The organism is Mesorhizobium sp. M0571 (assembly GCF_040320985.1).
Taxonomy (GTDB): Bacteria; Pseudomonadota; Alphaproteobacteria; order Rhizobiales; family Rhizobiaceae; genus Mesorhizobium.
The window spans coordinates 54,964-163,917 of the sequence record NZ_JAMYQT010000006.1; the positions used below are offsets into that span (position 1 = coordinate 54,964).

At 62.5% G+C, this 108,954-nt stretch carries 118 protein-coding genes and 3 pseudogenes (1 of these 121 only partly in view); 51 read left to right on the top strand and 70 right to left on the bottom strand.

From position 1 onward, the window contains the following. Window positions 1-1,183: the 3' portion of a glycerate kinase family protein gene (locus NKI85_RS09710; RefSeq protein ID WP_352523171.1), read on the top strand. 8 nt of this gene lie to the left of the window's left edge; only the last 1,183 of its 1,191 coding nucleotides appear in the window; the start codon falls outside the window, past its left edge; it ends in the stop codon at window positions 1,181-1,183. 123 nt (window positions 1,184-1,306) lie between these two features. Here the strand turns inward: NKI85_RS09710 and NKI85_RS09715 are convergent, their stop codons facing one another. After that, window positions 1,307-2,557 carry an MFS transporter gene (locus NKI85_RS09715; RefSeq protein WP_352776673.1) on the bottom strand — a complete coding sequence of 417 codons (1,251 nt, stop codon included), beginning with the start codon at window positions 2,555-2,557 and terminating at the stop codon, window positions 1,307-1,309. 130 nt (window positions 2,558-2,687) lie between these two features. Here NKI85_RS09715 and NKI85_RS09720 point away from each other — a divergent pair, with 130 nt between their 5' ends. Then, on the top strand, window positions 2,688-3,569 hold the full coding sequence (locus NKI85_RS09720; RefSeq protein ID WP_352523174.1) for an AraC family transcriptional regulator: 882 nt from the start codon (window positions 2,688-2,690) through the stop codon (window positions 3,567-3,569). A gap of 97 nt (window positions 3,570-3,666) precedes the next feature. Here NKI85_RS09720 and NKI85_RS09725 read toward each other — a convergent pair whose 3' ends face one another. The 8 genes from NKI85_RS09725 to NKI85_RS09760 all read right to left on the bottom strand — a co-directional run bounded on the left by NKI85_RS09725 (window position 3,667) and on the right by NKI85_RS09760 (window position 10,210). Next, window positions 3,667-4,602 carry a ribose-phosphate pyrophosphokinase gene (locus NKI85_RS09725; protein ID WP_023678427.1) on the bottom strand — a complete coding sequence of 312 codons (936 nt, stop codon included), beginning with the start codon at window positions 4,600-4,602 and terminating at the stop codon, window positions 3,667-3,669. A gap of 253 nt (window positions 4,603-4,855) precedes the next feature. Further along, window positions 4,856-5,476: a hypothetical protein gene (locus NKI85_RS09730; protein WP_352523175.1), complete on the bottom strand. Its 621-nt coding sequence runs from the start codon at window positions 5,474-5,476 to the stop codon at window positions 4,856-4,858. Between the two features lie 54 nt (window positions 5,477-5,530). After that, window positions 5,531-6,682, bottom strand: coding sequence for a M24 family metallopeptidase (locus NKI85_RS09735; protein ID WP_023678425.1), 1,152 nt, complete (start codon window positions 6,680-6,682; stop codon window positions 5,531-5,533). Next, window positions 6,682-7,470, bottom strand: a complete 789-nt coding sequence (pgeF, locus tag NKI85_RS09740; protein WP_352776674.1) for a peptidoglycan editing factor PgeF — start codon at window positions 7,468-7,470, stop codon at window positions 6,682-6,684. Before pgeF ends, NKI85_RS09735 begins: the two co-directional genes overlap by 1 nt. Before the next feature lie 119 nt (window positions 7,471-7,589). Then, complete coding sequence (locus tag NKI85_RS09745) at window positions 7,590-8,678, bottom strand: class I SAM-dependent methyltransferase (RefSeq protein WP_352776675.1); 1,089 nt, start codon at window positions 8,676-8,678, stop codon at window positions 7,590-7,592. After that, entirely contained in the window at window positions 8,675-9,556 is an 882-nt protein-coding gene (gene lgt / locus NKI85_RS09750; protein WP_352523179.1) for a prolipoprotein diacylglyceryl transferase, read from the bottom strand. Before lgt ends, NKI85_RS09745 begins: the two co-directional genes overlap by 4 nt. 100 nt (window positions 9,557-9,656) lie before the next feature. Next, window positions 9,657-9,959: a type II toxin-antitoxin system RelE/ParE family toxin gene (locus tag NKI85_RS09755; RefSeq protein WP_352523180.1), complete on the bottom strand. Its 303-nt coding sequence runs from the start codon at window positions 9,957-9,959 to the stop codon at window positions 9,657-9,659. Then, window positions 9,956-10,210 (bottom strand): type II toxin-antitoxin system ParD family antitoxin, encoded by a 255-nt coding sequence (locus NKI85_RS09760; RefSeq protein WP_352523181.1) that lies wholly within the window; start codon window positions 10,208-10,210, stop codon window positions 9,956-9,958. Before NKI85_RS09760 ends, NKI85_RS09755 begins: the two co-directional genes overlap by 4 nt. A 167-nt stretch (window positions 10,211-10,377) precedes the next feature. Between NKI85_RS09760 and NKI85_RS09765 the strand changes: the two genes are divergently transcribed. The 3 genes from NKI85_RS09765 (at window position 10,378) to NKI85_RS09775 (ending at window position 11,878) form a co-directional block, all read left to right on the top strand. Further along, the gene (locus NKI85_RS09765) at window positions 10,378-10,680 is read left to right on the top strand and encodes an accessory factor UbiK family protein (protein ID WP_352523182.1); all 303 of its coding nucleotides are present in this window, start codon (window positions 10,378-10,380) and stop codon (window positions 10,678-10,680) included. Window positions 10,681-11,011: 331 nt separating this feature from the next. After that, a complete protein-coding gene (locus NKI85_RS09770) occupies window positions 11,012-11,512 on the top strand; it encodes a type III secretion system chaperone family protein (RefSeq protein WP_023678420.1) in 501 nt (166 codons plus the stop codon). A gap of 6 nt (window positions 11,513-11,518) precedes the next feature. Then, a complete protein-coding gene (locus NKI85_RS09775; RefSeq protein ID WP_352523183.1) occupies window positions 11,519-11,878 on the top strand; it encodes a tRNA-binding protein in 360 nt (119 codons plus the stop codon). 11 nt (window positions 11,879-11,889) lie between these two features. Here the strand turns inward: NKI85_RS09775 and NKI85_RS09780 are convergent, their stop codons facing one another. The 4 genes from NKI85_RS09780 to NKI85_RS09795 all read right to left on the bottom strand — a co-directional run bounded on the left by NKI85_RS09780 (window position 11,890) and on the right by NKI85_RS09795 (window position 15,818). After that, window positions 11,890-12,912, bottom strand: a complete 1,023-nt coding sequence (locus NKI85_RS09780) for a glycosyltransferase family 4 protein (protein ID WP_352523185.1) — start codon at window positions 12,910-12,912, stop codon at window positions 11,890-11,892. Between the two features lie 205 nt (window positions 12,913-13,117). After that, entirely contained in the window at window positions 13,118-14,533 is a 1,416-nt protein-coding gene (locus NKI85_RS09785; RefSeq protein WP_352523186.1) for an ATP-binding protein, read from the bottom strand. A 51-nt stretch (window positions 14,534-14,584) separates the two neighbouring features. After that, complete coding sequence (locus tag NKI85_RS09790; RefSeq protein ID WP_352523187.1) at window positions 14,585-15,304, bottom strand: response regulator; 720 nt, start codon at window positions 15,302-15,304, stop codon at window positions 14,585-14,587. Then, entirely contained in the window at window positions 15,291-15,818 is a 528-nt protein-coding gene (locus tag NKI85_RS09795) for a MarR family winged helix-turn-helix transcriptional regulator (RefSeq protein WP_023719182.1), read from the bottom strand. Before NKI85_RS09795 ends, NKI85_RS09790 begins: the two co-directional genes overlap by 14 nt. 249 nt (window positions 15,819-16,067) lie before the next feature. Here NKI85_RS09795 and NKI85_RS09800 point away from each other — a divergent pair, with 249 nt between their 5' ends. From NKI85_RS09800 to NKI85_RS09810, 3 genes are all read left to right on the top strand, one after another. Then, the gene (locus tag NKI85_RS09800; RefSeq protein WP_352523188.1) at window positions 16,068-16,961 is read left to right on the top strand and encodes a branched-chain amino acid aminotransferase; all 894 of its coding nucleotides are present in this window, start codon (window positions 16,068-16,070) and stop codon (window positions 16,959-16,961) included. A gap of 145 nt (window positions 16,962-17,106) precedes the next feature. Next, complete coding sequence (locus tag NKI85_RS09805; protein WP_352523189.1) at window positions 17,107-17,421, top strand: hypothetical protein; 315 nt, start codon at window positions 17,107-17,109, stop codon at window positions 17,419-17,421. Window positions 17,422-17,628: 207 nt separating this feature from the next. Then, window positions 17,629-18,270 (top strand): MBL fold metallo-hydrolase, encoded by a 642-nt coding sequence (locus NKI85_RS09810; protein ID WP_352523191.1) that lies wholly within the window; start codon window positions 17,629-17,631, stop codon window positions 18,268-18,270. A 69-nt stretch (window positions 18,271-18,339) separates the two neighbouring features. Here the strand turns inward: NKI85_RS09810 and NKI85_RS09815 are convergent, their stop codons facing one another. From NKI85_RS09815 to NKI85_RS09825, 3 genes are all read right to left on the bottom strand, one after another. Continuing rightward, window positions 18,340-18,750 (bottom strand): BA14K family protein, encoded by a 411-nt coding sequence (locus NKI85_RS09815; RefSeq protein WP_352523193.1) that lies wholly within the window; start codon window positions 18,748-18,750, stop codon window positions 18,340-18,342. Window positions 18,751-18,924: 174 nt separating this feature from the next. Continuing rightward, complete coding sequence (locus tag NKI85_RS09820; RefSeq protein WP_292418807.1) at window positions 18,925-19,137, bottom strand: cold-shock protein; 213 nt, start codon at window positions 19,135-19,137, stop codon at window positions 18,925-18,927. Window positions 19,138-19,364: 227 nt separating this feature from the next. Then, entirely contained in the window at window positions 19,365-19,577 is a 213-nt protein-coding gene (locus NKI85_RS09825) for a cold-shock protein (protein ID WP_006202520.1), read from the bottom strand. 509 nt (window positions 19,578-20,086) lie between these two features. On the opposite strand from NKI85_RS09825, the gene NKI85_RS09830 reads away from it, so the two are divergent. Further along, entirely contained in the window at window positions 20,087-20,485 is a 399-nt protein-coding gene (locus tag NKI85_RS09830; RefSeq protein WP_352523195.1) for a Kazal-type serine protease inhibitor family protein, read from the top strand. A 10-nt stretch (window positions 20,486-20,495) separates the two neighbouring features. Here the strand turns inward: NKI85_RS09830 and NKI85_RS09835 are convergent, their stop codons facing one another. From NKI85_RS09835 to NKI85_RS09850, 4 genes are read right to left on the bottom strand one after another with little or no spacing between them, the layout of a single operon-like run. Continuing rightward, complete coding sequence (locus tag NKI85_RS09835; protein WP_352523196.1) at window positions 20,496-20,720, bottom strand: hypothetical protein; 225 nt, start codon at window positions 20,718-20,720, stop codon at window positions 20,496-20,498. A 34-nt stretch (window positions 20,721-20,754) separates the two neighbouring features. Next, window positions 20,755-20,892 (bottom strand): hypothetical protein, encoded by a 138-nt coding sequence (locus NKI85_RS09840; protein ID WP_352523197.1) that lies wholly within the window; start codon window positions 20,890-20,892, stop codon window positions 20,755-20,757. Window positions 20,893-20,937: 45 nt separating this feature from the next. Beyond that, window positions 20,938-21,183: a hypothetical protein gene (locus NKI85_RS09845; RefSeq protein ID WP_352523199.1), complete on the bottom strand. Its 246-nt coding sequence runs from the start codon at window positions 21,181-21,183 to the stop codon at window positions 20,938-20,940. Continuing rightward, window positions 21,180-21,446 carry a hypothetical protein gene (locus NKI85_RS09850; protein ID WP_352523201.1) on the bottom strand — a complete coding sequence of 89 codons (267 nt, stop codon included), beginning with the start codon at window positions 21,444-21,446 and terminating at the stop codon, window positions 21,180-21,182. Before NKI85_RS09850 ends, NKI85_RS09845 begins: the two co-directional genes overlap by 4 nt. 336 nt (window positions 21,447-21,782) lie before the next feature. Between NKI85_RS09850 and NKI85_RS09855 the strand changes: the two genes are divergently transcribed. From NKI85_RS09855 to NKI85_RS09865, 3 genes are all read left to right on the top strand, one after another. Further along, entirely contained in the window at window positions 21,783-21,965 is a 183-nt protein-coding gene (locus NKI85_RS09855; protein ID WP_352523202.1) for a hypothetical protein, read from the top strand. A 9-nt stretch (window positions 21,966-21,974) separates the two neighbouring features. Further along, window positions 21,975-22,241, top strand: coding sequence for a DUF1488 family protein (locus tag NKI85_RS09860; protein ID WP_352523204.1), 267 nt, complete (start codon window positions 21,975-21,977; stop codon window positions 22,239-22,241). A gap of 182 nt (window positions 22,242-22,423) precedes the next feature. Further along, entirely contained in the window at window positions 22,424-24,058 is a 1,635-nt protein-coding gene (locus NKI85_RS09865; RefSeq protein ID WP_352776676.1) for a tetratricopeptide repeat-containing sulfotransferase family protein, read from the top strand. Window positions 24,059-24,071: 13 nt separating this feature from the next. On the opposite strand, the gene NKI85_RS09870 is transcribed toward NKI85_RS09865, so the two are convergent. From NKI85_RS09870 to NKI85_RS09900, 7 genes are all read right to left on the bottom strand, one after another. Further along, on the bottom strand, window positions 24,072-24,425 hold the full coding sequence (locus NKI85_RS09870; protein WP_352523207.1) for a DUF1428 domain-containing protein: 354 nt from the start codon (window positions 24,423-24,425) through the stop codon (window positions 24,072-24,074). Between the two features lie 81 nt (window positions 24,426-24,506). Further along, on the bottom strand, window positions 24,507-24,935 hold the full coding sequence (locus NKI85_RS09875) for a VOC family protein (RefSeq protein ID WP_352523208.1): 429 nt from the start codon (window positions 24,933-24,935) through the stop codon (window positions 24,507-24,509). A 420-nt stretch (window positions 24,936-25,355) separates the two neighbouring features. Next, the gene (locus tag NKI85_RS09880; protein ID WP_352776677.1) at window positions 25,356-26,879 is read right to left on the bottom strand and encodes an ABC-F family ATP-binding cassette domain-containing protein; all 1,524 of its coding nucleotides are present in this window, start codon (window positions 26,877-26,879) and stop codon (window positions 25,356-25,358) included. A gap of 326 nt (window positions 26,880-27,205) precedes the next feature. Beyond that, entirely contained in the window at window positions 27,206-27,667 is a 462-nt protein-coding gene (locus NKI85_RS09885) for a hypothetical protein (protein WP_352523212.1), read from the bottom strand. Between the two features lie 28 nt (window positions 27,668-27,695). Next, window positions 27,696-28,031, bottom strand: a complete 336-nt coding sequence (locus NKI85_RS09890; protein WP_352776678.1) for a hypothetical protein — start codon at window positions 28,029-28,031, stop codon at window positions 27,696-27,698. Window positions 28,032-28,087: 56 nt separating this feature from the next. Then, on the bottom strand, window positions 28,088-31,255 hold the full coding sequence (gene uvrB, locus NKI85_RS09895) for an excinuclease ABC subunit UvrB (protein WP_352523214.1): 3,168 nt from the start codon (window positions 31,253-31,255) through the stop codon (window positions 28,088-28,090). 114 nt (window positions 31,256-31,369) lie between these two features. Continuing rightward, window positions 31,370-32,623: a hypothetical protein gene (locus NKI85_RS09900; protein WP_352523216.1), complete on the bottom strand. Its 1,254-nt coding sequence runs from the start codon at window positions 32,621-32,623 to the stop codon at window positions 31,370-31,372. Window positions 32,624-32,795: 172 nt separating this feature from the next. On the opposite strand from NKI85_RS09900, the gene NKI85_RS09905 reads away from it, so the two are divergent. The 3 genes from NKI85_RS09905 to NKI85_RS09915 all read left to right on the top strand — a co-directional run bounded on the left by NKI85_RS09905 (window position 32,796) and on the right by NKI85_RS09915 (window position 36,837). Then, window positions 32,796-33,836 (top strand): CapA family protein, encoded by a 1,041-nt coding sequence (locus NKI85_RS09905; RefSeq protein WP_352523217.1) that lies wholly within the window; start codon window positions 32,796-32,798, stop codon window positions 33,834-33,836. A gap of 73 nt (window positions 33,837-33,909) precedes the next feature. After that, window positions 33,910-34,869, top strand: coding sequence for a hypothetical protein (locus tag NKI85_RS09910; protein ID WP_352776679.1), 960 nt, complete (start codon window positions 33,910-33,912; stop codon window positions 34,867-34,869). 324 nt (window positions 34,870-35,193) lie between these two features. Next, window positions 35,194-36,837 (top strand): FAD-binding oxidoreductase, encoded by a 1,644-nt coding sequence (locus NKI85_RS09915; RefSeq protein WP_352776680.1) that lies wholly within the window; start codon window positions 35,194-35,196, stop codon window positions 36,835-36,837. A gap of 7 nt (window positions 36,838-36,844) precedes the next feature. Here NKI85_RS09915 and NKI85_RS09920 read toward each other — a convergent pair whose 3' ends face one another. From NKI85_RS09920 to NKI85_RS09930, 3 genes are all read right to left on the bottom strand, one after another. Continuing rightward, entirely contained in the window at window positions 36,845-37,357 is a 513-nt protein-coding gene (locus NKI85_RS09920; protein ID WP_352523222.1) for a hypothetical protein, read from the bottom strand. Between the two features lie 160 nt (window positions 37,358-37,517). After that, entirely contained in the window at window positions 37,518-38,648 is a 1,131-nt protein-coding gene (locus NKI85_RS09925) for a hypothetical protein (RefSeq protein WP_352523224.1), read from the bottom strand. Window positions 38,649-38,654: 6 nt separating this feature from the next. Beyond that, window positions 38,655-39,089, bottom strand: a complete 435-nt coding sequence (locus tag NKI85_RS09930) for a DUF4383 domain-containing protein (RefSeq protein WP_023719157.1) — start codon at window positions 39,087-39,089, stop codon at window positions 38,655-38,657. A gap of 735 nt (window positions 39,090-39,824) precedes the next feature. On the opposite strand from NKI85_RS09930, the gene NKI85_RS09935 reads away from it, so the two are divergent. Beyond that, the gene (locus NKI85_RS09935) at window positions 39,825-40,763 is read left to right on the top strand and encodes a diacylglycerol/lipid kinase family protein (protein WP_352776681.1); all 939 of its coding nucleotides are present in this window, start codon (window positions 39,825-39,827) and stop codon (window positions 40,761-40,763) included. Window positions 40,764-40,855: 92 nt separating this feature from the next. On the opposite strand, the gene NKI85_RS09940 is transcribed toward NKI85_RS09935, so the two are convergent. The 5 genes from NKI85_RS09940 to NKI85_RS09960 all read right to left on the bottom strand — a co-directional run bounded on the left by NKI85_RS09940 (window position 40,856) and on the right by NKI85_RS09960 (window position 46,968). Next, window positions 40,856-41,779, bottom strand: coding sequence for an NAD(P)-dependent oxidoreductase (locus NKI85_RS09940; RefSeq protein WP_352776682.1), 924 nt, complete (start codon window positions 41,777-41,779; stop codon window positions 40,856-40,858). After that, entirely contained in the window at window positions 41,776-42,987 is a 1,212-nt protein-coding gene (locus tag NKI85_RS09945; protein ID WP_352523227.1) for a mandelate racemase/muconate lactonizing enzyme family protein, read from the bottom strand. Before NKI85_RS09945 ends, NKI85_RS09940 begins: the two co-directional genes overlap by 4 nt. Then, the gene (locus tag NKI85_RS09950) at window positions 42,984-44,600 is read right to left on the bottom strand and encodes a GMC family oxidoreductase (RefSeq protein ID WP_352776683.1); all 1,617 of its coding nucleotides are present in this window, start codon (window positions 44,598-44,600) and stop codon (window positions 42,984-42,986) included. The genes NKI85_RS09945 and NKI85_RS09950 overlap by 4 nt, the downstream gene beginning before the upstream one ends. 149 nt (window positions 44,601-44,749) lie before the next feature. Further along, window positions 44,750-45,307: a hypothetical protein gene (locus NKI85_RS09955; RefSeq protein WP_352523229.1), complete on the bottom strand. Its 558-nt coding sequence runs from the start codon at window positions 45,305-45,307 to the stop codon at window positions 44,750-44,752. Between the two features lie 869 nt (window positions 45,308-46,176). Then, window positions 46,177-46,968: an alpha/beta fold hydrolase gene (locus NKI85_RS09960; protein ID WP_352523230.1), complete on the bottom strand. Its 792-nt coding sequence runs from the start codon at window positions 46,966-46,968 to the stop codon at window positions 46,177-46,179. 105 nt (window positions 46,969-47,073) lie between these two features. Here NKI85_RS09960 and NKI85_RS09965 point away from each other — a divergent pair, with 105 nt between their 5' ends. The 4 genes from NKI85_RS09965 (at window position 47,074) to NKI85_RS09980 (ending at window position 49,812) form a co-directional block, all read left to right on the top strand. Continuing rightward, a complete protein-coding gene (locus tag NKI85_RS09965; RefSeq protein WP_352523231.1) occupies window positions 47,074-48,027 on the top strand; it encodes a LysR family transcriptional regulator in 954 nt (317 codons plus the stop codon). Between the two features lie 125 nt (window positions 48,028-48,152). Continuing rightward, on the top strand, window positions 48,153-48,815 hold the full coding sequence (locus tag NKI85_RS09970) for a hypothetical protein (protein WP_352523232.1): 663 nt from the start codon (window positions 48,153-48,155) through the stop codon (window positions 48,813-48,815). A gap of 137 nt (window positions 48,816-48,952) precedes the next feature. Next, window positions 48,953-49,348 (top strand): acyl-CoA thioesterase, encoded by a 396-nt coding sequence (locus tag NKI85_RS09975; protein WP_023678380.1) that lies wholly within the window; start codon window positions 48,953-48,955, stop codon window positions 49,346-49,348. A 143-nt stretch (window positions 49,349-49,491) separates the two neighbouring features. Continuing rightward, window positions 49,492-49,812: a hypothetical protein gene (locus tag NKI85_RS09980; protein ID WP_352523233.1), complete on the top strand. Its 321-nt coding sequence runs from the start codon at window positions 49,492-49,494 to the stop codon at window positions 49,810-49,812. Window positions 49,813-49,861: 49 nt separating this feature from the next. Here the strand turns inward: NKI85_RS09980 and NKI85_RS09985 are convergent, their stop codons facing one another. Beyond that, on the bottom strand, window positions 49,862-50,230 hold the full coding sequence (locus NKI85_RS09985) for a winged helix-turn-helix transcriptional regulator (protein WP_352523235.1): 369 nt from the start codon (window positions 50,228-50,230) through the stop codon (window positions 49,862-49,864). A gap of 90 nt (window positions 50,231-50,320) precedes the next feature. On the opposite strand from NKI85_RS09985, the gene NKI85_RS09990 reads away from it, so the two are divergent. After that, complete coding sequence (locus NKI85_RS09990; RefSeq protein ID WP_352523237.1) at window positions 50,321-50,926, top strand: NADPH-dependent FMN reductase; 606 nt, start codon at window positions 50,321-50,323, stop codon at window positions 50,924-50,926. Window positions 50,927-51,000: 74 nt separating this feature from the next. Here the strand turns inward: NKI85_RS09990 and NKI85_RS09995 are convergent, their stop codons facing one another. Further along, window positions 51,001-51,393: a winged helix-turn-helix transcriptional regulator gene (locus NKI85_RS09995; protein WP_352523239.1), complete on the bottom strand. Its 393-nt coding sequence runs from the start codon at window positions 51,391-51,393 to the stop codon at window positions 51,001-51,003. A 98-nt stretch (window positions 51,394-51,491) separates the two neighbouring features. Here NKI85_RS09995 and NKI85_RS10000 point away from each other — a divergent pair, with 98 nt between their 5' ends. After that, complete coding sequence (locus NKI85_RS10000; protein WP_352776684.1) at window positions 51,492-52,472, top strand: quinone oxidoreductase family protein; 981 nt, start codon at window positions 51,492-51,494, stop codon at window positions 52,470-52,472. Window positions 52,473-52,633: 161 nt separating this feature from the next. On the opposite strand, the gene NKI85_RS10005 is transcribed toward NKI85_RS10000, so the two are convergent. From NKI85_RS10005 to NKI85_RS10015, 3 genes and pseudogenes are all read right to left on the bottom strand, one after another. Continuing rightward, window positions 52,634-53,224, bottom strand: a complete 591-nt coding sequence (locus NKI85_RS10005; protein ID WP_352776685.1) for an HAD family acid phosphatase — start codon at window positions 53,222-53,224, stop codon at window positions 52,634-52,636. Between the two features lie 393 nt (window positions 53,225-53,617). Next, entirely contained in the window at window positions 53,618-54,052 is a 435-nt protein-coding gene (locus NKI85_RS10010) for an FKBP-type peptidyl-prolyl cis-trans isomerase (RefSeq protein WP_352523244.1), read from the bottom strand. A gap of 407 nt (window positions 54,053-54,459) precedes the next feature. Further along, window positions 54,460-54,675: pseudogene (locus NKI85_RS10015) on the bottom strand (SDR family oxidoreductase); the annotation flags it as partial. Between the two features lie 9 nt (window positions 54,676-54,684). Between NKI85_RS10015 and NKI85_RS10020 the strand changes: the two are divergent. After that, the gene (locus NKI85_RS10020; RefSeq protein ID WP_352523400.1) at window positions 54,685-54,894 is read left to right on the top strand and encodes a LysR substrate-binding domain-containing protein; all 210 of its coding nucleotides are present in this window, start codon (window positions 54,685-54,687) and stop codon (window positions 54,892-54,894) included. A 171-nt stretch (window positions 54,895-55,065) separates the two neighbouring features. On the opposite strand, the pseudogene NKI85_RS10025 reads toward NKI85_RS10020, so the two are convergent. The 6 genes and pseudogenes from NKI85_RS10025 to NKI85_RS10050 all read right to left on the bottom strand — a co-directional run. Continuing rightward, window positions 55,066-55,173, bottom strand: a pseudogene (locus NKI85_RS10025) (alpha/beta hydrolase); the annotation flags it as partial. A 225-nt stretch (window positions 55,174-55,398) separates the two neighbouring features. After that, entirely contained in the window at window positions 55,399-55,872 is a 474-nt protein-coding gene (locus tag NKI85_RS10030) for a VOC family protein (RefSeq protein ID WP_352523401.1), read from the bottom strand. 268 nt (window positions 55,873-56,140) lie between these two features. Next, window positions 56,141-58,171, bottom strand: a complete 2,031-nt coding sequence (locus tag NKI85_RS10035; protein WP_352523245.1) for an ABC transporter ATP-binding protein/permease — start codon at window positions 58,169-58,171, stop codon at window positions 56,141-56,143. A gap of 14 nt (window positions 58,172-58,185) precedes the next feature. Then, window positions 58,186-58,698, bottom strand: a complete 513-nt coding sequence (locus NKI85_RS10040; protein ID WP_352776686.1) for an SRPBCC family protein — start codon at window positions 58,696-58,698, stop codon at window positions 58,186-58,188. Then, window positions 58,667-59,140, bottom strand: a complete 474-nt coding sequence (locus NKI85_RS10045) for a MarR family winged helix-turn-helix transcriptional regulator (RefSeq protein WP_352776687.1) — start codon at window positions 59,138-59,140, stop codon at window positions 58,667-58,669. The genes NKI85_RS10040 and NKI85_RS10045 overlap by 32 nt, the downstream gene beginning before the upstream one ends. Then, the gene (locus tag NKI85_RS10050; protein WP_352776688.1) at window positions 59,137-59,979 is read right to left on the bottom strand and encodes an N-acyl homoserine lactonase family protein; all 843 of its coding nucleotides are present in this window, start codon (window positions 59,977-59,979) and stop codon (window positions 59,137-59,139) included. The genes NKI85_RS10045 and NKI85_RS10050 overlap by 4 nt, the downstream gene beginning before the upstream one ends. A 183-nt stretch (window positions 59,980-60,162) precedes the next feature. Here NKI85_RS10050 and NKI85_RS10055 point away from each other — a divergent pair, with 183 nt between their 5' ends. Beyond that, window positions 60,163-60,468, top strand: a complete 306-nt coding sequence (locus NKI85_RS10055) for a hypothetical protein (RefSeq protein ID WP_352523251.1) — start codon at window positions 60,163-60,165, stop codon at window positions 60,466-60,468. 51 nt (window positions 60,469-60,519) lie between these two features. On the opposite strand, the gene NKI85_RS10060 is transcribed toward NKI85_RS10055, so the two are convergent. Next, window positions 60,520-60,813: a hypothetical protein gene (locus NKI85_RS10060; RefSeq protein WP_352523252.1), complete on the bottom strand. Its 294-nt coding sequence runs from the start codon at window positions 60,811-60,813 to the stop codon at window positions 60,520-60,522. Window positions 60,814-61,028: 215 nt separating this feature from the next. Here NKI85_RS10060 and arr point away from each other — a divergent pair, with 215 nt between their 5' ends. Continuing rightward, window positions 61,029-61,436 (top strand): NAD(+)--rifampin ADP-ribosyltransferase, encoded by a 408-nt coding sequence (gene arr, locus NKI85_RS10065; protein WP_502896062.1) that lies wholly within the window; start codon window positions 61,029-61,031, stop codon window positions 61,434-61,436. A 132-nt stretch (window positions 61,437-61,568) separates the two neighbouring features. On the opposite strand, the gene NKI85_RS10070 is transcribed toward arr, so the two are convergent. From NKI85_RS10070 to NKI85_RS10080, 3 genes and pseudogenes are all read right to left on the bottom strand, one after another. Continuing rightward, window positions 61,569-62,879 carry a hemolysin family protein gene (locus NKI85_RS10070; protein ID WP_352523255.1) on the bottom strand — a complete coding sequence of 437 codons (1,311 nt, stop codon included), beginning with the start codon at window positions 62,877-62,879 and terminating at the stop codon, window positions 61,569-61,571. 54 nt (window positions 62,880-62,933) lie between these two features. Then, a complete protein-coding gene (locus NKI85_RS10075) occupies window positions 62,934-63,617 on the bottom strand; it encodes a LysR substrate-binding domain-containing protein (RefSeq protein WP_352776689.1) in 684 nt (227 codons plus the stop codon). Between the two features lie 121 nt (window positions 63,618-63,738). Further along, a pseudogene (locus NKI85_RS10080) lies at window positions 63,739-63,924 on the bottom strand (LysR family transcriptional regulator); the annotation flags it as partial. Window positions 63,925-63,997: 73 nt separating this feature from the next. On the opposite strand from NKI85_RS10080, the gene NKI85_RS10085 reads away from it, so the two are divergent. Further along, the gene (locus tag NKI85_RS10085) at window positions 63,998-65,020 is read left to right on the top strand and encodes a zinc-dependent alcohol dehydrogenase family protein (protein WP_352523258.1); all 1,023 of its coding nucleotides are present in this window, start codon (window positions 63,998-64,000) and stop codon (window positions 65,018-65,020) included. Window positions 65,021-65,053: 33 nt separating this feature from the next. Here NKI85_RS10085 and NKI85_RS10090 read toward each other — a convergent pair whose 3' ends face one another. From NKI85_RS10090 to NKI85_RS10105, 4 genes are all read right to left on the bottom strand, one after another. Beyond that, complete coding sequence (locus NKI85_RS10090; RefSeq protein ID WP_352523260.1) at window positions 65,054-65,761, bottom strand: LssY C-terminal domain-containing protein; 708 nt, start codon at window positions 65,759-65,761, stop codon at window positions 65,054-65,056. 353 nt (window positions 65,762-66,114) lie between these two features. Next, window positions 66,115-66,954 (bottom strand): extensin-like domain-containing protein, encoded by an 840-nt coding sequence (locus NKI85_RS10095; RefSeq protein WP_352776690.1) that lies wholly within the window; start codon window positions 66,952-66,954, stop codon window positions 66,115-66,117. Between the two features lie 118 nt (window positions 66,955-67,072). Beyond that, on the bottom strand, window positions 67,073-68,023 hold the full coding sequence (locus NKI85_RS10100) for an extensin-like domain-containing protein (RefSeq protein ID WP_352776691.1): 951 nt from the start codon (window positions 68,021-68,023) through the stop codon (window positions 67,073-67,075). Window positions 68,024-68,135: 112 nt separating this feature from the next. Continuing rightward, window positions 68,136-68,561, bottom strand: coding sequence for a DUF3775 domain-containing protein (locus NKI85_RS10105; RefSeq protein ID WP_352523265.1), 426 nt, complete (start codon window positions 68,559-68,561; stop codon window positions 68,136-68,138). A 217-nt stretch (window positions 68,562-68,778) separates the two neighbouring features. Here NKI85_RS10105 and NKI85_RS10110 point away from each other — a divergent pair, with 217 nt between their 5' ends. Both NKI85_RS10110 and greA read left to right on the top strand, forming a co-directional pair. Continuing rightward, complete coding sequence (locus NKI85_RS10110) at window positions 68,779-69,336, top strand: tetratricopeptide repeat protein (protein ID WP_352523266.1); 558 nt, start codon at window positions 68,779-68,781, stop codon at window positions 69,334-69,336. Window positions 69,337-69,659: 323 nt separating this feature from the next. After that, window positions 69,660-70,133: a transcription elongation factor GreA gene (greA, locus tag NKI85_RS10115; RefSeq protein WP_023719113.1), complete on the top strand. Its 474-nt coding sequence runs from the start codon at window positions 69,660-69,662 to the stop codon at window positions 70,131-70,133. Between the two features lie 220 nt (window positions 70,134-70,353). On the opposite strand, the gene waaC is transcribed toward greA, so the two are convergent. From waaC to rfaD, 3 genes are read right to left on the bottom strand one after another with little or no spacing between them, the layout of a single operon-like run. Then, a complete protein-coding gene (gene waaC / locus NKI85_RS10120) occupies window positions 70,354-71,343 on the bottom strand; it encodes a lipopolysaccharide heptosyltransferase I (RefSeq protein WP_352523267.1) in 990 nt (329 codons plus the stop codon). Further along, entirely contained in the window at window positions 71,340-72,347 is a 1,008-nt protein-coding gene (waaF, locus tag NKI85_RS10125; protein WP_352523268.1) for a lipopolysaccharide heptosyltransferase II, read from the bottom strand. The genes waaC and waaF overlap by 4 nt, the downstream gene beginning before the upstream one ends. Continuing rightward, entirely contained in the window at window positions 72,320-73,270 is a 951-nt protein-coding gene (gene rfaD / locus NKI85_RS10130) for an ADP-glyceromanno-heptose 6-epimerase (RefSeq protein WP_352523269.1), read from the bottom strand. The genes waaF and rfaD overlap by 28 nt, the downstream gene beginning before the upstream one ends. A gap of 175 nt (window positions 73,271-73,445) precedes the next feature. Here rfaD and NKI85_RS10135 point away from each other — a divergent pair, with 175 nt between their 5' ends. The 3 genes from NKI85_RS10135 (at window position 73,446) to NKI85_RS10145 (ending at window position 76,279) form a co-directional block, all read left to right on the top strand. Continuing rightward, complete coding sequence (locus tag NKI85_RS10135) at window positions 73,446-74,078, top strand: LysE family translocator (protein WP_352523270.1); 633 nt, start codon at window positions 73,446-73,448, stop codon at window positions 74,076-74,078. Between the two features lie 139 nt (window positions 74,079-74,217). Next, the gene (rfaE1, locus tag NKI85_RS10140; protein WP_352523271.1) at window positions 74,218-75,696 is read left to right on the top strand and encodes a D-glycero-beta-D-manno-heptose-7-phosphate kinase; all 1,479 of its coding nucleotides are present in this window, start codon (window positions 74,218-74,220) and stop codon (window positions 75,694-75,696) included. Between the two features lie 7 nt (window positions 75,697-75,703). Then, on the top strand, window positions 75,704-76,279 hold the full coding sequence (locus NKI85_RS10145; RefSeq protein ID WP_352523273.1) for a D-sedoheptulose-7-phosphate isomerase: 576 nt from the start codon (window positions 75,704-75,706) through the stop codon (window positions 76,277-76,279). A gap of 349 nt (window positions 76,280-76,628) precedes the next feature. On the opposite strand, the gene NKI85_RS10150 is transcribed toward NKI85_RS10145, so the two are convergent. Beyond that, window positions 76,629-77,105, bottom strand: coding sequence for an Lrp/AsnC family transcriptional regulator (locus NKI85_RS10150; protein WP_352506729.1), 477 nt, complete (start codon window positions 77,103-77,105; stop codon window positions 76,629-76,631). A gap of 254 nt (window positions 77,106-77,359) precedes the next feature. On the opposite strand from NKI85_RS10150, the gene trxB reads away from it, so the two are divergent. Together trxB and NKI85_RS10160 are read left to right on the top strand one after the other, a co-directional pair. Next, entirely contained in the window at window positions 77,360-78,334 is a 975-nt protein-coding gene (trxB, locus tag NKI85_RS10155; RefSeq protein ID WP_352523274.1) for a thioredoxin-disulfide reductase, read from the top strand. A gap of 98 nt (window positions 78,335-78,432) precedes the next feature. Then, complete coding sequence (locus tag NKI85_RS10160) at window positions 78,433-79,329, top strand: LysR family transcriptional regulator (RefSeq protein ID WP_352523275.1); 897 nt, start codon at window positions 78,433-78,435, stop codon at window positions 79,327-79,329. Between the two features lie 169 nt (window positions 79,330-79,498). Here NKI85_RS10160 and NKI85_RS10165 read toward each other — a convergent pair whose 3' ends face one another. The 3 genes from NKI85_RS10165 to NKI85_RS10175 all read right to left on the bottom strand — a co-directional run bounded on the left by NKI85_RS10165 (window position 79,499) and on the right by NKI85_RS10175 (window position 83,906). Then, complete coding sequence (locus NKI85_RS10165) at window positions 79,499-79,996, bottom strand: methyltransferase family protein (RefSeq protein ID WP_352523276.1); 498 nt, start codon at window positions 79,994-79,996, stop codon at window positions 79,499-79,501. An 835-nt stretch (window positions 79,997-80,831) separates the two neighbouring features. Beyond that, window positions 80,832-82,883 (bottom strand): elongation factor G, encoded by a 2,052-nt coding sequence (locus NKI85_RS10170; protein ID WP_352523278.1) that lies wholly within the window; start codon window positions 82,881-82,883, stop codon window positions 80,832-80,834. Window positions 82,884-83,039: 156 nt separating this feature from the next. Beyond that, the gene (locus NKI85_RS10175; RefSeq protein WP_352776692.1) at window positions 83,040-83,906 is read right to left on the bottom strand and encodes an alpha/beta fold hydrolase; all 867 of its coding nucleotides are present in this window, start codon (window positions 83,904-83,906) and stop codon (window positions 83,040-83,042) included. 144 nt (window positions 83,907-84,050) lie between these two features. Between NKI85_RS10175 and NKI85_RS10180 the strand changes: the two genes are divergently transcribed. Both NKI85_RS10180 and NKI85_RS10185 read left to right on the top strand, forming a co-directional pair. After that, window positions 84,051-84,650 (top strand): methyltransferase family protein, encoded by a 600-nt coding sequence (locus NKI85_RS10180; RefSeq protein WP_352523281.1) that lies wholly within the window; start codon window positions 84,051-84,053, stop codon window positions 84,648-84,650. A 63-nt stretch (window positions 84,651-84,713) separates the two neighbouring features. Further along, window positions 84,714-85,109, top strand: a complete 396-nt coding sequence (locus NKI85_RS10185) for a (R)-mandelonitrile lyase (RefSeq protein ID WP_352523282.1) — start codon at window positions 84,714-84,716, stop codon at window positions 85,107-85,109. A gap of 61 nt (window positions 85,110-85,170) precedes the next feature. On the opposite strand, the gene NKI85_RS10190 is transcribed toward NKI85_RS10185, so the two are convergent. Further along, window positions 85,171-86,373, bottom strand: coding sequence for a pyridoxal phosphate-dependent aminotransferase (locus NKI85_RS10190; protein WP_352523283.1), 1,203 nt, complete (start codon window positions 86,371-86,373; stop codon window positions 85,171-85,173). Between the two features lie 208 nt (window positions 86,374-86,581). Here NKI85_RS10190 and NKI85_RS10195 point away from each other — a divergent pair, with 208 nt between their 5' ends. The 4 genes from NKI85_RS10195 to NKI85_RS10210 all read left to right on the top strand — a co-directional run bounded on the left by NKI85_RS10195 (window position 86,582) and on the right by NKI85_RS10210 (window position 89,745). Then, window positions 86,582-87,472: an EAL domain-containing protein gene (locus NKI85_RS10195; RefSeq protein ID WP_352776693.1), complete on the top strand. Its 891-nt coding sequence runs from the start codon at window positions 86,582-86,584 to the stop codon at window positions 87,470-87,472. Then, a complete protein-coding gene (locus NKI85_RS10200; RefSeq protein WP_352523285.1) occupies window positions 87,469-88,323 on the top strand; it encodes an EAL domain-containing protein in 855 nt (284 codons plus the stop codon). The genes NKI85_RS10195 and NKI85_RS10200 overlap by 4 nt, the downstream gene beginning before the upstream one ends. A 65-nt stretch (window positions 88,324-88,388) precedes the next feature. Beyond that, window positions 88,389-88,946 carry a tetratricopeptide repeat protein gene (locus NKI85_RS10205; RefSeq protein WP_352776694.1) on the top strand — a complete coding sequence of 186 codons (558 nt, stop codon included), beginning with the start codon at window positions 88,389-88,391 and terminating at the stop codon, window positions 88,944-88,946. Between the two features lie 190 nt (window positions 88,947-89,136). Beyond that, window positions 89,137-89,745, top strand: a complete 609-nt coding sequence (locus tag NKI85_RS10210) for a glutathione S-transferase family protein (protein ID WP_352523287.1) — start codon at window positions 89,137-89,139, stop codon at window positions 89,743-89,745. Between the two features lie 472 nt (window positions 89,746-90,217). Here NKI85_RS10210 and NKI85_RS10215 read toward each other — a convergent pair whose 3' ends face one another. Beyond that, window positions 90,218-90,430 (bottom strand): cold-shock protein, encoded by a 213-nt coding sequence (locus tag NKI85_RS10215; RefSeq protein WP_023678332.1) that lies wholly within the window; start codon window positions 90,428-90,430, stop codon window positions 90,218-90,220. Window positions 90,431-90,728: 298 nt separating this feature from the next. Here NKI85_RS10215 and NKI85_RS10220 point away from each other — a divergent pair, with 298 nt between their 5' ends. Then, on the top strand, window positions 90,729-91,055 hold the full coding sequence (locus NKI85_RS10220) for a hypothetical protein (RefSeq protein WP_352523289.1): 327 nt from the start codon (window positions 90,729-90,731) through the stop codon (window positions 91,053-91,055). 160 nt (window positions 91,056-91,215) lie between these two features. On the opposite strand, the gene NKI85_RS10225 is transcribed toward NKI85_RS10220, so the two are convergent. Beyond that, complete coding sequence (locus tag NKI85_RS10225; protein WP_352523290.1) at window positions 91,216-91,785, bottom strand: methylated-DNA--[protein]-cysteine S-methyltransferase; 570 nt, start codon at window positions 91,783-91,785, stop codon at window positions 91,216-91,218. A 160-nt stretch (window positions 91,786-91,945) separates the two neighbouring features. Between NKI85_RS10225 and NKI85_RS10230 the strand changes: the two genes are divergently transcribed. From NKI85_RS10230 to NKI85_RS10270, 9 genes are all read left to right on the top strand, one after another. Next, on the top strand, window positions 91,946-92,767 hold the full coding sequence (locus NKI85_RS10230) for a transglycosylase SLT domain-containing protein (RefSeq protein ID WP_352523292.1): 822 nt from the start codon (window positions 91,946-91,948) through the stop codon (window positions 92,765-92,767). After that, a complete protein-coding gene (locus tag NKI85_RS10235; protein ID WP_352523293.1) occupies window positions 92,760-93,248 on the top strand; it encodes a GNAT family N-acetyltransferase in 489 nt (162 codons plus the stop codon). Before NKI85_RS10230 ends, NKI85_RS10235 begins: the two co-directional genes overlap by 8 nt. A 353-nt stretch (window positions 93,249-93,601) precedes the next feature. Next, on the top strand, window positions 93,602-94,348 hold the full coding sequence (locus tag NKI85_RS10240; RefSeq protein WP_352523295.1) for a DUF899 family protein: 747 nt from the start codon (window positions 93,602-93,604) through the stop codon (window positions 94,346-94,348). Between the two features lie 124 nt (window positions 94,349-94,472). Further along, window positions 94,473-94,862 carry a DUF6152 family protein gene (locus tag NKI85_RS10245; protein WP_352523296.1) on the top strand — a complete coding sequence of 130 codons (390 nt, stop codon included), beginning with the start codon at window positions 94,473-94,475 and terminating at the stop codon, window positions 94,860-94,862. After that, window positions 94,863-95,324 carry a hypothetical protein gene (locus tag NKI85_RS10250; protein WP_352523298.1) on the top strand — a complete coding sequence of 154 codons (462 nt, stop codon included), beginning with the start codon at window positions 94,863-94,865 and terminating at the stop codon, window positions 95,322-95,324. A gap of 150 nt (window positions 95,325-95,474) precedes the next feature. Then, the gene (locus NKI85_RS10255; RefSeq protein ID WP_352776695.1) at window positions 95,475-96,263 is read left to right on the top strand and encodes a hypothetical protein; all 789 of its coding nucleotides are present in this window, start codon (window positions 95,475-95,477) and stop codon (window positions 96,261-96,263) included. Window positions 96,264-96,365: 102 nt separating this feature from the next. Continuing rightward, complete coding sequence (locus NKI85_RS10260) at window positions 96,366-97,187, top strand: AAA family ATPase (RefSeq protein WP_352776696.1); 822 nt, start codon at window positions 96,366-96,368, stop codon at window positions 97,185-97,187. 9 nt (window positions 97,188-97,196) lie between these two features. Continuing rightward, window positions 97,197-97,904 carry a hypothetical protein gene (locus NKI85_RS10265; protein ID WP_352776697.1) on the top strand — a complete coding sequence of 236 codons (708 nt, stop codon included), beginning with the start codon at window positions 97,197-97,199 and terminating at the stop codon, window positions 97,902-97,904. Window positions 97,905-97,915: 11 nt separating this feature from the next. Next, window positions 97,916-98,170, top strand: a complete 255-nt coding sequence (locus tag NKI85_RS10270; RefSeq protein WP_352776698.1) for a hypothetical protein — start codon at window positions 97,916-97,918, stop codon at window positions 98,168-98,170. Window positions 98,171-98,222: 52 nt separating this feature from the next. Here the strand turns inward: NKI85_RS10270 and carB are convergent, their stop codons facing one another. Further along, on the bottom strand, window positions 98,223-101,726 hold the full coding sequence (gene carB / locus NKI85_RS10275) for a carbamoyl-phosphate synthase large subunit (RefSeq protein ID WP_352523301.1): 3,504 nt from the start codon (window positions 101,724-101,726) through the stop codon (window positions 98,223-98,225). A gap of 399 nt (window positions 101,727-102,125) precedes the next feature. After that, complete coding sequence (locus NKI85_RS10280; protein ID WP_352776699.1) at window positions 102,126-103,025, bottom strand: SH3 domain-containing protein; 900 nt, start codon at window positions 103,023-103,025, stop codon at window positions 102,126-102,128. A 228-nt stretch (window positions 103,026-103,253) separates the two neighbouring features. Between NKI85_RS10280 and NKI85_RS10285 the strand changes: the two genes are divergently transcribed. Then, complete coding sequence (locus NKI85_RS10285; protein WP_352776700.1) at window positions 103,254-105,677, top strand: DNA/RNA non-specific endonuclease; 2,424 nt, start codon at window positions 103,254-103,256, stop codon at window positions 105,675-105,677. Window positions 105,678-105,705: 28 nt separating this feature from the next. Here the strand turns inward: NKI85_RS10285 and NKI85_RS10290 are convergent, their stop codons facing one another. The 3 genes from NKI85_RS10290 to NKI85_RS10300 all read right to left on the bottom strand — a co-directional run bounded on the left by NKI85_RS10290 (window position 105,706) and on the right by NKI85_RS10300 (window position 106,902). After that, window positions 105,706-106,224 (bottom strand): hypothetical protein, encoded by a 519-nt coding sequence (locus tag NKI85_RS10290; protein WP_352776701.1) that lies wholly within the window; start codon window positions 106,222-106,224, stop codon window positions 105,706-105,708. Continuing rightward, window positions 106,188-106,451 (bottom strand): metallophosphoesterase family protein, encoded by a 264-nt coding sequence (locus NKI85_RS10295; protein ID WP_352776702.1) that lies wholly within the window; start codon window positions 106,449-106,451, stop codon window positions 106,188-106,190. The genes NKI85_RS10290 and NKI85_RS10295 overlap by 37 nt, the downstream gene beginning before the upstream one ends. 94 nt (window positions 106,452-106,545) lie before the next feature. Then, window positions 106,546-106,902: an ArsR/SmtB family transcription factor gene (locus NKI85_RS10300; RefSeq protein ID WP_352523307.1), complete on the bottom strand. Its 357-nt coding sequence runs from the start codon at window positions 106,900-106,902 to the stop codon at window positions 106,546-106,548. 194 nt (window positions 106,903-107,096) lie between these two features. Here NKI85_RS10300 and NKI85_RS10305 point away from each other — a divergent pair, with 194 nt between their 5' ends. After that, on the top strand, window positions 107,097-108,275 hold the full coding sequence (locus tag NKI85_RS10305) for an MFS transporter (protein ID WP_352523309.1): 1,179 nt from the start codon (window positions 107,097-107,099) through the stop codon (window positions 108,273-108,275). A 38-nt stretch (window positions 108,276-108,313) separates the two neighbouring features. Here NKI85_RS10305 and NKI85_RS10310 read toward each other — a convergent pair whose 3' ends face one another. Further along, window positions 108,314-108,772 (bottom strand): MarR family winged helix-turn-helix transcriptional regulator, encoded by a 459-nt coding sequence (locus NKI85_RS10310; protein WP_352523311.1) that lies wholly within the window; start codon window positions 108,770-108,772, stop codon window positions 108,314-108,316. Window positions 108,773-108,954 lie beyond the last annotated feature (182 nt).

Here is a 108,954-nt window from a genome sequence, read left to right on the forward strand (position 1 = left end):
AACCAAAGGATTTAAGAAGCGAAGGCGGCTTCGAGTATTGGTCGCACCCTCCGGCTTTAAGGAGAGCCTCGGCGTTCGTGATGTCATCGCCGCATTGGCGCGGGGCGTTCGCAATGCAGTTCCGACAGCAAAGATCCTGGGCCTTCCAATGGTGGATGGCGGCGAGGATTTTACGCGGACCCTTGTTGAATTGTCTGATGGCGAGTTGCATTCCGTCACCGTGACGGGACCGGTGGGACAATCCGTGGAGGCCAATGTCGGTTTTCTCGGGCGGAGAAAGAAACGGACAGCAGTTCTGGAAATCGCGGCGGCTGCCGGGCTCCGGCTCGTCCCCACCGACATGCGTGACCCGACCCGCACTACAAGTTATGGGGTCGGTGAGTTGATTCGTTTTGCGCTCGATCTTGGCGCGGAAAGAATTCTGATCGGCTGCGGTGACTCGGGTGTCAACGATGCAGGAACCGGCATGGCCCAAGCACTAGGCGTGCGTCTGCTCGATGGCGGCGGCCGTTCCATTTCGGGGAGCGGCTCGGCCCTCTCATCGCTAGCTCGTGTCGATCTTTCCAGTCGTGACCATCGCCTTTCGAATGTTCGTATCGACGTCGCGGTAAACCCCTACAACATGCTGCTCGGCGAGAGAGGCGTCGCCCGGGTGTTCGGCCCGCAAAAAGGTGCAACACCTGACCAAGTGGTTTTGCTCGAGCAGGGCACGGAAAATGTCGCCCACGTCGTTCGCCGCGACCTCGGCGTCGACGTGGCACCGCTTGTCGGCGGAGGAGCTTCCGGTGGACTCGGCGCCGGACTTCACGCCTTTGCCGGGGCCCGGCTGCATCCGCGCTTCGACCTGATCCTGCGGTATATGGATCTCGATCATCGGCTGTCAAACGCCGACATCGTCATGACAGCCGAGGGTGGCCTGGATGGTCAGACGAGCTTTGGAAAGATACCAGCCGAGATTGCCCGGCGCGCGAAACGTCACAATCTGCCCGTCATCGCCTTGGCCGGAACGATCGGAGCAGGTGCAGAGGCGACCCACGACATCGGCATCGATGCCTTCTTCAGCATTCTGTGCCGACCGTGTTCCCTCGAAGACGCGATCCGTGACGCCGACACGCTGCTGGCGAACGCTGCCGAGCAGGCATTCCGGCTGATGTGGGCGACTCGCGCTTTCAAGTTCAGATGACGGAGCGTGTCAGCCAATGGCCGCGATGTCGCTACGCGGCGGCCCTGACCGGCTCGAAGTCTATGTCGAGAACCGAATTTCGCGCCGCCCGGTGGGCGAGGAAGCCGAAGTCCAACCCAAACTTCACCCGATCGTGGTCACTGCCTCGAGCTTTCTCGCTTCCTTCATGTTGGGAAGAAAAACCGTGAGCAGTCCGAGTAGGGGCAGGTAGGAGCAGACCTGGAAGACGAAATCGATGCCGTTCATGTCGGCGACGACGCCAAGCACGGCGGCCGCGATGCCGCCCATGCCGAAGGCGAAGCCGAAGAAGATGCCGGCGATCATGCCGACCCGGCCGGGCACCAGTTCCTGCGCGAAGACGACGATGTTCGAGAAGGCCGAGGACAGGATCAGGCCGATCAGCACGGTGAGAACCATTGTCCACTCGAAATTGGCGTAGGGCAACGCCAGGGTGAAGGGCAGCACGCCGACGATCGAGAACCAGATCATCGCCTTCTGTCCGTAGCGGTCGCCGAACGGGCCGCCGAGCAGGATGCCCAGGGCCGAGGCGCCGAGGAACAGGAACAGCATGACTTGCGACATCTGCACCGAAACACCGAACTTATGAATGGAATAGAAGGTGTAGTAGCTGGCAAGGCTGGAAATATAGGCGTTCTTGGTCAGTACCAGCAGCGTCAGCACCAGCAGCGCTCCCATCACCTTGCGGCGCGGGAAGGGCGAGACGAGACCTGCCGCCTTGCGGGTGCCCTGTGCGGCACGCAGGCGGCTGTACCAGCCGCCGACCTGCCACAGCACGATGATGCCGATCAGCGAGCCGCCGGCGAACCAGGCGATGCTGGTCTGGCCGAAGGGCACGACAATGAAGGCTGCCAGAAGCGGCCCCATGGCTTGGCCGAAATTGCCGCCGACCTGGAACAGCGACTGTGCAAGACCGAACCTGCCACCGGAGGCGAAGCGGGCGATGCGCGAGGATTCCGGGTGGAAGATCGCCGAGCCGATGCCGATCAGCGAGGCGCCGATGAGGAGCAGCGAGTAATGTCCGGCATAGGCCAGCACGACCAGCCCGATCAACGAGGAGGCCATGCCGTAGGGCAGCGAATAGGGCATCGGCCGCTTGTCGGTGATCATGCCGATCACCGGCTGCAGCAAGGATGCCGTCACCTGGAAAGTGAAAGTCAAAAGGCCGATCTGCCAGAAATCGAGACCGTAATTGTCCTTCAGCAAGGGATAGATTGCCGACAGCAGCGACTGCATGATGTCGTTGACGCAATGGCAGAAGCTCACCGCCAGGATGACGGTGAAGGCCGTCGCCTGAGCCGAGATGTGGCCGGCCGCTGCCGGCTCGCCCTCGGCGGTTGCTGTGGTATCTGTCAAGGCATGCTCCGTGGTCTTTTTGGCGGGCACTTTCGCACGCGGTCTTATGGGGCCGGCTGCCTTATACGTTGCTTGTCACGCGACTTCTTTCGTGGTTTGGTCCAATAGTTTCGCAAGTGGGCCATAGCTGATGCCGCATGGCAGGGAAATGCTCAAAGCGGGCGACGCTGATCTCGGGCTGTTGCATGAGCGTCGCTGGCAATGGCTGGAGCAGGCCGTAGGGCCGGCAGTGGCGCTGCCGACCGAATATCCGGACGGCTACCATGTGCCACGGCACCATCATAGCCGCAGCCAGTTGCTGCACGCGCTGGTCGGTGTCGTGCTGGTGACGACGCGGCATGGGCGCTGGATGGTGCCCCCGGACCACGCGATGTGGATCCCCGCCGGCACCGAGCATTCCGTCGAGATGCTGGGCGACGTCAGCATGCGCTCCGTCTATGTGATGCCGGAGGCCATTCCCGGCCTGCCGGACGGGTTGCGTGTCGTCGGCATCACCGACCTGATGCACAGCCTGATCGTGGAATCGGAAAAGCTGCCGCAAGGCGCCGAACTGGAGGGGCGGGGCGGACTGATCATGAAGCTCCTGCTGCACGAAATCCCGAACCTGCCGGAACGGCCGCTCGGCCTTCCGTTCCCGTCCGATGCAAGGCTGGCGACGCTGTGCCGGCGCTTCGTCTCGGCACCGTCACCGCATGCGACGATCGACGAGTGGGCCGCTATCGTCGGCATGAGCCGCCGCTCTTTCACCCGCGCGTTCCACCGCCAGACCGGATTGTCGCTGTCGACCTGGCGTCAGCAGGCCTGTCTGTTCGCGGCGCTGCCACGGCTGGCCGACGGCGAGCCGATCACGAGGGTGGCGCTCGATCTCGGCTATGACAGCGTGCCGGCGTTCATCACCATGTTCAAGCGCATGCTGGGAGCCTCGCCACGCGGGTACATGCGGGGCGCCCGTGATGCTGGCGAAGGTGTGCGACGAATAAGCGGTCCGGCTCGGCCTGAGTCGCAGCCCTGAAGGGCGTCGCGTTCGACCGGCCTCATGCGACGCGCTTTGGGTTCTTGCTTTTATGCATGTCGTTATCGCAAAACCGCTGCACTTTGCGCGACACGCATTAATCGAACAGGCTCGACACCGATTCCTCGGTCGCCGTGCGCGAGATCGCCTCGCCCATCAATTCGGCGATGGAGATGACGCGGATATTGGCGGCGTCCAGCACTGCCTGGGTCGGCTGGATGGAATCGGTGATGACCAGTTCCTGCAGTTTCGAGGCGCCGATGCGGGCGATGGCGCCGCCGGACAAAACGCCATGGGTAGTATAGGCGGTGACACTGGTGGCGCCGTCGGCAAGCAGCGCATCGGCCGCATTGCACAGCGTGCCGCCCGAATCGATGATGTCGTCGATCAGCAGGCAATCCTTGCCGCGCACGTCACCGATGACGTTCATGACTTCCGATTCGCCGGGGCGCTCGCGGCGCTTGTCGACGATGGCAAGCTGGGCGTCGATGCGCTTGGCGAGCGCGCGGGCGCGGACCACGCCGCCGACATCCGGCGACACCACCATGACATTGGCAAGCTGCTTGTATTTCGCCTTTACGTCGCGGGCCATGACCGGCACGGAAAACAGATTGTCGGTCGGGATGTCGAAGAAGCCTTGAATCTGGCCGGCATGGAGATCCAGGGTCAGCACCCGGTTGACGCCCGCCCTCGTGATCATGTTGGCGACCAGCTTGGCCGAGATCGGTGTGCGGCCCGAGGCACGGCGATCCTGCCTGGCATAGCCGAAATAAGGAATAACCGCAGTGATGCGCTTGGCCGAAGAGCGCATGAAGGCGTCGATCATGATGAGCAGTTCCATCAGATGATCGTTGGTCGGGAACGAGGTGGACTGCAGGATGAAGACGTCCTCGCCGCGCACGTTCTCCTGGATCTCGACGAAGATTTCCTGGTCGGCGAAGCGCCTGACGCTGGCCTTGCCCAGCGGAATGTTGAGGTAGCGGGCGACTGATTCTGCCAGCACCCTGTTGGAATTGCCCGCGAAGAGCTTCATGCACCGTTCCTGGCGAAGGATTGAGAGACTCCGATAGCACTCCAGCCTCTTAGTCGGGCTTTTAGCGGCCCGCGCCGGTATTGCAAGCGTCGTGAATGGGAATCCGCCGGCTAATCTCAATAAACGCTTACGGCTTGAGCATGCGGCGATAGAGCCAGTTCCATGCCGACGGAATCGGGATAGCTTCTAACTTTCAGTCTGAGCATGCTCTTTTCCGAAAACCGGATTCCACTTTTCGGAATCACGCTCCAGGTCAGCCGGCGCCGCCGCCAAGCCAGGTGGCGAACTGGTCGATTGTCTGGTCGGCAATTGCCTGCATGGTCGCCGGGGCGACCGCCGCCCAGCCTTCGCCGCCGCCAACAGAGGGCGCCTTCTGCTGGCCGTTGATGCGATGCAGCCGGTTGCCGGCCGGGTCATAGATGTCCCAGACGTAGATGACGGTGGTGTCCTTGCCTTCCGTCATTGTCGAGAAATAGCCCTTGAGTACATGCGTTGGGGTCTGGTCGGTGCTGCCGGCCAAGGTGATGCCGCGCTGCTTGGCGCGTGTCTGAAGCTCGGCGGTCAGCGGTGTCGCGGCCTCTACCGAGGCGCCGACGATCGGCGCCACCTGCAGCCGGGTCCGTGCAATGGCAGCCGCGCTTTTGGCGGGCGGCACGGCTGCTGCAGCGGGAGGCTGCGCTGTATCTGCAGTTTGCGCGGTGCCGGCAGGCTGCGCCGGAGTTGACGGGGGCGTTGCGGCACCTCCGGCTCCGGGCAGCGACTGCGTCGATTGCGGGGCGATGGCCGAGGGTTCGAGAACGTCCTTCGCATTGGTGCAGGCTGCCAGCGCCAGCGCCGCGAGCAATGACACGGTCGTCACATGCGATCGTCTCATTAGCCTGAAAACTCCTTGGCGACGAACGCCTCTCACACTCTTTCCATTATGGATTCACTGCACGATCAAGTCGAGATCATGGCGGGACAGCGGCTTCGGCTGGGATTCGGTCGTCAGATAGGTGCGGCCAAGCGTCATCGCGGTTTCGGTTTCGGAGTCCATGATGATCATATGGGCGAACAGCGTCATGTTCGGCGCAATCGGTTCGGGATTACCCTGATAGAACATCGGCATATCCATCCAGGACGGGGTGAAGCGGGCGCCGAGCGAATAGCCGCAGGCATTGAGCCGGTGCTTGGTCAAATTGTGGGCTTCGAGCGTGCGGGCATGGGCGTCGAACACGTCGCCGAACGTATTACCGGGCGTCATCGCCTTCTCGACTGCAAGTAGCGCGGCGCGGGCGGCATCGAACAATTCCTGGTGGCGTTTCGATACCTTGCCGGTCAACACCGTGCGCATCATTGCCGCATGGTAATGGTGGAAGACACCGGCCCATTCGAGCGTCAGCTGGTCGTTCTTGGTGAGCTTGCGGCGACCGGCCTTGTAGCGGCAGAGCAGGGCGTCGACGCCGGAGCCGATGATGAACTCGTTGGCCGGATAATCGCCGCCGCCGGCAAAGATCGCGCCTTGCATGGCGGCGAGGATCAGCGCCTCATCGCCGCCCTGCTTGATCAGCGGCAGTGCTGCGTCCAGCGCGTCGTCGGCCAGATTTGCGGCTTTTTCCGCCTTGGCGATTTCGGCCGGGCTCTTGAACAGCCGCAGCCGGCTGACAATACCGGAGGCATCTGCGATCTGGCCGAAGGTCTGCAACTGCTCGTCGAGGCGCCGGCCATTATATGCCGTCAGGCCGTGGGTGTCGTATTCGACGCCGATGCGGGCGCCGAGCAGGTCAAGCTCGTTGAGCAAATTGCGCAGGTCGACCGCCGGATTGGCGCCGTTGCGATCCGTCCACAAAACGATATTGTCGATAATCGAGGTGTGGCGCGCCTGGCGCAAATCGGCCGAACGCGTCAGCAGCACCATCGAGCCGTCGGCCTTGACCACCAGGCATTGGAAAAAGCAGAAGCCGAATGTGTCGTAGCCGGTTAGCCAATACATGCTTTCCTGCGCAAACAGCAGGACGGCGTCGAGCTTCTTTTCGGCGATCTCGATCATCAGTCGATCGCGCCGTGCGTCAAATTCCGAGCGTTCGAAATGCAGCGCCATCAGTCAGTCTCCAAAACGATTGCCGAAACCTGCCGCCCGTAGTCGGGCTCGTTGCGATGCGTGCTGCGCCGATAGGAGTAGAAAAGCTCTTCCTCGGCATAGGTGCAGCGGTCGAGCCCTTCGGCGTTGACGCCAGCCTTGGTCAGCCGGTCGACCGTGTAGCGGTTGAGATCGAACATCGCGTGTCCGGCATTTGCGGAGGGAGCGAAATAGCGGGCATTGCCGGCATCGGCGTCGACGAAGCGGGTGGCGAATTCCGGCCCGACTTCGTAATTCTGTGGGCCGATGGAAGGACCGAGCACCGCGACGATGCGCTCGCGCCGGGCGCCGAGGCCTTCCATCGCCGCAATGGTGTTTTCCAGCACCCCGGTGAAAGCGCCTTTCCAGCCGGCATGGGCGGCTCCGATAATGCGCGCCTCGGCGTCGGCGAAGAGGACCGGTCCGCAATCGGCGGTCGAGGCACCGACGGCAATGCCCGGCCGGTCGGTGACGATGGCGTCAGCCTTGGGACGCTCGCCGGCAAAAGGCTCCCTGGCGATGACGACGTCCGGCGAATGAACCTGATGAGCGGTCAGCAGATGGCTTGCAGGCACGCCCATCCATTCGGCGACGCGGCGACGATTCTCGCGCACCAGCGTCTGGTCGTCGCTTGATCCGGTGCCGATGTTGAGGCCCCGGTAGATGCCGCTGGAGATGCCGCCGACGCGGGTGAAGTAGGCGTGGCGGATGCCTTGCGCCGTCTCCAGCAAGGGCGACCGAACGGGATCCGGTTTGGTCTGATTCAGCATGGCGGCTTTGTTGTCCGTATGGGCGATTTCGTCAAGCGAGTTGAAGGCGGGCGCAGTTGAAGGCTGGCGCAGTTGAAGGCGGGCGCTAGTCGGAGAGTGGGAGAGGCGGCAGCGAAAAGTCAATCCGTGCCTGCGAACGGCGGAACGGCAATCTCAGCCGGGAGGATGGCAAGCACCTTGAAGAGCTCGCCCATGGACTGTGGACCGGCGAGGCGCTCGACGTCGGCCGCGACCTTTTCGCGAGCTGCCTCATCGGCATTGGCGCCGAGCCGGCCGGCTCGTTCGAGAAGCCCCATCTTGAGCAGGAATTCACCTTGCGTGGAGAGGTGGGCATCGAGGCCGTGTGCCCGAACGGTTGCCGCCAGGGCAGCGAAATCGACATGGGCGGTGAGATCGGCCTCCCCCGGATTGGCCAGCACGTCTTCGTGATCGTGCTTGCGCAAGGCCTGCAAGGTGTCGCCGATACCGGGCTGGAGATAGCCGTAGTCGAGAAACAGGCCGGCGCCGCCAAATCCGGCAAGTCGCTCGGCAATAGCCGCCATCAGGGCGGCTCGGGCCGGCGCCATCTCGACGATCGCGCCTTGCGGCGCATTCTCAGCATCATCCGGCAGCAGCATTGGGTCGACAGAGCCGGCGCCGGCAAAAAAGCGCAGCCCGTTCGCGTCGTCGAGACCGATCATCCGTTCGCGCCAGCCGGCCCCGGCGCGGACGAACTGGCGGATGGGCACCGCATCGAACAGCTCGTTGCCGACAATCAGAAGCGGCGTCCGCGGCAGCGTGTCGATGGTCTCGTGCCAGGCGACCGTCGCCGCCGTCCCGGCAAGCGTCCGTTTCTGGATCTCGGCCAACCGCGGGCTGGTTTCGATCATGGCAAAGGACGCACTGGCGGTGAGCGCCGGATCGAGCCGCGACAGCGTGCGCTGCATGTCTCTCATCAGCGTGCCACGGCCGGGACCGATTTCGGCGATGGCGACCGGCATCGGCCGGCCAACCGCCAGCCATGCCTGGTAAAGCCAGACAGCGATAAGTTCGCCGAACATCTGGCTGATTTCCGGCGCGGTGACGAAGTCGCCGGCAGCGCCGAACGGCTCGCGCGTCGTATAATAGCCGTCCTGCGGATCAAACAGGCAGAGTGCCATGTACTCGCTGACCGGGATCGGTCCTACCGCACCGATCAGCTCGGCGATGCGGGTTTTTAGCCGCGTCATGCCGGTTGCGGTTGCGTCACCGGCTTGGCCGTCGCCATCGCCCAGATCCCGGCAAGCAGCATCGGCAGCGACAGCACCATGCCCATGGTCAGCCAGTTCGTGCCGAGGAGATAGCCGAGCTGCTGGTCGGGCTCGCGGAAGAATTCGACGAAGATGCGTGAAAGACCATAACCCGCGATGAAGGCGCCGCCGACGAAGCGCGGCGTCTTCAGCTTGAGCCGCGAATGGGTGAGGAAGCGCAGGACCAGGAACAACACCAAGCCTTCGAGCAGCGCCTCGTAGATCTGGCTCGGATGGCGTGGATCGGTGCCGGCCAAGCACTGACCGGCCTGGAGAATGCGGTTGTTACAAAAGACGACGCCCCATGGCACATCGGTAACGCGGCCCCAGAGTTCGGCATTGACGAAATTCGCCAGGCGAACGAGGCCAAGCCCCACCGGCACGCCGGCGGCAACAACGTCAAACAGCGACCATGTGCGGATGCCGCGCGATCGAGAAAACAGCGTCATGGCGACAATGACGCCGAGCAGGCCGCCATGAAACGACATGCCGCCCTGCCAGACGGCGACAATATCGAGCGGATTGGCGATGTAACGAGGCAGGTCGTAGAACAACACGTAGCCGGTGCGCCCGCCGAGCACCACACCGATAGCCGCCCAGACGATGAAGTCGTCGAGGTCGACGGGCTTCATCGGCAGGATGCCATCAGGCCAGAGTTTTGGGTTGGTGACGAGGCGCTTGGCATACCACCAGGCGAACAGAATGCCGACGATGTAGCCGACGCCGTACCAATGCACCGCCAACGGTCCGATCCGGATGATGACCGGATCGATGTTGGGAAAGGGCAGGGCGGCCAGCGGCAGCAAATATTCGCTCAACAGGGTCTCCCGGTTCCGACCACGTTCGGGCGCGGACCATGCGGCAGGGTTTTGGCAGGGTCAAGGCGGCGCGCATGCTGTTCCCCCCGGCATCGCTCCGTCAAGTCTCCGGAAATAGAATGGCTCCGTAGTCCATCGCGCTGTGGAGGATGTGCAGTATCTCCACTGTATCGGCCTTGACGCGATAAAAGATCAGATAGCTGCCATGAATACGGCGACGAATGCCTGAGGACCGATATCGTTCCAACAACGGGTTACGCTCCGGCATTGTCCGCAACTCCATGCAGCTGCCACGCAATTCCTGAATGAATGTCATAGCGCGAAACGGGCTGTCGAGCGCGATGTAGTCGCCGATGACTTCAAGGTCTGTCTCAGCCTGGCTGGTGAAGATCAGTCGCTTCACCTGCCGGTCATCGCCTTGTATTTGGCCTCCAGTCGGTCAAGCACATCTTCGGCAGGCTTCACCCGCCCCGCGTCGGCATCGCTGACACCTTTGGCAAGTGCCGCGTCAAGCGCGGCGAGGCGCTTTTCTCTCTCTTCCACAAGGCGAACGCCTTCGCGCAGCACTTCGCTCTTCGAATTATAGCGGCCGGTGCTGACAAGCTGGTTCACGACATCCTCCAAACGGTTGCCCAAATCCGCGCTGATGGCCATGACAATGTTCCTAATGGGTCTAGCGCGATAATAATAGTTATTGGCCCGGCGCACCAGTAGCTCAACGGACCAAATTGCATGGACGGCCGATGCCACCCGGGGGCATCAACGTTCTTGCATTTCGCGCCGTGCGCCACTACGTCAATTCAACCAAGCGAGGATTTGCCATGGCGACCGGACCGAACCGCATTCTCGATGAATTCGCCAAACTGATGACCGACGCAGCCGGTGCCGCGCAAGGCGTGCGACGCGAAATGGAGACCGCCTTCAGGGGCCAGGCGGAGCGGATCCTCAACTCCATGGACGTGGTGCAGCGCGAAGAATTCGAGGCCGCCCGCGACATGGCGGCGAAGGCCAGGGAAGAAAACACCCGCCTCGCTGCTCGCATCGAAACGCTCGAGGCCAAGCTTGCCGAAATGACCGGTCAGGCGGCGCCTGCGGCTGCAGCAAAGCCGCGCGCCAGAAAATAATCAAAAATAAATCGTTAAACTTTTCCACAAAGCCGGATCGCAAAAAGCGCTTTGTCGTGAATCGCTTACCGGTACTGCGTGAATCTTTATGACAGCGCCTTTCCACATGCGAATGACGCAGTGCGAAAAATTGGGCTGGTCACGCGACTCCCGATCAATAGACTGAATTTGTTGCATGATTCGGAGCAGGGTCATGCGCCGGGCGGTGGGGTCCGGTCCGGGGTCTTTGCGTTGACGAAGTCCTGGCCGTCCGAGTTCTAGACAGAATTGTTCGAGTGTGCCTCTCCCGCGGAGCGTGTGGTGGCGCTCCCAGAACGACAGGAAGCATTTCATGGAACTTCTCGAACTCGAATTCTCCCGCGAAATCCACCCGGTGGATGTTATCGAGCAGGTGGCCCACAACAACGACTGGTCCTTCGAGCGGGCCGGCGACGACGAGATCTCGATCTCGGTTGCCGGAAGCTGGACCGACTACCACGTGTCATTCTCCTGGATGGAGGACTACGAGGCGCTGCACCTGGCCTGCGCTTTCGACATCAAGGTCCCGGAGGCGCGCGCGCTCGAGGTTATGCGGCTGCTTTCGCTGATCAACGAGCAGATGCTGTTTGGGCATTTCGATCTCTGGGAGCAGGAAGGCGCGATCATGTTCCGCCAGTCGCTGCTGCTGGCCGGTGGGGTCGAGCCGTCGAGCCAGCAGGTCGAGGTGCTGCTGTCGTCGGCGCTGGAAGCCTGCGAATGCTATTTCCAGGCATTCCAGTTCGTCGTCTGGTCGGGGACTTCGGCCAAGGACGCGCTGGCCGGCGTGCTGTTCGAAACCTACGGAAACGCCTGACCGTCGATGAGTTCGAGCAACGCGCGAAAACCCGAGATCAGCTTTGCCGATTTCGACCGCGTCGACATCCGCGCCGGCACGATCGTCGAGGCCGAGCCTTTTCCCGAGGCGCGCAAGCCGGCGATCAAGCTCAAGATCGATTTCGGCCCCATGATTGGGGTGAAGAAATCCTCGGCTCAGATCACGAAATACTATACGCCCGAAAGCCTGATCGGCCGGCAGGTGTTCGCGGTGGTCAATTTCCCGCCGCGTCAGATCGGACCGTTCATATCGGAGGTGCTGACGCTCGGCTTTCCCGATGAAGAGGGCGCCGTCGTGCTTGGGGCAATCGAGCGCAGGGTGCCCGACGGCGGCAGATTGTTCTAACTGCGCTTTGCTCAGGCGGCCAGTTTGCGCGTGGTACCCAGCGCCTCTTCGACCGTTTCCATGAACATTTCCGCGCAGGCCTTCCAGCTGTAGCGCATCGCGCGTTGCCGCGCCTCGGCGCGGTCGACATGAAGCGCGGCGAGCGCCGCTTGCCGCAGGTCGTCTGATACCGCGCCGCCGATGCCGTCACCCACAATATCGATCGGCCCGGTGACGGGATAGGCTGCAACAGGCGTGCCACTGGCCAGCGCCTCGATGATGACGTTGCCGAATGTGTCGGTGCGGCTGGGGAAGACGAAAGCATCGGCCGAGGCGTAGATCTCGGCCAGTTCGTCGTTCGGGCGATGACCGAGGAAATGGGCATCGGGATATCTGGCCTTCAGCTTCGCCAATTCCGGCCCTTCGCCGACGACCACCTTGCTGCCGGGCAGGTCCAGGTCGAGGAAGGCCGGCAGGTTCTTTTCGATCGCGACGCGGCCGACGCAGAGGAAGATCGGTCCCGGAAATCCCAGGTTCTTTCTTTTGTCCGGCCGAAAATGATCCGTGTCGACGCCGCGCGTCCATGGCCGGAGCTTGGTGAAGCCGCGTGACGCAAGATCGTCGGCAAGCGACTGGGTGGCGACCAGCGTGCCCTGTCCTGAATTATGGAAATCGCGCAGCCAGCGATAGGCCCATGCTTCCGGCACGGGCAGGCGCGCGCTCAGATATTCCGGAAAACGTGTGTGATAGCTGGTCGTGAACGGACGACCGGCGTTGCGGCAGTAGCGCCGCGCCATAACGCCGAGCGGTCCTTCGGTGACGATATGGATGTGGTCCGCCTTGCGTGCCTCGATCAGCTGTGCCACGCGGTGCGGCGTCGTCAGCGCCAGCCTGATGTCCGGATAGGTCGGCAGCGGCAGAGTGCGAAAGATGTTCGGCGTCAGGAAGGCCGTCTCGACGTCGAAGGATTTCAGGGTCTCCGAGAGGCGCTCCAGCGTGTGGACGACGCCGTTGACTTGCGGCCGCCAGGCATCGGTGACCATCAGGATGCGCATGGCGGTCCTTTGGCGGAAAGCTTGATTGCATTGCCGCGATGCCTGAACGGCGACCACGTCGCCGCTCTGGCCTCGCACCAACGCACCCGGGCAGGCGCGGGGTCGAAATGAGGCCGCAGGGCCGAATCGATCAGGATCGCGCGCTTCATTGGCGCTCTTCACCATGGTTTCATGACGGGCGGATGAAGGTCGGGCCTCCCTCCCGTCAAGCCGGGACCTTGATCACCGCCCGCAGGCCGCCGAGCGGGCTGCGTTCCAGGACGATGTCGCCGCCATGGCTGCGGGCAATGTCACGTGCGATGGAAAGGCCAAGGCCGGTGCCGCTGGCGTCGAGGTTGCGGGCCTCGTCCAACCGCACGAAAGGCTTGAACACCTCCTCCCGCTTTTCGGGCGGAATGCCCGGACCATCATCGTCGATGGTGACGAGCAGTGAGCCACGGCCATGATTGGCGTTGATCTCCACCGTCTTGGCGTAGCGGAATGCATTGCCGACGACGTTGGACAGCAGCCGGGCAAAGGCATTGGGGCGAACATGCACATGCGGATCGCCGGCAAGCACGGTCGACAGCTTGCGCTTGCGCAGCGCGGCTTCCTCCCGAAGCTTGTCGAAGAAGGCCTCGAGATCGAACCGACCGGCGTCTTCCGATGCTTCGCCGCGTGCAAAGGCAAGATAGCCTTCCAGCATCGACTGCATGTCGTCGATGTCCTGGTCGAGTGCCTGGGTGTCGGCCGCCTTGGTCCCGGCCAGCGCCAATTGCAGCTTGAAGCGGGTGAGGATGGTCCTCAGATCGTGGCTGACGCCGCTCAGCATGGCGGTGCGCTGCTCGAGCTGGCGTTCGATGCGTTCGCGCATCTGGATGAAGGCAAAGCCGGCGCGGCGGACTTCCTCGGCGCCGCGCGGGCGAAAATCGCGCGGCATCGGCCGGCCTTTGCCGAAGCTCTCGGCCGCCTCGGCCAGCGTCAGAATCGGCCGGATCTGGTTGCGCAGGAAGGGAATGGCGATCATCAGCAGCACCAACGAGGTGCCGACCATCCAGATCAGGAAAATATGGGTGTTCGACGCATAGGCCTGGCTGCGGCGCACAAAGACCCGCAGCACCTTGTTTTCGAGCTGGACGCGGACCTCGACGATATTGGAATTGCCGACCGTATCGATCCAGAATGGACGGTTGATCTGGCGGGTGATCTCGGACGAAAGGATCTCGTCGAGGATCGAGAAGAACGGCTTTGGCCCGGGTGGCGGCAGCGGGTCGGGCGGCAAGAGGTCGACCTTCAGCTGCATGCGATCCTGGGCGATACGGATGACGTTGGCGTAGTCGGCGTCGTGCGGATAGGTCTCTATCAGGTCGATGATCGCGGCGATGTCGCGCACCGTGGCCTGCGACAGGCGCTGCGTCACGGTCTGCCAATGGCGTTCCATGAAGACAAAGGCGACGACCGACTGCAGCATGATCATCGGCGCGATGACGATGATCAGCGAGCGAGCATAGAGCCGCTTCGGCATGTAAAGCGAAACCAGGCGCCAGAATCGGTTCCAGGCGCGCGGCACGGCCTTCAGCGCCCGCGTCGTGCGAGCGCTGAAGCCGCCATCTCCCGGCCGTTCGAGTTGCGTGGTCGCCATTCGTCTTTTTGCTCACCCGCGGCCCGCCAAATGACCGCTGTCGGCGGCATTCTATTCCACGCTGAGCCGATACCCAATACCGCGCACGGTCTGCAGCCAGACCGGATTGGATGGATCGCGTTCGATCTTGCGGCGCAGCCGGTTGATCTGGACGTCGATCGTGCGCTCGCCTACCTCGGACTCGTCGCCGACAAGCTCATGTCTCGGTATCGTCTCGCCGGCACGCGCAGCGAAGATCGCCAGGATCTCCTGCTCGCGGTCCGTCAGCTTGAGCGCCTCGCCGCCGCGCTTCAGCTCACGCCTGGCAATCTGGAAGGTATAGGGGCCGAAGACCAGCTGTTCGACCTTGGGCGTCGTCACGGGGCCGCCGCGGCGCAGGATATTGTTGATGCGCAGGATCAGCTCGCGCGGGTCGAACGGTTTTGGCAGATAGTCGTCGGCGCCGGCCTCGAGCCCGGTGATCCGGCTGTCGGTTTCGGATAGCGCGGTGAGCATCAGGATTGGGACGTTTTTCTCCGCCCGCAGCGCCTTGGTGAGGTCGACGCCGCTTTCACCCGGCATCATGACGTCGAGCACGATCAGATCGAAATCGAGGCCGGCGAGCTTGCGCCGCGCCTCGCCGGAATTTCCGGCGACGGTGACGCGAAAACCGTTTTCGGTCAGATATTGTTTCAGAAGATTGCGGATACGGGTGTCGTCATCGACCACCAGCAGATGCGGCGCATCGTCTTCCGGCGCTGTCGGATGATCAACCCTCTCAATGGTCTCCATGGCTTTTCCCTGACATCTTTGCGGGCACAATGTCGATCTGCGCCCTTAGTTCCGGATTGACCATCGCTTCCAGGAACCGTTCGATAACGGCGCGTTCGGTGGCTCCGGAATCTTCCAATGCAGCATGGATGCGGCGCGACTGTGGCCGCGCCAGCGCCAGCGCCAGGGCACGGCCCTTGGCGGTCGGGTAGAGTTCGCGCTGACGGCGGTCGCGCGGGCCCTGCAATTGCACGATATGGTCGGTGTCGATCAATTGCTTGAGCACGCGCGCCAGGCTCTGCTTGGTGATCTTGAGCACGTCGAGGAGTTCGGCGACCGTCAGGCCGGGCCTGCGATTGACGAAATGCAGCACCCGGTGATGGGCACGGCCAAAACCATAGTCGGCCAGGATCTGGTCCGGATCGGAGGTAAAGTCGCGATAGGCGAAGAAGAACAACTCGATGATGGCGAAATCGATGCCGTCCTCGTCGGTGATCGCCGTCCTGATCGGCTCTGCGGCTGCGTGGCTCGTCATCTTTTCTCCGTGTGAAGCAGGAAATTATGTCAGCACTATTGACGTATTTTCCGCGCGATGGTAATTTTTGGCAAGCTTTTCGGCGGATTGCGAACGAAAAGGCAAGCGAACCCCTTTTTTCCGGAACTTCCTGAGTTTGCCAGACCTTAAATATCCGCCTACGCTTTGAGACAATGGCCGCCCGGAGCGGCCGAGACGAAACACGTAACGACACAATGATGTGCGGGCTGCCGCCCGCGGGAGGTTACCATGGCATCCGTTCCCTTCGACCAACTGGACGGCTTTATCTGGATGAACGGCCAATTCGTCAAATGGGTCGACGCCAAGATCCACGTCTTGACCCACGGACTGCACTACGCCAGCGCGGTATTCGAGGGCGAGCGCGCCTATGGCGGCGAGATTTTCAAGCTGACCGACCACACGGAGCGCCTGCATGAATCGGCGCGCCTGCTTGGCTTCAAGATACCCTATTCGGTCGCCGAGATCGACGACGCCTGCCGCACGCTGTTGAAGAAGCAAGGTCTCCAGGACGCCTATGTCCGGCCGATCGCGTGGCGCGGCAGCGAACAGATGGGCGTTTCGGCGCAGAACAGCCGGATCAACTGCGCCATCGCCATCTGGCAGTGGCCGAGCTATTTCGACCCGGCGCAGAAGCTGAAGGGCATCCGCCTCGACATGGCCGAATGGCGCCGCCCCGATCCGCGCACCGCACCGTCGAAATCGAAGGCGGCCGGCCTCTACATGATCTGCACCATGTCCAAGCATGCCGCCGAGGCCAAGGGCTATGCCGACGCCATGATGCTCGACTGGCGTGGCCAGGTGGCGGAAGCGACAGGCGCCAACATCTTCTTCGTAAAAGACGGCAGGATCCACACGCCCAAACCCGATTGCTTCCTCGACGGCATCACCCGCCGCACGGTCATCGGCCTTGCCATGGACCGCGGTTTGGAGGTGATCGAGCGCGCCATCATGCCGGAAGAGCTTGAAGGCTTCCAGCAGTGCTTCCTCACCGGGACGGCGGCCGAGGTGACGCCGGTTTCGGAGATCGGTCCGTACCGATTCGAGGTCGGTGAGATCGCCAAGACGCTGATGAATGACTATTCTGCGGCCGTTCAGCCCAAGCATGCGATCGCCGCAGAATAACGAAAGTCACAGCTTTTTTAACTAGTAGGGGCGGTTTTCAGGCCGCCCCTTTTATTTAAGCACTTCTGCATTTGACTTTCATGCAATTCGGCGTCTCATGATGGCGTCGGCCCGGGAGGCTGGCAGCTATGGAGGGACTGGAAATATGGACATGAACACGCTTCTTCCGATCATTATTCAGGTGATTACGGGTGTCATCGGTGGTCAGGCGGTGGGCGCGGCGCTCAAAACGGCGGCGATAGGTCAGCTTCCCAAAATCCTGGGCGGCGCCGTTGGCGGTGTCGGCGGTGCGGCTATTCTCAACAGTCTGCTGGGTGGTGGCGCGGTCGATCCGTCAGCAGCCGCTACGGCGGCAGGGGCCGGCAGCGCGTTGAATATTCCAAACATCATTGGCGGTGCCGGTGGCGGCGCTATCTTGACCGGCATCATCGGTGCGGTCATGAACGCGATGAAGAAATAAGTTTCGACGTTTCAGGTTTTCCAAATGGGCGGCTTCGGCCGCCCATTTCTTTTGTGCCGTTTTGATTTTTGTCGTTTGTCTTCTGCCGTTTGTGAGGGTGGTGGACGCCGTTCGCGTGTGTCTCTACATCAGGCCTGATGCAAGGTTAGAGCATTCCTGGTGCGTCCGAGGGGACGCACAGCGCTCCGACAGAGTGAAAGGACAAATATGGGCAAGCTCAACGCCAGCATCGTGCCGGTCACGCCGTTCCAGCAGAACTGCACCATCCTCTTCGACATGGACGACAAGAGCGGCGTCGTCGTCGATCCGGGCGGCGACATCGACAAGGTGCTGGCGGCGCTCAAGGACAATGCGATCACTGCCGAGGCGATCTGGATCACGCATGGCCATATCGACCATGCCGGCGGCGCCATGGAGCTGAAGGAGGCACTCGGCATCGAGATCATCGGCCCGCATGCCGCCGACCGGCCGCTGCTCGCCAATCTTGAGGCCCAGGCGAAGCGCTACGGCATCACCGATCCCGTGCGCAACTGTGTCCCCGACCGGTTTCTTGCCGAAGGCGAGACCGTTTCGTTTGGCTCACATGTGTTTGAGGTGTTCCATTGTCCGGGCCACGCGCCCGGCCACGTCGTCTACTATAATCGGGCCGCGAAGTTCGCCCATGTCGGCGACGTGCTGTTCCGCGGCTCGGTCGGCCGCACCGACCTGCCGGGCGGCGACCACGCCGCGCTGATCGCCTCGATCAAGGAGAAGCTTTTGCCGTTGGGCGACGACATCGGCTTCATCTGCGGCCATGGTCCCGGCGGCCGCTTTGGCGACGAGCGGCGGAGCAATCCGTTCCTGCTCTGAAACCGCTTGCCGGAAACAAAAAAACGCGGCCTGTGCGACCGCGCTTTTCCAGACGGGAAACTGTCTCAGTTAATTGGCGGTGCAGAAATGCTGTTCCCCGTCATAGCCGGTGAACGTGCCGGTGCGGGCGTTGAAGGTTCGGTAGCGGTCCGAGCAGTATTCGTACCAGCCACGGGTCCACGGCTCCGCATAGCTTTCGGCATAGGCCACTCGCGGTTGCATGTAGTAACGGCGGACCGGGGCAGGCCGGTAGTATTCATCATCATAGGCCGGGTCGTAATAGCGGGGCTGCGGGCTGGCGAGCGCACCGCCGATGAGGGCACCGGCCGCAAGCCCGAGGACGCCGGCCGCAACGGCGTCGCCGTTGCCGTGGTGACGGCGGTGATGGCGCCATTCGTCGGCACTGGCCGCAGGCAAGGTCGCAAGCGTGGTCGCAACGACCGCGGCGGACAGGATGGCAGTCTTGAAAATCCGGTTCATGTCGGTCTCCTTCGTGCCGGCCCGGGTCGTTTCGGGGGGATGCGGTCCGGCTTTAGCGAAGATTAATATGGGACCGTGGCTGAACGGGGGCTGAACGAAAGTTGACTGGCGGTTCGACGCGTGCGGCGAAAACCGCAGGCCAAACGGCCTGCGTCCATTCTGTCCAGGACTGGTTCAGCCGATCGACAGGTTGACGGCTTTCGGACCCTTGCCGCGCTTGTCCGGCTCGGTGTCGAATGTCACTTTCTGCCCATCCTCAAGACCGGAAAGACCCGACGCCTGCACGGCCGAAATATGGACGAAGACATCCTTTGCCCCGTCGTCCGGCGTGATGAAGCCGAAGCCCTTGGCATGATTGAAGAATTTGACGGTGCCGGTCTGCGGCATGGGAAGCTCCTTTGATCCCACAAGTCCAGTCTCGGGCCGGCAAATGCCCGGACGGAAATTTGTCCTTTATTTTAGTGCTATCGGCAAGAGAAAGTTTTGCGGGCGCCTGCAAGCATCCCAGAACACAAAAGGCGCGACGAAAACCGCCGCGCCTTTATAAAATTCAAATTCACTCCAAAGCCTTGCAGCATCCTCACACCCCGGAAGGACGCGCGGCACGCCGTGGATCAGGCGGCGCGGAGATTGACCGCTTTCGGACCCTTGCCCATACGGTCGGGCTCGACATCGAAGGTGACCTTCTGACCGTCGACGAGCGTGCGCAGCCCGGAAGCCTCGATCGCCGAGATGTGGACGAACACATCCTTGGCGCCGCCATCGGGCGTGATGAAGCCGAAGCCTTTGGTAGCGTTGAAGAATTTAACGGTGCCGGTCTGGGCCATTGGGGAAACTCCTTCACCCGTGTCAGTCTTGGTGGTTCCGCCCGCCGCCTGGCGCCGTGGGCAAGTCCCGGTGGTTGCTTCGGCAGTCATGCATTGGCGCATGGTAAAACCCCCCGCCGAAAACGGGGCTGTCAGAGATTCACAGTATCGGGGAAAGGTCGTCCAAAACGTTCCGCTCTCCGGGTCGCAAATGCCCGAACACAAAATTTATCGCACGGAAACGTGATGCTTGCAAGATAGAGCCGCGGGCCGCCCAAATGGGCACATCCCGACGCATCGCACCGATAGTTCCGGTTCTTCGCGCGGTCATCGGCCAGAAGCCACCCAGGCATGGTCCAGCAAGCGAGGCCTGTGCCGTTTTTGGGTTTGCGCCGGCAGGCCGCCCTGGTTTGCATGCCGCCAGGCTGCAAACGGGGTTGCATTCGGCAGCAGAATGGCGAGATTGACGAAGATCGGCCGACGCAGGCGCGATTTATGCGGGGGCGGGAGTTTCGAGGGAGGAAATATTCATGCGGTTTCTTGCGGCAATCTTCTCGCGGCAGGGTTTTTCCATCTTGTTCCTGTCGGCAATTCTTGCGGCCTGCACCGTCGTGGTCGATGAGGGGCCGGGGCCGCGCCCGCCAAGGCCGGAGCCGCAATTCTGCACCAAGCAATATGACCCGGTCTGCGCCCGACGCGGCGGCGACCGCCAGACCTTCGCCAATGCCTGCCTTGCTGAACGGGCCGGATACCGCATCATCCGTGAAGGGGAGTGCCGTGGCGGTGGTGGCGGCGGCGAGGAGCAGACATTCTGCACCCGCGAATACCGCCCGGTCTGTGCCCGTCGCCATGGCGAACTGCGCACATTCCCCAATGAATGCGAGGCCCGCGCGGCGGATTATCGCGTCGTCGATGACGGGCCGTGCTAGCGCACCGGCCTCACAGTTCGGCCGGATAGGCACCATCGGCGGGGCCGGCGTAGAGCTCGGCGCCGTCCTCGTTGGAGATGCGCAGGCGATCGGGGATCTGCGGCATCATCAGCGTGTGAAGCAGCGTGGCGGCGCCTTGCAGGGCGGCGCGCAGGTTCGGCGCCTCCAGCGACACTCGATCGAGTGTCGCTTCGTCGGCATCGCGCGAGCGGTAGAACTCGATTATGAAGTTCAAGCACGCCTCCAGCAGATTGTCGTGCGATCGAACCCTAGCCCTTGGACTTGGGTTTCATACCGGTCTCCGCCTGCTTGACCGCTGAGCCGAAGGGCGAGGCCGGCTTTGCAGCCACCTTGTCCTTCTTGGGCTTGCGTGTCTCGCGGTTGCTGCGCTGTTGACCCTTGGCCATTTCTGATCCGTCGTGCGTGGGTGGTAATGTGGATGTTGCTATCGGTCAGCCGGCCGGGTTGTCGACCGGTTCGAGATTGTCTTCCGTGGTGACCCGCTCATACGTCTCCTGCTCGCTACGAATGCGATATTGCGGCGAGCCGTCCTTGACCGGCAGCCGGCTCTTGATCTGGAACAGCTCTGCGGTCTTTTGGGCAAGGCCGATGCGGCTCTTCATGCGGACGGTCTGGCCGACGGTGAAGATATGCGCCGGCGTGTCCGTGCGCCGCGCACTCTGCTGGAAGCGGATCATGTGACATTCTCCTGGTCGTGCCGAAGCGCTGCTTCGAGTTCGGCGTGGTCGACGGCGACAAGCTGGCTGGTCGGGCTTTTCACCGTCCTTGCCGGCAGATGGATGAAAGTGGCGACGCGGCGCCAGGCAAGCCACGACATGCCGTCGATCAGTTCCTCGTCGTGGTCGATGTCATAGTCGCCGGCCGGCTGCACGCCATCCAGCCCGCCAAGCACGAAAGGTGCCGCGAAATGCGCGATGGAATGAGTGGTGCGGGCAGACATTCTTGTGCCTTGAAGTTCTTTCCGGCCTGGCCCCGAAAACGGGGCCTGGATTGCGGTACCGGGTGTCGGCGATCTGGAATGAGTTTGGCGGGCCGAGAACCCCTGACGCCGCGAGGGGCCAAGTATGGCCCAAAAACGGTTCCATACCAATAGTCTGAAAATGCGGCGTATTCAAGAAGATTCCGGCTTCTTGCCCCTACCAGCGTAAAATTACTCTTCTATGGTTATTTGCGAAACGATGATACGATCCCCCCGGGGCACCAAAAATTGTTTGAAGAAGTTCCGGAAGAATTCCTCCGGCATTTGTGTTTATTTAGGTATGAAGGGAATAGAGTCATGAATTCCGCAAGAACACCGGATGTCCCGACAGTTGTTGTCAATCCTGTCGTCAAGCCGACAAAGGTCATGTCGCCGCGCCTCACGATAAGAAGCGACGAGGCGGCAAGGCGAAGGATTGCCGACACAGACGGCACGGCGCGGCGGGCGCGCCAGCTTGCCGAAAGCAACCGCCTGATTTGACGCGCGGCGATGACACTGAATTTCCCCAATCCCAGCCGCTCCTATGACGCGGCGGCTAAGCGCATTCGTTTCGTGGGCCATGACGGCATGGCCGAAGTCCCGTTCTTCGTCGAGGTTGCGGCACTTTCGGCTGCAAGCCCGGCTGCAAGCGGAACCGAAGCCGAATATCTCAGCGCTTTCGATGCGCAGCGTTCGTCGATCCACGATGCTGCGCGCAAGGCCTACTCGTATGGCCGCAAGACCGTGTATGTGCTGACGCCGGCCGACTTCCGCTAGGCCGCCGGTCCGGGGGATTCGCTTCGTAGCGACCGCCGCCTGCTCTTGCACGCGCCGCAGCGATGGCCTAGATCGCGGCAGGCAGACAACACGGCAGGTTTCCCATCAACAGAAATCCAAGACAACCGGCAGGCGCACGTTACGGCTCAGGCGGGCAGCCGCCCCTGGGGCTCGACCAGTACGTGCAGCAGGCGCTGCAGCTGCACCAGGCAGGACGCCGGCAGGAAGCCGAGACGCTTTACCGGCAGGTGCTGGCGCAAAAGGCAAACCATGCCGCGGCGGCGCATTTTCTCGGGCTTTTGCTGCACCAGACCGGGCGCAGCGCCGAGGGGCTGGCGCTGATCGAACAATCGGTGCGTCTGCAGCCGAACAATCCGGATTTCCTCAACAATCTAGGCACCGTGCTGCGCGACCTCGGCCGGGTCGCGGCCGCCGCCGATCTCTTCCGCAAAGTGGTGGCAATTCGGCCGGACCAGCTGGCGGCGCGCGACAATCTCGGCTCGGCGCTGAAGCAGCTCGGCCAGTTCGAAGGCGCCGAGGATATTTATCGCGGCACGATTGGCCGCAACCCGTTCCATGTCCGCGCCCGCATCGGGCTTGCCGAAACGCTGCAGGAGGCGGGCCGGCTGGATGACGCGCTCGCCGCCTTCCGCGAGGCGCTGACGATACGGCCGAAGGATGCCGATCTTTTGCACGGCCTAGGCGTCGGGCTGATGGAGAAGGGCAGTCTCGACGAGGCTGCGGATCTTTTCAGGCAGGCGCTGGCGGTGGATCCCGGCTTGGCCAGGGCCTGGCTGATGCTCACCCAGGTCAAGCGCCAGAAGGAGCGCGACGCCGAGCTTGCCCGCATGGAGGCGGAGCACGCCAAGGCGCCGCAAGGCAGCCTGGCGCGCATGCAGCTTTCCTTCGGCCTCGGCAAGGCCAATGACGACCTCAGGGATTATGGCCGCGCTTTCGACTATTTCGCCGAAGGCAACGCGATCCGCCGCCAGGGCATCGACTACGACGCCGGCAAGACGCGCGGCGAGTTCGAGGCGATGAAGGCGGTGTTCGACAGGGCCTTTTTTGAAAAGCACCGGCCGAGCGGGATCGCCGACGACACGCCGATCTTCGTTGTCGGCATGCCGCGTTCCGGCACCACGCTGGTCGAGCAGATCATCGCCAGCCATCCGCAGGTCTATGGCGCCGGCGAGCTCAGCATATTGAAGACGGCGGTCGGCAAGCAGTTTCCGCTCAGCATAAAGGGCGGCTTTCCCTGGGGCATCGCCGACATGCTCGACAAGGCCTATGCCGAGGCCGGCCAAGCCTACCTTGACATGCTACACGCCCGCTATCCGGGTTTCCGGCACGTCACCGACAAGATGCCCGGCAATTTCCTCTTGGTCGGCTTCATCCATTTGATGCTGCCGAAGGCCAAGGTCATCCATTGCGCGCGCGATGCGGCGGCGACCTGCCTGTCGATCTACAAGGTGCACTTCCGCGGCGACAGCCACCGCTACGGCTACGATCTCGACGAACTCGCCGATTTCCACAATCTCTACACCGACATCATGGCGCATTGGCACACCGTGCTGCCGGGCGTCGTGCACGACGTTCACTACGAGGATTTCGTCGCCGACCAGGAAGGCCAGTCGCGGGCGCTGATTGCCCATCTCGGCCTGCCGTGGGACGACGCCGTGCTGTCGTTCCACCAGACCGACCGGCCGGTGCGCACGGCGTCCGCCGCGCAGGTGCGCCAGCCGATGTACCAGGGCTCGGTCGATCTGTGGAAGCGCTATGGCGACCGGCTGAAGCCGCTGCTCGACAGGCTGGCTTAAAGCGCCGCTGCGCCTAAAGCTCCATGAACGGCTGAAAGCCGCCGAAGATCATGCGCTTGCCGTCGAACGGCATCGTCGACCAGTCCGGCTTGAGACGCGGGTCGGCCATCACCTTGGCCATCACCGCGTCGCGGCTCTGCCGAGATTCATAGACGATCCATGAGAACACGACGATCTCGTCGTCCTTGGCCTGCACGGCGCGCGGGAACGAGGTGATCTCGCCATAGGGCACGTCATCGCCGACACATTCGACATAGGCAAGCGCACCGTGCTCCTTCCAGACGGCGCCGGCGGTTCCCGCCAGCTTCTTGTAGGCATCGAGCTTTGCCTTCGGCACGGCGAGTACGAAACCATCGACATAGGACATGGGGGACTCCTCCTGGGAGATTTTTCGAAGAGATGCCTCACCGGCATCGGCCGGTGAGGGCGCCTCGCCATTCGCGAAAGGTCAGGCTTTCTTCACCGGCGCGTTCATCGCCCATTCCACGCCGAAGGGGTCAGTCAGCTGGCCCCAGCGGTCGCCCCAGAACATCACTTGCAGCGGCATGGCGACCTTGCAGCCTGCCTCGACGGCCCGTTTCCACCAGTCGTCGATGTCGTCGCTGCCGAGATGGAGCTGCATTGTGTAGCCCTGCGGCTTCACAGCGGCCATTCCGTGCTCGGGATAGAAATCGGAAAGCATCAGCGTCGAGCCGTTGATGTGGAGATGGATATGCATGGTGCGGCCCTGTTCGTCCGGCGGATAGGCAAAGACCTGCTCGGCACCGAAGGCCTTTTGGTAAAATTCGGCGGCTTTGAAAGCGCCGTCCAGCTGAAGGTAGGGAGTCAATCCGCCAAGAACTTTGGCGGCGGGCTGGGTCTGCGGCTGGTCATTCATGTCGTGCTCCTCTTTGCGTTTGGTTTGCCTTTGCGAACCACAGGACGAATGAGACGGTGACAGTCCTACACGGCCGATGTTTTTTTTAAATGCCGAGTGCGGGCTCGAAATGGCGCTTGCCGCGATGGCCAGTTGGTCTCCTTCATCCTGCGATGCGAATCCGCGGGCTGTTTTGCGCGTCGACGACAATCTCCGGCCAGCCGATATCTTTGCGCAATTCCATCGGCAATGAAAGGATGGCGCGTTCGCTGCGATAACGGGCGCGAGCCGCCGAGTAACGGGTCACGGCGTGACCTATGGATGACAGAATAGACATGATGCTTTCTCCTCGATTGGCGCCGGCATCACCGTGTCGGCGTCCCAAGGACGTGGCATGCGATCATCATCCGACAGAGCGCCGGAATTTTTTTCCGCAATCCTTCAACCGCCCGCTTCGGCAACCTCCCGGAAGAATTCCTCCGGGCTGTCGACCTCGGTCAGCCGGCGTTTTTCGATCAGCCAGAAGCGGTTGCCAACCGCGCGGATGACGGAGCGATCGTGCGAGGCGAGCAGGCAGCTCGCCTGATGTTCCAGCAATTCCGCTTCCAGCGCTTCCTGGCCATCGATGTCGAGATGATTGGTCGGCTCGTCGAGCAAATAGAAGTTGGGATTGGCGAGCCTGAGCGCCAGCATCATCAGCCGCGCCTTCTGTCCGCCCGACAGCACGCCGATCCTGCGCTCCTGCATGTCGATGCTGACGCCGGCGCCCGCCAGCAGCGAGCGGGCACGCTGCTCGCCGACGTCGAATCTGCGCGACAGCATGGCCAGCGGCGTATCGTCGCCGCTAATGCCCGACAGCGCCTGGTCGCTATAGCCGAGCACCGTCGACGGCGTCACCTTCAGGCTTTGCGCCGCCGTTTCCGGCTCGACGATGGCGTTCCGGATCAGGCTGATCAGCCGTGATTTGCCGACGCCGTTACGGCCGAGCAGGACGATGCGGTCGCCTTGGCAGATGTGGCGCTTGCCGGTCCTGAACAACAGCGTGCCGTCAGGTGTTTCGACCCCCAAATCGTCGAGCGTGATCAGCACCTTGGCATGGCTGCCGCGATTGGCGAGCTTGATGGCGCCCGCCGATCTCTCGCGGTGTGCCGGCGCTGCCGCGTCTTCCAGGCGCTCTGCTCGCTGATTGAGCTGCTTGGTCTTGACCGTCAAAAGGTCGCTGCCGGAATTGATGCCGATATTGTTGAGCTTGGCGGCCTGCCGGCGCAGCTGCTGCGCCACTTTCATGTCGCGCTGGAATTTGCGCTCGGTCGAGGCGTCGACCTCGTTCAGCACAAGCCTCGCCCGCGAATAGGGCAGCGAAAACACCGGCGATTGTTCGGGGCGAAGGAACAGGGTGCGGTTGGTCGTCGCGTCGAGAAACGCCCGGTCGTGGCTGGCGATCACCACCGGCACCTCGCGCGGCAGCGCGTTCAGCCAGATCTCGAGCTGACTGATCTTGGCGAGATCGAGGTGATTGGTCGGCTCGTCGAGAAGCAGGACGTCGGGGTCGGTGACCCAGACCCGGGCAATCAGCGCCAGCCTTTGCCAGCCGCCGCTCAAGGCCCGCATCGGCCGCTCACGCATCGGCTCGGGCACGTCGAGCGAATCGAGAACGACATCGACGCGCCACAGCTCGCTTTCGGCCTGCTCGGACGGCAAGGCATCTGCCACCACCTCATGAAAGCTGCGCCCGGCCAGCGCTGCCGGGGCGACTTGCTCGACATAGCCGACGCGCAGGCCGCGCGTGCGGGTGATGTCGCCGGTGGTGGCTTCGATCTCGCCGGTCAGGCACTTCAGCAAAGTGGATTTGCCGCGCCCGTTGGCGGCGACGATGCCGAGCCGGTCGCCGGTGCCGAGATCAAGGCTGGAAAAGAGCGGCGCACGCATGGTGACGCCGAGAGACTTGAGGCTGATCAGGGCCATGTCGATTTCTCTGGTCTGGCCGGAGTGAGTTCCGGTTCAATGCACTTTGACGGTGCGCAGGCTGGCCATCAGGCTCGGCGTTGCAGCACCACAAAGGGCGGACCAAAAAATCGAAGCGGGAAGAAAAACCCGGACCGTCTCTGGTCAGCCCTGCAAGCAAGCTCGCAGGGCAGAGACAGGGCCGCGCTGACGGTGGTGAGAAAATAACACGCCCTTTCAAGACGTTCCAGTGTGGGAACTAGGCTACACCAAGGGCAGGGTCGATGGCAAGGGGGCGTGTTCGGCTGGTCGGGCCCGGCTGATTCGACACGACGGTTTTGCGCTCTCTAGACGCCTTTGATCGCCCAAGTTTGACGAATGCGATGATCAGTGTTGCCTAGGGTAGTATCGCCTTCATTGCTGGAACTATCGCCAGCAAAGTAAGCGATCGCGAGTGCCGCCCGCTGGCCTTCGTGTAGCCCGATTTGTTGCATCACGGCAGAAGCTTCGCGCCACGGCAGCGGCTCGTCCTGAATGAGAGCTTGTGCGCAGCGAAGCACTGGTTGTTTTAGTGGATGATCAGGTCCCATCGACCATTCCTCGACAAGTTCAAGCAATCTTTCCTTCGAAACTGCCTTGCCGACCGGTGGGCGGCATAGCTCGTGGAGAACACAAAAGGCTGCGTTGAGCGAGATCGACCACCCCTGCGCGATTATAGCTGAAGCCGAACTTGCGTCCGCATATGGAAAGCGAGCGTCGATCGACGGTTCAAAAGAGACTTCAGTGGAACTGTCTGGAAGTAGCATCATACCATTGTCTCAGGGAAAACGGACGACATTAGACGGACCTCAAGTGGCCACCGCTTGCTCCGAATTCCTTGTTCAGGTCAAGCAGGAAATGCCCGAACACCGTGCTTCTGCCGAGCTCGACAACAATCACGAGAACGGTGTTGAACCGGCCTGTGCCGATCAAAACTTGGTCGAACCGGTTCCGGGCGTCGCGGTAGACATAGTGGACGTCGGTCAAATAAGGCACGCCAAGTTCATCGAGATCCAGCGCATCGACATACTGCCAAATGTCTACGGCAGCGTCCGCCGTGGCGGTGACGTCTGCCATAGGCTGCACAAAGCAAGCCTTGAACTCTTCCTCTTCAAGTCTGCGAACGACCACCATCGTTCATTCTAGGCGCGGGCGCTGAAAGTCCGCAACCGCTACTGATCTCCGAAGCCTTACCGCCCCGGCCGCCCCGTCTTGCCGGGCCGGCGCTTTTCGCGGCGGGCGTCGGCGGGGTCTTCGTAGGAACCGATGCCGGCACGTTCGCGGACAATGGGTTTGGCAGAATCATTGCGATCCTTCGCGCCCCCCTCTGCCCTGCCGGGCATCTCCCCCACACGGGGGGAGATCGGCTGTGGCTTGGCCGGCACCTTTCCTTCAACCGGCTTCTCGGTCCGGCGCACTGTCATCTCGTCGAGCGAGTTTTTCTTGAACAGCGGTTTGGTCGGCTCTCCGGGGATGCCGAAATCGGAGCCGTGCGCTTCTTCGGCCGACTGTTTCTTGAACAGTGAACGCGACACCGCGCCGGCCGGCGTCGGCATGTCGGTGCCCGGCCCCATTGCGTCGAGCGACGGTTTGGCAAAGAGCGGCTTCTTGACCGGTACGGCGCCGTCGGCGCCCATCTCGTCGAGCGCGGGCTTGCGAAAGAGGTTGGGCCGGGCCGCCTCTTCGGCGGCACGTGCCTCGTCGAGTTTGCGGAAACGCTCCTGTTCCTCTGATGTACGATGTTTGGCCACGCCCTTGTTGTGCTTGCCCTTCTCGCGGCCGGAGACGGGGCTTTCCATGTCGGCATATTTGGCCAGCGGATCGTCGGAGATCGACAGTTCCATCTCGCGCAGCCGCTTGATCTCGTCGCGGATGCGGGCCGCCTTTTCGAAGTCGAGGTTGGCGGCGGCGTCGCGCATCTGCTTGTCCATCGCGTCGAGATGGGCTTTCAGATTGTTGCCCATCATCGCGCCGGCGCTGTCGGTGAACTGCGAGATGTCGGCGCGGACATGATCCTTCTCGTAGACCGAGTCCAGGATGTCGGAGATGCGCGACTTGACCGATTCCGGCGTGATGCCGTTGGCTTGGTTCCACTCCATCTGCTTTTCGCGGCGGCGGCTGGTCTCGGCCATCGCTCGTTCCATCGAGCCGGTGATCTGGTCGGCGTAGAGGATGACCTTGCCGTCGACGTTGCGGGCGGCGCGGCCGATGGTCTGGATCAGCGATGTCTCGGAGCGCAGGAAGCCCTCCTTGTCGGCATCGAGGATGGCGACGAAACCGCATTCGGGAATGTCGAGGCCTTCGCGCAACAGGTTGATACCAACGAGCACGTCGAAGGCGCCGAGCCGCAAATCGCGCAGGATCTCGATGCGCTCCAGCGTGTCGATGTCGGAGTGCATGTAGCGCACGCGAATGCCTTGCTCATGCAGATATTCGGTCAGGTCCTCGGCCATGCGCTTGGTCAGCACGGTGACCAGCGTGCGGTAGCCTGCCCTCGTCGTTTCGCGGATCTCGCCGACCACATCGTCGACCTGGCTCTTGGCCGGGCGCACTTCGACCGGCGGGTCGATCAGGCCGGTCGGGCGGATGACCTGCTCAGCGAAAACGCCGCCGGACTGTTCCATCTCCCAGCCGCCGGGCGTTGCGGAAACCGCGACGGAAAGCGGGCGCATGGCGTCCCACTCCTCGAAGCGGAGCGGCCGGTTGTCCATGCAGGACGGCAGGCGGAAACCATACTCGGCCAGCGTCGCTTTGCGGCGAAAGTCGCCGCGATACATGCCGCCGATCTGCGGTATGGTGACGTGGCTTTCGTCGACAAAGACCAACGCATTGTCGGGGATGTATTCGAACAAGGTCGGCGGCGGATCGCCAGGCTGGCGGCCGGTCAGATAACGCGAATAATTCTCGATGCCGGCGCAGGAGCCGGTCGCTTCCAGCATCTCCAGGTCGAAGCGGGTGCGCTGTTCAAGCCTCTGCGCTTCGAGCAGGCGGCCGGCCCGTTCAAGTTCGACCAGCCGGTGCTTGAGCTCGTCCTTGATCGACTTGATGGCCTGGTTCAAGGTCGGGCGCGGCGTCACATAGTGCGAATTGGCGTAGATCTTGACGCTCTTCAGCTCGCCGGTCTTCTGTCCGGTCAGCGGATCGAATTCGGTGATCGCCTCGATCTCGTCGCCGAATAGCGAGATGCGCCAGGCGCGGTCTTCAAGGTGGGCCGGGAAGATCTCGATCGTGTCGCCGCGCACCCGGAACGAGCCGCGGACGAAGTTGATGTCCTGGCGCTTATATTGCTGGGCGACGAGGTCGGCGAGCAGCGCGCGCTGGTCGAGCCGGTCGCCGATCTGCATCTGGAAGGTCATCGCGGTATAGGTCTCGACCGAGCCGATACCGTAGATGCAGGAGACCGAGGCGACGATGATGACGTCGTCGCGCTCGAGCAGCGAACGCGTCGCCGAGTGGCGCATGCGGTCGATCTGCTCGTTGATCGAGGATTCCTTCTCGATATAGGTGTCGGTCCGGGGCACATAGGCCTCCGGCTGGTAATAGTCGTAGTAGCTGACGAAATACTCGACGGCGTTTTCCGGGAAGAATTTCTTGAACTCGGAATAGAGCTGCGCGGCAAGCGTCTTGTTGGGCGCCAGGATCAGAGCGGGGCGCTGCGTCTCCTCGATCACCTTGGCCATGGTGAAGGTCTTGCCGGAGCCGGTGACGCCGAGCAGAACCTGGGTGCGGTCGTTGCTGTTGACGCCCTCGACGAGATCCTTGATCGCCGTAGGCTGGTCGCCGGCCGGCTCGAAATCCGAAACCATCTTGATGGCGATGCCGCCTTCGGATTTCTCCGGCCGGGCAGGGCGGTGCGGCGTCCACAGCACCCCGTCCTTGTGCAGCGGATTGCCGGATTCGATCAGCGCCGACAGCGCCGCGACGGTGGCGGTGACGCCGCCCGAGGCCATCGTCTCGGCCTCTTCCAGTGAGACGTCGAGGCCGGCGACAGGATTGAGACCGGCCGCAGTGCGCTCCCGCGCCGAGGCCGCCCCGCCCATCGAGGTACCGCGTGCCGTACGGCCGGGGGAAGAGGAGCGCTCGGGGATTTTCTTCGCCGGCTTCGGCGATTTGCCGCCGTCTTTGCCGGAAAGGCGCCCTTCCTTCTCGGCTTCCTGCTCGATCTGCTCGGCCCAGTCGGCGATCGAGCCGGTCAGCGGCGCGCCGGTGAACTCGGCCTGCGGCGCTTCGGCAAAGCCGCCCTTGTGCAGCGGCTCCGAGGCATCGAGGAAATCGGTCAGCGGGCTGCGCCGCTTGGGGGGCGAAGCGCGATCGTCATTCGCCGGCGGCGGCGTTTTCTTGTCGGAGAGTCTGGCCATGGCCCCGAATATGGGAGGTATCGGCCAAAATGGAAAGAGCGGAGTGGTGAGGGGCGCGAGGCGCAATTTGGCTGCTGACAGCAGGGTGTCAGGAGGCGCGTCCAAATATGCCCCTCAATTAAACCACAGCGCAAATGTCAGAAACCCGGCGCCGCCGAACTGACGCTGGATCTGGTTGAACTCCTCGCTGGTGAGAATCTTCCCGCGTTCGAGATAGGGCGCGATGGCTGGACCGGTGATCGACAGCACCAGGTCGAAGGGCTTTGGCTCATCAAAGAAGCGCTTCATGTTGATGCCTTTGTCGGCGATGCGGAAATGCGGCAGCAAGGTGCGGCCCTCCAGAAGATCCTCGGCCATAGCCAGGGCGCCGAGCCAGGCCTGCACCTGCTGCTCACCGACTTCGAGGCCGGTGAGTGGGCTGGCGCCTTTCTGCTGCGGCCCGGGAAGCCATTCGCGGTCATTGTCGGTTTCGGTGCGAATGGCTTTCCAGTCCTCGCGCGACAGCCGGATCATTTCCATGAGATGGCGGCGTGCCGCTTGCCGGCGCTCTGGCTCGACCACTTGCCAGTTGATCAGATGGACCAGCGAAATGAAATCGGCGAGGCGCCATTCGGACGACAGAATGCCGCCATTCATGCCGCCGTCCAGCGGCACGAGCGTGTCCTGCAGCGGCAGTTTTGCGCGCGGAAACAGCATGTGGAACGAGCCGTCGAACGTGTTGCTGAAATCATGTGCCAGCCAGAAATCGGCCTGCGCCATCAGGAACTCGGCATAGCCCTGCAGCCAATAGCCGTCGGCGCGGTCGAAGCGGAAGGTGAGGGCGGGTGCGGCCGCGTCTGGCGCACCGCCGCCGCGTGACAGCGACGCCATGATCGCCGCAGCGCTTTCGTCCGGCGCAATCGTGCCGTCCTCGTTGAGGTCGATGCCGAGACGGGTGAGGTCGATGACCATGCCGATCTCCGCGTCGGCGGGCACGGAGCCGAGCGTGGCGGCGGATTTCTCCAACCGGTCGCGGAAGGCGACGAGAATGGCGCGGAATTGTTCGTAGGTTAGCGGCTCGGGATTGGCATTGTCCGGCACCGGCAGCCGCATCAGCGGCAGCATGAACGATTGCGGGCTGTCGAAACCGTGGCGGTGCAGACCGCTGGCCAGGATCTCCAACGCGGTGAAGAATTCGCCGGCGCCGGCGGCATAGGCCGATGCCGGATCGCCGGGCGCTGCGGCTTCCAGCGCGGCAAGGGCGCTGTCGCGTTCGGCCACGGTTTTTGCCTCGAACAGGGCCGCCGGTTCGGGAGCCGCGGCGCTGGCCGAAGACAGCGGCAGGAAAAGAACGATGGCGCCTGCCATCAGCCTCGAAAAACGCGTCATCTTGGTCGCCCCTCTTTGTCGCTCCGCACGAACCATACACCCATTTGGTTCACGGTGCCTGTTACCTTCGGACAGGCCGGTCATCATTTCATTTGTATTTCATCTGTGCTGAGAGTCGACGCTTCAACCGATCCGGCAGACGGTCTACACAGGGCAAACCATTGGGCGTCGCGTGTCGAATTATCCGCTTTCCTACAAACTGTCATGGCTGCCGCGCTTCCTCCGGCCTTCGCTCGACGGCGACGACCGCGGCTTCGCGCCGGCGGCAGCGACCCTGCTCGAGCCGATGCCGGCACGGGTGGTGCGGCTGGCTTTCGTCGGCGATATCTCGGCAGTCGCCAATCGCGATACGCCGGAATGCGATCCGGCGATTGCGGCACTGCTCGCCTCGGCCGATCTCGTGGTCGGCAATTGCGAAAGTCCGGTGGTGGAACGGCCAAGTGCTGTCTTGGGCACCAGGCTTGGCACGCGCCATGCGATGAGCGAGCGGTTTCTTGCCGAGGCGCTGGCAGCCGCCGGTATCTCGCGCGAAAAACTGGTGCTGTCGCTGGCCAACAACCATGTGCTCGACCAGGGCATTGCGGGCTTCGACGAGACGGTCGCCGCGGTGGCGCGGCTCGGCATCCGCACGATCGGTGCTGGGGCTCCAGTCGAGCGGTTTGCGGTCGGAGCGCTGACAATAGGCTTTGCCGCCTTCACCCTTTGGCGCAATGCCGACGCGGCTCAGTTCGGGGGCCGTGTCTCGATGGCAAGCAATCCGGCGCAATGGCCGCGCGACGCCGCTGAGGGTGTCGACCTCTTATGCGTGGTACCGCACTGGGATTGGGAATTCCGACATTTTCCGCGTGCGAAAACGCGCACACTGGCGCGGCTTCTGGCCGAACATGGCGTCGGCCTGGTCGCCGGACATCATGCCCATGTCGTGCAGCCGATCGAGCGGATCGGCAAGACGCTCGTCGCCTATGGACTCGGCGATTTCTTCGGCACTGCCTTGGCGCGCCAGCCCTGGCCCGGCCGCATCGGCGCCATTTTCGTCGTCGATATCAGCGCCGATCCCAGCACCCGCGGGGCCATCGCCGCCTACCGGCTGCATGCCTTCATGCGGCTGCGCGCCGGCGACCATGAGCGGCTGGTGCCGGTTGAAGCGCTGGCGGGAAAATCGAGGCAAAAGGCTCAGGCCCGCCTCGATGCGATCCTCGGTGCCGCGCGTTGATGGCTGCGCTGACGCAGCCCGCAAAACCGGCTATCATGCCCCACACGGGCAGGCTTGTGACGGCGGGTTGGCGATGGAAACTGCGGATTTCATGCCGAGCGAAGCGGTGATCGCCGGCATCAAGAAGGACATCGAGGCCTATGAGGCCGAAAGGGCTTCGGCCCATCGTCAGACGGGCTGGCGGGTGCCGCTGTTCATCGGGCTGGTGCTGGTGTTCGTCGCGTTTGTGGCCTGGCTCTTCAACGGGGTTGCCGACCCCAACGAGCAGTGGTTCTCGACCCCACATGTGTTCCTCTATATCGGCGGATTCCTGGCTGCGATCCTGCTCTATTTCCAAGCGATCAAGCCGGCGAGCAAATTGCAGCAGTCGTTTCGCAGCACGCTGTTGCCGGTCATCTTCGGCTTCATCGAGGACATGCAGTACCGGCACAACGTCAAGCCGAATTCGTTCGACCGGCTGCCGCGCGAGACGGTTGGTCCGTTCAACCGACAGTCTTTCGACGATGTTTTCTCCGGCCGCTACGAAGAGTTTCCGTTCGAGCTTTACGAAGCAGATCTCCGGGAAGGGACGGGCAAGAGCACGACGGCAGTGTTCAAGGGCGTCATCGTCGCCTTCGAGACGATCGTGCCGTTCCCCGGCACATTGGTGGCCGCGCGCCGGACCAACAGGGCCGTCGGCTTCTTCCGCGGCATTTTCGGCAGCAAGATGCAGGAGCTGTCCTGCGGCGTGCCGGAGCTCGATGCCGCCTACGAGTTCCGCACCGACAATATCGAGGCGGCGCGGCCGCTGGTGACCGGCCGGCTGGCGCAGGCACTGCAATGGCTCGGCGAAACCCGGCCGAACGATCCGGCACGCGTTGCGCTCAACGGCAGCGACGGTTTCCTGCTGTTGCCGCAGGAAAGGAATTTTTTCGAGTTGCCGGACATCTCCACGCGCCTCGACTACACCAAGCATGTCGCGCCGATGATCGCCGACATGGGCGCGATCCTGGCGACCGCGGCGCTGGTGCGCAAGATCGGTGTGAAGGACTAGGCGGTGGAATAGCCGGAAGGCATCGTTTTTCCGCGTTAGCGCCGCCCCTCATTGCCCTGCCGGGCATTTCTCCCCGTATAGTGACGGGGAGAAAGGCGCTTTCATCAACGCTTTCGCCAGTTTTCGACGTCGCAAGATGAGCGCGAAGGTTGCAGTTACTCCCTTCTCCCCGTCACTATACGGGGAGAAGGTGCCGGCAGGCGGATGAGGGGCGGCGCGACAGCCGATATGCTTGCTTTATCTGTTCTTTGGCCACCGATTTCATGTCGTATCGGCGCTCCCGTCAAGCGCCGGTATGGTTTTTGTCTCAATCCGGCGCTATCGATGGGACAGTGGGGTGGGGCTACGGTCGAGGAACGCAAGGGGTTTCGCCTGTCGCGGCGGTTGCTGCTGGGTGCGGCGGTAGTCGGCGGCGCGATGCTGTGGGGCGGGACGACCGTGGCGCGGCTGGCGCGTGGTCCGTCGGGGCAGAAGAATTCCGGGCGCATCGCCGACATTGACGGCATCGACCTGGCGCTGAAGCCGCTGGAGAACGCGCCGGCGTACGATCCATCGCTGCCATGGCTGACCAAGGGTGGCGACATCAACGATGCCAGCGGCCTGTCGGTGACGCCGGTCTACGGCGTCGTCGAAGTCAGCGAGGAAGACCACATTGCGAGCGCGCTGGGCTTTGCCCGGGCCAATGGCCTAAAGATCTCGGTCGCGGCGGTGCGCCATTCGATGGGCGGCCACGCCTTCGACGACAATGCGCTGGTGCTCGACATGCGCAAATTCAACAAAGTCGGCGTCGATGCGGCGGCGAAGACGATGACCTTGCAGCCGGGCGCGCGCTGGCACGACATCCAGGACCTTTTGCACCCGCGCTTCGCTGTGAAGGCGATGCAGTCGACCGACATCTTTTCGGTCGGCGGCTCGCTGTCGGTCAACGCCCACGGCATGGACCATCAGGCCGGCTCGGTCGCCGGCTCGATCCGCTCGATGCGGGTGATTCTGGCCGACGGCTCGGTGACGACCTGCTCACCGACCGAAAACACCGAGCTGTTCCGCCACGTCTTCGGCGGCTACGGCCTGTTCGGCGTGGTGCTGGAGGCGACGCTCGACATCGTCGACAACGCCGTCTACCGGACCTCGCGCGCGATCATCAAATCGGACGATTTTCCGAAATTCTTTGCCGAGGTGCTGGAGCCCAACAGGGACATCGGCCTGTTCTACGGCCATTTGTCGACGGCACCGGGCAACTTCCTCGAAGACATGATCGTCTACCGCTACGACAAGGTGGCCGACCAGCCGCCGGCCGACCAGCCGGCAATCGGCGAACCGGGTTCGGTTGGGCTCAAGCGGGTGATCATCAACCTGGCGAAATGGGGCAGCCTGTTCCAGGAGCTGAAATGGTTCACCGAAAAGACGCTGGAGCCGAAATTCGAGAGCTGCACTGTGGCGCGGACGACGGCAATGGCCGAAGGCGAGGCCTGCCTGGTCACGCGCAACAACCCGATGCACGATTCAGTGCCCTATCTGTTCAACGACCTGCTCGACGAAACCGACATATTGCATGAATATTTTATCCCGCGGGCAGCCTATAACCCGTTCATCGCGGAAGCGCGCGAGATCCTGCGCAACCAGAGCCTGCCGGTGCTCAACGCCTCGGTGCGCATCGTCCACAAAGAGGATGTGGCGCTGAATTATGCGCCGGAGCCGGCCTATTCGCTCGTGCTCTACATCAATCAGCCGACCGACGCCGACGGCAATGCCAGGATGCGGGCGCTGACAAGGGCGCTGATCGACGTGACGATCAAGCATGGCGGGCGGTTTTTCCTGCCTTACCAGCTCCATTATACGGGCAAGGAGCTGCTTGCCTCCTATCCGGAACTGCCGTCTTTCCTGGCGAAGAAGCGGCAATACGATCCGGGCGAGCTGTTTTCGTCTACTTTTTATCGCGCCATCAAAGCACTGATCGGAACGGCCTGAGGGCCGGTTACAGACCGTCAGGCAGTTTCGCCGCCAGCCAGTTCGCCGAGCGCTTGGCGATGCCGATCGTTGCCGATGCGGCGCGGCCGAGATCGCTCTTGACCACGGCGTAACCGGTCGTCGTGCGGTAGAGCATGGCGCGGCCGCCATCGACCGCCGCTTCGTAGGCGACCGGCCGGACGGCTTCTGTTTCCGTCGCCGTCGCCTGCGTTCCGACCGCAGCGCTGGGCCGATGGCTCAGTTCCGATGGCAGCGGATCTGTCGCGGCCGTGCTAGCCGTCGTCAATTCAGGCTCGGAAGCGGTCGCGAGCTGCGATGACGAAGACGAGTTCTGTGTCCGGCAGATGCCCGAGACCAGCGGATAATCGAAATTGCGCTCGTGCAGCATCTGGCTTTTCATCGCCGCTTCGCATTCTGCGATGGTCGACCATTTGGCGGGCGTCTCGCCGATATACTCGCAAAGCCTGGCGTCGCAGTCGCAGCCGACGATGGTCATGGCGACAAGGGCGGTCTTGATCACGGTCTTGTCCCTTCGAGTTGCCTGGCGCATGTGCGCAAGATCAAAGTGCTACGGCGTCATCAATCGTTGCGGAACAAGGCGGGATTTGGCCGCGATTGTGGAATGAGCGTGGCGGAGCATCACGCAACGTCTTGCGGAGGCCGGCTGTGACCGAAAGGCCTCAGTAATCGTAGACGTGTTCGAGCCTGGCGCCTGCCGTCATCAGCGCCGGCAGCACGATGTGCAGCTTGCGCACGGCGACGGTCAGCCCGGTGCGGCGCGTCGCTGGCTCTGCCGGAAGCGGATAGCTGAACAAAGCGCGCGCGCCTTCGGGAACATTGATTTCGTCATTGGAAAGCATGGTGAGCATGATCTCGTCATTGCCGCCGATCTCGACGAAGGAGACGCCCTTGTCGATCAGGCGCGGGATCATGTCGGTGAACACCTGATAGCGCTTGGTGACGAAGATCGCGCCGTCGGCGCCGAGATCGCGCTCCAGCAAGGTGTCGGGTTCGTTGCGCGTCACTTCGCCGACCGGACCCTTGGCCCAGACATGAATGTCAAGCAAGGCCGGATCGGTGGTGGCGGCGAGCGCCGACTTGATCAGATCGGCATAGCCCTGCTTGATCGTGTCGGCGAGGCCGAAGGCGAGCTTGCGTTCGCCGGTGCGGACGGCGCTGTCGTCCGCTGCCGGCTGGACGCCAAACAGGCCGGCGCGCTTTTCGGCGTACGGAAACTGGTACCACGGCACCTGGTCGAGAAAGCCGGCATAATCGGCCGCCACCTTGGCCTGGTAGATGTCGACGGCGGTTCGCTTGCCGGCGGTCGCCTCGGTGATGCGGCCGACCGTATTCTCATACGCCCACTGGATGGCGTGCTCGATCGTGTGGCTGGTGCCGATGATCACCAGCATCTGGTGGTTGTCGAGGTTGAACTTGTAGGCGGAACTGGCGCGGATGACCGTCGCATAGTCCTGCCAGAAGCGGCCGATATAGGAGAGATAGGGAAAACCGCTCGGCTGGTTCTTGTCGACGAAGCCGGCATATTCGCGGGCGGCGTAGACGATGGCCCATTCCGGATAGGTGAGAAAGGTCGATTCCTCCGGCCGCTGGTAGCCGGGGATTTCGGCACGGACCTTGTCGGCCAGCGCCTTCGGCGGGGCACCCACGGCGATGCCCGGCAATGGTGTTGTGTCCAGCGACGGCGTCGTGAGAAAGCCGTAGGCCAGCCCGGCGATCGGGATCAACACGACAATGACGACGAGCCAGAGGATCGCCTTGATGATGCGCTTCAGCCAGCGGAACAGGAACATGGCCGGTCAGGCCGTGGCGAAATGGTCGTAGACGCGTTTCGACAGCCAGAACCCGACATAGACGGCGAAGCCGCCGATGACGATGTGCGGCAGGTTGGCGAAGAAGCGGGCCGGAAATTCGATGTCGTTCAAGGAGCGGAAGCCGTTGATGAAGATGCCGCCATCGAGGCAGCCGGAACCGGTGACCAGCCCGAGCACGCCGTCGAACAGATAGACCGAGCCGAACAGCTTGAAATAGAACACCGCCTGGCGGTGCGAGATGAAGGCGGCGGCCAGCGCCCAGACGCCGGAGAAGGCGTGCAGCAAATCATCATACCACTGCAGCGAGAACAGGCCGAACAGATTGCCGCCGGCATCGTTGAAGGCCGGCACATAGCCGATGGCAACAACACCGAAGAACAGGAAAGCATAGGCAACAGCAAGCTTTTGGATGAGCGTCATGAAATGTCCCCCTGCCGTCAGCCCTTTCAAACGGCCCCCGACGGCCAATGGATAGTAGCTGATTTTGGCGTGGGGTGAAGCGTCGCCGGCAAAATCGTCAGGCGGAGCCACAAAGACAGTCGGCGCCGGGATTTCTCCCAGCGCCTCCCTGTCAGATCAGGACACGGTCGCGGCAGCAACTCCCGAAAGATGTCGCGCCATGCCGGCCTTGATTTTGACGGTCCTGCCAGTCGCCGCCCGAGGGCAGCGTCCGTTCCGGACCACGCCGGTCTCCACTCTTGCGAGCTTTGCCCAGCGCGCCATCGAAGGTTTTTGCCGTCCTTCATGGCAGCATCGGTCCGCCGTCGGCGTTCGCACGCTTTCCGCGGCCCCGTAGGTCTCGGCTTCCATCCCTCCAACAGGCAAGCCTGTTCTCGTTCAGGGCCGTACGGGCCTCAGGAAATCCGCCGTTCCGCTTTGCCTTTCGGCGTGGCGATCGGTAGCCGCCTGAGATGGGTTTAATGTACGGGGGATAAGCGTTTGGCGAAACTGCCGCAAGCCTGTGAATAGCGGGATTATCGGGGACTGACCCTGCCAAAATAGCGACTTTCCGATCTCTGCCGCCGCCGGCCGGGATTTGCCGCCTCGATGCGGAAGCCGCATTGTCGGACATTCGATCTTGCCCCGCGGGCCGGCGCGGGCTTCAATGCCGGCAAATGATTGGAAGGCGTGTTCGATGGCCTTGGGGAGGCAGGCTTGAAGGTCGCGGTGGTTCTCAATCCGATCGCCGGCGGCGGCAGGCTCAAGCGGCATTGGCCCGAGGTTGCGGCTTCGTTGAAAAGACATTTCGGCGATTTCGAGCTGCGTGAAACGCAGGCCGAGGGCGATGCCGAAAGGCTGGCGCTCGACCTTGCCGCCATCGGCTTCGAGCTGGTGATCGCGGCCGGCGGCGACGGCACCGCCAGCGAGGTTGCCGACGGGCTGCTGAAAGCTTTCCGGGAAAGCGGCCGGACGGCCGAGCTCGGGCTGCTGCCGTGCGGCACCGGCATCGACTTCGCGCGCGGGCTCGGCCTGTCGAACAACGTCGACCTGACGCTGAAGCGGATTGCCGAGGCCAAAGGGCGCAAGGTCGATGCCGGCTGCATCAGCTATGTCGACGACCACGGCGCGCTGGCCAGCCGCCATTTCATCAACATCGCCAGCCTGGGGCTTTCCGGCGCCACCGACCGCGCGGTCAACGCCGACAAGCGCAAGGGCAACGTTTCGGCCAAGGCACTGTTCTACTGGCGCACGGTCTGGGAGTTCCTCCGCTACCGGTTCCAGGAGGTTGCGATCACCGTCGACGACGGTGCCCCGGTCGAGGCGCGCATGGCGCTGGTGGCGGTGGCCAACGGAAAATTCTTCGGTGGCGGCATGATGATCGCGCCCGACGCCGAGCTTAACGACGGCGAGTTCGACATCGTCATCCTGCGCGCCGCCGGCAAGCTGAAGCTGATCTGGGACATTCGCCTGCTCTATGGCGGGCGGCACCGCAACCATCCGGCGATCACCATCCTGCGCGGCAAGAAAGTGGTTGTCGAGCCGCTCGGCGATGTGCAAAAGAACGCCGCGCTGATCGACATAGACGGCGAATCGCCGGGTCGCATACCGGCAACCTTCGAGATCCTGCCCGGCGCATTGACGCTGAGATATTGAATCAAGCTGTTAAAACTTTGATTCAGTTGACTGCGGCTCTGGTTCCGGCGATCTCTCCAATCGACTGAAATCGATTGATAATCCGGCCAATATCAACTTGCGAGTTTAGCCGGGAAACCGGGTGCGCGCAGGTCGGTGCCGACGGCATCCTCGAGCAGTTTGACGATCATGGTCGACCAGGCGCTGCCGCCATAGGCCTGCTTGCCTTGCCTGAAGATTGCGTCGACGCGCGAGGCAAGCTCGAGCGGCACGCCGAATTTTTCACCCATGCCGAGGGCGAAGCCGAGATCCTTCAACGCCAGGTCCATGGTGAAGCCGATGTCGTAGGAGCCGTTCAGCACCAGCTGGCTTTCGGTCTCATGGACGAAGCTGTTGCCGGAGGAGGCGACGATGGCGTGATAGGACTGGGCAAGGTCGAGCCCGCCCTTTTTGGCCAGCATCAGCGCTTCGCCGGCGGCGACCAGATGGATGAAGGCCAGCATGTTGGTGATGACCTTGATCACCGCCGCCGAGCCGACCGGACCCATCAGGAACGAGCGCGCGCACATCGCCTCGACGGCCGGGCGGTGGCGAGCGTAGAGTGCTGCGTCGCCACCGACCAGCGCGGTGATCTGTCCGACGGCTGCCAGATGCACGCCGCCGGTGACCGGGCATTCGAGCGTCTCGACGCCTCTTGCCGAGGCGAGGGATGCAAGGCGCACGATCTCGTCTTGGCCATTGGTCGACATCTCGATCCAGCCGCCGCCTGCGGGGAGGCCTTCGAGCAATCCGCCGGGGCCGGCCAGCACCGCCTCGCTGACCTGTGGCGATGGCAGGCAGGTGATGGCATTGCCGGCCAGAGCGGCGGCCTCGGCCGGGCTCCCGCCGGCATCGGCACCAAGCACCACCAGCCGCTCGACGGCCGCCGGGTCGCGGTCGAATACGGTGACGGCAAAGCCGTTGCGGATCAGGTTGGCGGCGAGCTGGCTGCCGAGATGGCCAAGACCGATGAAGGCATAGCTCCGGCGCGCGCTCACGGCATCAACGGCGTCTGCATCATCTGCAAATGCAGGTCCTTGCCGGTCCAGGGATGCGCCTCGCAGACGGCTTCGTCGAGCTCGACGCCGAGGCCTGGCTCCTTAGACGGGATGACGTTGCCGTCCTGCCATTCGATTTTCTTCTTGAGCAGCTTCTCGTGAAAACCGTCCCACTGCTTCAGCGATTCCAGAATGAGGAAGTTGGGCAGCGTCACCGCGAGCTGGATGTTGGCGGCGCCGACGATCGGTCCGCAATAGCAGTGCGGCGCGACCTGGATGTGATAGGCCTCGGCCATGGCGGCGATCTTCTTGGTTTCGAGAATGCCGCCGGAGCGCCCAAGGTCCGGCTGAAGAATGGTCGCCGCACGGTTCTCGATGACGCGGGCGAATTCGAACTTGGTCGTCAGCCGCTCGCCGGTGGCAATCGGGATAGACGTGCCGCGCGCCACCTGAGCCATGACCTCGGGCATGTCGGGCGGCACCGGCTCCTCGAACCACAGCGGATCGTAGGGTTCGATGGCGCGGGCGAGGCGCAGCGCACCCGAAGCTGTGAACTGGCCGTGGGTGCCGAACAGGATATCGGCGCGAGTGCCGACCGCCTCGCGGATCGCCTTGACCATGCGGGCGGAGAGGTCGATGTCGACGAGGCGCGGCTGGTGGCCGTCAAAGGCGGTGTAGGGACCGGCCGGGTCGAGCTTGACGGCGTTGAAACCCTGCTCGACATATTCGAGCGCGCAGGCTGCAGCCAGATCAGGATCGTTGTAGACGTTCTTGCCGCGCGCATCCTCCGAATGGACGCTGCCGCTGTGCGGGTAGAGGTAGGTATAGGAACGCAGCGTTTCGTGCACCTGGCCGCCGAGCAGCTTGTAGACCGGCTTGCCGGCCTCCTTGCCGATAATGTCCCAGCAGGCGATTTCCAGCGCCGAGAAACAGCCCATGCCCGACACGTCGGGCCTCTGGGTGAAGCCGGACGAATAGGCGCGGCGGAAGAAGTTCTCGACATCGTGCGGATCGCGGCCGACGAGATAACGCTCGGCCATGTCCTCGATCATCCTCGCCGTGACATGGGCCGAGAAAGTGGCGTTGTAGGCCTCGCCATAACCGACAACGCCGCCATCGGTGGTGAGCTTGACGAAGATGAAATACTTGCCGCCGATGCCAGGTGGCGGATTGCCGACCACCCAGGTCTTGACGTCGGTGATTTTCATTTTTGATCCTCCAGAACCAGTTCGGCGCCTTTCCATCCGGTCATGATAGCGGCGGCGTTGGTGTTGCCGGTGATATTGTCGGGAAAGATCGAGGCATCGATGACGCGCAGGGCTTCGAGGCCATGCACCTTCAGGCGCGGATCGACGACGGCGCGCGCCGGGTCCGGCCCCATGCGGCAGGTCGAGACCGGATGATAGACCGTGCCGGAGCGCTTCCTGAAATCCTGGATGAGATCCGCATCGGAGGTGATCGACGGACCCGGCAAAACCTCCTCCTCGATGATCTCCGCCATCGCCGGCATCGATGCGATCTTCCTGACGAATTTCACCGCCGCCAGCATTTCGGCGACGTCTGCCTCGGTCGAAAACGCGTTGGCGACGATTTTGGGATGATCGCGCGGATTGGCGGAGCGGATCATGATTTCGCCGCGGCTCGACGGCCGGCAATTAGAGAGGCCGATGGAAAAGCCCGGCCACGGATCGGGCGTCAGGATCGGGCGCTCGCCGCTCTTCGGAATGACGGTCGAAAAGGCCTGGAAATAGAGCTGCATGTTGGGCCGTGCCGCGGCCGGGTCGGTGCGGAAGAAGCCGCCGGCATTGTTCATCGACAGCGACAGCGGACCCGACCGCAGGAGGACATATTGCATGCCGACCAGGAGCTTGCCCCACCACGGACGCAGGATCTGGTTGAGCGTCGGCTGCCTGCCCTTGAAGGTGTAGTTGATGCCGACATGGTCCTGCAGGTTTGCCCCGACATTCTCGTTGGCGCAAATGACGGGAATGCCGAGCGCACCAAGCAACGCCGATGGGCCGATGCCTGAAAGCTGCAGCAATTGGGGCGAATTGACCGAACCGCCCGACAGGATGATCTCGCGGCCGGCGCGGGCGGTTTTCGTCTCTCCATTTTGGAGATACTCGACACCGACGGCGCGCTTGCCCTCGAACAGGATTTTTGTCGCCAGCGCGTTGATCTCGACGCGGACATTTTTGCGCTTCATCGCCGGGCGCAGGAAGGCGCGCGCCGCCGACATGCGGCGGCCGTTCCTGGTGGTGATTTGATAGACGCCGACGCCTTCTTGCGTGGCGCCGTTGAAATCCGGGTTGAGCGGCAGGCCGGCCTGGTTGGCGGCTGCGAGATAGCGCTTGGTGAGCGGATGGACAGAGGTCGAGCAGTCGGTGATATGCAGCGGCCCTCCGACGCCGCGCCATTGATCGGCGCCGGCCTGGTTGTCCTCCAGCGCCTTGAAAGCGGGCAGCAGGTCGTCGAAGCCCCAGCCGGGGTTGCCGGCATCCCGCCAGGCGTCGAAATCCTCGCGCGCGCCCCTGATCCAGACCATGGCGTTGATTGAACTCGAGCCGCCGAGCAGCTTGCCGCGCGGCCAGTGGTCGACATTGCCGGCAAGCCCGGGGTCAGGCTCGGTCTTGTAGTTCCAGTTGACCGCCGGGTCGAAGAAGGTCTTGCCGTAGCCGAGCGGCATCTGGACGTAGAAGCGGCGGTCGCTGCCGCCGGCCTCGAGCACCAGCACCGAGAAGCGGCCGGAAGCCGACAGCCTTTCGGCCAGGACCGAGCCGGCCGAACCGGAGCCGACGATGATGAAATCATAGGTCTGCATAGTGGCTACGGGCGGCTCCGGAATTCGGGCTCTAACCTAGACTTGGGCGCGGCGCGGCGTCGCCGGGTCTTCCGGCATCCGATGTGAAAAAAGCGACTGGTAACTTCGTTTGAATTTCGACTTTCAGCGCCAAGAAGATTGATGAAGACCTAACTTGCCCACGCATCGAGTTGATTGAGGACAGCAATCGCTGGATAGGATTTTCGGTTGGGATAAGCATGCCTATAATAGGCATTCCAATAGCTTGTGGCCCTGGTGCGCATCGTACGCGTTATGTTTCGGTTCTGTCGGACAAAGCTGGCATAGGCTGATGCGTCCAGATCAGGTACTGCCGCGTAGATATCTTCGGCGATTTCGACGACATATTCGCCCAACAGCAGAACGACGAAGGCGATGCTCCAACTTTCGTTCAGCGAAAGGATCACCCTGGCTGATTTCTGCCGCAAAAAGCCATCTGTCGATCGTGTCAGCAGGCAATGCGACGGAAACGAAAAGCCAAGGTGATGCTCTCGCACGCTTGGCAGAAAATGTAACCGATAAGGAATATAGATGCCCGCTCCATCAGAAATGAGATGCCGGGACGTCGTTCGGTAAGTGTCGTCGACAAAGGGCGTCAGCTCCTCCTCTGCCATGGTGGTCAACGTGCTGAATGGGAAAGCCCACTTCGCAACGCCTGAGAACGGCTTTCGTCGTGTGAACCAATCCACGTTGTGCCCCTGACCAAAGTTGAAACATCTGTATACCGGGATCACGTCGGCTGCGCGATGGCACTGCGACCGCGTCGACCCATTGCCGAATTTCAAGCCCCGCCATCTGAACTCAGGACGTTGGCCACGCCTTCGCCTGTGCTTTGTCGGCAAGCCCGTCCGAGCATCACGGGCGATGATCGGCAATCTGCTTGAAATGATAGCGCATGATCGGGCGGGCCGGCGTCCTGCGGGCAACGACCTTGAACCCGGCGCGCGCGAAGGCGGAGGCGTATCCGCTGCCGGAAGCGCTCGGCGATACGTCGGCGTCGAAAGGATAGGCTTCGAGTGCCGGAGCATTTGCGCGCCTTGCGACTTCCAGGGCCTGTGCAACCAGCTGGGATGTTACGCCCCGCCTTGCGGTATCGTTTTCGCACGTAGAGGCAGGACAGGGACTAGACTGGCCTGTCGTCCACGCGCTTGAGCTGCCATAGCCGATCGAGCCAGGGCAGGGCATCTCGCGGTTTCACCTGGCACCATCCGACAGCCGTATCGCCGTCGAAGGCGAGGATGCCCGGAGGCGGACCATGCTGGACGGCCTGCCGGAACGCTGCCCTGGTTTCCTCGCCGAGTCGCTTTCGATAAGAACGACCGATCCGCCCGTACATACACCAACAGCGACTGCAGACGGCGCTGTCACCGAACAGGCCCTCGAGCGCCGGCCACAGATCGGGCGTTAATGGGCGAATGCTGAGTTCCATATCAACCGTCATCCGCTACCTATGTTACCCAGTCTAGCCTGAGCTACGCGTTAATGCATCATAGGTTGCGGTCCATGCGCGCGATGTTCGAAAACGGGGTTTCACTCAGCATCCCTGTCGTGCTCCAACTCAGCGCAGAAAACCGAGCACGGCCTCCATGAACTCGGCAGGGTACTCGACGTTCGACAAGTGAACCGCGGGCAGGACAACCAGCTTCGCGCCGGGCACCGTCGCCGCGATTAGCTCGCTGTGACTGACGGCTGTCACAGTGTCGTGCTGGCCGGCTATCACGAGCGTTGGCCTGGAAATCAGCGCTATGGTTCGGCGAAGGTCCGCATCGCGAACCGCCGCAAACAGACCAGCCAGGCCTTGCCGATCTATGGCCAGCAGCATGGTGCGAAATGCCTCGATGACGGGCTCGCCGGCCGCCAGCATTTTTGCAGGGAACCAGTTACCCAGGAACATCTCGGCGGTTTCGGACATGTCCGGCGCCTGCAGCACGGCGGCAATCCGCTCGTCAAACTGCTTTGCCGGTCCGAGGTAGGATGAGGTGTTGCTCAGGATCAATCGCTCGATCCGCTCCGGCGCGTGGATGCCGAGCCACTGCCCGACGAAGCCGCCCAACGACAAGCCGAGGAAGTGTACGCGTTCAATGCTCAGGGCATCGAGCAACTCGATCACGTCGCGGCCAAGCCGGTCGAGCGAATAAGCACCGGCCGGAACGCTTGACCCTCCGTGGCCGCGAAAATCATAGCGCAGAACACGGAAATGCTTCGACAGCTCGTCGACTTGCATGTCCCACATCCGCAGCGTGGTGCCGATGGAATTCGACAGCATCAGCACGGGCTTCCCGGCGTCGCCGTCGATGCGATAGGCGATGCGCGCGCCATCGCCGACGGTCACGAAATCCAGCTCATTCATGGTGAATATACCTTCCTCTTTGAAGCGTTGGATGTGGCAAGCCTAGCTGCGGCGCGCTTTTGATTATATTACAAAGATAGGACTATCTCTGTAATAGAGGCTGACATGGCTGAATTCACCCTGCACGACCTGCAATGCTTCGATGCCGTGATCCGCTGCGGCGGCTTTCAGCCTGCGGCGGCCATGCTGCATCGCTCGCACCCGGCGGTGTTCGCAGCCGTTGCAAAGCTGGAGCGGCAGCTCGACCTCGTCCTTTTGGATCGCGGCGGCTATCGCGTGCGCCCCACCGAGGCAGGGCTGTCGTTCCATCGCAGGGCACAATCGCTGCTGCGCGAGCTCGAGGGCTTGCGGCTTCATGCTGCTCAGCTGTCAATGGGCGAAGAAAGCGAGATCCATGTGGTGGTCGGCGACCTGTGCCCGCGCCCGCAGGCACTGGGCATGCTCGGACGATTCTTCGCCCAGTGTCCGGGCACACGCCTGCATCTGCATTTCGAGGCGGTGGGCGGCCCATGGGAGCGCCTCTTCGATGACGAAGCCGATTTGATTCTGCACTGGATCGACAGGAGCGACCCGCGGGTGGAATGGATCGATCTGTGCAAGGTGCCATTCCTTCCCGTAGTGGCGTTGGGCTTTCTGCCGGAGCGCATCAAGCACCCAATCACACCGGATCAGATGCACGCGCTCACCCAATGTGTCATGCGCGACACGGCCCGCCATTCACCGCAACAAGACTACTTCATGATCGAGGGTGCGCCTCAATGCATGGTGGCCGATCAGGGCATGAAGAAGGAAATTATCCTGCAGGGCCTCGGGTGGGGCCACATGCCCCGTTTCCTGATCGAGGAAGAACTGCGCGACGGACGCCTGCAATCCATTGCCGGTCGTCATCTGCCAGGCCGTACTGAGGAGTTGGTGGTGGCGCGCCGCCGCGACCGGCCGCACGGGCCGATCTCGAACCGTCTGTGGGATTATATCGAGCAAGAGGCGCCGACGTTGCGCCGAGCGCTCGAACGTCGGACACCTATCCGGCACGCAAAGCAAGGGCTCGGCATCGAGTGAATTCTTCGAGGCCGTTCAGTCTATCCGTAGGTAGAACCGTAATTCCTATATTGTTGTTATCTCAGTCCTTCGTTAGGGTCTGCTGCATCTGACAAAATCGGCGACGCTCACGTGAAGAGTCTCAAATGCGCCTCATCTTTTTATTGCCGCTTCTCGCATCTCTCGCGTCGTCGACCGTTTTGGCGGAGGAGGTCTATCACAACGTGGCCAGCCAAGATTCATTGGCTCGCGCCGACATACTCGGCCGCATGATGAACGCGCTGACGAGACACAAAGAATTTGACGACAAGTGCGACTTGGTTCCGCTGATAGACATGAAGGCATTCGAAAATTACTACAAGAAGCTGACTTGGAGCCTTAGTCCTTCAGACCTCGCGCTGGTACAAAAGCACTACTCCGACGCACAAACCACTTGGAGCGCCAAAGGCGGCGGGATACCCGGAACAGAGTGTGATGACCTTAGCTATGAAATTCTAAATTTCGATATTGGAACTCCGAATCCCCGCGACGAGATGCTAAGCCTACTCAATGCGGCGCCGCGTGGCAGTTCACAGTACCAAATCTACGCAGCGGCGACGGCATGGGGTGGGTATCTCCAAGGTTTCATCACCTGTCCCGATTACTATGTCAGTTCGAACGCCGTGGATAAGATCCAAAAAAGTAATAGGGACGAGTTTCGAGTCCCATACCTATTAGCAAGGATGGCCGCCGTTAAAGCCGCTCCTGATTGTCGAGATATAGAGCCTTTCGCACGTGATGGCGGGGTGTATCGCCCTAGAAGCAAGTGAGAAGTCCATCGATTACGCACTCTATCGTTAGTACGTGCGCCGCGCACCATACCGGCAACCCAGGTGCGGAGAGCGCGTTGACGTATCATCGTCCCGCCGATACGGATCGGGACAATCGATCGCAAAGGTTTTTCAGCATGGTGCATTATGCGGACGGGCGGCCGATCGGCGATCTGACGCTCAGGACGCTGGCCATGCCTTCCGACGCCAATGCGGCAGGCGACATTTTTGGCGGCTGGGTGATGGCGCAGATGGATCTCGCCTGCGGCATCCGCGCCGCCGAGCGCGCCAAGGGCCGCGTGGTGACGGCGGCGGTGAAGGAAATGTCCTTCGCCAAGCCGATGAAGATCGGCGACACGCTATGCATCTATACGCATGTCGAACGCGTCGGCCGCACCTCGATGACGCTCAAGGTCGAGGCCTGGGCGCAGCGCTATCTCTCCGACCTGATGGAGAAGGTCACCCATGCCGACTTCGTCATGGTGGCGCTGGACGGCGAAGGCAAGCCGAAGGCTGTTCCGGCCGAAGGCTGACCCGGCCTGATTCCAGAAGACGGATTTAAACAGCCGTCTCTCCCGCGCGGGGGATGCGGACAGCGATCCCGCGTGGTCTTTGGCTAACGGGTTCCCGCATGCGCGCCTGCAGCGCGACCGACGGGATCTTGGGAGGAAAGACAATGCGTCAACACATGCTGAACGCTGCCCTGGCGGGTGCCTTTGCAGCCTTGCTCTGCCTGTCGTCCGCAAGCGCTTTTGCCGAGGTCAAAAAAGGCGATCCAGGCGCCACCTGCACGTCGGAAAACCGCACCATCAACGGGCAAGCGGCCAAGTGCGAGATCTGCAAGGCGACGAAGTGCGACACCAGCGGCACGACTGTGAGCAATTGCCGCACAGAGACGACCACGACCTGCACGGTCGGCGGCAGGGTGGTCAACCCCAACCCGAAATTGAACCAGATCGAGAAGCTGCCGAAGGGCAAGATGCAACTGAAGAAGTAGCGCTCATCCGGAAGGTCCCGACAAGCTGAACCCCTTGCAGCGCAAGGGTTCAGCTATGCATGGCGTCGAATTTTTCGCGCGCGACCTTGACGCGCTCGGTGTTCTTGCGCGCCCATTCGCCGAGCGCACCGACCGGCACCAGAAGCTCGTAGCCAAGATCGGTCAATTCGTAATCGACACGCGGCGGGATGGTCGGGAACACCGTGCGCGTGACGAAGCCGTCGCGCTCGAGCCCGCGCAAAGTGGTGGTCAGCATCTTCTGTGAAATGCCGCCGACGGCGCTGCGCAGTTCATTGAAACGGAACGGTCCGTTACCGAGCTTGCCGACGACGAGCACCGTCCATTTATCGCCGACGCGCTGCAGGATTTCCGAGACGGCGCGGCAATCCTCGGTGCGGTGCGGGTGCCTTGGTAACAAAAAAGTGCCTCCTTGCACATTGAGCGACCAGTTACTCATATAGCTCAGGTATCTAAATGATACCAGTATTCCCTGCAAGGAGAGCCCTCTATGTCAAAACCCAAAATCGCCATCATCATTGGTTCAACCCGCGCGGCGCGCTTTGCCGACGTCCCGACCCAATGGATTGCCAAGATCGCCAGGTCGCATGCCGACATCGACGTCGAAGTCGTCGATCTGCGCGACTTCCCGCTGCCGTTCTTCGATGAGGTTGCATCCTCCGCCTGGGCGCCGTCGCAGAACGAAGTGGCGCAGCGCTGGCAAAAGAAGGTCGCCGGATTCGACGGCTTCATCTTCACCGCCGCCGAATACAATCATGGCCCGACGGCCGTGCTGAAGAACGCCATCGACTACGCCGCCAACGAGTGGAACAAGAAGCCGGCCGGCTTCGTCGGCTATGGCAGCGTCGGTGGCGCGCGTGCGGTCGAGCAGCTGAGGCTGCATGCGGTCGAATTGCAGATGGCGCCGGTCAAGTCCGCCGTCCACATCGCCTGGGGCGATTTCCTTGCCGTCAAGCAAGGTGACAAGAAGCTCGACGATTTCGAGCACCTGAACCAGGCGGCAACCGCGCTGGTCAACGACATTGCATGGTGGGCCAGGGTGCTGAAAGCGGCGCGTCAGGCCGATGCCGTCGCCGAGGAAGTCAAGGCGGCCTGAGAGCAGGTTCGAACAGTCCTCCCAAGGATTAATTCTCCCAAGCATTAGGGCGGCGCATGCGCCGCCCTTTTTGTTCACACGGCATGTGCGCCCTGCGCTTGCCGTGGCCTGATGATGCAATCGGCAAGGCGGTCCATCTCATTCAGCTCGTCGGCGTGGTGCTGGCCCCATTCGCAAAGTGCCAACAGGATAGGCTCGAGGCTGACGCCGAGCCGCGTCGCCGAATATTCGACGCGCGACGGGATCTCGGCAAAGATTTCGCGGCGGACGAGGCCGTGCTCTTCCATTTCGCGAAGCTGCTGGATCAGCACTTTCTGGGTGATATCGGGCATCAGCGCCTGCAGCGCCGACAGCCGCCGGGGCCTGTCGAAGAGATGGTAGAGGATGACCGCCTTCCAGCGGCCCGAAATCACTTTGAGCGCGCGCTCCGCCGGCAGCATCGGCAGTCTCTTGATCAGCTTGGGCATGGTCACCTCCCGGTCAGCAGCGCACAAATCGGTGTGTAGTCGAAGCCAGGCAGATAGTGGCAAACAGCGGCCGATGCCAATAGCGATCGGTGCGTGCGATGAGAGCCATTCAACTAAGCCGTTTCGGCGGGCCCGACGTTCTCGAAATAGTCGAGGTGCCGAAGCCTGGGCCGCAAGCCGGCGAGGTCCTGGTCCGCGTTCATGCGGCGGGGGTGAATTTCTTCGAAGTGCTGATGCGCGCGGATCGCTATGCCGTGACGCCGCAATTGCCGATGTTCCTTGGCGTCGAGGCTACCGGGATCGTGGAGGCGCTCGGGCAAGGGGTGGATGCTTCCTTGCTCGGCGCGCGCGTCGCGGCGCCGTTGTTTGCCTCAAGCCGCCCGTTTGGCGGCTATGCCGATTATGTGACGATCGACGCAAGCCTGGCCGTGCCGTTGCCCGATGCTCTGTCGTTCGAAGATGCGACGGCATTGATGGTGCAAGGGCTGACGGCATTGCATCTATCGCGGCAAAGCCCGCCCAGCGGCAAATCGGTGCTGGTCGCGGCTGCCGCGGGCGGCGTCGGCTCCCTGCTTGTCCAGCTTGCGAGGCGCCAGGGCGCAGGCCTCGTCTTCGCGGCTGCCGGCAGCAAGGCCAAGCTCGAGCTTGCTTTGTCGCTGGGAGCCGACGCTGCCGTCGACTACAGCAACGCGGATTGGCCGGGGCGCGTCCGGGAAGCGGCAGGCGGCGCCGGCGTCGACATCGTCTACGACATTGTCGGCGGCCCGCTGACGGCGGCCGCGCTGGAGGCTCTGGCGCCGTGCGGAGAGGTGGTGTTTGCAGCACTTGGTAGATACGCGCTCGGCGCCCCGGAGATGGAGACGATGATCGGCCGCAACCAGTCGCTGAGAGGTTTTGCGCTGCTGCCGCTGCTGTCTGCCGATGTGCTGAGAGCCAGCCTTTCGGAGCTTTTCGATCTGGCCGCCGGTGGTGAGCTCGTGATGACCAAAGGCGGCAGCTTCCCGCTCGACCAGGCCAGCCAGGCGCATCGCCTGCTGGAGGAGCGCGGCGCGACCGGCAAGGTCGTCTTGATAGCTTAGTGTCGTGATCGGCTAGAGCCGTCCACACGCCGATCGTCGATTCTGACCGTTTTGCGCGGCACTCTCGCCGTGATGCTGCGACGTTACGATGCATTCGTTGGCAGCGCAGACACGGTGCTCGGCAAGGAGCCCAGGGTCCGGGGCTTGTGCCGTACAGACCGTCAGCGAACCCTGTAGAACGGATTCGGCAGCAGGAACAGCTTCTCGGCATGCCCTCCGAACAGGTCGGATGGCTGGTCACCGACATTGGCAATTATCGTGTAGCCGGCCTTTTCGATTTCGGCTCTTATGGGTGACTTGAAATCTGCGGCGGAACCATATTTGGCTCCAGGCTGGACCATGTAGAGTTGCTCATAGCCGGCATAGCCCGCCGACTGCAGGTTCTGTTCGGTTGCCTGACGCTGATCCTCCGGACGTCCGGTGATAAAGAATACTGCGACTTTCACCGCTCGCGCCTGCCGGAAGACCTCCAGCACAGGGTCGATAGCCGGATCCTTCGCAAGCTGATCCCAGGCGGCCCAGCCACAGGGACCGTCGATTGCGATGTCGCAGGCGCCGCCGATCGGGCGGCCGAAGTTGTCACGTGTGATCACTTCCCAGTTGGCCAAAGCCGTCTCGTCGATATCGAGCACCAGTGCGGGGCGAGGCACCTCCATTGCGCGCTTGACGACCCAATCACCTGCCTGCTTCGCCACTGCGGCAAGGTCGCGATCATAGTCGCCGGAATCATGATAATTGGCAGCCGCCAGCATCGCATCGCCGACATTGGCTGGCTGGGACGGGCTTGTGAGAAGGAGCGAGTCGGAACGCGCCGGCGCAGAACATTTGTGCCAATCATCAGCACGATTGCCCCGACACGCGCAATTCTATTCCAACCAATCGCCCGCATCACGAGACTTTGCGGTCGCTAGAAGTCCATGTCAAGCGAGGCAAGGCACAGTTCTCGAAACTGCGACGCCGAAATAGAAATTTCGAAACAGACGCCGAATATCTCTATGATTGCTGCAAGCTACACGATTTCCACAATCGCCGCTCAAAGTAGCCGCGCTGCTCGCGGTCTTTCCCTCCGGCAGGTGACGCACCGCCGAAATCTCCGGCGGAGGTGCGTCACCCGAAATCATAGCCAACACGGCCTTGGCCCAGCCCTACGCCGCCTGAACGATCTCGACCAGTTCAACGTCGAACACCAGATCCCGTCCGGCCAACGGATGATTGCCGTCGAGCTTGACGCTGGCGTCGTCCACGCCGACGACCGTTACCGGCATGGGGCGCCCTTCTGAGGTTCTGACCTGCAATCGAGTGCCGATATCAACGTTGATGTTGTCTGGCACGCGGGCGCGGTCGATGGTCATGACCGCTTCGGGGCGGTGGGGGCCATAGGCGGCGTCGGCGGGAACAGTGACGGTGCTTTTCGCGCCCACCTCCATGCCCTCGACATGGGTTTCAAGACCGGGGATCACTTGTCCTTCACCCAGCGTGAATTGCAGCGGTTCGTTGCCGGAAGAATCGAATTGGGTGCCGTCTGCCAGGCGTCCATTGTAATTGATGCGCACGGTGTCGCCATTCTTGGCCTGTGTCATGGTAGTCATCCTTTGAAAGGTTTTGAGGGGCCGGCCAGAGCTCACGGTCCCGTCCTCGATCATCCACGCACTCGGGTGCGCGGCGCGAAACGCTAAAACTAGGGACCTGGCTGCCGATGTAAACCCCGATTGGGCTACGCCGGCATGATCCGCCGGCGTTCGTCGCCTTCGGCAGGAGTGCGCCGGTCTAGCAGTCATACCGGCTCTACCCATTCAGGCGGCGTGCAAATGGCGGCTAGATCAGGTTATGGCCGCCATCGAGGCGGATTGTCTCGCCGGTCGTGAAGTCGCTTTCCATGAGGTAGAGGTAGGCGGCGGCGACATCCGCAGCGGTCGGAATTTTTCTCGAGGGCAACCGGGGCAGCCATGTCGGCAAAGAAGCCGGATTTGGCTTCTCCAACGACATCCCACATCGGTGTGTCGACCCATCCGGGTGACACGACATTGACGCGCGTCGGACCCAGTTCGAGCGCCAGGGCCCGGGCGAAAAAGCTGAACGAGCCGGCAATCGCGGAGACGACTGAGTCTCCCGGAATCGCCGGCTTGTCCTTGTTGATACCCGACGTGAATGTCATGGAGCCGCCGGCCCTCATCCGCTCCGCACCCCTCAGGATCTCAAACATCACACGCTGATCCGTGACAGCTTTCCGATCGACTGGGCGACCTGGCTGGCGAGCGCCGGGGTCGAGGGCGTGGACCCACAGAGCGGGATTACCTTTGACTCTGCCACCTTTGCCATGGAGTCGGCAGCACAAGGCGAAGGGGTAGTGCTCGGCCGAACCATGCTCGTTGCAGCCGACCTCGCCGCCCGGCGACTTGTCCGCCCCTTCGGCACGCCCTGAAATCCCCCTCCAGCTTCTATCTCGTCTACCCGCCGGAGGCGATCCGTCAGCGCAAAGTCAGGGCTTTTCGGGATTGGCTGCTTTCAGAAGTCACGCCGCAAATGGACTGACGGGAAGGCCGAGCCGAGGGGACAGGATCGCCTACCGGTCAATGTCCGCCAAACCGAGCGGTTACAATCTGCTCGCCCGAAATGCGGTGATGATCCAGGCACGCGAGTCAAAAAGCACACCGTCCGCGGTCAAGTGCGCATCCAACAGATCGCGCAACCGCCGCAGCGCCGCATCAACATCCACATCCGCGCGGGCCAGCATGCGTTCCCGCCTTGACGGCAGCCCTGAAGACCTCGTTGTGCCGTCGCAGTTCGGCGTCGTAAAACTCAGCGCAGTTCAACACCTTCGCACGCCTGTCTGGCTCGGCGGCGTTCCTGGCGCCGCTCTGATTTTATCGATGACCTCCTCAGCCGGGCGATGCACCGGCTTCCGCCTCGGGTCACCGCAAGAGTGTTAGCCGCGCCGCGCCGCCTCGATCGCTGCGACGTCGATTTTCTTCATCTCCATCATCGCCTCGAACGCGCGCTTTGCTTCATCGCCGCCGGCGGCCATTGCCTCCGTCAGCACGCGCGGCGTGATTTGCCAGGAGATGCCCCATTTGTCCTTGCACCAACCGCACGCACTTTCCTGGCCGCCATTGCCGACGATGGCGTTCCAGTAGCGGTCGGTCTCCTGCTGATCGTCGGTGGCGATCTGGAAGGAGAAGGCTTCGTTGTGTTTGAACGCCGGCCCGCCATTGAGGCCGAGACAGGGGATGCCGGCGACCGTGAAATCGACCGTCAGCACGTCGCCCGCCTTGCCGGACGGATAGTCGCTGGGGGCGCGGTGGACGGCATTCACCGAGCTGTCAGGAAAGGTCTCGGCATAGAAGCGGGCTGCAGCCTCGGCGTCCTTGTCGTACCAAAGGCAGATCGTGTTCTTGGCGATTGTCATTGCTGGTCCCTTTGCTTTTGAAATCAACCTGGCTTTTGAAGTTAACCCGGGCTTTTGAAGCCGATCCGGCCATTTTCCCACCCTCGGGCCGTTTCACAGCCAGCCTCGGCTTTGCACCAGAACATGGAATGCGCTTGTGCCATCTGACGTTCCGACAGCAACACCTGAACGGTAGCAAGGTATCACGGCTGGTGCTTTTAAGACCAGACGCGGGCAGTGACTCGAACGGGCGACGGTCCGCCGGGGCCTCGACCGGCGGACTTCACTTTTTTGTCTGGGGCAGCGCCGCTTTGCTCAAGGTCGTGCTGCCTTTCAGTTGGGAGCGGCGGTGCCTCAGAAGGCGCACAAGCAAGTTCCGTCTGCCCTTGCGCCGGACGAGATCGATATCGCTGACAAGTTTTGCGCCGCCCTCGCGCCGCTCCAATGTGATCTTGCGGCTATGGAAGGCTTCCAGCTCGGCGCGATGCGCTACGCTGATGATGGTGACCTTTGGCAATTCGCGAATGATCATCTCCATCATCGTCTCCTGGCTCTTTTCATCGAGTGCTGAGGTTGCTTCATCCAGCACTATGATATCGGGGCTGTGCAGCAGAAGACGCGCGAAGGCGAGCCGCTGCTTTTCGCCACCCGACAAGGTCTGGTCCCATGGCGCGTCGACCTCGATCTTATCGTTGAGATAGCCGAGTCCCACCTTGTCGAGGGCAGCCTTGATCATATCCAGCGTCCAGTTGTCGGCGGCGCCTGGATAGGCGACTGCGCGGCGAAGGGTCCCGGTGGGTATGTAAGGCCGTTGCGGCAACATGAACAACCGTCGGTTGGCGTGGATGTTGACGCTGCCGCTACCCCACGGCCACAGACCTGCGACGGCCCGCACCAGCGTGCTCTTGCCTGAGCCGGATTCGCCAGCAACGAGCACCCGCTCGGCTGGATCGATCACGACCTCGGTTTCTTTGACCACGGCGGTGCCGTCGTCGAGCGACACGGAGAGATTGTTCAGGCCGAGCATCGCATCGCCTTCTGTTTCGCCGCGCTTTATGCGTCCAAGGGTGTTGCTCTGTTCCGCACGCTCAAGCCCGTCGAGCGACATCATCAGCGAGGCGATGCGCCGTGCGCAGGCGTTCCAATCAGCGAGACGGGGGTAGTTGTCGACCAGCCATCCGAACGCGCCCTGCACGATGGCAAAGGCAGAGGCAGCCTGCATTACCTGTCCAAGTGTCATGCTGCCTTCGAGAAACTTTGGGGCGCAAAGCAAAACCGGCACGACTGGCGCAAACAGGCTCGACCCCTGCGACACCAGCGCTGTGCGCATGTGCTGGCCTGCAAGGAGCGCCCATTGCCTGAGCACATGGGCGAATGTCTTGTCGATGCCGCTACGCTCCTCCTCCTCGCCGCCGAGCAATGCGATACTCTCGCCGTTTTCCCGCACCCGCGTCAGCGTGTAGCGGAACTCGGCTTCCGCCTGATTTTTTTCCTCGGAGAGGTGGACGAAATGGCGGCCAATGACCGCCATCGAGGTGGACGTGATCGCGGCATACAGCACTGCGGTGATGACCAGGAAGCCGGGAATGGTGACGGTCGAACCTGCAATCGTCAGGGTCAGGGCCCCGCCGATCGTCCAGAGCACCACGATGAAGGTCGAGGCCGACAGAAATGCGACGATGACACCGGCGATGAAATCGACGGGCGATTCGGTGGCAATCCGCAAATCCTCCGCGATGCGGGCTTCGGGGTTGCTGTGGTCGCCGCCGACGAGGTTCAGCTGATAGTAGCGGCCGCTTGCGAGCCAACGCGCGATGACCGCGGTGGTGAGCCAGGAACGCCAGCGGCGCTGTATCGTCATACGAAAGAAGACTTGTGCCACCACAAGGCTTGCGCTTCCGAGCACGAGTGGCAGGAATACGCCGCTCAGCCAATATACGGTATGGGCATTGCGTTGCTCAATGGCGTCGAAAATCGCGCGGTTCCAGACATTGATCCCGTACTGGAAGCCGACATTGGTGACGATCAGGACCAACAGCCCGATCGTGCACGGCCAAGCGAGCCTATCGCCACTGCTGCCCCAGTAACCGCGCGCGCTGATCCAGAAACGCTTCAGCAGGTATCTCTTGCGCGCCTGCTCGGCCTCTTCAGGTGTCAGCTCAGGATCGGGTTCGATGAAATCCGGCGGCGGCGCGGCCTCGCCGACGACCTCAGACGCGACTTCGACAGTCGATTGCTTCTCCTGGCGCGACTTTTCAGTATCGCGCGATTTGGCGCCGTCGATCAATTTCGGCTTGAATTTAGCCTCGGACATCCGGCGATAACGGCTTAAAAATCAGAAGGTTTCATGATCTCCGCTCGAGATGCCGGCGTCTCTATAATTCGTTTCAGGCTTTCAAGATTCGTTCGCATGCCGCGTTCGAAGAAGCTGGACGCAAGCGGCGCGAGAAGTGCCATCGGCCCGGGAAGCCCCTTTCCGCTGATCGAACCCTCAAGATGGAGATGCGTTCTGTTTCCCGTCGGCACCAGCCGAAAGCGATAGGTAAATGGTGTCGGCCCGTCCAAGCTTGATAAAGTCAGCAGTGCATCGGCGTCGAACTCCGTGACCTCCACGATATTTTCGAGGACCTGCCCGGCAAGGTCGCGGCTGAAGCGATAGCGGCTGCCGCGACCGACCGGGCCGGCCGTGAGCTTGGTCACCGACTGTACCGCCGAGTACCAGGCCGGAGCGGCTTCGATATCCTCGATATGGCGGAAGACGATCTGGGCAGGCCTGTCGATCTCGATTGATGTGTCGAACATTTGTGACTTACTCCTTCGGGAGATCGGATGATGGCCCATTGCGCCGGGCGATTGCGTTGCCGGCAGCTGTTCCCGCGACCAGAGTTCGCAGCAGCCCGACGGCGGTTGTGATCTCGTCCAGGGTGAGCCGCTGGCCCAGCCATCCATAAAGCCGGGATTCGACCTGCCGGATTTCGGCGGCGAGCCGGTGCCCCTCCTGTGTCAGCTCCAGCTCCACCTGCCGACGATCCTCGGCGTTTTCCCGCCTGACGACGAGCGCCCGCTCGACCAGCGTGCTTACCAGCCGGCTGGGACTGCCGGTCTCGCAGACCAGCAGCTTGCCAACAGCGTTGAGCGACATTGGTTCGCCGGCCTTCAGGCAGCTGATGACTTCAGCCTGGGAAGGGGTGACGCCAAGCGGGGAGACCAAGTCGGTAAGCAGCCTGTTGCCTTCGCGCTGGGCACCGAGAATCAGGAATCGCAGCTCCTCTTCCGGGTTCATGCCGCCGCTCCCAGTTCGAACGGAGCGGTCACCAGCTGACGCGTCGCCAGCCGCACGGCGCTCTCCGGATCATGGGTTGGCAGATAGATCGTCGGCCGCTGCTCAGCGAGGTGCCGGACGGCTCTCAGGGTTGCAGCGGCAACCTTGGTATCGGGTCCCACCCCGTCCACCTTGCCGGCAAGCATCAGTGCCTGGTTGTACGACGTGTCGCCTGCGAGAAAGAGCGTCGCGTCGCCGTCCTCCACCAGCACCGAAAGATGACCGGCAGTGTGACCAGGGGTAGCGATCGCTATGACCTCGCCCGCGATGGTCAAGCGCTTGCTCGCCGCAAATGGACCGAATGGTCCATCGTCGAGCTCGAGCCGTGTGGGGTTGAACCAGTCGGGCCAGCGTTGCGGCAGGTAGCCGCGGAGCATTCCCATGAAACCCGACGCCGTGTCGATCTCACTGGGGGCGGCGAGTATCTCGCTATGTGGAAAGTGCACGAGACCCGCGTCATGGTCCATGTGCAGATGCGTGAGCACCACCCACTTGACGTCGCGCGGTCCCATGCCCAGGCTGCGCAGCTGCGGCCCGATCTCCTCTTCCGGCTCGATACGGTAGCGTACTTCCCAGCGAAAAAACGGATGCAGCGAGCGTCCGTGCCCGTTCAGCAGATGTGCCGCCTGTCCAGTGTCGACAACGATGACGCCCTCGTCGTGCTCGATGGCCCAGGCGAAGGTCGGCAGCCAGTCGGACCAGTTCCTGTCGGCAAAGATGCTGGCAAGCCCATGGCCGCGTCCCTCGATCTGGGCCGTCTTGATGCGGACCGATCCGGTCCGGATGGCATGTACCTTCATTTTCATTCTCCATTAAATGACGTGTCATTATATGACGCGTCGTGTATTAGGTGTCAATATGGGCCGAGGAGAAAGATCGGCGCGCTTGCGCTATGAGAATCGCGAGCATCTGCTGCTCGCCGCTGACGCCATGCCGGCGCTGAATTCCGGAACAAGGGCGCGATTTTGCCGTTGAGCCAGAAATTGGAAGCGATCCGCATGTCCGAATTGCCTAATGAAGAGATCGAAGGGCGGCTGAATGCCCAGCGCGAGACTTTGGCGCTGGTCATCGCGCTACTTGCCCGCCTGGACACGCCACCCGAGCGGATATGGGCCGAACTGGAGGCCCGTTTTCAGTTTCAGAACAGTCAGGAGGACCCCGGCGTCCTGCCAAGCCGCGCATTCGCCATCGAGGGTGCGAAGATGCGGGAGTTCAAGCTGATCGCCGAAGAAGCGCGAGCGCGCAATGCGGAATGGAACGACAGGGACAAGCCACAGGGCGCCAACTGAACCCCGGCGAGTGGATGCAGGACCGGCTATTTTGCGAGGGACCGAGCCGCGTCAGCTTTGCCCAAGAAGTGCACGCGCCAACTCTTCCCATTCCTCGTCAAGCGTTGAGGTCGACGGCGCGGCGTTGCTGCGGCGATACCAATATTCCGCATTCGACTGGTCGCCTTCCTTGCGATGGAGGTAGGCATGCACGTGCATGCCCGCCGTATCGTCGCGCTGCTGCGCGCATTCGTGCGCCTTAGCCCAATCGCCCTTTGCATCCCACCACAGCGCCTGCAGGGCAGGGCTCAAGCCGGCTGGTGGCTGTGGTTTTGCAATCGAATCCCTGAAGGTTTGCAGATCCATTTTTCCACCGTGGTGACATGCAGAGCGCCGATAATAGCCGCACCGGCAGCCGACCGATAGCGTGCATTGGGCGGGATGACTGGAATGGGTGTCAGGAGCGCTGAGAGCGGACGTCCGATAACCGCACGGCCAGACGCTTGATTCGGTGACGTGCATGAAATAGTGCGCACCACGACACCATGACGCTTGAGACAACGAGGATGAGTAGCGAGCCGATGACAGCCTCCGACAACCCGCGCCAATTCTACCACGGCACCCGGGCCGACCTTAAACCGGGAGACCTGATCGAAGCCGGCTACAGTTCCAATTACGGCGCGCGAAAGCAGGCGGCCTGGGTCTATCTGAGTGGCACTCTGGATGCGGCCATCTGGGGTGCCGAGCTGGCCACTGGTGACGGACGGGAAAGGATCTACATCGTCGAGCCAACCGGCCCGATCATGGACGACCCAAACCTTACCGACAAGAAATTCCCCGGCAATCCGACGCAGTCCTATCGCGCCCGCGAGCCGCTCAGGATCACCGGCGAGGTCACCGAGTGGCAGGGCCACTCCCCCGAGCGGCTGAAGGAGATGAAGGATCATCTCGAACGCCTGAAGGCGCAAGGCATCGAGGCGATCGATTGAATTGCCAAGCTTGGCCTTGGCGTACGGTCGGCGGCAATCGCATTTCTGCGTCGCAGCCGCGCGAAAAATACGGCTCCACGTCCGCAATTGGGTCAAGAGCTGACATTCGAACAGCCCACCCCGCACCGCGTCTTACCGCACCACCTCGCGGTGGCCGCCGGGCAGGCGGGTGGCGATGAGCTTGTCGATGCGGCGGCCGTCGAGGTCGACCACCTCGAAGCGCCAGCCTTGCGCGTCGACGCATTCGCCGGTCGCCGGCAGATGGTGCATATGCGACAGCACATAGCCGGCGACGGTTTCGTAGTCGCGGTTCTCGGGCAGGTCGATGCCGAGAACCTCCGCCATCTCGTCGGCCTGCATGTAGCCGGCGAGCAGCCATGAGCCGTCCTCGCGCTTGACGGCGTTTTCCTCTTCGCCGGCGTCGAGGTCCGAACGGAAGACGCCGGTGATCGCCTCCAGTATGTCGGCCGGGGTGACGATGCCTTCGAAATGGCCGTATTCGTCATGCACCAGCGCCATCGGCACGTCGGATTCCTTCAGCGTCGCAAGCACGTCCAGCGCGTCGGCTTGGTCATGCACGATCGGCGCGGCGCGCACGTGCCGGCGCGGGTCCAGCGCGCGGCCGCCCAGCATCGCCGCCAGCACGTCGCGGGTCTGGACGACGCCGATCATGGCGTCGACGCCGCCGTCGCCGGCCGGCAGGCGCGAATGCTGGGTTTCCATCAACAGCTTCCTGATGGTCGCCTCGTCGGATTGCAAATTGATCCAGTCGACCTCGGTGCGTGGCGTCATCACCGCACGCACGGCACGATCACCGAGCCGCATGACGCCCGCGATCATGCGCCGTTCGTCGGATTCGATGGTGCCATGGTGCTCGGCTTCGGCGACCAGCATCTTGATCTCCTCGTCGGTGACCTTCTCCTCGCTCTGGCCGCGCTGGCCAAGCAGCCACAGGAGGGCACGGCCGGAAAAATCGAGCAGGAAGACCAGCGGCGCCGAGACGCTGGCGAGGATTGTCATCGCCGGGGCGACCCTGACGGCGACCCGTTCGGGGTCGCGCAATGCGATCTGCTTGGGCACCAGTTCGCCGATGATCAGCGAGCCATAGGTGATGACAGCGACGACGATGCCGACGCCGAGGGGATCGGCGAGGCTTTCGCGGACGCCGGCCGACGCCAGGAAGGTAGCCAGCCGCTGGCCGAGCGTGGCGCCGGAAAAGGCGCCGGACAAAACGCCCACCAAAGTGATGCCGATCTGCACCGAGGACAGGAACTTTCCCGGATTGGCGCCGAGCGCCAGAGCCCGGCCGGCACCCTTGACATTGCGGTCGATCATCGCTTTGAGCCGGGCCGGCCGCGACGAGACGATAGCGAGCTCGGACATCGACAGAAGGCCGTTCACGCAGATGAGGACGACCACGATGGCAATTTCAGCATAAAGCATGCCGGGTCCATAGCATTGCCGCGCGGTTTTCGAAAATAGGACGGCCGCGATTTTTCAAGATAGCGCGCGGAGCTGATCTCCGACATCCCAAGGCGGCGCGGAAAAATGCTCGATCAGGGTGTCGACGACGACGCGGACTTTCGGCGCGAGGTTGCGCGTCACCGGCCAGATGGCATGCACCACGGCGTTCTCGACAAGACAGTCCGACAGAACCATTTCGAGTTCGCCGCGCCTGACGCTATCGGCCGTCAGCCATGTCGGCAGAAAGACGATGCCGCAGGCCGCCAGTGCTGCATCGAGCATCGGTTCGCCGTGACCGAGCACCAGCCGCGCCTTGGGCGCGAACTTTTCGAGACGGCCGTCGGCATGCCTGATGGTCCAGGGATGGACCGTGCCGTCGCGGCCGTAGCCGATGAGGCTGTGCCTGGCGATCTCCTCGATCGATCGCGGCCTGCCATGTGCATTGAGATAGGCGGGGGCGGCGACGATGCCCGAGCGCTGGGCATAGATGCGGCGCGCGGCGATGGAAAGGCTGTCGTCGAGGTCGCCCATACGCACCGCCAGGTCAATGCCTTCCTCGATCAGGTCGACGCGCCGGTCGTTGAACGAGATTTCCATCGTCAGGTCCGGGAATTTTTTGGAAATGTCGAACAGCAGCGGGGCGACGCATCGCCGGCCGAAGGCCAAAGGCAGGTCGACGCGCAGCCGCCCGGAAGGCACCTGCTTGCGCGATGCCAACAGCGACCGGGCGGCTTCGATCTCGGCCAGCGCCCTGACGCAGCCCTTCGTAATAGCTCAAGCCCTCGCTGGTCGGGCTCAGGCTGCGGGTGGTGCGGTTGAGCAGGCGAACGCCCAATCGCTGTTCCAACTGCGCGATCGATTTGCCGACCGCCGATTTGGTGACATGCAGCCGGACAGCGGCGCCGGTGAAGCTGCCGGCCTCCACCGTATGAACGAATGCGACGATGCCTTGCAGGTTGGCCGATTCCAATGAAGCTCTCCTATTGTAGAGTTTTGTTCCTAAATTTGTTGCGGAACATGCCACATGGAAGCACTTTTCTCGATAGTGAAACGGCGTAAATATCTGGCGCAGCCATCAACAGCGGAGCGCGAACCGAATGAGCACCGAAAACAACACGTCCTGGGAGATGAACGGTTTCGGCCTGTCCAGGATGAAGCCGGCTAAGGGAAAGGTGCCCCAACCCGGGCCACATGACCTTCTGGTACGCGTCACAGCGGTATCTTTGAACTACAAGGACAGGATGATCGTCGATGGCGTGCTGATGCCGGACCTCACCTTTCCGTTCGTGCCGACATCGGACGCGGTGGGCGAGGTGGTGGCCACCGGCGGCGAAGTCAGCCGCTTCCGGGTCGGGCAGCGCGTGCTCGGCCAGGTGATCGCCGACTGGCCGGACGGCGGCGCACCGCCGGTGCTGCACAAGCATACGTTGGGATCGTCACTGCCCGGCACGCTGTCCGAGCATGTGCTTTTTCATGAAGATGCCGCCGTGGCGGCGCCGCCGTCGTTCAGCGATGTCGAGGCGTCGACGCTGCCGATCGCGGCGCTGACGGCGTGGTTCGCGCTGGTCGAGGCGGCCAAGCCGATCCCGGGCGAGACCGTTCTCATCCAGGGCACCGGCGGCGTGTCGCTATTTGCGCTGCAGTTCGCCGCCGCCTTCGGCCTGCGCGCCATCGTCACCTCGAGCAGCGACGAGAAGCTCGAACGGGCGAAGGCGCTCGGCGCCTGGCAAGCGATAAACTATCGCAGCCATCCGGCATGGGACGAGGTCGCCCGCGAGTTGACAGACGGCACCGGCGTCAGGCACGTGCTGGAAATGGTCGGCGGCGACAATGCGCGGCGCTCGCTCAATGCGCTCGGCGCCGACGGCCGGATGTCGGTGATAGGCCTTCTGGGCAGCATGGAACTCAGTTTCCCGATCATTCCGTTCCTGCGCAACCGGATCGTCGTACAGGGCATATCGATCGGCCATCGACGCGCCTTCGAGCGGATGAACCAGGCGATCGAGACGCTCGCGATCAAGCCAGTGATCGACAAGGTCTTCGGCTTCGACGAGGTGCCGCAGGCATTCGAGCGGTTGGAGACGGGACCGTTCGGCAAGATCGTGATCACCGTGCCCTGACCCCGTCGGGACGAAGGCTGTCATACGGCGCGCCTACGGCAGTTGCAGCAGGATGCCGAGGATGACCTTGCCGTCGGTGAAATAGGGATCGCCTTCGCCGTTGCGCCCGGTCTTTGTGGCGCCGACACCTGGTATCTCGCTGGTCGAGATCAGCATGCCGGCGGCGGCGAGGTCGCGCATCAACCCATCGCGCTCGGCGTCGATGTCGGGGCCGATGTGATGGGTGATCGCGCCGGTATCGTGGCTGAGGCCGACGCCACGATCGAAGCTGGCCGAGCCCAGCCAAAGCGGCCGGCCGTCGTCGCCGGTCGCATCGGTCTGCCAGAAGCGGACGTGGTGGCGCCGGTCGGCGCTGTCGCCGACCGGCTTTTCGAAGGCGAAGTCCTGGGCGCGACCTTCGAACAACAGCCGGCTGACCGGCGCGTCGGGATAGGGGCGGCCGAACAGCACGCTTTCGCCGATCTCGATCGCGGTCTTCAGCGTGATTGCGTCTGCCGTATCCCAGCCGGCGACGGCAAAAGCATGGACAAGCTCCTTCTTCGTGCCGACGAGGCCGACATTGATCGGATCGCCCGGAATGCCTTGCGGCGTATGCGTCACCATCTCGAATTGGCGGCTGCGAAAATTGCGGTCCCGCAACGTCCAGAACTCGGGCGCGGCGAAATAGGCGAGCGATAGATAGGCGGCACAGCATGCCACCAGCCAGGTCGTTGCGCGTCGTCGAAGGCTTCGTTTGCTCATGCGAAAACTTAGCGCCTAAGTGTATCTGGCTAGAGCTTACCACGCCTTCGTCATCCTCGGGCGGAGCAGGAGCGAAGCGACGTCGCGGAGACCCAAGGATCCATGCCATGAGGTGGAACGAAGTGCGCAACGGTCCAGAAAACGGGCATTGTCCTTATTGTTCTTTGCCATCCGGACAAAGGACGGCTTCACCGCCATTGTCGTCGTCTTCACAAAAATCCCAGCTTCCGCACCGCAGCGACGCTCGCCGGTCACGGGCATGGATTCTCGGGTCTGCGCGCTTCGCTTCGCTCACGCTCCGCCCAAGGATGACCAAGGGATATATGGTTTCGGCCAATCTGAAAGACTGCCAATCAGCGGCAGGCGCGATAGCCGTTCTTGCGGTTCTTGATGTCGAAATGGAAATGGTTGCGGTGGTCGTAATTATAGCCGGGGCCGAGCACGGTGGTGAAATATTGGCAGCCGTCGGCGCGCACATTGTTGAGGAAGCCGCGAGTGCGGAAGGCGAACAGGCCGGGCTTGCGGACGTCGATGTCGTCGCCATTGTTGAGCTCGATGCTCATCACGTCGAGCGCATTGCCCTTGCCGTGTTCCGACAACACGCCTTCGCCGGCGATCCTGCGGCAGGAATAGCTCGAGCCCTGGTGGATGGTCTTGACGCCTGAAAAATAGCGCCAGCGGGCCGACGGGACGAGTTCGTTCCTGGTCCAGCCGGCGAAAGTGGCGGCCATGTCGCAGGTCAGCGTCGCGGCCGGCTTCATCTCGACGCTGCCGATGGCCGAGATCTTGACGGGATAATCGATGCCGCACTGGCCTTCATGGATCGGCGCAATGTCGGTGTAGACGACACCGAGGCGTTTCAGTTCCTTTCGGCAATCGATCTCGGTGGCCGGCATCTGTTCGGCCGGCGACATCGGGTCGCCCATGCGCGGATAGGCGGCCGTCAGGTAGGGGTTGGATGGGACGAGGCGCTGCATGCCGGAATATTCTGGGCCGGAACTTTGTGGGCCGGAAGTTTGCGGGACGGCAGCGGTCTGGCTGCCGACATCGACGGCCGGCTGCAGCGACAGCACGCTGCTGGTATTGCAGGCGGAGACCCCCGCAATGGCAAGCATGGCGGCAAGCCTGCCGGCCATACGCGCGCGCCTTGTTTGCCGCGCGGCGGCAAGCGCAGCGCGAAATATTCCGGCCATCGGCAGGTATCCTGTCCCCAGATGGCACAGAGTTTAATCGCCAAGGGTAAAGGAAAAATCAGCGGCGCCGTTCACGCCTGCGGCCAAATTGCGGCGCCCGATGTCGGCGGGCTCGATGTCACTGGCAAAACGTACCGCCGTTGCGGCGCGGTTCGAGGTCGACGTGGAGATGCAGCGAATGATCGGCATCGCTGCCAGGGCCAAGCACGGTTTTGAACGGTCCGCAGGCCGCCTTGCGCACCGTGTCCAGAAATTTCGCGTCCTTCTGCGGCGGCGCCGGGCCGACATCGATCTCCTTCCCGTCCGAAAGCTTGAAGCTGGCGATATCGAGCGCATTGCCGAAGGCGTGCTCCGATAGTTTGCCGCCGGCGTGGCGCGGCCGGCAGACGAAGGCGGAGGCCTGGCCGATCGATTTGAGATCCTCGCCAAACTCCGCCTTGGCCGCGGGCTGGATGACGGCAGCGGCAAAGCGCGCGGTGGCCTCGGCCATTTGGCAATTCAGCTCGGTTTTGGGGCCGATGGCGATGGATTTGCCGAGCGTCTTCAGCACGATCGGGTAGGGGATAGAGCAACCGACCGCCGCATCCTGCTCGGGCTTGCGCTCCTCGAAATCGACGCCCATCGACTTCAGCCGCCTGCGGCAGGCCAACTCCTCGTCCGGCATTTCTTTATCGGCAATAGCCGCCGATCGAGGATCTGGAAGGATTTTTTTCTCCTCCTTTTTGTCCTCGGCTTCGGTCGGGTTTTGTGGCGCGACCGGTGCGCTTGCCAGCGGCACTGACTGTGCCGGCTTTTCAGGAGGTAGTGGTGCGATCGCCGGCGGCTCAGGCTGCTCGGTCTTGGATTGGCCGTTTTGGGATTGGCCGTTTTGCGGCTGCCCGTTTTGCGGCTGCTCGATTTGGGGCTGCTCGGCCTCTGCGGCCGGGCGCGGTTCGGGGACCGGGATGTCGGCCGGCGATGGCGGGGTGGCTTCCTGGTTGAACTCGGGAACGGGTGCAGTTTGCGGTAGTTTGGGCGCCTCGGCCGATACGGACCCGGCCAGCAGCGACGCCGCCGCAACGGCGAGCATCAGTCTGCACAATCTGGAAAAACCAAACGCCGCCATCAGCTCGCAACGGCCAGCGTGCAGGGAAGTTGCTTTGGGCGAGGGGCGCTGCCGATCACAATCGGTAACCGCGCTGTCATGCGCCGATCGCTTCAAGGCCCTCCTCGAGCCAGTCCGCCAGCAGCGGCATGCCGAGCAGATATTTTGCGGTGCGCTTGTTGGCGCGCTCGCGGGCGGCGGTCAGCGCGTCCGTCCATTCCGTCGCGTCATAGTCGCCGCGCCCGACCCAGGCCAGCGCAATCAGCTCGGCCGCTTCGTCGACATTGAGGTCGTCGATCAGCTCGCGCAGTTCTTCCTCGGTGAGATTTTCGGAGCTTTCCTCGGCAAGGCCGTCATGATGGTGGTTGTCGTGCGCGTTGCCGTCGAGCTCTATCTCGTGCTCGGCGCCGTCGGCATAGTCTTCGTTGACGGCGGCGCTGAGCGCCTTCGCCTTGAGGATGAACAGGCGCACGGTATCGGGACCGATCGAAAGCTCCCATTCCCGTTCAAGGCGTTGCTGCACCGGCGCTCTCCCTACTTCGTGCTCGGTTTGCCGGATGATAGCGGATTTGCAGCGCTCGTCACGTCATCTTGCGCGTCGGCGTTAATCGTTGAAGCATGATTTCCGATGCCGTGCGTTCCTGGGATGGATGGCGTTTGTAGGATAGGATGACATTTCCGGGACGAAACGGCTTTGGCCCGGCGTTAATGTTGCATTGTCAGGTTCAAAGGAGACTTCGATGCGCAGACGACTGCTGATTCAGGTCATGGCTATCGCCGCCCTGCCGCTGTTTGTGGCCCCGGCGTTTTCGGCTGGTGAGGGTGGGGGAGGTGGCGGCGGCGGAGGCGGAGGCAATGGCGGCAGCCAGACCCAGTGCAAGAAGGGGGAGGTCTGGGACAAGAAGCAGAAGAAATGCGTCTCGCCGAAGCAAGGCATGCTGGACGACGACAGCATCTATGATGCCGGTCACGATCTGGCGATGGCCGGGCGCTATGACGAGGCGATCGCCGTGCTCAGCCTCGCCGCCAACAAGCAGGATCCGCGCATCCTCAATTATCTCGGCTATTCGCACCGCCATTCCGGCCGCGTCACCGTCGGCCTCGGCTATTACGAGGAAGCGCTGCGCATCGACCCGAATTACACGCTGGTGCGCGAATATCTCGGCGAGGCGCACCTGCAGATCGGCGATCTTGCCGGCGCCCAGGAACAGCTCCGCGAGATCGAGAAGCGCGCGGGCAAGGGATCACGCGAATACGGCATGCTGTCGGAGCAGATCGATCATTTCATGAGGAGTTGATTCGACCCCCGAAACGCTCCTCATAACCGGCTGTGAGCAATCGCAGCCGGTTTTTTGCTGGGCTGCACATGTTGGCCCCCAACCGGGATTTGGCATCACGGTAATGTTGGAAGCGCCGCTTGACGTTGGGTCAACCGTGCCATCGGTGGATGATTTTTCAAAAACCGACTTTTTGGACGTGAAAAACCCGCGAAGATTGCTATATCTTGCGAAATTGTGGTGAGACGGTTCCGTTAGCCCGAGGCTGCCGGACCGTTTTCTTTTTGTACCATCGACAAGGTCGCTCCCGATTGCGGGGGCGGCGGCAGGAAAGGTCAGGCATTATGAACAAGGTCCCGATGACAGGCGAGGGGTTCGCGTCATTGAAGGAAGAACTGCGCTGGCGCCAGCAACAGGAGCGGCCGCGTATCATCGAGGCGATTTCCGAAGCGCGCTCGCATGGCGACCTCTCCGAAAATGCCGAATATCACGCGGCAAAAGAGGCACAGAGCCTCAATGAGGGCCGGGTCAACGAACTCGAGGACCTGATCGCGCGAGCCGAGGTGATCGACGTCACCAAGCTCAGCGGCGACAAGGTCAAGTTCGGCGCCACCGTGGTGCTGGTCGACGAGGATACCGAGGAGAAAAAGACCTACCAGATTGTCGGCGACCAGGAAGCGGACGTGAAGTCCGGCCGCATCTCGATTTCGTCGCCGATCGCGCGCGCCCTGATCGGCAAGGAAGTCGGCGACGCCATCGAGGTCAACGCACCGGGCGGCGCGCGCGGGTATGAGATCGTCCAGGTGCAGTTCATTTAAGGGCGCCTTTAATTCCATCAGCTAGCGCTGCCCCTCATCGCCCTGCCGGGCACTTCTCCCCGTATAGTGACGGGGAGAAGGGGCTGGCCGCAACGTCGGTGCTGTTTCTGCAACGTTGCTGATTGGCGAAATCCTCGGTGAAGGCGTCCTTCTCCCCGTCCCTATACATACGGGGAGAAGATGGCGGCAGCCAGATGAGGGGCAGCGCTAATCTTGCCGGTCAGCCCCTACCAACATTGATCGGACCAGTCTCCCGAAGCGCCAGCAACCTTTCGGCTTCCGCCACTACCTCCGCCGGCGTGACGATGCGCCCAGGCGCGGCCAGGAGCGTCGATGAGAATGGTCCGCGCGGGCCGGTCAGGCCGGGCTCGGTGGCGAGGAATACCGCCACCGTCGGCAGGCCGAAAGCGCTGGCGAGATGGGTGAGGCCGGTGTCGGCGCCGATGACCAGCGTCGAGCCGCCGATGACGGCGACGATCTCGGCAAGCGGCGACCTGGGAACCACCACGGTTTGCGAAACGGCGCCGGCGATCGCTTCGGCAACCGCCTGTTCCCGGTCGTCCGACCAGGTGGTGACCGGCGTCATTCCCTTGTCCACCAGCAGGCGAGCGGTTTCGATCCAGTCACCGACCGGCCATTTCTTGTCCTCGCGGCTGGTGCCGTGCAGCAGGAAGGCTGTCTTTTCACCGGCAAAAGTCGATCTTGCGGCCGGCGGCGCGATGCCGGAGTCAAGCCGGGAAAAATCCGGCTCGTAGCCGAGCGCCAGCCCGAACAGCCGTCTCGTGCGCTCGATGGCGTGCAGGCCGCGCGGCACGGCGTAGCGATGGCCATAAAACAGGCTCGCCGAAGGCTCGCGGGCGCTCGAACGGTCGAAACCGGCGATCGGCGCTGCCGCCAGCCGCGCCACCAGCGCCGATTTCAGCAGGCCTTGCGCATCGAGAACGAGGTCGTAGCGACAATCGCGCAAGGCGCGGCGCAAGCCGATCACTTCCTGCCATGTGCCGGGCTGAAGCAGCTTCCTGCGCCAGCGCCGGATCGCCACGCTGTGGATGGTTTGGATGGCTGGATGCAAGGCGACGATGCCGGCAAAGGCCTCTTCCACGCACCAGTCGAAGGAGATATCCGGTCGGCCGCGGCGCGCATCCTTGACTGCCGGAAAGGTGTGGATGACGTCGCCCATGGACGATGTCTTGACGATCAGCACTTTCATGCGGCGGCCGGCATTTCCAGCAGCCGCTCCGCCGCCGCCACGACGCGTTCGACCTCCAGCGTCTTCAGGCAGTTGAGATGACCGAGCGGGCAGATTTTTTTGTGGCAGGGCGAACAGGACAGGCCGAGCCAGAGCAGTTCGCGGCGCTCGGCGAGCGGCGGCGTGTTCTGCGGCGAGGTCGAGCCGTAGACGGCGACGACCGGCGTGCCGACGGCGGCGGCGACATGCATCAGCCCGCTGTCGTTGGAGACGGCGAGCCTCGCCGCCGCGATCAGGTCGATGGCATCCTCGAGCCGCGTCTGGCCGGCAAGATCGACGGCGCCCGGAGCCAGCGCGGCGATTTCCGCCGTCACCCCAGCGTCGTTCTTCGATCCGAACAGTGCCACGCCAAACCCTTTCGCCATCATCTCGCGGGCGAGCCCGGCATAGTGTTCGCTCGGCCAGCGCTTGGCCGGGCCGAATTCGGCGCCGGGCATGAGCGCCACGAATTTCCCCGCCGTCAGCCCGAAACGGCCGAACAATGCCGCCTGGTTGGCTTGATCGACGGCAAGCTTCGGCGCCTGGAACGCGCCGCCCCGGGCAAGGCTGAAATAGGCCTGCGCGGTGCGCCGTTTCAGGCGATCGGGCAACGGCACGATGTCGGTCAGCAGCCCGTAGCGCATTTCCTTGAGATGGCCGACACGGCGTGGAATGCCGGCAAAGAACGGGATCAGCGCCGACTTCCAGCTTCCCGGCAGGACAAAGGCCATGTCGTAGCGGCCGCGCAGCAGGCGGCCGAAGCGCCTTCGGACGCGGAATTCGAACGCGCCGGATTGCAGCGGCAGGTCGATCTGCTGGCGGATTTCGGGCATGCGCTTGACCAGCGGCGCTGCCCAGGCCGGCGCCAGCACGTCGATGGCGGCATCCGGATGAAGCTCCCTCAGCGCCTGGAACAGGCACTGCGCCATCACCATGTCGCCCACCCAGCGTGGGCCGATCACGAGGATCGTTGGGCTTTCAGCCATTCGACATAGTCTCTGACGCCGGTTTCCACTGTGCGGAACTGGCCATTGTAACCGGCTGCGCGCAAGCGGGACATATCAGCTTGCGTAAAGCTCTGGTAGCTGCCCTTGAGGTGGTCGGGAAACTCGATGAATTCGATCTGGCCCTTACCGAGCGCCTCGATCACCGTCTCGGCAATGGCGCGGAACGGCTGGGCCTTGCCGGTGCCGCAGTTGAAAATGCCGCTCGAGCCGCGTTTCCATAGCCACAGATTGACGTCGGCGACATCGCCGACATGGATGAAGTCGCGGCTCTGCTCGCCGGGCCCGAAACCGTCATAGGCGCCGAACAGCTTCGGGTTTTCGCCGCGTTCGACCTGGTTGAACAAATGGAAGGCGACCGAGGCCATGGCGCCCTTATGCGCCTCGCGCGGCCCGTAGACGTTGAAATAACGCAGGCCCGCCACCGGCGGATGGTCGGTATCGAAAACGGTGCGGCGGACATAGTCGTCGAACAGCTTTTTCGAATAGGCATAGACGTTGAGCGGCCGTTCGCATTCCGGCTCCTCGCGGAACTCGGCGCCGCCGCCATAGACGGAAGCCGAGGAGGCATAGAGGAAGGGCACGCGCAGCGCCAGGCAGGCGTGCAGCAGCCGCTTCGAATAGGCGTAGTTGACCTCCATCATGAACTTGCCGTTCCATTCGGTGGTGGTCGAGCAGGCGCCCTGGTGGAAGACGGCCTCGATGCGGCCGAGGTCCCCGGCCTCCATCCGCGCCAGGAAATCGTCCTTGTCGAGATAATCGGCGATCTCGAGGTCGGCGAGGTTGGTGATCTTGTGGCCGTCGGTGAGGTCGTCGACGACGAGGATGTCGCTGAAACCGTCGGCGTTGAGCGCGGCGACGATGTTGGAACCGATCATGCCGGCGCCGCCCGTGACGATGATCATGAAAGCCTCTGGTATCTTGTGCCGATTGTAGCCCTTGTGGGATTCTGGCCTTATAGGGGAGGCGGGCCGGGCTGTCGACAAAGAGGTGGCGGGGCGGCCGGGTGAGCGCCATAGTGGCGCCGCAAAGGTCTCGTTTCAGTCGGCCTGCCGGCCGATCGGCGACAGGAGCAAGGTAATGCCGTCAACCGAACTGCTTGTCGCCTTTTTCGCCACCACGGCGATCTTCGCCTATATCCCCGGCCCGGCCATGCTCTATGCCGCCGCGCAAACCATGGCGCGCGGCCGCTGGTCCGGCCTGATGGCGGCGCTCGGCATCCATCTCGGCGGCTATGTGCATGTCTTCGCCGCCGCTGTCGGCCTGTCGGTGCTTTTCCATGCCGTGCCGGTGCTTTACATGGCGGTCAAGCTGGTGGGTGCGCTCTATCTGATCTGGCTCGGTGTTTCGCTGTTTCGCGCCAAGGCGCAAGGCGATGCCGTCTTGCCGGGAATTCAGCCGAAATCCGCCCGCCGTGCCTTTTTCGAGAGCGTTGCCGTCGAGGTGCTCAATCCCAAGACGGCGATTTTCTTCATGGCGTTCCTGCCGCAATTCATCGACGCCTCGGCAGCGTTTCCGGTCTGGCTGCAGTTCGTCGTGCTTGGAACGATCGTCAACCTGATGTTCTCGTCGGCCGACATCGTTTGCGTGGTGCTGGCCGGCGCGGTGATCGCCAGGCTGCGGCGCTCGAGCCGGGCGCAGCGCCTGATGCGACGCGCCGGCGGTGCGGTGCTCGTCGGGCTAGGCGTGCATGTCGCGTTGCAGAAAAGCTGACGGACTGTCTCGCCGCCGCGATCTGCCGCTGCCCTGCCGTTGCGTTGGCTGAAATTGCGGTATATCGGCATCGCCATGAATGGTCGGCCCTGCCAATCGAGTCTCCCTGTCACTGAAATCGGCTCTCCCGCGCGTTGACATGATCAAGCTGCCTCCTCCCGAACCTCTTCACCGCGCCATCTCGCGGTTCGGCAACGCCACCGTGCTGGTGGTCGGCGACTTAATCCTCGACCGTTTCGTCAATGGCGTGATCGAGCGCATTTCGCCGGAAGCGCCGATCCCCGTGCTGCACGGGCGCGGCGAAACGCTGGCGATGGGCGGCGCCGGCAATGTCGTCGCCAATATCGTTTCGCTCGGCGCTGCCGCGATACCGGTCTCGGTGATCGGCGCTGACGAGGCCGGCAAAAACCTCATGCGCATGCTCGGCGAATTTGGCGTCGACATCGGCGGGCTGGCACAGGATGCCGATCGCATGACCTCGTCCAAAAGCCGCTTCAGCGCGCTCAACCAGCAGGTGCTGCGTTTCGACGAAGAGGAAATCAAGCCTTTGGGCAATGCCGAGCGCGCGATGCTGGTCGGGCGCTTCCGCGAAGCGCTGGCGCGGGCCGACATCGTCATCCTGTCCGACTATGGCAAGGGCGTGCTGCTCGACGGCGTCGCCGGCGAGCTGATCTCGATCTGCCGCGCGGCGGGCAAGCCGGTGCTGGTCGATCCGAAAGGCAGCGATTATGCGCGCTACGCTGGCGCGACGGCAATCACGCCCAACCGCAAGGAGCTCGGCGAGGCGGTCGGCCGCGCAGTGTTCGCCGACGACGAGATCGAGGCGGCGGCGCGCCAGCTGATTTCGGCGCACGGTTTGGATTTCGTGGTCGCGACGCGCAGCGAAAAGGGCATGAGCGTCGTCGGTCCGGACGACGCCCGCCATGTCGCCACGCAAGCGCGCGAAGTGTTCGACGTTTCGGGCGCCGGCGACACGGTGATCGCGACATTCGCACTGTCGCTGGCAGCAGGCGCCGACCGCGTCATGGCCGGGTCCATCGCCAACGCCGCCGGCGGCGTGGTGGTGGGCAAGCGCGGCACCGCGCGGCTGACGATTGAGGAACTCACCGGTGCGCTGTTTCGCTCGCATGGTCCGGTTGCCCACAAGGATGCGATCCTCGATGCCGCCGCCGCAGCACGGCTGGTGGCGGCCTGGAAGGACGAGGGCTTGAGCGTCGGCTTCACCAATGGCTGTTTCGACATCCTGCATGCCGGCCATGTCAGCCTGTTGCATGCGGCGCGCAGCCAATGCGACCGGCTGGTGCTCGGCCTCAACAGCGACGCCTCGGTGCGCCGGCTGAAAGGGCCGGGGCGCCCGGTCAACGACCAGCATGACCGCGCCTGCGTGCTGGCCGCGCTAGCCTCGGTCGACGCCGTTGTCATCTTCGAGGAGGATACGCCGCTTTCGCTGATCGAAGCGCTGAGCCCCGACATACTGGTCAAGGGCGCCGACTATACGGTCGATCAGGTGGTCGGCGCCGATGTGGTGCAGAAGGCGGGCGGGCGCGTCGTGCTGGTCGACCTCGTCGCCGGCAAAAGCACGACCGGCACCATCGGCAGATTGCGCGCCGGCAACTGAGGGTTTCATGTCCGAACTGAACGAATACCTGGTCCGCTCGGCGGCCGCGATTTCGGCGATGATCGAGCGCGACCTTGCCAGTGAGATGGAGCGGGCGGTGAGCGCCGTGGTCGCGGCGCTTTCGCAAGGAAAGGCACTGCTGATAGCCGGCAATGGCGGCTCGGCCAGCGATGCCATCCACATCGCCGGCGAGCTGGTCGGCCGCTTCCTCAGGGAGCGCAAGGCCTACAACGTCATCGCGCTGCCGGCCAATGCGGCGGTGCTGACCGCCTGGGGCAATGATTACGGCTTCGACACGGTGTTTGCGCGCCAGGTCGAGGCGCACGGCTCGGCGGGTGCGGTGCTGCTCGCCATTTCGACCAGCGGCAATTCGCCAAGCATCCTCGCCGCCGCAGAGCAGGCGCGCTTGATGGACATGACGGTGATCAGCCTGACCGGCGACACCGGCGGCAAGCTGAAGCCATTGTCGGACATCCTGCTCAACGTGCCCTCGACCTCGACGCCGATCATCCAGCAGGGGCATTTGTGCCTTTATCACCATTTGTGCGAAATAGTCGAAACGCGCCTCTGCGACGCGGGGTGATCGCGCGTTCCCCTTGCAGGGGCAGATGGCCGGCAGGGGGTGCTGTCCCGCCGACTTCTCAAGACCTGGGTTCCTCGCCCACCGCGAAGCGGGGGAGAGGTGGGCGCGCAGCGGCCGGAGAGGGGCTTTCGTAGAGCGCGGTTCCCCTCTCCGTCTCGGCTTTGCCGAGCCACCTCTCCCCACTTTCGTGGGGCGAGGAACCCAAGCTGGAATGAAGGCCGGCAACTTTGTTCTTGCTTTGTGCCGGCAGCTATGCTACTAATCTAGCTATGGTGCTGATTCGCGCCGACGACCCGCCGCCGAGGCGGGTTTTTTATTTCTCAGGCGCTTTGCCTGGGATCGTACCCACTTAAGCCGAAAACGCCACCAGGCCTTCGTCCTTGACCCGGCGGATGGTCAGCGCGGTTCGCACAGTGTCGACATTGGGTGCCGAGGCCAGTTCCTCGATGACGAAGGTCTGGAAGGTACCGAGGTCGCTTGCCACGCAATGCAGCAGGAAGTCGGACTCGCCCGACACCATCCAGGCATCGCGCACGATCGGCCAGCCGCGGGTGCGCTCGGCGAAGGTCTTGAGCTCGGCGTCGGCCTGATGATGCAGGCCGATCAGGCAGAAGGCGACGACGTCGAGGCCGAGCGCCGGCGCATTGAGCAGAGCGCGATAGCCGCGGATGACGCCGGCCTCCTCCAGCCGCCTGACGCGGCGCAGGCATGGCGGCGCCGAAATGCCGACGCGGCTCGACAGTTCGACATTGGTCATACGCCCGTCCTGCTGAAGCTCGCGCAGGATCTTCCAGTCGATGGCATCGAGATCGGCCTTGATCGGCATGGCAGCTTCCGTGGTCACGCGAAAGAATCTTTCGCGACTTTGTAGTTAAACGACTTTGCTGTCCATTCCATCCGGTGGATCGAGGATTTTCGCATCGTCTTGCCGCGGGTTGCTTGCCGCCACCGTCGCGCCAAAGCTTTCCGGGGACGAACGGCAACTTGCCTTGCTGGCATCGCAGGCAACACTTACATTACGCGCAACAATCGACGAGAGTTCATGCCGCAATCCACGGCTGCTCCCCGCAGAGGCTTTTCATGATCACCAAGCACGCGCCTGTTCTCATCATCGGCTCCGGCCCTGCCGGCTATACGGCGGCGATCTATGCCGCCCGCGCCATGCTCAAGCCGATGCTGGTCGCCGGCCTGCAGCAGGGCGGACAGCTGATGATCACCACCGACGTTGAAAATTATCCGGGCTTCGCCGACCCGATCCAGGGTCCATGGCTGATGAGCGAAATGCTCAAGCAGGCCGAGCATGTCGGCACCGACATCGTCAACGACATCATCACCGAGGTCGACCTGAACGTGCGGCCGTTCCGCGCCAAGGGCGATTCCGGCACGACCTATACCGCCGATGCGCTGATCATCGCCACCGGCGCGCAGGCGAAGTGGCTGGGCATCCCGAGCGAACACACCTTCATGGGGTTTGGCGTCTCGGCCTGCGCCACCTGCGACGGTTTCTTCTATCGCGGCAAGGATGTCGCGGTGATCGGCGGCGGCAATTCGGCGGTGGAGGAAGCGCTCTATCTTTCCAACCTGGCCAAGAGCGTCACCGTCATTCACCGGCGCAGCGATTTCCGCGCCGAGCGCATCCTGCGCGAGCGGCTGCTCCAGAAAGAAAATGTCCGCGTCATCTGGGACACGGTGGTCGATGAGATCACCGGCCGGCCCGGCAAGGCGCCGCTGCCGCCGTCGATCGAAGGGCTGAAGCTGCGCAATGTGGTGACCGGCCAGGAGATGCATCTGGTGGTCGACGGCGTGTTCGTGGCGATCGGCCATGCGCCGGCGGTCGAGCTGTTTGCCGGCAAGCTGAAGCAGAAGCCGAACGGTTATCTGTGGACGGCGCCGGATTCGACCCGCACCGACATGCCGGGCGTGTTCGCCGCCGGCGACGTGACCGACGATATCTACCGTCAGGCGGTGACGGCGGCCGGGCTCGGCTGCATGGCCGCGCTCGAGGCGGAAAAATATCTCGCCGGGATCGAGGTTCACCGCGAAGCGGCGGAGTGATTGTTGAACAAGCGGCTGAGAAAAGCCGCGCAAAAGCCTGATTTTTCATTCAGACGCCAAAAACAGGCGGACGCCAGAAAACAGGACGAGGGGAAATCATGGCGTTGGATTGGGACAAGCTACGCGTGTTTCACGCCGCAGCGGAAGCGGGGTCGTTCACCCATGCTGCGGAAACCCTGCATTTGTCGCAATCGGCGATCTCGCGGCAGGTCAGCGCTCTCGAGCATGACGTCGGCGTGCCGCTGTTCAACCGCCACGCCCGCGGCCTGGTGCTGACCGAGCAGGGTGAGATGCTGTTCCGCACGGCGCACGACGTGCTGATGAAGCTCGAAACCATCAAGTCGCGGCTGACCGAAACCAAGGACCGGCCCTCCGGCGTGCTCAGGGTGACGACCACGGTCGGCCTCGGCGCCGGCTGGCTGACCGAGCGCGTACAGGAGTTCATCGAGCTCTATCCCGAGATCAGCCTGCAGCTCATCCTGGCCAATGAGGAGCTCGACCTCACCATGCGCCAGGCCGACTGTGCCATCCGGCTGCGCCAGCCGCAGCAGCCCGACCTCATCCAGCGCCGCCTGTTCACCGTGCATTTCCATCTCTACGCGGCGCCCTCCTATGTGAACAAATACGGCAAGCCGAATTCCATCGCCGAGCTGAAGGCCCATCGCATCGTCACCTTCGGCGTGCCGGTGCCGGCGCATCTGTCGGAACTGAACTGGCTGGAGACGGTCGGCGATTTCGAAGGCGGGCAAAGGGTGCCGACGCTGCAGATCAACGACATATTGTCGATCAAGCGGGCGGTGCAGGGCGGTGCCGGCATCGCGATGCTGCCCGATTACGTGGTCAGCAAGGATTCCGGGCTGGTGCAGTTGCTGCCCGAGACCGAAGTGCCGTCCTTCGACACCTATTTCGCCTATCCCGACGCGATGAAGAACCAGGCGAAGCTGCATGTCTTTCGCGATTTCATCATCGCCAAGGCCCGAAGCTGGTCGTTCTAGGGTATGTCGATATTCAGGTGAGGCCGGCCTGCGAACGGCGGCTTCCTCCGCTTCCGGTACTCACGTACCCAAAAGTACGCTCCGTTCCGGTTCTCGGAACCCACCTTTCTCGGCTCGGCCTGACCTGAATCTCAACACACCCTGAGACGGCGCCGCTCCATTTCCCGAGTCATCCACGCCAAGGCGTCAGGCGGGGCAGCCAGCCGGGCACGGCGCGACGGTAGGCCTCGTATTCGGCGCCGTAGCGGCGGGCAAGCGTCGGCTCCTCATGCAACTTGACGAAGGAGATCATGGCGGCCGCGGCGATGACTAGATAGGCGGCCACCGTCCAGCTCGAAAACAGCAGCGCCTGGCCGAGGATGATCGACAGCACAGCGACATACATCGGGTTGCGGACGTGGCGGTAGATGCCGCCGACGACCAGCCTCTCGGTCGGCGCGACCGGGGCGGGCGTGCCCAAACCCTCCACGGCAAACCGGGCGAAGGCGTGCAGCAGTACGGCTGTGCCGGCGATAACCAGCAGCCAGCCGACCGGAACGAAACCGGGCAGGCTCGACCAGGGCAGGCGATAGCGATCGGTCAGCAGCCAAGGCAGCAGTCCGGCGACAACGCCGGGCGCCGCAACAAGGAACAGAGCGCTGCCGGCGATCGCCGAAACGGCCCGCATGGAGGTCTCCTTACCCAAAGCGCACCCTTGAACGGTCTCTTGCGACGCGCTCCAGGCTTTATTCTTGTGCATGTCGTTATCCCAAACCGCTGCACCCTCGGGTCAAGCCCGAGGGCGGGCTTTTGGGCGACATGCACCAGCACGGTCAGGCTGCCGCAAAAATAAACGCGTGCTGCCCGATTCCACGTCATCCTGCGTTTTTCGCTCTTCCGAGCAAGAATCGCTGCTGTTTCGCGGCTACGGATCGATTTTTGCCTTGCCGCACGCCGCATTTCGGCGATTCAACTGGTCCTATTGCGCTTCGGGACGGATTAGACCACAGCCGGCGCCTTTTTGCATGTGTGTGTTGCAAAATAGATGCTTGTTTCTTGGGCATGAAGAGCAGATATATAGATCATCTCCTGAGCGCGTTCTCCTCCCATTAGCGCTCTCGAGTGTTCCCCTCTGGAGGTTAGCCTTAACAGGCACTTCCAATCAAACTCAGCCGGGTCTTCATTGATCCGGCTTTTTTGTTGCCTGAAATCAAGCCGCATCGACGGAAAATTGGCCGGAACTGGCGCGTAACAGTGACATGTAACCTCGGGTAACATGCCGCAGGCGCGCCAAATCGACTAAGCAGAGCATAGGACGCGGTGTGGCTCGTCCGGGGGATGGGGGCATCACTCGGACGACCCGGGCTCAGGCGGCTACCGCGTCCGAACCTTCCTCCGCCAAGCACCGGCGGCAAGCATGCGGCGGACCTGCCGTTTCGCCTCCCACGAAGACGGTCCGCAATGAAACGGCGCCCCCATGATCCGGGCGCCGTTTCCTTGTACCCTGGCGGCCAGCTGCTGTTTCAGGCGGCCTTGCCGTTGGCGTTCAGCGCTTCGTCGGCCAACCGGCCGGTGAGTTCGGCCATGTGGTCGAAGACGGCCCGGTAGCTGGCGACACCCGCCGTGGCCGAGCGCAGCTCGATGATGAGGTCGCCGATCTCGGCTTGCGGCATGGTCGCCTCGACGACGTCCCATCCGGGCCAACCGGGCCGCGCGTCGTAGCCGAGGATCTGGCCGCGCCGCTGCGGGATCAGCGCGATGATCTTCGACGTCGCGTCGGACGGCGTGACGATCTCGACCTTCATCACCGGCTCAAGCAATACCGGCGAGCACGCGGCCATGCCTTCCTTCATCGCCAGCTTCGCCGCCATCTGGAAGGCCATGTCGGAGGAATCGACCGCATGGTAGGAGCCGTCGGAAAGGTTGACGGCAACATCGACGACCGGGAAGCCGAGCGGGCCGGATTTCAGGTAATCGCGCACGCCGGTCTCGACCGACTGGATGTAGGTCTTCGGCACGACGCCGCCGGTGATCGTATCGGTGAACTGGAAGCCTGAACCGCGCGGCAGCGGTTTGATCTCGATCACCACGTCGCCGAACTGGCCGTGGCCACCCGATTGTTTCTTGTGGCGGCCGCGCTGCTGCGTCGCTTTGCGGATCGTCTCGCGGTAGGGCACGGCCGGCACATGGCCTTCGACCGGGATCTGGTTCTTGCCTTCCAGCCGCTCGCGCACGACGCGCAGATGCATCTCGCCATGCCCGGACAGCACGGTTTCGGCGGAATCCTGGTTGTGATGCAGGTTGAGCGAGGGATCTTCCTCGGCCAGGCGCTGGATGGCCGCCGACATCTTCACCTCGTCCTTGCGCTCTTTCGGCCGCAGCGCGAAGGCGAAGACCGGTTGCGGCGGTGCCAGCGTGGCCAGCGGCTTGATGCCGCCCTTGGTCGAGCTCAGCGTCTGGCCCGTCCTGACGGCGTCCAGCTTGCCGAGCGCGACCGTGTCGCCGGCCTTGGCCGAACTCAGCTTGAACTGGTCCTTGCCGAGCATCTTGTAGATGCCGGAGACCTTTGCCGTTTCGCCGCTGGAAAGGAACAGCTCGGCGGCATCGGCGACCTGGCCGGACAGGATGCGCGATACCGACAGCTTGCCGCCATGCGGGGTGTGGATGGTCTTCATCACCTGGACTGCGGTGGCATCGCCATCGGAAGCGCCGAGGCGCTTGCGTGTCGCCTCTATATTGGGTGCGTCGTGACGGATCGCCTTCAACAGGCGCAGCACGCCATTGCCCTTCTCGGCGGTGCCGATCAGCACCGGCGTCACCGTGCCGTCGCGCAGGTCGGCGGCGAGATCGTCGAAGATCGCATCCTTCGGCGGTTCGATCTCGTCCAGCAATTGCTCCATCAGCTGGTCGTCATGGTCGGCGAGCGTCTCCAGCATGGAAAAGCGCGCCTCGAGCTCGCGCGCCTTGTCGTCGCTCGGGATCTGGGCGACCTCGCTCTCGGCATATTCGCGATAGATGTAGGCCCGCTCCAAAGCGAGGTCGATCGAGCCGATAACGACGCCGTCCTTGCGCAGCGGGATCTGGCGCAGCAGCAGAGGCACCGAGCTCGCCGGCTGCAGCATCTTCAGCGTGTCGCGCACTCCGGATATCGCCTTGTCGACCTTGTTCAGGAACAGGATGCGCGGCACGCCGAGATCGTCGAGCTTGCGGATGATCAGCTGCAGGGCAGGGATCTTCTTCTCGTCGGCTTCGGCGACGACCACGGCGACATCGCAGGCGGCCAGCACCGGCTCGGCTTCGAAGGAGAATTCGATGGAGCCGGGGCAATCGACGAAGGTGAACGGCTCGCCCATGAATTCGGTGGTGGCGAAGGTCGCCTCGACGCTCATGGCATGAGCGCGCGCCTCGGGCGAATGATCGGAAACGGTATTTCCCGACGAAACGGGATTCTGGCGGGGAATGGCGCCTGTACGGGCAAGTATGGCTTCGAGAAGTGTCGTCTTACCGCTTGCGAAGGGACCGACTATGGCAATGCATTTCGGTCCCGTGCGTCGTCCTCCGGCGCGAGTACCCATGGCTGACCTCCACTCAGGCGTTTCCCTGTGAGCGGCGGCCGGCCTGTCGGCCGTCGCGGGCGAGGCTTTTTTCAATTTGCCACCTACCCAAGCGGCATCGTCCCACGGGCAGGCCGGGAGGGCAAGGGATTTGAGGTTGAAGTTCGGGGGCCGGGTTCAGCCGGTGCCGGCTTGGCGCGACGCCAGCGGAGTTCCGTCCACGCGCTGCGCCACGACCGCCTCGGCAAAGCGCGCGAGCAACGGATTGAACAGGTCCGCACGCTCCCAGAAAGGCGCATGCCCGGCACCGGAAATAATGTGGCACTGCTCCCACAACGAGCCGCAGGCGAGCGTTTCAAAATAGCCGAGCCGGACGAACGGGTCGTTCTCGCCATTGACGATGGCGACCGGAAACGCGGCTTGCTCGACCACCTGTCTCTGGTCGGCGCCCTTGCCGGTGAGCATGCCGCGCGTCACCGCGGCGCGCAGCCGGCCGTCGGTGCGCAGGATGGTTTTGCGGAACGACGGGTCGGCGGTGTCGCCGAAGCAGAGCGTTTCGAAGCGCTCGGCATCGCGTTCGGAATACGTCTTCTTGGAGGCCAGCAGCATATCCCAATGAGCATGGAAGCCGCGCAGCATGCCGAAAGGGCCCTTCGATACCGGCGGTGCGCCGGTCAGCATCAGTCCGCCGACCGCCGGGTGGAGACTCGCGAGCTCGATCGCCACGTGTCCGCCGAGCGACCAGCCGAAGACGACGGCGCGGTCGATCCCCAAGCCATCGAGAAGCTGAGCCGCCGATTGGGCAAGACCGGCGATGGTGTAGTCCGTCGCCGGATCGCGGGCGTCCGACGATTCTCCGTGACCGGGCAGGTCGAAGGCAATCAACCGATGGGCAGCGGCCAAGGGGCTGTCGAACTGACGGGCGAATACGGCGCGCGAACTGCCCGACCCATGGATCAGGACAAGCGGGACGCCGGGTCCCGACGACTGGCTGAGGCGCAAATCCGCTTGCGGTGTGCGGATCGTGCGATGGGAAACGGCCATAGCGTGTTGGACCTTCGAATTGTCTCAACGTCAACATTGCATGCCGAGGTCACCATGTTGTTTAGAGTGGTGGTTAAGAAATGATTTCTCGGCTTCTGCCGGGTATGATGCAGCGAATCCACCACAGCTAACCCCGGGACCCTGATGATGGAATCCACTCTCGACCTTCTCGTCTCGATCAGCAGCATCGCCACGCTCGGCCAATATGCCTGGTCCATGCGCGCGCATTTCCAGTCGCCGACCATGTCTCCAGGCGCCATGGTCATTTCGGCTGTCGTCGTCGGCACGGCGCTGTTCTTTCTTGCGCTCCTGTGGATCGAGCGGCAGCCGGGGACGGCGAAGATCGGCGGGCTCGCCATCGAGCTGGCAAGCTCGGCGCTGTTCTGGTGGGCGATCTCGGTCTCCCGCAAGGCGCGGCTGCGTTTCGCATTCGACCCCGAAACTCCCGACAGCCTGGTGACCGAAGGCCCGTATTTCCACGTCCGCCATCCGTTCTACACGTCCTACATCATCTTCTGGATAGGGTGGGGTATCGCGACCTGGTCGGTCTGGGCGGTGGTGCCGGTCGCCGGCATCGTTGCGATCTACGCGATCGCAGCATTGGACGAAGAGCGAAAATTTTCGCGGACAAGGCTGGCCGGTGCCTACAACGCCTACCGCGGACGCACCGGCCTGTTTTGGCCGCGCCTTGTCCGCGGCCGGCAGGGCATGCAGCCGGCATCGGACGAAAGTGGTAGGGTCTAGACAGAAGGAACGGCCGTTGCCGGACCGCCCACCACATTAGAACTAGAGCGAGGATTTGCGACGATGAAGATCATTGCCTGCGGCAGCGTGCCGACGATCATTGCGCCGGACAAATACTTCACCGGCCGGGTGTTGCAGACGCCGATCATCGAGAAGGAAGCGCCGGCGCGGCTCAGGGCCACCACGGTCAGCTTCGAGCCCGGCGCCCGCACCCACTGGCACACGCATCCGCTCGGCCAGACGCTCTATGTCACGTCCGGCGCCGGCCTCGCGCAAAGCTGGGGCGGGCCGATACAGGAGATCCGGGCCGGCGACGTCGTCTCCTTCGCGGCCGGCGAAAAGCACTGGCACGGCGCCGCGCCCAAATCGGCGATGACGCATATCGCCATGCAGGAAGCGCTCGAGGGTGTGCATGTCGACTGGCTGGAGAAGGTGAACGACGAGCAGTATGGCGGCTGAAAGGTTCTGGGCTGAAAAACCCGGCTTGCGCCGGGTTTTTCTTTGGCAGCAATATGCCCGATCAGATCAGCGAGGCGGTGAAACGCTGGATGCGCGTGCAGGCCTCTTCGAGCAATGCCTCCGACGTGGCGTAGGAGATGCGGAAGTTCGGGCCGAGGCCAAAGGCCGAGCCGAAAACAACCGCCACGCCCTCGGCATCGAGCAGTTCCGAGCAGAAGGTTTCGTCGCCGTCGATCACCTTGCCGCTCTTGGTCTTCCTGCCGATCAGCTGGGCACAGGAGGGATAGACGTAGAACGCACCCTCCGGCGACGGGCAGGTGATGCCGCGCGCCTGGTTGAGCATCGAGACGACGAGATCGCGCCGGCCCTGGAAGATCGCCTTGTTCTTCGGGATGAAATCCTGCGGCCCGTTCAGCGCTTCGACCGCCGCCCATTGGGCGATGGTGCAGGCGCCGGAGGTCTGCTGGCCCTGGATCATGTCCATCGCCTTGATCAGCGGCACCGGGCCTGCCGCATAGCCGATGCGCCAGCCAGTCATGGCATAGGCCTTCGACACTCCGTTCATAGTCAGCGTGCGCTCATAGAGTTTCGGCTCGACCTCGGCGATGGTTTTGAAGACGAAGTCGCCATAGATCAGATGCTCGTACATGTCGTCGGTCAGCACCCAGACATGGGGATGTCTCAACAGCACGTCGGCCAGGCCCTTGAGCTCCGCTTCGGCATAGGCGGCGCCCGACGGATTGGACGGCGAGTTCATCAACAGCCATTTGGTGCGCGGCGTGATCGCCTTCTCCAGCGCCGCCGGGGTCAGCTTGAAGCCGTTGTCGATGGAGGTGTCGGCAAAGGCCGACGTGCCGCCGCAGATCGCCACCATTTCGGGATAACTCACCCAATAGGGCCGCGGGATGATCACCTCGTCGCCGGGGTTCAGCGTCGCCATGAAGGCGTTGAACAGGATCTGCTTGCCGCCGGTGCCGACGATGGTCTGCTCCGGCCGGTAGTCGAGATTATTCTCGCGCTTGAACTTTTTCGCGATCGCCTCGCGCAGCGACACGATGCCGGATACCGGCGGATATTTCGTCTCACCGCGGCGGATGGCCTCGATTGCGGCGTTCTTGATATTGTCGGGCGTGTCGAAGTCCGGTTCGCCGGCGCCCAGCCCGATCACGTCCCGGCCGGCGTTTTTCAGCTCGCGCGCTTTCTGCGTCACCGCGATGGTCGCGGAAGGCTTCACGCGGGACAGGGCGTCGGCAAGAAAGGCCATGACAGGTATCTCCAAAAAGGACCGGCGCGGCGAAGGCGCCGCGGCGCCTCTCATGTCGTATCATCTTGTCAAGCGCAAGCCCGGGCGCAAGCATTGTCGGATGAGCCAGCCCGCAAATCCCGGCAACAATAAATTCATCAACAGCCGGTAAAAGTTTGAATGGCAGGGATCGCAACCCGGTCCGCCAAGTCTCGCATAGCGAGGAACCGTGACGCGCAGCATCGGGCTCGCCCATATCATCCGCCACAATGACGGCACCGCCAGCGGTGTCTGGGCCGCCTATACGCTGCAAAGCGCTTTCCAGCCGATCTTCGCCTTCAACAAGGGCAAGCATTCCGTCGTCGCCTTCGAGGGGCTGATCCGGCCGTTCCGCGACGGCGAGCCGCAGCCGCCGATGAGTTTCTTCAACAGCTGTCCCGCTGTCGACCGCCTGCACATCGAGGCGCTGACAAGGACGCTGCACCTTCTGAACGCCGGCGCCTGCCTGCCGCGAGACGCCTCGATCTTCATCAATTTCGATCCGTCGGTGTTCACCGATCGCAGCATTGCCGATAAGGCGCTGCGCGACATGCGGCTGGTGTTGCACGAGGCGGACATCGATCCGCGCCGCGTCGTCTGCGAGGTCACCGAGCAGAAATCGGCATCGCAGGAAACGCTCTACAATTTCGTCGAGGCGCTCAGGGGCAATGGTTTGCGCATTGCCGTCGACGATTACGGCGCCGACGAGTCCGACATCAATCGCATCAAGGAGCTCAGGCCAGACATCGTCAAGTTCGACGCCGACTGGATCATGACACTGATGGAGTCCGGTGCCGGCTTCGCTTTGCTGACCGCCATGGTGACAAGCTTCGAAGAACAAGGCATCCGAACGGTATTCGAGGGCATCGAGACGGGCTGGCAGCTAGAGCTCGCCGAAAAGTCGGGCGCCTCGATGGTGCAGGGCTACGTGCTGGCGCGCCCTGAGCTTGCGCCGACCAGCTTTCACGTCTTCGACAAGAGCGGGCAGGCGGCCGCGGAGTCGCCGGACATGGAGAAGGTGCCTGCGGCCGTTCCGCCGCGGCGACGGATGCGGGCCTTCGGCCGCAGGGTGGCATCGTGACCGGGCAAGCCGACATGCGGCGCAAGGTCGGCGAGGCGATCTTTGCCGACGAGGTCGGCATCGAATACGGCGTCTACGGCACATTCCGGCTGAGGAGCGCCTACCAGCCGGTCTTCGCGCCGCGCGGCAGGTTTCTCGCCGCCGTCGCGGTGGAGGGACTGATCGAGCCGCATCGTGCCGGCAGGCCGGTGGCGCCGCAAATGTTCTTCGAAGGCGTGCCGGCAGCGGATCGCCTGTTTGTCGAAACCATGTGCCGGGTGCTGCATTTGCGCAATTTCCGCAACATCGGCCTCGACGGGCTCGACCTGTTCTTCAACTACAATCCGCTGATCAATGATGATCCCGCACGGGCACTGGCCGAAATCAGGCTGATGACCAGGCATCTGGCGGATTTCGGCCTGCATCCCGGCATGTTGGTTTGCGAGATCACCGAGCAGGCGGCCGGCGACAAGCTGCTTGTCAGGCTGGCGCGTGAGATGCGGCGCGACGGCATCCGCATCGCCATCGACGATTTCGGCACCGGGCATTCGACGGAAGAAAGGGTCGCCCTCGTGCAGCCCGACATCGTCAAGATCGACGGCACCTGGTTCGCCGAATTCTGCCGCCATGCCGCCGCCGAACGGTTCTTCCGGCCGCTGGTTTCGGCGCTGCACGACCGCGGCACCAAGGTGCTGGTCGAAGGAATCGAGAATGCCACTCGTTTGCGCGTCGCGCTGGATGGCGGCGTCGACCTTTTGCAGGGTTATCATCTGGCGCGGCCGGCGCTGGCCGGCATGGTCTTCGATGAAGAACCGCTGCCTATCGACAGGCTGCTTGGCATGGACAACAACGTCGTGCCTTTATTCGGCTAGCATGGTGCCGGCCCAAATCAAGTCACGATACCGGATCGCAGACGACCGAAATGAGAGAGAAACGTATGTCTGACGAGGATGATCTTCAATTGTTGCAGGCTAAGCAGGCTCTCCAGAGAGGTGATATGCAGGCGGCAACATCGATTCTCTTAGATGCAATGAAGTATGAGGGTAAGAAAGCAGCGGCAGCGTACTCACTGGGTATAGCCTACGATATGGACAGCGCCTTTCAAAACACAGACTTGGCTGTGGAGTATTATTCGATAGCGGAGAGTCTAGGTAGTGACATCGCAACATATAGAATTGCAGGGGTACAACAGAGATCTGGCAATTTTGTCGAAGCGATAGAAAGATTTAAGAGAATTTCGGACAGCAACCCGTCGGCGGCGTATTGGTGTTATAGGTTGATAAAGGACGTTAACCCGTCCGATCCGCAGGTCGAAATATTTCGAGACAAAGGAGCATCTCAGGGGCACGTCCTTGCAAAAAGGGACATCCTAATAGAAGGATTGAAGGGCAAGAAGGGGATAAGACGAATGTTTACCTCTGCGTTTGGTATTGTTAAATTATTCCATGAAATTAAAACGGCAGCCGCAGAGAAAAATGAGATATTGTACCAATAGACTTTTAGATAATTCCTTTCGGGCCATGCCGATATCCCGGTGATGCCGGCAATCTCGACACATCCCGATGCATCAGCGGCGCTGATCGATACGCCAAAACAAATCACTGGATGAAGCCGCCGTTGTCGCGATAAAGCCGGTCGGCTCATCGAGCCTCGACGCTGTCGTCGCAGGAGCAAAGGGAGCGCCAATGATACTCTACGGAATGATCGACAGCGGCAATTGCTACAAGCCGCGCCTCTTGATGGCCAAGCTCGGCATCCCTTTCACCAACGTCGAGGTCAGCTCGCATACTGGCGACACGCGCAAGCCCGACTATGTCGCCAAGAACCCGAACGCCATGGTGCCGCTGCTCGAACTCGACGATGGCCGGCGGCTTGCCGAATCCAACGCCATCCTGCTCTATCTCGCCGAAGGCACGCGGTTCCTGCCGGCGGACAGATATGAACGCGCGCTGACCTATCAGTGGCTTTTCTTCGAGCAATACAGCCACGAGCCTTATATCGCCGTTCGCAGGGCGCTGCTGACCTTTCCCGAACGGGCCAGGGATGCGACGCCGGAGCGGCTGGCGCTGACGCTGGAGCGCGGCAACAAGGCGCTTGGCGTCATGGACAAGCGCCTGGCCGAGAGCCGATTCTTCGCCGGCGAGGCGCTCAGCGTCGCCGACATCGCGCTCTATGCCTATACGCATGCGGCCGAGATGGGCGGCTTTCAGCTCGACGCTTATCCGGCGGTCGCCGCCTGGCTGAAACGGGTCGAGGCCGATCCGGGGCACGTGCCGCTGGAGTGGGTGGGTTGAGTGCAACTCGCCGACCTTGCTGAGCAACGTTGGCGGTTAGCGAAATCTTCGGCGAAAGCGTCCTTCTCCCCGTCACTATACGGGGAGAAGATGGCGGCAGCCAGATGAGGGGCGGCGCCAGCCCTTTGTCGTAATGTCGTGCTTGGCAGTGCGATTAGTAGGTCTGATGCGTCGCGCTGCCCCTCATCGCCCTGCCGGGCACTTCTCCCGGTATAGTGACGGGGAGAAGGACGCCGTGTTGCCGGTTTCGCCAATTGTCGGCGTCTGAAATCCAGACAGCAAAAAGGCGGGACAAAATCCCGCCTTCCCATGCTTGGTAGCCTGATCGGGAGCGCTTTGGCCGGGCCGGCAGCAATCTGCTGCTTCGGCTTGTCGGGGTCTTTCGCTCCGGCGCGCTTCTCGCGCGACCGCCAGTACATCCGTGACTTGCCGCACGCCCCGGGCTATCGCCCGGCGCGCGCCATTCGCAAAATCAGGCTGCCTTGCTCAGAGATCCAGCGGACGATTTGCCAGTGCGGCGGTCCTGCTCGATCTCGAAGTTGATCTTCTGGCCTTCAACCAGGGTCGACAGTCCAGCGCGCTCGACTGCAGAGATGTGGACGAAAACGTCCGCGCCGCCGCTGTCAGGCTGAATGAAGCCGAAACCCTTGGTGGAATTAAACCACTTGACCGTACCTGTTGCCATTTCGATAGTCCTTTACGTTTGCTTTGGTTTGACTGGGCCGAAACCCAGCCGATTTGTATCGAGATTTTGGAGATAGAACGTCAGCAAACGCGAATATCGCGAGGCCCGGATCGATCGGCCGAAATATCAATGGACCGCATATAATATGCTTTCGCGCAAAAAACAAGACGGGGCGGAAAATGGCGCCGCGGCAACGCTGCCCAACGGCCGCCCCAATCGCGTGAGAGCGTCGTTGTTGCGCGCCTGACGCGGCAGGATCGCGCCGGCTTCGGGCGCGGCCGGGTTTGGGGAGAGGGCCATGAAAATCGTTCTGCTTGCCGCTTGCCTGACGCTGGTGGCCGCCGAGGCGCAGGCGGTCTCGCGCTACGACCCGACCCGCATGAGCTGCGGCAAGGTGCAGGCGACGATCGCGCGCGAGGGCGCGGTCATCCTGCGCTACAGATCGGCGCGCGTGCCGGGGCTGGCGCTCTACGACCGCTACGTGCGGAGCCAGCAATTCTGCGATATGGGCGAGGTTAGGGCGCGGGCTTCGGTGCCGAGCGCCGATACGAATTCCTGCACCGTCTACAAATGCAAGCGTGTGGAGATCGACCGACGCTTCCGCCGGCGCCTGCTTCCGGATTAGGTCTTCGAGATGATGCGCCGGGGTGTGTTGAGATTCAGGTCAGGCCGAGCTGAAAATGGTGGATTCCGAGAACCGGAGCGGAGCGTACTTTGGGTACGTGAGCACCGGAAGCGCAGGAAGCCGCCATTTGCAGGCCGGCATCACCTGAATATCAACATACCTAGAACCCGAACGACACCTGCGCCGCCGGCGGCGGGCCGACGCGTACGCCTTCCATTGCCAGCATCTTTTCCTTGGTGGCCGAGCCGCCGGGGGCGGAAAAGCCGCCGATCTTGCCGCCGGCGGCAAGGATGCGGTGGCAAGGGATGACCAGCGGCACCGGGTTGGCGCCGAGCGCGGCGCCCGTCTCACGCGCGAGCCCGGCATGGCCGGCGCGTTTGGCCAGTTCGCCATAGGTGGTGGTTTCGCCGAAGGCGAGTTTTCGCGCGGCATCATAGATCGCCAGGCGGAACTCGTCGACGCCGCTGAGATCGACCGGCACGCCGGAGAAATTGACGTCCTCGCCGGCGGCGTAGGCCTTGATCGACGCGATCAGCTCGGTAACCCATTGCGGTTCGGGCTGCGCAGGCTGCTCGGCGGCAGCATGGCGCAACAGCCGGCGCTCCACCGCGTCGCGGCTGCGCTGCGGCAGGCAGAGCCGGGTCAGCCCGGCTTCGCTCCAGGCGATGCCCATGAAGCCGAGCACGGTTTCGAAGACCGCGTGGCCGATGGTGGCATGAGGGGCGTGCATGGCGTGCTCCTTTCCGAAAAATCGAAGTACAAATCCAGAACAATATCGCATTTCCCGGCCCGGCTCGCCACCCGAAAACCACCGGGTACCGCGGATTGCCCGGGGAAAGATGCTGGTGTAAGGACTTCTTAACACCCGACGAACCGGACCCGAGCGCCGCTTGCCAGCAAAATTCCTCTTTCCCGTCCTTGCGGCGGTGTTGGCTCTGACCGCTCTCAGCGGCTGCACCTCGACTTCGCCGTCGACCCCGGCGTCCGCCTTCACTGAAAATAACACCACTGCCGATGCCGGTTTCACGCTGGCGCTGCCCGACACGGTTTCGGTCCTGCCGGAACCATCCGGCGTCGCCCAGGCGGCTGCACTGCCGGTCGAGCCGGCCGCCGCCTTTGCCGGGCCGACGCCGCTGGCGGCTTCTGCGCCCAGCGTCATGACGGCCAACGCCCAGCCAGCCGCCGTGACGGCCGCTGTCGCCATGCCGGTCACCGAACAGACCGCTGCCATGCCCGGCGTTCAGCCGGTTTCTTATACTGTGCCGCAGAACCCGGCCGCCCTGGCCGCGACCGACCCGGCAGAGGGGCAGTCGAACGCCGGCGGCCGCAGCGAGATCGAGCGGCTGATCGAGAAATATTCCGCGCTCTACCAGGTGCCGGTCGATCTGGTGCGCAGTGTCGTCAACCGCGAGAGCACCTTCAACCCGAAAGCCTACAATCACGGCCATTGGGGGCTAATGCAGATCAAGCACGCAACGGCGCGCGGCATGGGCTATGACGGGCCGGCGAGCGGCCTGTTCGACGCCGAGACCAACCTGAAATATGCGGTGAAATATCTGCGCGGCGCCTGGCTGGTCAGCGGCGGCAATCCCAAGCGCGCCGACCGGCTCTACCAGAGCGGCTATTATTACGACGCCAAGCGCAGGGGTATGCTGGGCGAAACCGGCCTTGACAGCGACCGCTTGCGTCGCCGCATGCAGCCCGATGCCTGAGCCGCGTCCGCCGGCGCCAAACGAAATAAGACTGCGCAAGGTCCTCGACGACACGCTTCTGGCGCCGCGCTGGCCGGAAGGGTTTTTCATGCGCGGCTTCGAAGCCGCCGATGCACTCGCTTTGCATACGCTGTTGACCGCGGTGTTCGACGACGGCGCCGATGGGCCGTTCGACCAATGGTGGCCGCGCGTTTCGGGCGACGCCGAATTCGACCCCGGTTTGTGTTTCCTGGTCATCGACCGCAAAGGCCGTCTGGCGGGTGCGGCGCTCTGCTGGACGCGGGCTTTCGTCAAGGACCTTGCCGTCCACCCCGAGGCGCGCGACAAGGGCATAGCCGAAGCGCTGATGCGCCACGCCTTTGCGGTGTTTCGTGCGAGGGGTGCTGCGCATGTCGATCTCAAGACCAATACGGTCGAGAACGCCGCCGCGGTCAGGCTCTATCAGCGGCTGGGAATGGTCGAGGTGGATTGGGCGGGGTGAGCATAGGTTTGCCTCAGCGAAGCTGATCGCCATTTGGCGAAGTCGGCGCTGCCCCTCATCCGGCTGCCGCCACCTTCTCCCCGTATAGTGACGGGTAGAAGGGGCTGGCCGCAACGCCGGCACGCCCTCTGCCACGCCGGAGATTGGCGAAACCGTCGGCGAAGGCACCTTTCTCCCCGTCACTATACGGGGAGAAATGCCCGGCAGGGCAATGAGGGGCGGCGCCAGCGCCCGGAATGGGCAAGAGTGAGCGGCAACGGCGCAGCAAAAAATGTCGGAACCGTCTTTGGCGATGCGTCCTTGGGAGGCAAGGCGCCTCCCGCCACGCGCCGCCCCGGCAGATGGAGATGACGATGATCAGCTTTCCCAATGAATCCCAGGAATATCGCGCCGCCCGCGACGAGCTGCTGCAGAAGGAAATCGAACTGCGCCGCGCCATGGAGGATGTCGCCGTCGCCCGCCGCGCGCTGCCGCCCGGCGGGCTGGTGCCGCAGAATTATGTCTTCGACGGGCTTGGCGCCGACGGCAAGCCGGCCCGTATAAAACTGTCGGAGCTGTTTGCGCCCGGCAAGGACACGCTGATCGTCTATTCGATGATGTTTCCGCGCCATCCGCAGGAGACGCGCGACGTGGCGACCAGCGGCGGCACGGCGAAGCTGCCGAGACAGGACCAGCCGTGCCCATCCTGCACGGCGCTGCTCGACCAGTTCGACGGCGCCATTGGGCATCTCGAGGCTGCCGGCTACAATTTCGCTGTCGTGGCCAAGACCGCGCTGGAAAACCTGCTGACGCTTGGCCGTGACCGCGGCTGGACCAACATGCGGCTGGTTTCCTCGGCCGGCAACAGCTTCAAGCGCGACTACCAGGCCGAGGCCAAGGACGGCGCGCAGCTTCCGGTGCTTTCGGTGTTCCACCGCGACGGCGACGGCATCCGCCACTTCTGGAGCTCCGAACTCGGCTTCGCGCCGCCCGAACCCGGTCAGGACCCGCGCGCCATCGGCACCTGCGAGATCCTGTGGAACCTGATGGATTTCACGCCCGAGGGCAGGGCGCAGAGCTGGCAGGAGCAGCTGCAGTATGGGGAAGGGTGCTGCCACTGAGCTTGGCAAGGATATCTCCTATTGGCGTATCGGGAATCGAAATCCTCCCGATACCAAGGCCTTATGTGATTTGACGTTGCCGCGCCGTGACCTACTCTCGAATGCCGAACCGAGGAGACGAGCGATGCAGTCACCTTTCAACGGGGTTCGGGGCGTCACGCTGACGGCGGCGGTGATGCTTGCCGCCGCAACCGCGGCCTATGCCCATCACGGCTGGTCGTGGACCCAGGACGGGTTTTTCGAACTCCGGGGCAAGATCACGGCCATCTATATCGGCAACCCGCACGCCACGCTGGACGTCGACGCGAAGGGAGAGGCCTGGCGGGTGGAGATGGCACCGCCGTCCCGCACGATCGCCGCCGGCTTCACCGAGGACGTTGCCAAGGTCGGCGACGAGGTGACCGCGATCGGCAACCGCTCGCAAGACGAGAGCGAAAAGCGCATGAAGGCAGTTCGTGTCGTCGTCGGCGGCAAGACCTATGATGTCTATCCCGACCGCGTGCCGCCGGCCTGAATGGACGGGTTCCTCGCCGGCATCGAGCAAGTCGCTTTCGTGCGGGGGCTGAAGTCATCCTTCCTCGCCTACCCCATCGTCAATGCGCTGCACATCATGTCGATCGGCGCGCTGCTGACCAGCGTCTGGCTCATGGATCTCAAGATCCTGGGCGCCTTCAGCGCGCTGCCGCAGCCGGCGTTCGTCGCGCTGCTGCGCTGCATCGCATTGGGCGCGTTCGCCGGTGCGCTCGTCACGGGGTCGCTGCTCTTTTCAGTCAGGGCGAGGGAGTATGCGGCGATGCCGATCTTCCTCGCCAAGATGACGCTCATCCTGCTTGCCGGCGCCAACTTCCTTGCCTTCATGCGCCGCGCAAGAGGCGGTGACGAGCCGGCTGGCGGGACCGTGACCGTGCTGGCTGTGCTTTCGATGATTCTCTGGACGTCCGTGCTTTTCGCCGGACGGTTTATTGGGTTTCTCTGACTAGACCGAGCTGGCGCTGCCTTACACGTCTGCCGGCTTCCCTTGTATACAGACAGGGATCGCACGGGAGGGAGAAACAGGCGACAATTTCCGCTTGTCTTTCAAGTAGACTCGTCCTCAAATCCCGCCGGGGATAGGGAGGGCGAGTCATTGAATAAATTACCAAAGAAATTCGTCGAACGAATTGCGTCGAATCTAAAGAAATATCAACGGATTACCCTGGCTCAGCAAAAGTCTGATGTCGCGGAAGCCGACACGGTTACCTTGATCAAGGACATCCTGGCCGACGTGTTTGGCTATGATAAATATGATGAGCTTACGTCAGAGCATCAGATTAAGGCCACATATTGCGACCTCGCGATAAAGATCGGTGGAAAGCTGAGATTGCTTGTCGAGGTCAAATCAGCGGGTAGCGGGCTCGCGGATAATCACCTGAGACAAGTTATCGACTACGGCGCTCATCAAGGTATCCACTGGGTGATCCTGACGAATGCGGTCGAATGGCGGCTGGTTCGGATCTACGTTGCAAATCAGATTAGCCACGAGCAAGTGTGCCGCATCGGCTTCGCCGACATGAATCCAAAGAATGAGGACCATTTGCAGTGTCTTTTCCTGTTTGCCAAGGAAGGGCTGACAATCGATGCGATGGATGCCTTTCATCAACAGGCCCAGCTATTCAACAAGTTTACGGTGTCGGCGATCATCCGGTCGGAGCCGGTGATTTCTGTAGTGCGCAGGGAAATCCGAAGACTCTTTCCCGACATCAAGGTCGGCAACGAAAACCTGTCGCAGTTGGTCGAAAATGAAGTGATCAAGCGGGACACAATCGAAGGCGACAAGGCGAAAGAGGCGGTCGCCAGAATGCGAAAGGCTGTGAATAAGCTTGAAAGGGCCAAGGCCAAGGCAGCGAAGGTAGACATCGCTGAGGTTGCGAACTGACATAAGCCCCCTTGAAGCAGGCCGTCACCTTCGAACTCGACCAACAGCGCTCGACCAGATCTTGCGATCGATCTAGTCGTAGCCGTAACCGTGGATGTCACTATGAGCGATCTGCATAGGTTTACGCGTGTAGAGTTTAATCGTTTTAAAGCCTTTGAGAAATTTACGTTACATCTCAGGAACTTTAATATCCTTGTCGGACCTAATAATGCCGGAAAGTCAACTATCTTAGCCGCGTTTAGGATATTGGCCTCTGCACTGCGAAAGGCCTCCTCAAGAAAATCGGAAGTTGTAAGCGGCCCGCAGGGGTCTGTTTATGGATACATTGTCGATCTTGGCGCGATATCGATCGCAGAAGAGAATATATTCTATAACTATGACGACAGCCAGCCAGCCTCAATTCGGTTTAATTTATCTAACAAAAATGAGCTATTGTTGTTTTTCCCAGAGGCCGGGTCGTGCCACTTAATAGCAATAAACAATAATGGGAAGACGCCTCACTCTCCAAAAGAATTTATGAAGCATTTTAATTGCCCAATTGGGTTTGTCCCCATATTGGGTCCAGTTGACCATAACGAAGTACTTTATGAAAAGGAAGCTGCACGGTTAGCGCTTTTTAACTACAGGTCCGCTAGGAATTTCAGAAATATTTGGTATCACTATCCTGACAAGTTCGAAGAGTTTCGCGAAGTCCTGAGCCGAACTTGGCCCGGCATGGATATTGAAAAGCCAATAGTCGACTACTCCCACAAAAACGCCAGGCTATATATGTTCTGCCCGGAATCAAGGATTCCGAGAGAGATTTTTTGGGCAGGTTTTGGCTTTCAAGTATGGTGCCAAATGTTGACGCATTTGATACAGTCGAGCAACAATTCTCTATTTCTTATTGATGAGCCTGATATCTATCTGCACTCAGAATTATAACGACAGCTATTGACTTTACTTAGAAATATCGCTCCAGATATACTGATTGCCACTCATTCGACTGAGATAATAACTGAGGCAGAGGCGGATGATATCGTAGTAATCAACAAAAACAGAAAACAGGCACAGCGTGTGAAAAACCCTTCGCAATTGGGAGATGTCTTCTCATCTTTGGGTTCGAATTTAAACCCTATCCTTACTCAACTGGCGAAAACGCGGCGAGCGCTTTTTGTTGAAGGAAAAGATTTTCAGATACTCGGGAAATTTGCCAGCAAACTTGGATTTGCAGAAGTAGGTAATCGCGGAAATTTTGCAGTCATACCGGTGGAGGGCTTTAACCCGGAGAGAGCCAAAAATATCAAGGCCGGCATGGAACTGACCTTGGGTGGGAAGATATCATCGGCAATCGTTTTTGATCGGGACTATCGAAGCGAGAACGAATGCGCGGCTATTAAGGAAGCTTGTGGGAAGTTTTCGGAGTTGGTGGCACTCCATCGCAGGAAGGAAATTGAGAACTTTTTACTGGTCCCTGCCGCGATAGATAGAGCGGCCGCCAACAAGGTTTCAGAGGTGCTGCGTCGCGGCGGCAGCGCCAAGACATACGTTCCAATCGCAGATGCTGTGCTGAATAAGTTCTCATTAGAGAAAAAAATTACGTGGCTGGTCAGTATCTTTCTAATCGCCGGCGATTTGAGAGACAGAATTCTCCAAGTTTGAACGACGCGACGGTGAGCGAAGATGCAATGAATGAGTTTGATAAATTTTGGGACAGCGCGGATTTGAGAATGGGGCTTGTTCCCGGGAAGGACGCCTTAAGTTGCGTAAATAAGGCCCTGCAAGATGAATATAAGATAAGTGTGACTCCAACCGCCATAATAGACGCAATGCGGAATGAGGAAATTTCAGTCGAGATGAAAGACCTCATTAAAAGCATATCGGTTTTCTCGATCTCGGGCGTCAATGAGGAACTCGATGAGAAATAGATCGCGAAGCTGGCATTCGACCTAAACGGTCTCGCTCAAACTCAAGCTGAAACTACGCAAAATACTCCTGCAGCGGCCTCACTTCCAAACTCCCCGCCTTCAGCGCAGCAATGGCCTCAGCCACCGCGGCCGCGCCCGAAAGCGTCGTGTAATACGGCACTTTCTGCATCAGCGTCGCCCTGCGCAGCGATTTGGAGTCCGACACCGCCTTCTGGCCGTCCGTGGTGTTGAAGACGATCTGCACCTGGCGGTTGCGGATGGCGTCCTCGATGTGCGGGCGGCCTTCCAGCACCTTGTTGATTTTCTCGGCCGCGACGCCGTTTTCGGCGAGGAAGCGCGCCGTGCCGGAGGTGGCGAGCACTTTAAAACCCTGGCCGGCGAGGCGCTTGACCGCCGGCAGGATGCCCTTCTTGTCCTCGTCGCGCACCGAGACGAACAGCGTGCCGGAGCGCGGCAGGTCGACGCCGGCGCCTAACTGGCTCTTGGCGAAGGCGAGCGCGAAGTCGCGGTCGAGGCCCATGACCTCGCCGGTCGAGCGCATTTCCGGGCCGAGCAAGATGTCGACGCCGGGGAAGCGGGCGAACGGGAATACCGCTTCCTTGACGGCGATGTGGCCGGGGTTGCGTGGGTCGGGCATGGCGCCGTAATGGGCGAAGGCGTCTTCCAGGCTTTCGCCGGCCATGATGCGGGCGGCAATCTTGGCAATCGGCCGCCCGATGGTCTTGGCGACGAAGGGCACGGTGCGCGACGCTCGCGGGTTGACCTCCAGCACATAGACGGTGCCGTCCTTGATCGCGTACTGCACGTTCATCAGCCCGCCGACATTGAGCGCGCGGGCAAGCGCTGCCGTTTGGCGCTCCAGCTCGTCGACGAGCTCCGAGGGCAGCGAATGCACCGGCAGCGAGCAGGCGCTGTCACCGGAATGGATGCCGGCCTCCTCAATATGCTCCAATATGCCGGAGACGTAGGTCGACTTGCCGTCGCACAGGCAATCGACGTCGACCTCGATGGCGCCCGACAGATAGGTGTCGAACAGAAGCGGGTTCTTGCCGAGCAGCGTGTTGATCTGGCCGGTCTTGTCGTTGGGGTATTTCTGCTTGATGTCCTCCGGCACCAGGCCGGGTACGGTGTCGAGCAGGTAGGATTGCAGCATGCTCTCATCGTGGATGATCTGCATGGCGCGGCCGCCGAGCACATAGGACGGGCGCACCACCAGCGGGAAGCCGAGCTCGCCGGCAACGAGGCGGGCCTGCTCGACCGAATAGGCGATGCCGTTCTTCGGCTGGCTTAGGCCGAGCTTGTGCAACAGCTTCTGGAAGCGGTCGCGGTCCTCGGCGAGATCGATCATGTCGGGCGAGGTGCCGAGGATCGGGATGCCGGCCTTCTCCAGCGCGTCGGCGAGCTTCAGCGGCGTCTGGCCGCCGAACTGGACGATGACGCCGACCAGCTCGCCGGACGCCTGTTCGGCGCGCAGGATCTCCAGCACGTCCTCCGGCGTCAGCGGCTCGAAATAGAGCCGGTCGGAGGTGTCGTAGTCGGTCGAGACGGTCTCGGGATTGCAGTTGATCATGATCGCCTCGAAGCCGGCATCGCGCAGCGCGAAGGCGGCGTGGCAGCAGCAATAGTCGAACTCGATGCCCTGGCCGATGCGGTTGGGGCCGCCGCCGAGGATAACGACCTTTTTGCGCGACGATACCTGAGCCTCGTTGGCGAGCGCGCCGGCAAACGGCACTTCATAAGTGGAGTACATATAGGCGGTGGGCGAGGCGAACTCGGCCGCGCAGGTGTCGATGCGCTTGTAAACCGGATGAACGTCAAGTTTTTCGCGAATCTTCTGGATCTCTTCAACGTCCTTCCTGACCAGGGAGGCGAGGCGGGCATCGGAGAAACCCATCGCCTTCAGCATGCGCAGATTGGCGGCGTCCTCGGGAATGCCGTGCTCGCGGATGCGTGCCTCCATGTCGAGGATGCCGGCGATCTGTTCGAGGAACCACGGGTCGATCTTGCACATGGCGTGCACGTCTTCCAGCGAGGTGCCCATGCGGATCGCCTGCGCCACCATGCGCAGCCGGTCCGGCGTTGGCGTACCGAGTGCGGCGCGAACGGCGTTGCGGTCGTCGACGTGGCTGGCGGCCGTGCTGCCATGGCCGATGCCGGGGATCTCGATTTCGTCCAGACCAGTCAGGCCGGTCTCCAGCCCGCGCAGCGCTTTCTGCAGCGATTCCTGGAAAGTGCGGCCGATGGCCATGACCTCGCCGACCGACTTCATCGAGGTGGTCAGCACCGGCTCGGCGCCGGGGAATTTCTCGAAGGCAAAGCGCGGGATTTTGGTGACGACATAGTCAATGCTCGGCTCGAACGAGGCCGGCGTCGCGCCGCCGGTGATGTCGTTCTCGAGCTCGTCCAGCGTGTAGCCGACGGCGAGCTTGGCGGCGATCTTGGCGATCGGGAAGCCTGTCGCCTTGGAGGCCAGCGCAGACGAGCGCGAGACGCGCGGGTTCATCTCGATGACCACCAGGCGGCCATCGGCCGGGTTGACGGCGAACTGCACGTTGGAGCCGCCGGTCTCGACGCCGATCTCGCGCAGCACCGCGATCGAGGCGTTGCGCATCATCTGGTATTCTTTGTCGGTCAGCGTCAGCGCCGGGGCGACGGTGATCGAATCGCCGGTATGCACGCCCATCGGGTCGATGTTCTCGATCGAGCAGACGATGATGCAATTGTCGGCCTTGTCGCGGACAACCTCCATCTCGTACTCTTTCCAGCCGAGCACGCTCTCCTCGATCAGCACTTCGGTGGTCGGCGAGGCGTCGAGGCCGGACTGGACGATCTCGTAGAATTCGGCGCGATTGTAGGCGATGCCGCCGCCGGTGCCGCCCATGGTGAAGGACGGGCGGATGATGGCGGGAAGGCCGACATGGTCGAGCGCCTGTGCGGCTATCGCCATGGCGTGGCTGATATAGCGCTGCTTGCGGTCGCCTTCGCCGAGGTTCCAGCTTGTTTCCAGCGCGTCGAGCGCGGCATCGAGATTTTCGGGCTTCTCGGCCTTCAACTCGGCGCGCTCGGCCTCGTGCGTCTTGCGGTCGGCATTCTTGACGTCGGTGGCATTGGCCAGCATCGACTTCGGTGTTTCCAGGCCGATCTTGTTCATCGCCTCGCGAAACAGCGCGCGGTCCTCGGCCTTGTCGATGGCCGTGGCATCGGCGCCGATCATCTCGACATTGTAGCGGTCGAGCACGCCCATGCGGCGCAGCGACAGGGCGGTGTTCAGCGCGGTCTGGCCGCCCATGGTCGGCAGCAGCGCGTCCGGCCGCTCCTTGGCGATGATCTTGGCCACCACTTCGGGCGTGATCGGCTCGATATAGGTGGCGTCGGCCAGCTCCGGGTCGGTCATGATGGTGGCCGGATTGGAGTTGACCAGGATGACGCGAAACCCCTCTTCCTTCAGCGCCTTGCAGGCCTGGGTGCCGGAATAGTCGAACTCGCAGGCCTGGCCGATGACAATGGGGCCGGCCCCGATGATCAGGATCGACTTGATGTCGGTGCGTCTTGGCATGTCGAGGGTCCGTTCGGCGGGCGGCTTGCACAAAAAGCCGGACGGGATGACCCGGCCGGTTATGCTCGCGATTCTGGTATCAGGCTAGGAGGGCCTTATAGGGAAGAGTTTTGCCGGATGTAACCCCCTAAAATGCGGCTTTGTGTGCGGGTCCACTAGCTGGGCAATCGCTTCAGGTTTAGATGCCGGTGCTGCCCCTCACCTGCCTACCGGCATCCTCTCCCCGTATAGTGACGGGGAGAGGGGCGCTCTCATGGACGATTTCGCCACTCGCCAGCATTGCAAGAAGGGCGCCGACGCTGCGGCCAGCCCCTTCTCCCCGTCACTATACGGGGAGAAGTGCCCGGCAGGGCGATGAGGGGCGGCGCTGATTCCTACAATTACACCAGTCCACTCTCTCTATCCTCCGCTCGCCAGGGCGTTGGTAATCTCGAAGCGTTCGGAAACGCCGACGCGGATGATGTTGAGGCTGCCCTCGCGCGTGAAGCGGAATTCGCCGGGCGCATTCGAACCGGCCGGCTTGCCTGCTTGGAAGGTGATGATGCGCGTGCCGCCATCGGGCCATGTCACGGACACGTCGATCTTGTCGCCGGTGCGCACGACCGCCGCCTTGCAGCTGGTCATTGGCTGGCCGACATAGCGCGCGCAAGGAATGACGTTCCCGGCACCTGGGACTGGTGTCCCCGGCGGCTGCAGCCGTGCAACGGTTTGTGCATCGGCCGGAGGCGCTGCATTGATCGCGCCGAAATTCTGGACGGGATCAACCGCGGGCGCCGATCCATCAACCTGTCCAGTCGAGGGGTTTCCACCGGCCAGGGCCAGGCGGTAAGCATCCTCGATCGCCACCCTGCCGATTGCGTCAGCGGAGTTCAGCGTCGTTTCGGGACCGGCCGCGCCCAGGCGCGCTGTCAGATCCGGCAGCGGGTTAGAGGCAGGGCTCTCCGTATTGGCCGCCGCTTGGGGTGTCACTTGCTGGGGATTGATAGGGTCGAGGTAGCGCGCGGGAGCCCATCCGCTCATCTTCGGGTCGTCAATGTCTTCAACCTTGCACCACCGATGGCCGCTGACGTCACCGCAGCCGAGATTTTTCACGCTCGAACCACTCGGCAGCCGCGCCTCGATCTTGCCCATGGCCGATGCCGTGGCGCGCACGTTCAGGAGATCACCCGGAGCGAGACCCGTCACAATGGAGATGATGGGCTCCGGCTCCTGGCCCTTGGCCGGCAACCCCGCCAGCATCAGCGGAGCCGCAATCACCGCAAGCAGCATCGTCGGGAGTGTTACTGTGCGCCTAATCATCTGCCATGGGCGGTAGGTTCAATTGCCGAAGGCGCGGCCAGGCACAGAAACGCCATCGCACGCCAGCCGGTTTTTATAGGCGACGAGGCGGCGCTGTGTAAGCCCGAAAATGAGTAAGGTGCCGCGTGTTGAATCGCGACCAGGCCACTTCCGTAAGCTAGAAGCCGGCAAAATATTGCACATTTCATGTAAATATGCACTCTCTCAAGTAAGCCGGAGGAGGGAAATATGGTCGATCTTGAAATATTGGCGCAGGTGGAAAACATAGTTCGCCAGCGTGTCAAGAAAACGCGCGCCGAGATTGAGGCTTCACTTGGTCACATCGCCAACGGCAATCCGCTGGCCGCCGAACAGACCATCTCCAGGCGCCTCGACAGGCTGCAGGTAAAGGCGTCGCTCAGCCGCACCGAAGCGGAGATGATATCGGCAGCGATCGACATGAGGTCTGCCGGTGAAAGAAAGGCCGCCGCTAAGCAGCCAGGACCGGAGGCAATTCTCGGCCCAACGCTCGACTTCATCGGGGTCGCATTCCTGGAGCGTGGGCGCCGTGCGGCCGATGCGGTCGGCCGAGTTGCCTTTCTCAACGGCAATCCACAGGGATCGGGTTTTCTGGTTGGGCCAAGTCTGTTCCTCACAAACAACCATGTGATTTCGTCGCCGGCGGAATCCCGGCGCTTCCAGGTCCAGTTCGACTATGAGCAGGACGGCGTGAATGCCGTGCGTACGCCGACGACGTTCCTGTTCGATCCTGAATTCTGTTTCGTGACCGACAGCATAGAGGGTCTGGACTATACGCTGATCGGGGTCGGTGAGCGGCGTTCCGGTCCAAAGGAACTGGGAGAGTTCGGTTTTATTTCGCTGTCGGACGCGCGCGACAAGCATATGCTTGGCGAAATCGCCAACATCGTTCAGCACCCCGATGGCCGCTTCAAGGAACTGGTGCTGCGTGAAAACCGGCTGGTGGCCCGCGACGAAACGGTTCAAGTGCTGCACTATGTTGCCGATACCGAACAGGGTTCGTCCGGGTCGCCGGTTTTCAACAACGAATGGGAGCCTATTGCCCTGCATCATTGGGCCGGCCCGTTCCACGAGGTGACGGGCATAGGTGGCTATGCGCTTGCGCGCGAGATCAACGAAGGCATACGGATCAGCGCCATCGTTGACGATCTGGGTGCTAGAAAGTCTAGGCTGCCGGGCTCCTCGGCATCGGCGGTTTCGGAAGCTCTGGCGATTTGGGCCGGCACGCCGCGCATGATGGATGAGACAGTTCGGCTGAACGCCGACGTTCGCGAAGATGTGCTGGACAAGGCGGTGCAGCGACCGGAACCGGATCGCAATCCGCCGGCGACGAGACACAACGCCGATGGCTCGGTCACGTGGACTTTTCCCGTCGAGATAAATGTCCGGGCGCCGTTGATCGACGGAGGCGATGCGCGACGAAACGACGGCAAAGGCCCAGCAAGCGAGCCCGCCAAGGTCGTGGCCATCGCCGAGGCAGCAGGTTGGAAGACAGAGGATTTCGATGATCGTGGAGGGTATGAGCCCGGCTTCATACCGGGCTTTGTCCTGCCAATGCCGACGGTCGCCGATTCACCCTACCGGTTGGCCAAAAACCTTCTTGCCAAACCGGGCGAGGATCCACACGAATTGCGCTATCATCATTTTTCGGTCTTGATGAACGCCGATCGCAGGCTTGCCTTCGTCACCGCCTGCAATATCGATGGATCCCGCACCAAGGCGGTCAATCGTGCGGACAAGACCGTCATCGACAACCCGTCGCTTGTCGAATTGGGGGTAGAGTCGATTTCCGGTTCGGAAGCCAGTGACGCTTTCCGGCCCGATCGCCGCATCGATCCTGGCGAGCAGATGACCCAGGAATTTTATTCGAGCCAGAATGTGCCTGGGTTTCCCGACCCAAGATCCAAGGAACGAATAGCTCGAATGTTCCAGAAGGGCCATATTACGCTTCGCGGCGACCCTGCGTGGGGGGTGGATCAGGAGGCGGTCGCCGCAGAACGGGACACGTTCTTCTATACCAATGCTGCGCCGCAAGTCGGCTTCTTCAATCAGGGAAGCTCGCTTGACCATCCCGGCTCCAAGGGAAAACTGAGATGGCGCGCCGTGGAAACTTATGTGCTGCGCAATGCCTATACGGCGCGAGGCCGTATCACGGTGTTTGCCGGTCCAGTGTTCCGCGGGGACGATCCTCCTTACCGCTTCGAAAGCCATGTTCCGCTGAAGTTCTGGAAGATCGCGCTGTGGTCCGATCAAGCTGGCCTGCGCGCCATCGCGCTGCTTGCAGACCAGAAGCCGGTCTTGGAAGTGATGCCCGAAGCGTTCGGTGGGCGTGCCGAGGCATTCGATGACCCGCTTGAAATTGCCAGGGTATCGGAGTTCCTTTCGACGGTGGCCGAGATTGAACGGCTGACCGGCCTGAACTTCGGCCAGCAGGTGCGCGACGCTGACATTCGGGCCGGTTCCGAATCGGTTCCGGCACAGACTTTCAACCCAACGCAACTGGCGCCCAACACGTCGCGGCCAAAGGCTTCATCGCCCAAGACTTCGACGCCCAAGACTTCGACGTTCAAGACTTCGGCGGCCAGCACCCGACGTCCTGCCAAGCGATCGAAGCGATCCGCGTCTGACAACTGAAGATTGGACCGGTCGCGGATTCCGCTGCTCAACCCGGCATAAAGCCGGTGCGCAGCGCGTGAGCCCATTCCGGCCGTCCCGCCTGCTCGGCCTGACGCGCCGCCGCCTCGTGGTCATAGTCGACGGCGATGGCTTCGAAGCGATCTGGGTGCAATTCGATGATGCCATAGCGGGCGTGCGGAGAACCCTGCTCGGAGACATGCGCCGGCGGGGTCGAATCGTCATAGGCCGGGCAGCCGATGCTGCCCGGGTTGAAGATGACCGGACCGCCGGGAATGCGGATCAGCTCGCTGCGGTGGCTGTGACCGCAAAGCATGATGCGGCAGGCCGGATCAATTGCGCCGAGCCGCCGCTCGATGGCGGCCAGAGGGGCGCGCACCAGCCGGCCGTCGACTATCGCGTCAGTCAGGTATTTTTCATCGTGGTCGGGCCGGGCATGGAAGGCGATCACGCCGGGCGCGACCTCCAACGTGAGCGGCAGCGCGAACAGCGCCTCGCGCTGGGCTGCCGTCAGCCGTTCCTGCGCGTAGCGGTCGGAAGGCCACATCTGTCGTCGAGCGGGTCGCGGGCAACGCGGCGGTCGTGGTTGCCGCGCACCGTCGGCAGCTCGAGAGCCTCGAGCCGCTCCATGGTCTCGCGCGGCCACAGCGGGCCGGAAACGCAATCGCCGAGATTGACGATGAGGTCGGCGCCGCCGCGTCGCCGCAGATCGTCGAGCACGGCGTCGAGCGCCAGGACATTGCCGTGGATGTCGGCGAGGACGGCAATGCGCATGGGAGGCTCCGTTAATTGGAATGGCTGGAGGGCAGGTGAAGCTACTTTGCTCGTCTCGCGAAGCGGGCGAGAGCGGAACCCAGCTTCGGGCCGTTCAGGCGCGGACTTCGATCTCGTGGCCGCCGACCGCCGGCAACGATGCGTCGTCGCCGGCCGCGGCAATCACGCTGTCGAGCAGGCCCGGGAAGCGGCGGTCGAGATCGTCACGGCGCAGCGTGATCAGCCGGCTGGTGCCAACTGCTTCGGTGCGGGTGACGCCAGCCTCACGCAGCTTGGCCAAATGGTAGCTCAGATTGGTCTTCGAGCAGAGATCGAGGAACCGGCTGCAATTCAGCGGCACGCCCTCTTTGCTGGCGAGATAGCGCACGATGGCCAGTCGCGTCGGGTCGCCGAGCACGGCAAGCACGTTCGGCAGGCTGATCTGGTCGGCGCTGGGATGGGGCAAGGTCATGCCCAGGAATTAAGCACATTCGGAGCCGATTTCAACGCATCTCCTCTCGTGACTGATCGACACATAGTTTCGTCCCGTCGCCCCGTCCTGACACCGGGCTGTCAGGATGGTTCGGCTATTTTGCAGCGCCTTTATTGACATCATGCCCTGTTATGTCCAATTGTTCAATAACCTTTGAACTAAAGGAAATTGCCATGGATAAGCGCCTCATCTGGCTTGCGCTCGGATCGTTCACGATTTCGACCGAAGGTTTCGTCATCTCCAGCCTTTTGCCCGACATTGCAAAGGATGCCGCCATCTCCGTTCCGCTCGCCGGCACGCTGATCACAGCGTTTGCGCTCGCCTATGCGATCGGCACGCCGATCCTGGCAACGCTGACCGGCGAATGGGACCGTCGCCGCGTCATTCTGTGGACGCTGGTGTTCTTCGTGTTGGGCAACGTCGCCGCGGCGCTGAGTTCCTCCTTCGAATTGCTGCTGATCGCGCGCATCGTCATGGCGCTGTCGTCAGGCCTGTTCGCGGCGACCGCACAGGGAACAGCCGTGGCGCTTGTCGACGATCATCACCGCGCCCGCGCCATTGCCGTGGTCGTCGGCGGCACGACCGTGGCGGTGGCGGTCGGCGCGCCGCTCGGCGCGCTTGTTGCGACGGTTGCCGGCTGGCGCGGCACGTTCTTCGCCATTGCCGGTCTTGGTGCGCTCGCCGGCGCGATCCTGTGGTACCGGTTGCCGCGCGGCATCGTCGGCACCAGGTTGCCGCTCCGGATGCGGCTGGCAGCGGCACTTCGCCCCGGCGTCATGCCGATCCTGGTGACGACGATCCTGGCGCTGATCGGCGCCTTCACCGTCTTTGCCTTTGTCGCGCCGCTCGCCATCGAAGGCGGCGGACTGAGCCCGATCGCGCTACCCGGAATGCTGCTCGCCTTCGGCGTTGGCGCGGTCATCGGCAACATCGGCGGCGGGCAGGCCGCCGACCGTTTCGGCGCGACGCGCACCGTCTGCTGGTCGCTGGCGCTGAGTGCCGCCATGCTGGTCACGTTTTCGCTGATCCCGATATTCCTGCCGCGCGAGATCGCCGGGCCGGCGCTGATGGCCATGATGGTGCCGTGGGGCATCGTCGGCTGGGCATTCCCACCGGCGCAGGCCAGCCGCATCATCAAGCTGGCGCCCGATGCCGCGCCCATCGTGCTGTCGCTGAACGCTTCGGCACTCTATCTCGGCGTCGCACTGGGTGCCGTGGTCGGCGCTGCGGTGCTGCGCTATGGCGCACCGGCCGACCTCGGCGTGGTCGCGGCGGCATTCCCGATCATTGGTTTGGGCGTGGTGCTGGCGAGCCACCTGGCGGCGCGTCCGGTGGCGATGCCGGCCGAATAAGGCTTGTTAGCAGAGCCTGGCTGCCGGCCGCCGATAATTCAAGTCGCGGCCGGCGGTGCGTCAAAATCCAGCGCGGCGATTTCGTCCAGCGCCGCTCGCAGGCTTGCCGCCTGCTCTTTTCCAACGATGTCTTCGAAGCGCTGCTGAGCGACGTGCCACAGCTTCAGGGCTTCTTCGAGCTTGGTCCGGCCCTGCGGTGTCAGTCTGACGCGCTTGACGCGGCGGTCGGCCGGGTCGGCGAAAGTCTCGATATAACCGTCGCGGATCAGCGGCTTGAGCGTGTGACCGAGGGCCGACAGATCCATAACGAGAGCTGCGGCAATGGCACCCATCGCCGGTTCGTTGCCGATGTGGATCTGGTAGAGCAGGCCCTGCTGCGTGGCCTTCAGGCCGGAGGGTGCGAGCACATCGTCATAGAACTGGCCGAGTTTTCGGGTCGCGCGGCGCAGCATCGCGTTGTTGCAAAGCGCCAGGCCGGGCAGGGTGGTTTGGGACATTGGCGGATTTCCGATGAGGGGACCGGAAGGGACCCTCGATGCGAACCAGAAATAGTCCTTGCTCGGCGGATTGACAAGATGATGGCATATGCCTACGTTCTGGCATATACCATTAATTAGTCTGCCAGTCGAAGCAAGGGCGTTGCCCTGCGGCACTGGCATTTGGAATCGAACCAGAAGGA

What these genes read in the sequence shown, in the direction of transcription:
- NKI85_RS09720 (WP_352523174.1), top strand. Translation starts at nt 2,688, where the DNA reads ATGCCGCATGGCAGGGAAATGCTCAAAGCGGGCGACGCTGATCTCGGG.
- NKI85_RS09725 (WP_023678427.1), bottom strand. Translation starts at nt 4,602, where the DNA reads ATGAAGCTCTTCGCGGGCAATTCCAACAGGGTGCTGGCAGAATCAGTC.
- NKI85_RS09730 (WP_352523175.1), bottom strand. Translation starts at nt 5,476, where the DNA reads ATGAGACGATCGCATGTGACGACCGTGTCATTGCTCGCGGCGCTGGCG.
- NKI85_RS09735 (WP_023678425.1), bottom strand. Translation starts at nt 6,682, where the DNA reads ATGGCGCTGCATTTCGAACGCTCGGAATTTGACGCACGGCGCGATCGA.
- pgeF (WP_352776674.1), bottom strand. Translation starts at nt 7,470, where the DNA reads ATGCTGAATCAGACCAAACCGGATCCCGTTCGGTCGCCCTTGCTGGAG.
- NKI85_RS09745 (WP_352776675.1), bottom strand. Translation starts at nt 8,678, where the DNA reads ATGACGCGGCTAAAAACCCGCATCGCCGAGCTGATCGGTGCGGTAGGA.
- NKI85_RS09760 (WP_352523181.1), bottom strand. Translation starts at nt 10,210, where the DNA reads ATGGCCATCAGCGCGGATTTGGGCAACCGTTTGGAGGATGTCGTGAAC.
- NKI85_RS09765 (WP_352523182.1), top strand. Translation starts at nt 10,378, where the DNA reads ATGGCGACCGGACCGAACCGCATTCTCGATGAATTCGCCAAACTGATG.
- NKI85_RS09770 (WP_023678420.1), top strand. Translation starts at nt 11,012, where the DNA reads ATGGAACTTCTCGAACTCGAATTCTCCCGCGAAATCCACCCGGTGGAT.
- NKI85_RS09775 (WP_352523183.1), top strand. Translation starts at nt 11,519, where the DNA reads ATGAGTTCGAGCAACGCGCGAAAACCCGAGATCAGCTTTGCCGATTTC.
- NKI85_RS09780 (WP_352523185.1), bottom strand. Translation starts at nt 12,912, where the DNA reads ATGCGCATCCTGATGGTCACCGATGCCTGGCGGCCGCAAGTCAACGGC.
- NKI85_RS09785 (WP_352523186.1), bottom strand. Translation starts at nt 14,533, where the DNA reads ATGGCGACCACGCAACTCGAACGGCCGGGAGATGGCGGCTTCAGCGCT.
- NKI85_RS09790 (WP_352523187.1), bottom strand. Translation starts at nt 15,304, where the DNA reads ATGGAGACCATTGAGAGGGTTGATCATCCGACAGCGCCGGAAGACGAT.
- NKI85_RS09795 (WP_023719182.1), bottom strand. Translation starts at nt 15,818, where the DNA reads ATGACGAGCCACGCAGCCGCAGAGCCGATCAGGACGGCGATCACCGAC.
- NKI85_RS09800 (WP_352523188.1), top strand. Translation starts at nt 16,068, where the DNA reads ATGGCATCCGTTCCCTTCGACCAACTGGACGGCTTTATCTGGATGAAC.
- NKI85_RS09805 (WP_352523189.1), top strand. Translation starts at nt 17,107, where the DNA reads ATGGACATGAACACGCTTCTTCCGATCATTATTCAGGTGATTACGGGT.
- NKI85_RS09810 (WP_352523191.1), top strand. Translation starts at nt 17,629, where the DNA reads ATGGGCAAGCTCAACGCCAGCATCGTGCCGGTCACGCCGTTCCAGCAG.
- NKI85_RS09815 (WP_352523193.1), bottom strand. Translation starts at nt 18,750, where the DNA reads ATGAACCGGATTTTCAAGACTGCCATCCTGTCCGCCGCGGTCGTTGCG.
- NKI85_RS09820 (WP_292418807.1), bottom strand. Translation starts at nt 19,137, where the DNA reads ATGCCGCAGACCGGCACCGTCAAATTCTTCAATCATGCCAAGGGCTTC.
- NKI85_RS09825 (WP_006202520.1), bottom strand. Translation starts at nt 19,577, where the DNA reads ATGGCCCAGACCGGCACCGTTAAATTCTTCAACGCTACCAAAGGCTTC.
- NKI85_RS09830 (WP_352523195.1), top strand. Translation starts at nt 20,087, where the DNA reads ATGCGGTTTCTTGCGGCAATCTTCTCGCGGCAGGGTTTTTCCATCTTG.
- NKI85_RS09840 (WP_352523197.1), bottom strand. Translation starts at nt 20,892, where the DNA reads ATGGCCAAGGGTCAACAGCGCAGCAACCGCGAGACACGCAAGCCCAAG.
- NKI85_RS09845 (WP_352523199.1), bottom strand. Translation starts at nt 21,183, where the DNA reads ATGATCCGCTTCCAGCAGAGTGCGCGGCGCACGGACACGCCGGCGCAT.
- NKI85_RS09850 (WP_352523201.1), bottom strand. Translation starts at nt 21,446, where the DNA reads ATGTCTGCCCGCACCACTCATTCCATCGCGCATTTCGCGGCACCTTTC.
- NKI85_RS09855 (WP_352523202.1), top strand. Translation starts at nt 21,783, where the DNA reads ATGAATTCCGCAAGAACACCGGATGTCCCGACAGTTGTTGTCAATCCT.
- NKI85_RS09860 (WP_352523204.1), top strand. Translation starts at nt 21,975, where the DNA reads ATGACACTGAATTTCCCCAATCCCAGCCGCTCCTATGACGCGGCGGCT.
- NKI85_RS09870 (WP_352523207.1), bottom strand. Translation starts at nt 24,425, where the DNA reads ATGTCCTATGTCGATGGTTTCGTACTCGCCGTGCCGAAGGCAAAGCTC.
- NKI85_RS09875 (WP_352523208.1), bottom strand. Translation starts at nt 24,935, where the DNA reads ATGAATGACCAGCCGCAGACCCAGCCCGCCGCCAAAGTTCTTGGCGGA.
- NKI85_RS09880 (WP_352776677.1), bottom strand. Translation starts at nt 26,879, where the DNA reads ATGGCCCTGATCAGCCTCAAGTCTCTCGGCGTCACCATGCGTGCGCCG.
- NKI85_RS09885 (WP_352523212.1), bottom strand. Translation starts at nt 27,667, where the DNA reads ATGATGCTACTTCCAGACAGTTCCACTGAAGTCTCTTTTGAACCGTCG.
- NKI85_RS09890 (WP_352776678.1), bottom strand. Translation starts at nt 28,031, where the DNA reads ATGGTGGTCGTTCGCAGACTTGAAGAGGAAGAGTTCAAGGCTTGCTTT.
- uvrB (WP_352523214.1), bottom strand. Translation starts at nt 31,255, where the DNA reads ATGGCCAGACTCTCCGACAAGAAAACGCCGCCGCCGGCGAATGACGAT.
- NKI85_RS09900 (WP_352523216.1), bottom strand. Translation starts at nt 32,623, where the DNA reads ATGACGCGTTTTTCGAGGCTGATGGCAGGCGCCATCGTTCTTTTCCTG.
- NKI85_RS09910 (WP_352776679.1), top strand. Translation starts at nt 33,910, where the DNA reads ATGGAAACTGCGGATTTCATGCCGAGCGAAGCGGTGATCGCCGGCATC.
- NKI85_RS09915 (WP_352776680.1), top strand. Translation starts at nt 35,194, where the DNA reads ATGGGACAGTGGGGTGGGGCTACGGTCGAGGAACGCAAGGGGTTTCGC.
- NKI85_RS09925 (WP_352523224.1), bottom strand. Translation starts at nt 38,648, where the DNA reads ATGTTCCTGTTCCGCTGGCTGAAGCGCATCATCAAGGCGATCCTCTGG.
- NKI85_RS09930 (WP_023719157.1), bottom strand. Translation starts at nt 39,089, where the DNA reads ATGACGCTCATCCAAAAGCTTGCTGTTGCCTATGCTTTCCTGTTCTTC.
- NKI85_RS09945 (WP_352523227.1), bottom strand. Translation starts at nt 42,987, where the DNA reads ATGAAAATCACCGACGTCAAGACCTGGGTGGTCGGCAATCCGCCACCT.
- NKI85_RS09950 (WP_352776683.1), bottom strand. Translation starts at nt 44,600, where the DNA reads ATGCAGACCTATGATTTCATCATCGTCGGCTCCGGTTCGGCCGGCTCG.
- NKI85_RS09960 (WP_352523230.1), bottom strand. Translation starts at nt 46,968, where the DNA reads ATGAATGAGCTGGATTTCGTGACCGTCGGCGATGGCGCGCGCATCGCC.
- NKI85_RS09965 (WP_352523231.1), top strand. Translation starts at nt 47,074, where the DNA reads ATGGCTGAATTCACCCTGCACGACCTGCAATGCTTCGATGCCGTGATC.
- NKI85_RS09970 (WP_352523232.1), top strand. Translation starts at nt 48,153, where the DNA reads ATGCGCCTCATCTTTTTATTGCCGCTTCTCGCATCTCTCGCGTCGTCG.
- NKI85_RS09975 (WP_023678380.1), top strand. Translation starts at nt 48,953, where the DNA reads ATGGTGCATTATGCGGACGGGCGGCCGATCGGCGATCTGACGCTCAGG.
- NKI85_RS09980 (WP_352523233.1), top strand. Translation starts at nt 49,492, where the DNA reads ATGCGTCAACACATGCTGAACGCTGCCCTGGCGGGTGCCTTTGCAGCC.
- NKI85_RS09990 (WP_352523237.1), top strand. Translation starts at nt 50,321, where the DNA reads ATGTCAAAACCCAAAATCGCCATCATCATTGGTTCAACCCGCGCGGCG.
- NKI85_RS09995 (WP_352523239.1), bottom strand. Translation starts at nt 51,393, where the DNA reads ATGCCCAAGCTGATCAAGAGACTGCCGATGCTGCCGGCGGAGCGCGCG.
- NKI85_RS10000 (WP_352776684.1), top strand. Translation starts at nt 51,492, where the DNA reads ATGAGAGCCATTCAACTAAGCCGTTTCGGCGGGCCCGACGTTCTCGAA.
- NKI85_RS10005 (WP_352776685.1), bottom strand. Translation starts at nt 53,224, where the DNA reads ATGCTGGCGGCTGCCAATTATCATGATTCCGGCGACTATGATCGCGAC.
- NKI85_RS10010 (WP_352523244.1), bottom strand. Translation starts at nt 54,052, where the DNA reads ATGACACAGGCCAAGAATGGCGACACCGTGCGCATCAATTACAATGGA.
- NKI85_RS10035 (WP_352523245.1), bottom strand. Translation starts at nt 58,171, where the DNA reads ATGTCCGAGGCTAAATTCAAGCCGAAATTGATCGACGGCGCCAAATCG.
- NKI85_RS10040 (WP_352776686.1), bottom strand. Translation starts at nt 58,698, where the DNA reads ATGGGCCATCATCCGATCTCCCGAAGGAGTAAGTCACAAATGTTCGAC.
- NKI85_RS10045 (WP_352776687.1), bottom strand. Translation starts at nt 59,140, where the DNA reads ATGAACCCGGAAGAGGAGCTGCGATTCCTGATTCTCGGTGCCCAGCGC.
- NKI85_RS10050 (WP_352776688.1), bottom strand. Translation starts at nt 59,979, where the DNA reads ATGAAGGTACATGCCATCCGGACCGGATCGGTCCGCATCAAGACGGCC.
- NKI85_RS10060 (WP_352523252.1), bottom strand. Translation starts at nt 60,813, where the DNA reads ATGGATCTGCAAACCTTCAGGGATTCGATTGCAAAACCACAGCCACCA.
- arr (WP_502896062.1), top strand. Translation starts at nt 61,029, where the DNA reads ATGACAGCCTCCGACAACCCGCGCCAATTCTACCACGGCACCCGGGCC.
- NKI85_RS10070 (WP_352523255.1), bottom strand. Translation starts at nt 62,879, where the DNA reads ATGCTTTATGCTGAAATTGCCATCGTGGTCGTCCTCATCTGCGTGAAC.
- NKI85_RS10085 (WP_352523258.1), top strand. Translation starts at nt 63,998, where the DNA reads ATGAGCACCGAAAACAACACGTCCTGGGAGATGAACGGTTTCGGCCTG.
- NKI85_RS10090 (WP_352523260.1), bottom strand. Translation starts at nt 65,761, where the DNA reads ATGAGCAAACGAAGCCTTCGACGACGCGCAACGACCTGGCTGGTGGCA.
- NKI85_RS10095 (WP_352776690.1), bottom strand. Translation starts at nt 66,954, where the DNA reads ATGGCCGGAATATTTCGCGCTGCGCTTGCCGCCGCGCGGCAAACAAGG.
- NKI85_RS10100 (WP_352776691.1), bottom strand. Translation starts at nt 68,023, where the DNA reads ATGCTCGCCGTTGCGGCGGCGTCGCTGCTGGCCGGGTCCGTATCGGCC.
- NKI85_RS10110 (WP_352523266.1), top strand. Translation starts at nt 68,779, where the DNA reads ATGCGCAGACGACTGCTGATTCAGGTCATGGCTATCGCCGCCCTGCCG.
- greA (WP_023719113.1), top strand. Translation starts at nt 69,660, where the DNA reads ATGAACAAGGTCCCGATGACAGGCGAGGGGTTCGCGTCATTGAAGGAA.
- waaC (WP_352523267.1), bottom strand. Translation starts at nt 71,343, where the DNA reads ATGAAAGTGCTGATCGTCAAGACATCGTCCATGGGCGACGTCATCCAC.
- waaF (WP_352523268.1), bottom strand. Translation starts at nt 72,347, where the DNA reads ATGGCTGAAAGCCCAACGATCCTCGTGATCGGCCCACGCTGGGTGGGC.
- rfaD (WP_352523269.1), bottom strand. Translation starts at nt 73,270, where the DNA reads ATGATCATCGTCACGGGCGGCGCCGGCATGATCGGTTCCAACATCGTC.
- NKI85_RS10135 (WP_352523270.1), top strand. Translation starts at nt 73,446, where the DNA reads ATGCCGTCAACCGAACTGCTTGTCGCCTTTTTCGCCACCACGGCGATC.
- rfaE1 (WP_352523271.1), top strand. Translation starts at nt 74,218, where the DNA reads ATGATCAAGCTGCCTCCTCCCGAACCTCTTCACCGCGCCATCTCGCGG.
- NKI85_RS10145 (WP_352523273.1), top strand. Translation starts at nt 75,704, where the DNA reads ATGTCCGAACTGAACGAATACCTGGTCCGCTCGGCGGCCGCGATTTCG.
- NKI85_RS10150 (WP_352506729.1), bottom strand. Translation starts at nt 77,105, where the DNA reads ATGCCGATCAAGGCCGATCTCGATGCCATCGACTGGAAGATCCTGCGC.
- trxB (WP_352523274.1), top strand. Translation starts at nt 77,360, where the DNA reads ATGATCACCAAGCACGCGCCTGTTCTCATCATCGGCTCCGGCCCTGCC.
- NKI85_RS10160 (WP_352523275.1), top strand. Translation starts at nt 78,433, where the DNA reads ATGGCGTTGGATTGGGACAAGCTACGCGTGTTTCACGCCGCAGCGGAA.
- NKI85_RS10165 (WP_352523276.1), bottom strand. Translation starts at nt 79,996, where the DNA reads ATGCGGGCCGTTTCGGCGATCGCCGGCAGCGCTCTGTTCCTTGTTGCG.
- NKI85_RS10170 (WP_352523278.1), bottom strand. Translation starts at nt 82,883, where the DNA reads ATGGGTACTCGCGCCGGAGGACGACGCACGGGACCGAAATGCATTGCC.
- NKI85_RS10175 (WP_352776692.1), bottom strand. Translation starts at nt 83,906, where the DNA reads ATGGCCGTTTCCCATCGCACGATCCGCACACCGCAAGCGGATTTGCGC.
- NKI85_RS10180 (WP_352523281.1), top strand. Translation starts at nt 84,051, where the DNA reads ATGATGGAATCCACTCTCGACCTTCTCGTCTCGATCAGCAGCATCGCC.
- NKI85_RS10185 (WP_352523282.1), top strand. Translation starts at nt 84,714, where the DNA reads ATGAAGATCATTGCCTGCGGCAGCGTGCCGACGATCATTGCGCCGGAC.
- NKI85_RS10190 (WP_352523283.1), bottom strand. Translation starts at nt 86,373, where the DNA reads ATGGCCTTTCTTGCCGACGCCCTGTCCCGCGTGAAGCCTTCCGCGACC.
- NKI85_RS10205 (WP_352776694.1), top strand. Translation starts at nt 88,389, where the DNA reads ATGTCTGACGAGGATGATCTTCAATTGTTGCAGGCTAAGCAGGCTCTC.
- NKI85_RS10210 (WP_352523287.1), top strand. Translation starts at nt 89,137, where the DNA reads ATGATACTCTACGGAATGATCGACAGCGGCAATTGCTACAAGCCGCGC.
- NKI85_RS10215 (WP_023678332.1), bottom strand. Translation starts at nt 90,430, where the DNA reads ATGGCAACAGGTACGGTCAAGTGGTTTAATTCCACCAAGGGTTTCGGC.
- NKI85_RS10220 (WP_352523289.1), top strand. Translation starts at nt 90,729, where the DNA reads ATGAAAATCGTTCTGCTTGCCGCTTGCCTGACGCTGGTGGCCGCCGAG.
- NKI85_RS10225 (WP_352523290.1), bottom strand. Translation starts at nt 91,785, where the DNA reads ATGCACGCCCCTCATGCCACCATCGGCCACGCGGTCTTCGAAACCGTG.
- NKI85_RS10235 (WP_352523293.1), top strand. Translation starts at nt 92,760, where the DNA reads ATGCCTGAGCCGCGTCCGCCGGCGCCAAACGAAATAAGACTGCGCAAG.
- NKI85_RS10240 (WP_352523295.1), top strand. Translation starts at nt 93,602, where the DNA reads ATGATCAGCTTTCCCAATGAATCCCAGGAATATCGCGCCGCCCGCGAC.
- NKI85_RS10245 (WP_352523296.1), top strand. Translation starts at nt 94,473, where the DNA reads ATGCAGTCACCTTTCAACGGGGTTCGGGGCGTCACGCTGACGGCGGCG.
- NKI85_RS10250 (WP_352523298.1), top strand. Translation starts at nt 94,863, where the DNA reads ATGGACGGGTTCCTCGCCGGCATCGAGCAAGTCGCTTTCGTGCGGGGG.
- NKI85_RS10260 (WP_352776696.1), top strand. Translation starts at nt 96,366, where the DNA reads ATGAGCGATCTGCATAGGTTTACGCGTGTAGAGTTTAATCGTTTTAAA.
- carB (WP_352523301.1), bottom strand. Translation starts at nt 101,726, where the DNA reads ATGCCAAGACGCACCGACATCAAGTCGATCCTGATCATCGGGGCCGGC.
- NKI85_RS10280 (WP_352776699.1), bottom strand. Translation starts at nt 103,025, where the DNA reads ATGATTAGGCGCACAGTAACACTCCCGACGATGCTGCTTGCGGTGATT.
- NKI85_RS10285 (WP_352776700.1), top strand. Translation starts at nt 103,254, where the DNA reads ATGGTCGATCTTGAAATATTGGCGCAGGTGGAAAACATAGTTCGCCAG.
- NKI85_RS10290 (WP_352776701.1), bottom strand. Translation starts at nt 106,224, where the DNA reads ATGTGGCCTTCCGACCGCTACGCGCAGGAACGGCTGACGGCAGCCCAG.
- NKI85_RS10295 (WP_352776702.1), bottom strand. Translation starts at nt 106,451, where the DNA reads ATGCGCATTGCCGTCCTCGCCGACATCCACGGCAATGTCCTGGCGCTC.
- NKI85_RS10300 (WP_352523307.1), bottom strand. Translation starts at nt 106,902, where the DNA reads ATGACCTTGCCCCATCCCAGCGCCGACCAGATCAGCCTGCCGAACGTG.
- NKI85_RS10305 (WP_352523309.1), top strand. Translation starts at nt 107,097, where the DNA reads ATGGATAAGCGCCTCATCTGGCTTGCGCTCGGATCGTTCACGATTTCG.
- NKI85_RS10310 (WP_352523311.1), bottom strand. Translation starts at nt 108,772, where the DNA reads ATGTCCCAAACCACCCTGCCCGGCCTGGCGCTTTGCAACAACGCGATG.